The 115,343-nt window shown below is 60.0% G+C and carries 84 protein-coding genes, 1 tRNA gene and 13 pseudogenes; 48 read left to right on the top strand and 50 right to left on the bottom strand.

Going from position 1 to position 115,343, the window contains the following annotated elements; genetic code table 11:
- The first annotated feature begins 117 nt into the window (after positions 1-117).
- Together JTY93_RS15090 and JTY93_RS15085 are read left to right on the top strand one after the other, a co-directional pair.
- Positions 118-2,265: a TonB-dependent receptor family protein gene (locus tag JTY93_RS15090; RefSeq protein ID WP_205475955.1), complete on the top strand. Its 2,148-nt coding sequence runs from the start codon at positions 118-120 to the stop codon at positions 2,263-2,265.
- Between the two features lie 173 nt (positions 2,266-2,438).
- Complete coding sequence (locus JTY93_RS15085) at positions 2,439-3,077, top strand: hypothetical protein (RefSeq protein ID WP_029293673.1); 639 nt, start codon at positions 2,439-2,441, stop codon at positions 3,075-3,077.
- Between the two features lie 54 nt (positions 3,078-3,131).
- Here the strand turns inward: JTY93_RS15085 and JTY93_RS15080 are convergent, their stop codons facing one another.
- Positions 3,132-4,337, bottom strand: a complete 1,206-nt coding sequence (locus JTY93_RS15080) for an ISL3 family transposase (protein ID WP_205518875.1) — start codon at positions 4,335-4,337, stop codon at positions 3,132-3,134.
- 114 nt (positions 4,338-4,451) lie between these two features.
- A complete protein-coding gene (locus tag JTY93_RS15075) occupies positions 4,452-4,997 on the bottom strand; it encodes a hypothetical protein (protein WP_205480231.1) in 546 nt (181 codons plus the stop codon).
- Positions 4,998-5,166: 169 nt separating this feature from the next.
- Between JTY93_RS15075 and JTY93_RS15070 the strand changes: the two genes are divergently transcribed.
- Positions 5,167-5,496 carry a hypothetical protein gene (locus tag JTY93_RS15070; RefSeq protein ID WP_205480233.1) on the top strand — a complete coding sequence of 110 codons (330 nt, stop codon included), beginning with the start codon at positions 5,167-5,169 and terminating at the stop codon, positions 5,494-5,496.
- Positions 5,497-6,086: 590 nt separating this feature from the next.
- On the top strand, positions 6,087-6,335 hold the full coding sequence (locus JTY93_RS15065; protein ID WP_205480235.1) for a DUF1652 domain-containing protein: 249 nt from the start codon (positions 6,087-6,089) through the stop codon (positions 6,333-6,335).
- A gap of 3 nt (positions 6,336-6,338) precedes the next feature.
- On the opposite strand, the gene JTY93_RS15060 is transcribed toward JTY93_RS15065, so the two are convergent.
- Entirely contained in the window at positions 6,339-6,701 is a 363-nt protein-coding gene (locus JTY93_RS15060) for an NUDIX hydrolase (RefSeq protein WP_205480252.1), read from the bottom strand.
- Positions 6,702-6,842: 141 nt separating this feature from the next.
- Between JTY93_RS15060 and JTY93_RS15055 the strand changes: the two genes are divergently transcribed.
- The 9 genes and pseudogenes from JTY93_RS15055 to JTY93_RS15015 all read left to right on the top strand — a co-directional run bounded on the left by JTY93_RS15055 (position 6,843) and on the right by JTY93_RS15015 (position 21,123).
- Entirely contained in the window at positions 6,843-7,811 is a 969-nt protein-coding gene (locus JTY93_RS15055) for a Gfo/Idh/MocA family protein (protein ID WP_205480237.1), read from the top strand.
- A gap of 107 nt (positions 7,812-7,918) precedes the next feature.
- Entirely contained in the window at positions 7,919-8,557 is a 639-nt protein-coding gene (locus JTY93_RS15050) for a ribonuclease T2 family protein (protein WP_205480245.1), read from the top strand.
- 54 nt (positions 8,558-8,611) lie between these two features.
- Positions 8,612-9,231, top strand: a pseudogene (gene lexA / locus JTY93_RS15045) (transcriptional repressor LexA).
- The gene (imuA, locus tag JTY93_RS15040) at positions 9,231-9,842 is read left to right on the top strand and encodes a translesion DNA synthesis-associated protein ImuA (protein WP_169993078.1); all 612 of its coding nucleotides are present in this window, start codon (positions 9,231-9,233) and stop codon (positions 9,840-9,842) included. Before lexA ends, imuA begins: the two are co-directional and overlap by 1 nt.
- Before the next feature lie 7 nt (positions 9,843-9,849).
- The gene (locus JTY93_RS15035) at positions 9,850-11,265 is read left to right on the top strand and encodes a Y-family DNA polymerase (RefSeq protein ID WP_205480248.1); all 1,416 of its coding nucleotides are present in this window, start codon (positions 9,850-9,852) and stop codon (positions 11,263-11,265) included.
- A complete protein-coding gene (locus tag JTY93_RS15030; protein WP_205480250.1) occupies positions 11,241-14,339 on the top strand; it encodes an error-prone DNA polymerase in 3,099 nt (1,032 codons plus the stop codon). Before JTY93_RS15035 ends, JTY93_RS15030 begins: the two co-directional genes overlap by 25 nt.
- 1,752 nt (positions 14,340-16,091) lie before the next feature.
- Entirely contained in the window at positions 16,092-18,209 is a 2,118-nt protein-coding gene (locus JTY93_RS15025) for a hybrid sensor histidine kinase/response regulator (RefSeq protein ID WP_205477810.1), read from the top strand.
- A 58-nt stretch (positions 18,210-18,267) separates the two neighbouring features.
- Positions 18,268-20,805, top strand: a complete 2,538-nt coding sequence (locus JTY93_RS15020; protein WP_205477809.1) for an excinuclease ABC subunit UvrA — start codon at positions 18,268-18,270, stop codon at positions 20,803-20,805.
- A gap of 78 nt (positions 20,806-20,883) precedes the next feature.
- The gene (locus tag JTY93_RS15015; protein ID WP_032857259.1) at positions 20,884-21,123 is read left to right on the top strand and encodes a DUF465 domain-containing protein; all 240 of its coding nucleotides are present in this window, start codon (positions 20,884-20,886) and stop codon (positions 21,121-21,123) included.
- 146 nt (positions 21,124-21,269) lie between these two features.
- On the opposite strand, the gene hglS is transcribed toward JTY93_RS15015, so the two are convergent.
- The 3 genes from hglS to JTY93_RS15000 all read right to left on the bottom strand — a co-directional run bounded on the left by hglS (position 21,270) and on the right by JTY93_RS15000 (position 23,901).
- Positions 21,270-22,640, bottom strand: coding sequence for a 2-oxoadipate dioxygenase/decarboxylase HglS (gene hglS, locus JTY93_RS15010; RefSeq protein WP_205477808.1), 1,371 nt, complete (start codon positions 22,638-22,640; stop codon positions 21,270-21,272).
- A 179-nt stretch (positions 22,641-22,819) separates the two neighbouring features.
- Positions 22,820-23,134: an SCP2 sterol-binding domain-containing protein gene (locus JTY93_RS15005; RefSeq protein WP_029293699.1), complete on the bottom strand. Its 315-nt coding sequence runs from the start codon at positions 23,132-23,134 to the stop codon at positions 22,820-22,822.
- Between the two features lie 56 nt (positions 23,135-23,190).
- Complete coding sequence (locus JTY93_RS15000; protein ID WP_169993055.1) at positions 23,191-23,901, bottom strand: histidine phosphatase family protein; 711 nt, start codon at positions 23,899-23,901, stop codon at positions 23,191-23,193.
- A gap of 193 nt (positions 23,902-24,094) precedes the next feature.
- Between JTY93_RS15000 and sohB the strand changes: the two genes are divergently transcribed.
- Positions 24,095-25,117 (top strand): protease SohB, encoded by a 1,023-nt coding sequence (gene sohB / locus JTY93_RS14995; protein ID WP_205477807.1) that lies wholly within the window; start codon positions 24,095-24,097, stop codon positions 25,115-25,117.
- A gap of 90 nt (positions 25,118-25,207) precedes the next feature.
- Here sohB and JTY93_RS14990 read toward each other — a convergent pair.
- Positions 25,208-26,750: pseudogene (locus JTY93_RS14990) on the bottom strand (MFS transporter).
- Positions 26,751-26,900: 150 nt separating this feature from the next.
- Between JTY93_RS14990 and JTY93_RS14985 the strand changes: the two are divergent.
- Positions 26,901-27,780, top strand: a pseudogene (locus tag JTY93_RS14985) (LysR family transcriptional regulator).
- A 116-nt stretch (positions 27,781-27,896) separates the two neighbouring features.
- On the opposite strand, the gene dhaL reads toward JTY93_RS14985, so the two are convergent.
- From dhaL to JTY93_RS14950, 7 genes are all read right to left on the bottom strand, one after another.
- Positions 27,897-28,544, bottom strand: coding sequence for a dihydroxyacetone kinase subunit DhaL (dhaL, locus tag JTY93_RS14980; RefSeq protein ID WP_205477805.1), 648 nt, complete (start codon positions 28,542-28,544; stop codon positions 27,897-27,899).
- Between the two features lie 3 nt (positions 28,545-28,547).
- Positions 28,548-29,549, bottom strand: a complete 1,002-nt coding sequence (locus tag JTY93_RS14975) for a dihydroxyacetone kinase subunit DhaK (protein WP_205477804.1) — start codon at positions 29,547-29,549, stop codon at positions 28,548-28,550.
- 153 nt (positions 29,550-29,702) lie between these two features.
- Positions 29,703-30,818, bottom strand: coding sequence for an MDR/zinc-dependent alcohol dehydrogenase-like family protein (locus JTY93_RS14970; RefSeq protein WP_029293713.1), 1,116 nt, complete (start codon positions 30,816-30,818; stop codon positions 29,703-29,705).
- Positions 30,819-30,844: 26 nt separating this feature from the next.
- Entirely contained in the window at positions 30,845-31,600 is a 756-nt protein-coding gene (locus tag JTY93_RS14965) for an SDR family oxidoreductase (protein WP_205477803.1), read from the bottom strand.
- A 157-nt stretch (positions 31,601-31,757) separates the two neighbouring features.
- A complete protein-coding gene (locus JTY93_RS14960; RefSeq protein WP_205477802.1) occupies positions 31,758-32,765 on the bottom strand; it encodes a substrate-binding domain-containing protein in 1,008 nt (335 codons plus the stop codon).
- Between the two features lie 54 nt (positions 32,766-32,819).
- The gene (locus JTY93_RS14955; RefSeq protein ID WP_029293719.1) at positions 32,820-33,797 is read right to left on the bottom strand and encodes an ABC transporter permease; all 978 of its coding nucleotides are present in this window, start codon (positions 33,795-33,797) and stop codon (positions 32,820-32,822) included.
- The gene (locus JTY93_RS14950) at positions 33,794-35,281 is read right to left on the bottom strand and encodes a sugar ABC transporter ATP-binding protein (RefSeq protein WP_205477801.1); all 1,488 of its coding nucleotides are present in this window, start codon (positions 35,279-35,281) and stop codon (positions 33,794-33,796) included. The genes JTY93_RS14955 and JTY93_RS14950 overlap by 4 nt, the downstream gene beginning before the upstream one ends.
- A gap of 282 nt (positions 35,282-35,563) precedes the next feature.
- Between JTY93_RS14950 and rpiB the strand changes: the two genes are divergently transcribed.
- From rpiB to JTY93_RS14935, 3 genes are all read left to right on the top strand, one after another.
- On the top strand, positions 35,564-36,025 hold the full coding sequence (gene rpiB / locus JTY93_RS14945; RefSeq protein ID WP_029293723.1) for a ribose 5-phosphate isomerase B: 462 nt from the start codon (positions 35,564-35,566) through the stop codon (positions 36,023-36,025).
- Between the two features lie 63 nt (positions 36,026-36,088).
- Positions 36,089-37,069, top strand: a complete 981-nt coding sequence (locus tag JTY93_RS14940) for a sugar-binding transcriptional regulator (protein WP_029293725.1) — start codon at positions 36,089-36,091, stop codon at positions 37,067-37,069.
- A 331-nt stretch (positions 37,070-37,400) separates the two neighbouring features.
- The gene (locus tag JTY93_RS14935; protein WP_205477800.1) at positions 37,401-38,963 is read left to right on the top strand and encodes a TerC family protein; all 1,563 of its coding nucleotides are present in this window, start codon (positions 37,401-37,403) and stop codon (positions 38,961-38,963) included.
- Here the strand turns inward: JTY93_RS14935 and JTY93_RS14930 are convergent.
- Complete coding sequence (locus tag JTY93_RS14930; protein ID WP_205477799.1) at positions 38,960-39,322, bottom strand: thioredoxin family protein; 363 nt, start codon at positions 39,320-39,322, stop codon at positions 38,960-38,962. The two genes, JTY93_RS14935 and JTY93_RS14930, sit on opposite strands and share 4 nt — an antisense overlap.
- A gap of 348 nt (positions 39,323-39,670) precedes the next feature.
- Here JTY93_RS14930 and JTY93_RS14925 point away from each other — a divergent pair.
- The 4 genes and pseudogenes from JTY93_RS14925 to JTY93_RS14910 all read left to right on the top strand — a co-directional run bounded on the left by JTY93_RS14925 (position 39,671) and on the right by JTY93_RS14910 (position 43,276).
- Positions 39,671-40,061 (top strand): annotated as a pseudogene (locus JTY93_RS14925) (RidA family protein).
- A 167-nt stretch (positions 40,062-40,228) separates the two neighbouring features.
- Complete coding sequence (locus JTY93_RS14920; protein WP_205477797.1) at positions 40,229-40,993, top strand: IclR family transcriptional regulator; 765 nt, start codon at positions 40,229-40,231, stop codon at positions 40,991-40,993.
- 17 nt (positions 40,994-41,010) lie between these two features.
- Complete coding sequence (locus JTY93_RS14915) at positions 41,011-42,219, top strand: amino acid deaminase (RefSeq protein ID WP_205477796.1); 1,209 nt, start codon at positions 41,011-41,013, stop codon at positions 42,217-42,219.
- A gap of 138 nt (positions 42,220-42,357) precedes the next feature.
- Positions 42,358-43,276 (top strand): annotated as a pseudogene (locus JTY93_RS14910) (sugar kinase).
- Positions 43,277-43,444: 168 nt separating this feature from the next.
- On the opposite strand, the gene JTY93_RS14905 reads toward JTY93_RS14910, so the two are convergent.
- The 13 genes and pseudogenes from JTY93_RS14905 to JTY93_RS29595 form a co-directional block, all read right to left on the bottom strand.
- On the bottom strand, positions 43,445-43,720 hold the full coding sequence (locus JTY93_RS14905; protein ID WP_029293742.1) for a peptidylprolyl isomerase: 276 nt from the start codon (positions 43,718-43,720) through the stop codon (positions 43,445-43,447).
- Between the two features lie 41 nt (positions 43,721-43,761).
- Positions 43,762-46,311, bottom strand: a complete 2,550-nt coding sequence (locus JTY93_RS14900; protein ID WP_205477794.1) for a PAS domain-containing hybrid sensor histidine kinase/response regulator — start codon at positions 46,309-46,311, stop codon at positions 43,762-43,764.
- A 143-nt stretch (positions 46,312-46,454) separates the two neighbouring features.
- On the bottom strand, positions 46,455-48,407 hold the full coding sequence (locus JTY93_RS14895; protein WP_205477793.1) for an acetoacetate--CoA ligase: 1,953 nt from the start codon (positions 48,405-48,407) through the stop codon (positions 46,455-46,457).
- Between the two features lie 169 nt (positions 48,408-48,576).
- Entirely contained in the window at positions 48,577-49,350 is a 774-nt protein-coding gene (locus tag JTY93_RS14890) for a 3-hydroxybutyrate dehydrogenase (RefSeq protein ID WP_057959252.1), read from the bottom strand.
- A gap of 7 nt (positions 49,351-49,357) precedes the next feature.
- Entirely contained in the window at positions 49,358-50,749 is a 1,392-nt protein-coding gene (locus JTY93_RS14885; protein ID WP_205477792.1) for a GntP family permease, read from the bottom strand.
- 287 nt (positions 50,750-51,036) lie between these two features.
- Positions 51,037-52,443 (bottom strand): sigma-54 interaction domain-containing protein, encoded by a 1,407-nt coding sequence (locus tag JTY93_RS14880; protein ID WP_205477791.1) that lies wholly within the window; start codon positions 52,441-52,443, stop codon positions 51,037-51,039.
- A 139-nt stretch (positions 52,444-52,582) separates the two neighbouring features.
- Positions 52,583-54,161: pseudogene (locus tag JTY93_RS14875) on the bottom strand (ABC transporter ATP-binding protein).
- 10 nt (positions 54,162-54,171) lie between these two features.
- Positions 54,172-55,196: pseudogene (locus tag JTY93_RS14870) on the bottom strand (ABC transporter permease).
- Positions 55,196-56,257, bottom strand: coding sequence for a microcin C ABC transporter permease YejB (locus JTY93_RS14865; RefSeq protein WP_205477788.1), 1,062 nt, complete (start codon positions 56,255-56,257; stop codon positions 55,196-55,198). Before JTY93_RS14865 ends, JTY93_RS14870 begins: the two are co-directional and overlap by 1 nt.
- Complete coding sequence (locus JTY93_RS14860; protein WP_205477787.1) at positions 56,257-58,116, bottom strand: extracellular solute-binding protein; 1,860 nt, start codon at positions 58,114-58,116, stop codon at positions 56,257-56,259. Before JTY93_RS14860 ends, JTY93_RS14865 begins: the two co-directional genes overlap by 1 nt.
- Before the next feature lie 135 nt (positions 58,117-58,251).
- Positions 58,252-58,533, bottom strand: coding sequence for a peptidylprolyl isomerase (locus tag JTY93_RS14855; RefSeq protein WP_032861429.1), 282 nt, complete (start codon positions 58,531-58,533; stop codon positions 58,252-58,254).
- Positions 58,534-58,816: 283 nt separating this feature from the next.
- The gene (locus JTY93_RS14850; RefSeq protein ID WP_205478290.1) at positions 58,817-59,902 is read right to left on the bottom strand and encodes a 3-deoxy-7-phosphoheptulonate synthase; all 1,086 of its coding nucleotides are present in this window, start codon (positions 59,900-59,902) and stop codon (positions 58,817-58,819) included.
- Between the two features lie 339 nt (positions 59,903-60,241).
- A complete protein-coding gene (locus JTY93_RS29595) occupies positions 60,242-60,376 on the bottom strand; it encodes a hypothetical protein (RefSeq protein WP_262381201.1) in 135 nt (44 codons plus the stop codon).
- Positions 60,377-60,523: 147 nt separating this feature from the next.
- Between JTY93_RS29595 and JTY93_RS14845 the strand changes: the two genes are divergently transcribed.
- Together JTY93_RS14845 and JTY93_RS14840 are read left to right on the top strand one after the other, a co-directional pair.
- On the top strand, positions 60,524-61,273 hold the full coding sequence (locus JTY93_RS14845) for a carbon-nitrogen hydrolase family protein (RefSeq protein ID WP_205478291.1): 750 nt from the start codon (positions 60,524-60,526) through the stop codon (positions 61,271-61,273).
- 19 nt (positions 61,274-61,292) lie between these two features.
- Positions 61,293-61,742: a GNAT family N-acetyltransferase gene (locus JTY93_RS14840; protein ID WP_205478292.1), complete on the top strand. Its 450-nt coding sequence runs from the start codon at positions 61,293-61,295 to the stop codon at positions 61,740-61,742.
- Positions 61,743-61,778: 36 nt separating this feature from the next.
- Here the strand turns inward: JTY93_RS14840 and JTY93_RS14835 are convergent, their stop codons facing one another.
- Positions 61,779-62,018 (bottom strand): BcepMu_gp16 family phage-derived protein, encoded by a 240-nt coding sequence (locus JTY93_RS14835; protein WP_205478293.1) that lies wholly within the window; start codon positions 62,016-62,018, stop codon positions 61,779-61,781.
- An 81-nt stretch (positions 62,019-62,099) separates the two neighbouring features.
- Here JTY93_RS14835 and JTY93_RS14830 point away from each other — a divergent pair, with 81 nt between their 5' ends.
- From JTY93_RS14830 to JTY93_RS14795, 8 genes and pseudogenes are all read left to right on the top strand, one after another.
- Entirely contained in the window at positions 62,100-62,465 is a 366-nt protein-coding gene (locus tag JTY93_RS14830) for a helix-turn-helix domain-containing protein (protein WP_205478294.1), read from the top strand.
- Between the two features lie 151 nt (positions 62,466-62,616).
- Positions 62,617-63,258 carry a response regulator transcription factor GacA gene (gene gacA / locus JTY93_RS14825; protein ID WP_029293774.1) on the top strand — a complete coding sequence of 214 codons (642 nt, stop codon included), beginning with the start codon at positions 62,617-62,619 and terminating at the stop codon, positions 63,256-63,258.
- Positions 63,259-63,274: 16 nt separating this feature from the next.
- Positions 63,275-65,098 (top strand): excinuclease ABC subunit UvrC, encoded by a 1,824-nt coding sequence (gene uvrC / locus JTY93_RS14820; RefSeq protein WP_205478304.1) that lies wholly within the window; start codon positions 63,275-63,277, stop codon positions 65,096-65,098.
- A 32-nt stretch (positions 65,099-65,130) separates the two neighbouring features.
- Positions 65,131-65,691: a CDP-diacylglycerol--glycerol-3-phosphate 3-phosphatidyltransferase gene (gene pgsA, locus JTY93_RS14815; RefSeq protein WP_029293776.1), complete on the top strand. Its 561-nt coding sequence runs from the start codon at positions 65,131-65,133 to the stop codon at positions 65,689-65,691.
- A gap of 63 nt (positions 65,692-65,754) precedes the next feature.
- Positions 65,755-65,830, top strand: a tRNA-Gly gene (locus tag JTY93_RS14810).
- 282 nt (positions 65,831-66,112) lie between these two features.
- Positions 66,113-66,424: pseudogene (locus JTY93_RS14805) on the top strand (Arm DNA-binding domain-containing protein); the annotation flags it as partial.
- Positions 66,425-66,720: 296 nt separating this feature from the next.
- Positions 66,721-67,725, top strand: coding sequence for a hypothetical protein (locus JTY93_RS14800; protein ID WP_094952065.1), 1,005 nt, complete (start codon positions 66,721-66,723; stop codon positions 67,723-67,725).
- A gap of 444 nt (positions 67,726-68,169) precedes the next feature.
- The gene (locus JTY93_RS14795) at positions 68,170-69,336 is read left to right on the top strand and encodes a restriction endonuclease (protein ID WP_205478296.1); all 1,167 of its coding nucleotides are present in this window, start codon (positions 68,170-68,172) and stop codon (positions 69,334-69,336) included.
- Positions 69,337-69,378: 42 nt separating this feature from the next.
- Here the strand turns inward: JTY93_RS14795 and JTY93_RS14790 are convergent.
- Positions 69,379-69,620 (bottom strand): annotated as a pseudogene (locus JTY93_RS14790) (transposase); the annotation flags it as partial.
- Between the two features lie 192 nt (positions 69,621-69,812).
- Between JTY93_RS14790 and JTY93_RS14785 the strand changes: the two are divergent.
- Positions 69,813-71,267: a TrkH family potassium uptake protein gene (locus JTY93_RS14785; protein WP_205478297.1), complete on the top strand. Its 1,455-nt coding sequence runs from the start codon at positions 69,813-69,815 to the stop codon at positions 71,265-71,267.
- Between the two features lie 44 nt (positions 71,268-71,311).
- Here JTY93_RS14785 and JTY93_RS14780 read toward each other — a convergent pair whose 3' ends face one another.
- The 4 genes from JTY93_RS14780 to JTY93_RS14765 form a co-directional block, all read right to left on the bottom strand.
- Positions 71,312-71,656: a DUF6388 family protein gene (locus tag JTY93_RS14780; protein ID WP_240344496.1), complete on the bottom strand. Its 345-nt coding sequence runs from the start codon at positions 71,654-71,656 to the stop codon at positions 71,312-71,314.
- 17 nt (positions 71,657-71,673) lie between these two features.
- Positions 71,674-72,873 carry a D-alanyl-D-alanine carboxypeptidase family protein gene (locus JTY93_RS14775; RefSeq protein ID WP_240344497.1) on the bottom strand — a complete coding sequence of 400 codons (1,200 nt, stop codon included), beginning with the start codon at positions 72,871-72,873 and terminating at the stop codon, positions 71,674-71,676.
- Positions 72,874-72,968: 95 nt separating this feature from the next.
- The gene (locus JTY93_RS14770) at positions 72,969-74,384 is read right to left on the bottom strand and encodes a sensor histidine kinase (RefSeq protein ID WP_205518874.1); all 1,416 of its coding nucleotides are present in this window, start codon (positions 74,382-74,384) and stop codon (positions 72,969-72,971) included.
- Positions 74,362-75,042, bottom strand: a complete 681-nt coding sequence (locus JTY93_RS14765) for a response regulator transcription factor (protein WP_094952071.1) — start codon at positions 75,040-75,042, stop codon at positions 74,362-74,364. The genes JTY93_RS14770 and JTY93_RS14765 overlap by 23 nt, the downstream gene beginning before the upstream one ends.
- A 404-nt stretch (positions 75,043-75,446) precedes the next feature.
- On the opposite strand from JTY93_RS14765, the gene JTY93_RS14760 reads away from it, so the two are divergent.
- Positions 75,447-76,769 carry a chloride channel protein gene (locus JTY93_RS14760; protein WP_205478299.1) on the top strand — a complete coding sequence of 441 codons (1,323 nt, stop codon included), beginning with the start codon at positions 75,447-75,449 and terminating at the stop codon, positions 76,767-76,769.
- Between the two features lie 6 nt (positions 76,770-76,775).
- Here the strand turns inward: JTY93_RS14760 and JTY93_RS14755 are convergent, their stop codons facing one another.
- Together JTY93_RS14755 and JTY93_RS14750 are read right to left on the bottom strand one after the other, a co-directional pair.
- Complete coding sequence (locus tag JTY93_RS14755) at positions 76,776-78,053, bottom strand: DUF2254 domain-containing protein (protein WP_205478300.1); 1,278 nt, start codon at positions 78,051-78,053, stop codon at positions 76,776-76,778.
- Positions 78,054-78,160: 107 nt separating this feature from the next.
- Positions 78,161-79,414 carry a cation:proton antiporter gene (locus JTY93_RS14750; RefSeq protein ID WP_094952074.1) on the bottom strand — a complete coding sequence of 418 codons (1,254 nt, stop codon included), beginning with the start codon at positions 79,412-79,414 and terminating at the stop codon, positions 78,161-78,163.
- A gap of 300 nt (positions 79,415-79,714) precedes the next feature.
- Between JTY93_RS14750 and JTY93_RS14745 the strand changes: the two genes are divergently transcribed.
- A complete protein-coding gene (locus JTY93_RS14745) occupies positions 79,715-81,595 on the top strand; it encodes a DUF294 nucleotidyltransferase-like domain-containing protein (RefSeq protein ID WP_205478301.1) in 1,881 nt (626 codons plus the stop codon).
- Positions 81,592-82,314, top strand: coding sequence for a 3'-5' exonuclease (locus JTY93_RS14740; protein WP_205478302.1), 723 nt, complete (start codon positions 81,592-81,594; stop codon positions 82,312-82,314). The genes JTY93_RS14745 and JTY93_RS14740 overlap by 4 nt, the downstream gene beginning before the upstream one ends.
- Positions 82,315-82,545: 231 nt before the next feature.
- Here JTY93_RS14740 and JTY93_RS14735 read toward each other — a convergent pair whose 3' ends face one another.
- Positions 82,546-84,213, bottom strand: a complete 1,668-nt coding sequence (locus tag JTY93_RS14735; RefSeq protein WP_094952077.1) for a BCCT family transporter — start codon at positions 84,211-84,213, stop codon at positions 82,546-82,548.
- Positions 84,214-84,555: 342 nt separating this feature from the next.
- On the opposite strand from JTY93_RS14735, the gene nhaA reads away from it, so the two are divergent.
- A complete protein-coding gene (gene nhaA / locus JTY93_RS14730) occupies positions 84,556-85,749 on the top strand; it encodes a Na+/H+ antiporter NhaA (protein ID WP_205478303.1) in 1,194 nt (397 codons plus the stop codon).
- A 320-nt stretch (positions 85,750-86,069) separates the two neighbouring features.
- Positions 86,070-87,495, top strand: a pseudogene (locus tag JTY93_RS14725) (IS1182 family transposase).
- 258 nt (positions 87,496-87,753) lie between these two features.
- Here the strand turns inward: JTY93_RS14725 and JTY93_RS14720 are convergent.
- Positions 87,754-89,064 carry an MFS transporter gene (locus JTY93_RS14720; protein ID WP_205475702.1) on the bottom strand — a complete coding sequence of 437 codons (1,311 nt, stop codon included), beginning with the start codon at positions 89,062-89,064 and terminating at the stop codon, positions 87,754-87,756.
- Positions 89,065-89,160: 96 nt separating this feature from the next.
- The gene (locus JTY93_RS14715; protein ID WP_205475701.1) at positions 89,161-90,477 is read right to left on the bottom strand and encodes an L-fuconate dehydratase; all 1,317 of its coding nucleotides are present in this window, start codon (positions 90,475-90,477) and stop codon (positions 89,161-89,163) included.
- A gap of 101 nt (positions 90,478-90,578) precedes the next feature.
- Here JTY93_RS14715 and JTY93_RS14710 point away from each other — a divergent pair, with 101 nt between their 5' ends.
- Entirely contained in the window at positions 90,579-91,547 is a 969-nt protein-coding gene (locus tag JTY93_RS14710; RefSeq protein ID WP_205475699.1) for a LysR family transcriptional regulator, read from the top strand.
- Between the two features lie 4 nt (positions 91,548-91,551).
- On the opposite strand, the pseudogene JTY93_RS14705 reads toward JTY93_RS14710, so the two are convergent.
- The 3 genes and pseudogenes from JTY93_RS14705 to JTY93_RS14695 all read right to left on the bottom strand — a co-directional run bounded on the left by JTY93_RS14705 (position 91,552) and on the right by JTY93_RS14695 (position 95,878).
- Positions 91,552-93,133 (bottom strand): annotated as a pseudogene (locus JTY93_RS14705) (aldehyde dehydrogenase (NADP(+))).
- Positions 93,134-93,204: 71 nt separating this feature from the next.
- Positions 93,205-94,752 carry a D-arabinonate dehydratase gene (locus JTY93_RS14700; RefSeq protein WP_205475695.1) on the bottom strand — a complete coding sequence of 516 codons (1,548 nt, stop codon included), beginning with the start codon at positions 94,750-94,752 and terminating at the stop codon, positions 93,205-93,207.
- Between the two features lie 166 nt (positions 94,753-94,918).
- A complete protein-coding gene (locus tag JTY93_RS14695; RefSeq protein WP_169992976.1) occupies positions 94,919-95,878 on the bottom strand; it encodes a LysR family transcriptional regulator in 960 nt (319 codons plus the stop codon).
- 120 nt (positions 95,879-95,998) lie between these two features.
- On the opposite strand from JTY93_RS14695, the gene JTY93_RS14690 reads away from it, so the two are divergent.
- Positions 95,999-97,195 (top strand): fumarylacetoacetate hydrolase family protein, encoded by a 1,197-nt coding sequence (locus JTY93_RS14690; RefSeq protein ID WP_205475692.1) that lies wholly within the window; start codon positions 95,999-96,001, stop codon positions 97,193-97,195.
- An 87-nt stretch (positions 97,196-97,282) separates the two neighbouring features.
- On the opposite strand, the gene uraH is transcribed toward JTY93_RS14690, so the two are convergent.
- Together uraH and JTY93_RS14680 are read right to left on the bottom strand one after the other, a co-directional pair.
- Entirely contained in the window at positions 97,283-97,693 is a 411-nt protein-coding gene (gene uraH, locus JTY93_RS14685; protein WP_205475690.1) for a hydroxyisourate hydrolase, read from the bottom strand.
- Positions 97,694-97,703: 10 nt separating this feature from the next.
- Positions 97,704-98,207 carry a GlcG/HbpS family heme-binding protein gene (locus tag JTY93_RS14680; protein ID WP_205475687.1) on the bottom strand — a complete coding sequence of 168 codons (504 nt, stop codon included), beginning with the start codon at positions 98,205-98,207 and terminating at the stop codon, positions 97,704-97,706.
- 148 nt (positions 98,208-98,355) lie between these two features.
- Between JTY93_RS14680 and JTY93_RS14675 the strand changes: the two genes are divergently transcribed.
- The 5 genes and pseudogenes from JTY93_RS14675 to JTY93_RS14655 all read left to right on the top strand — a co-directional run bounded on the left by JTY93_RS14675 (position 98,356) and on the right by JTY93_RS14655 (position 105,878).
- The gene (locus JTY93_RS14675) at positions 98,356-99,027 is read left to right on the top strand and encodes a heavy metal response regulator transcription factor (protein WP_205475686.1); all 672 of its coding nucleotides are present in this window, start codon (positions 98,356-98,358) and stop codon (positions 99,025-99,027) included.
- Entirely contained in the window at positions 99,024-100,394 is a 1,371-nt protein-coding gene (locus JTY93_RS14670; RefSeq protein ID WP_205475749.1) for a heavy metal sensor histidine kinase, read from the top strand. The genes JTY93_RS14675 and JTY93_RS14670 overlap by 4 nt, the downstream gene beginning before the upstream one ends.
- Before the next feature lie 187 nt (positions 100,395-100,581).
- Positions 100,582-102,301 (top strand): annotated as a pseudogene (locus JTY93_RS14665) (hydrogenase maturation protein).
- Between the two features lie 101 nt (positions 102,302-102,402).
- Positions 102,403-104,817 (top strand): DUF3772 domain-containing protein, encoded by a 2,415-nt coding sequence (locus JTY93_RS14660; protein ID WP_205475684.1) that lies wholly within the window; start codon positions 102,403-102,405, stop codon positions 104,815-104,817.
- 14 nt (positions 104,818-104,831) lie between these two features.
- Entirely contained in the window at positions 104,832-105,878 is a 1,047-nt protein-coding gene (locus tag JTY93_RS14655) for a DUF2931 family protein (protein WP_205475683.1), read from the top strand.
- A gap of 42 nt (positions 105,879-105,920) precedes the next feature.
- On the opposite strand, the gene JTY93_RS14650 is transcribed toward JTY93_RS14655, so the two are convergent.
- The 4 genes from JTY93_RS14650 to JTY93_RS14635 all read right to left on the bottom strand — a co-directional run bounded on the left by JTY93_RS14650 (position 105,921) and on the right by JTY93_RS14635 (position 110,626).
- The gene (locus JTY93_RS14650; protein ID WP_169992965.1) at positions 105,921-107,147 is read right to left on the bottom strand and encodes an MFS transporter; all 1,227 of its coding nucleotides are present in this window, start codon (positions 107,145-107,147) and stop codon (positions 105,921-105,923) included.
- 232 nt (positions 107,148-107,379) lie between these two features.
- Positions 107,380-108,570 carry an MFS transporter gene (locus tag JTY93_RS14645; protein WP_205475682.1) on the bottom strand — a complete coding sequence of 397 codons (1,191 nt, stop codon included), beginning with the start codon at positions 108,568-108,570 and terminating at the stop codon, positions 107,380-107,382.
- 109 nt (positions 108,571-108,679) lie between these two features.
- Positions 108,680-109,603 carry a LysR family transcriptional regulator gene (locus tag JTY93_RS14640; protein ID WP_205475681.1) on the bottom strand — a complete coding sequence of 308 codons (924 nt, stop codon included), beginning with the start codon at positions 109,601-109,603 and terminating at the stop codon, positions 108,680-108,682.
- Positions 109,604-109,690: 87 nt separating this feature from the next.
- Complete coding sequence (locus tag JTY93_RS14635) at positions 109,691-110,626, bottom strand: LysR substrate-binding domain-containing protein (protein WP_240344144.1); 936 nt, start codon at positions 110,624-110,626, stop codon at positions 109,691-109,693.
- 104 nt (positions 110,627-110,730) lie between these two features.
- Here JTY93_RS14635 and JTY93_RS14630 point away from each other — a divergent pair, with 104 nt between their 5' ends.
- The 3 genes from JTY93_RS14630 to JTY93_RS14620 all read left to right on the top strand — a co-directional run bounded on the left by JTY93_RS14630 (position 110,731) and on the right by JTY93_RS14620 (position 114,293).
- The gene (locus JTY93_RS14630) at positions 110,731-111,945 is read left to right on the top strand and encodes a CaiB/BaiF CoA transferase family protein (protein WP_205475680.1); all 1,215 of its coding nucleotides are present in this window, start codon (positions 110,731-110,733) and stop codon (positions 111,943-111,945) included.
- The gene (scpB, locus tag JTY93_RS14625) at positions 111,942-112,736 is read left to right on the top strand and encodes a methylmalonyl-CoA decarboxylase (RefSeq protein WP_205475679.1); all 795 of its coding nucleotides are present in this window, start codon (positions 111,942-111,944) and stop codon (positions 112,734-112,736) included. Before JTY93_RS14630 ends, scpB begins: the two co-directional genes overlap by 4 nt.
- A 204-nt stretch (positions 112,737-112,940) precedes the next feature.
- Positions 112,941-114,293 (top strand): SLC13 family permease, encoded by a 1,353-nt coding sequence (locus JTY93_RS14620; RefSeq protein WP_205475678.1) that lies wholly within the window; start codon positions 112,941-112,943, stop codon positions 114,291-114,293.
- On the opposite strand, the gene JTY93_RS14615 is transcribed toward JTY93_RS14620, so the two are convergent.
- Positions 114,232-114,615 (bottom strand): hypothetical protein, encoded by a 384-nt coding sequence (locus JTY93_RS14615; protein ID WP_205475677.1) that lies wholly within the window; start codon positions 114,613-114,615, stop codon positions 114,232-114,234. The two genes, JTY93_RS14620 and JTY93_RS14615, sit on opposite strands and share 62 nt — an antisense overlap.
- Positions 114,612-115,039: pseudogene (locus JTY93_RS14610) on the bottom strand (GNAT family N-acetyltransferase). Before JTY93_RS14610 ends, JTY93_RS14615 begins: the two are co-directional and overlap by 4 nt.
- Between the last annotated feature and the right edge of the window lie 304 nt (positions 115,040-115,343).

Raw genomic sequence — 115,343 nt, 5'->3', positions numbered from 1 at the left:
GGCCTCAAGGGTTAAGGGGCGCTCAGGGCCAGCACATTAGCCTAATCGACGAGGTTTGTGCGTGACCTGCGTATGATCCGCGGCTTCCAACCGCAGACCTCTTCAAGGATTCGGCCCATGCGCCTGCGACAACCTTTGCTTGTTCTTTCCCCGCGCTCGCTCGGCTTGGCGGTTGCCCTGACATTTAGCCACCTGGCACAGGCCCAGGAGGCGCTGCAGTTGGCGCCGCTGCAAGTCACCAGCACAGAACTGAGCGAAGGCGAAGCGGCCCAGGCGCAACTCAAGCAGGTGCCCGGTGGGACCAACTACGTTGATATGGCGAGCGTCGGGCAGGGCCGGGTCAGCAGCAATGAAGATGTGCTCAAGTACCAGGCCGGCATCTACGCTAAGGCTGCGAACAACGAAGGGGTGAAAATCTCCATTCGCGGCTCGGGCATCAACCGGGGTCCCGGCAGTCATGCGTCCGGCCTGTATGAAACCATCGACGGCCTGCCACTTACCGGCCCCGGCGGTACGCCTTACGAACTCAAGGATCCGTTGTGGCTTAGCCGGGTTGAAGTGCTGCGCGGCGCCAACGGGTTTGATCGGGGCGCCTTGGCCCTGGGCGGGGCGGTCAACTATGTGACCCGCACGGGCTACGATGCCCCCAAGTTGCGCGTGCGCTATGAGGCCGGCAGCCATGGTTATGCCCAGCGGGAAATCAGTTCGGGGCAAGTGCTGGGCGATGCCGACTATTACATCAGCCTGACCGATGTCGAGTACGACGGCTTCCAGCAACAGAGCGCCGGCAGTGGCAAGGGTGTGGCGGCCAACTTCGGTTACCGGTTCAACCCGGACCTGGAAACGCGCTTCTATTTCCGCTACCGCGAAACTGCCAACGACAGCCCCGGCAAACTCACGCGCCAGCAGATCGAACACGGCCCGCGCGCGGCCAACGCCGTCAACCTGGCGCGCGACTCCAAGCGCTTGCAGCCGGGCTCGACGTGGATCGCCAACAAGACCACCCTGCAGTTGGACGATAACGCGCGCATCGAAGCGGGCCTGGTGTATCACGATTACCCGATGGACCTGCGCGAGGGCACCAACCGGTTGAAAGTGGCGTACACCGACATCAGCGGCACCTTGAACTACATCCGCCAGGACACGCTGCTGGGGCGCGACAGCAAGACCACGGTCGGCCTGCGCACTACCCAGGGGATGCCCAATAACGGCGTGTCGGAATACGTGCGCGTGCCCGCCGGCACCACGGCCACATTCGCTCCGGGTACCAAGACCCGTGACTACAGCTACCTGGGGTCGGATACGGTGTTGCATGTGAGCAACGACCTGGAACTGCTGCCCGACCTGTGGCTGACCACCGGGCTGGCAGCGATCTACACCCGCCGCGAAACCGAAGTCACTTACCCCGAGACCCATGCCCCCTTGAGCACCCACGACTGGGACTATGCGCCGCGCGTGGGGCTGCGCTATGACTTCAATCCGCAGTTGCAGGTGTATGGCAACCTGAGCCGCTCGGTGGAGCCGCCGCATGCCTGGTCGATGATCTGGGGTTCCAACAAGTTCTTCGCGAAAGACTCGGGCAGGCCGGAGGCGGGCTTGACCCGCGAAGGCGTGGAGCTGCAAAACCAGACCGCCACCACCCTGGAAGTGGGCGGGCGCGGCGAAGCCTGGTTTGGCCAGTGGGACCTGGCGTTGTACCACTCGCTGGTGCGCCATGAACTGCTCAGTGTCGAGACCCAGGCAGCTACGCCCAACACCTCGCAGGTGGTCGCTGAATCCAACGCCAGCCCGACCATCCACCAAGGCCTGGAACTGAGCCTCACCAGCCCGCTGTGGGACGGTGGCAATGCAGGCCGCCTGGCCCTGCGCCAGGCCTACACCTACAGCAACTTCCACTACCGCGACGACCCGCGTTTTGGTGACAACACGCTGCCCGGCATCCCCAAGCACTATTACCAGGCGCAGGTGCGCTACAGCCATCCCAGCGGCTTTTTCAGCAGCCTCAATGGCGAGTACTCCTCGCGGGTGGCGGTGGACTATGCCAACTCCTACTACGCATCAGCCTATGGCTTGTTGGGCGCCACCGTCGGCTATGACGCGCCGAAACAGGACTGGCAAGCCTGGATCGACCTGCGCAACCTGACCAACCAGCGCTACGCCAATACCGTGACACCGGGTTATGACGACCATGGCAACGATATGGCGCGCTCGACACCGGGCGACGGCATGGGTGTATATGCCGGGGTTTCCTGGAGCTTGCGTTAAGGCCCCTGTAGGAGCCGGCTTGCCAGCGATGAGCCCCCCAGGGATCAGTGGTAAACGCCGGCAGTTGATGAGGGTTTTTCCTACAACGGCCTTTTACCAGGGCCGTTGACTCTTTATCATCCGCCCCCAGCACCTCCGGCCATGGAGACGCTCCATCAACTAAGGAAGTCGTAATGCACATTGGAAAAATGCTGGGGTTGGCCCTGATGATGTTGGCAGTGAGTGGCTGCGCCAGCTTCACCAAGGACGAAGTCGCGCCAGTCACCCTGCCATCGAAGGCGAGTTTCGCCAACAAGCCGAACGTCTATGTCGACTTTGATTTTTATCAAGGCGAACCGACCAACGCTGCCGCTGCCGAAGTACCCCAGGCGCGGGATATGCTGCGTCCGCAACTGCAAAAAATCCTCACCGATTCCGGTCTGTTCGGCCGCGTGACCCTCGATGAGTTCCAGAAGCAGCCAGGCGACTACAGCCTGCGCCTGAAGGTCTACAACCATCCGCCAGGTGGTGGTCAGATGGTATTGGCCTTTATCAGCGGCTTCACCTTCACCATTATTCCGGCGCTGGGTACCGACCAGTACACCATGAGCCTGGAAGCCCTGGACCCACAGGGCCAGGCGCTGAGCAAAGGCAGCAATCATGATGCGATCAACACCTGGTTGGGTATCTGGTTTATCCCGATGATGGCCTACACGCCAAAAGAAGCGGTGACCGATACCTTCACGCGCCAAGTCAATGCGTTGCTCAAGCAGATGGTCGAGAGCAATAACCTCAAGTACTCGGCACTGGATGCCGGTGTGCCGCGGGCCTGATTCAGGCTGCAAAAAAAAGGGAGCCGGCTGACCGGCTCCCTTTTTTTTGGTTCTTCACGGATTACCGGGAAAGACGCTCTTGATCTTCATGAAAAAGAATTCGCTGTCCCGGTAGCCGTACGCCATGCGCTTGATGACCTTTATTCGGTTGTTTATTCCTTCCAACTGCCCCGTGTGCATCGGCCAGCGAACTCGGCTTATGACGCCTCTCCAGTAGTTTTTCAGCCTTTTGGCGAACTGGATCAGAGCAGGTATCTCGCTTTCATGGGCGTGACGCAACCATTGCTTCCAGGCCGATCTCCAGTCCCAGGCAGTACTCGGCGACCACAGCGTTTTGAGTTCAGCCTTCATCAAGTAGACCGTCATCAACGATTGATTGGCCGCCAGCAAATCATGCAAGTGAACCTGCTGCTCCGGCTTTTTCAGGTTCTCCGGGTTGCGTAGCAACAGCCATCGCGCTTGTTTGATGACCTTTCGAGCGGGCTTGTCATGACGTAGCCGGTTAGCTTCATCGACACGGACTCGATCAATCACCTCTCGGCCATATTTGGCCACCACGTGGAACAGGTCATAGATCACTCGCGCTTTTGGACAATGTTGGCGAACTTCCAGATCAAAGGCCGTGTTCATGTCCATCGCCACCGCTTCGATTCGAACACAACCCTCTGGCCCCAGTTCTTCGAAAAAGGGTCTGACCGCCGCCCGGCTGCGGCCTTCGCCGATCCACAGCACCCGCCGCGTATCCGCATCCAGCACCACACTCGCGTAACGATGACCTTTGAACAGCGCGAACTCATCCATCACCAGACGTCGCGGTTGCGCCTTCGGCAGGGCACTTAATGCCGCTTGCAAGGCTCGACGCTCTAGCAACCGAACGGTGTCCCAATGCAGTCCGAACATCTGCGCCACGTGTAGCGTGGGAAGACGCTCACAGGCTTGAATGACCGCCTCTGCCAGACGCCGCGTCATGCGGGCATAGCGATCCAACCAACTGACAGCTTCCATGCGTTTGCCACAGTCGCGACAACCAACGCGCCGGAGCAAAACGTTCAGGCGAACTGCGTGACCGAGAATGGGCAAATCGCGAATGACTCGCTTGCAATACTCATGCGTGGCTGAACAGGGTTTCTGGCACACGCCACAGGACGGGAATCGGTTGGCGTTGGGTGTCAGATCGATCTGGAGGTCGTCACCATCAGGCTTGATCGTGACGATAGAAAAGCCCTCCCAAAAGGGAAGGAAAGTATTAATATCGCGCATAAGAACGCCGGTTTGTTAGATGTGTTTGCTCGCACGAACATCATCAATCAAATCGGCGTTCTTGTTTCTGTGTTTCCCGGGATTCCGTGAAGAACCTTTTTTTTGCCTGGGTTTTTACTTGAGTGCCTGAATGAACAGCGGGTCGCTGTACAAGGCCTTGAGCAAGTCACGCACCAGCGGGTTATAGGCGTTCGCCGCATTCGGAATCGCAATCGGGCCGAAGAATGAACTGGACCACACGCTAGTCACTTCCTTGGTGGCGTCGTACACCGCTGCGTCGTCCTTGAACACGGTAAAGCGCGCGGCCAGTATGCCGTGGCCGGAGCCCACGCCAGCGGTCAGCTCGTTCTTCACCAGCAGTACGTCAAGGCGCTGAGGCGCGCTTTGATTCAGCAGGCCGGCCAGGGACAGTTCCTGAGTGAGTGCCGCCTGCACGTGGGCCGGGATACTGCCGGTGGGCGAGCTGATCGGATTGGCCCGGACCATCAACGAACCCTGGCCCGAGGCGGCAGTGACCTTGGCCTGGCTGATGGGTTGCAACGGCGGCGTCTGCTTGAGGCGCTGGACGTTGTCGAAATTGGGTTCGTATTGCGTCATGGTCACGCCGCAACCTTGCAGCAGCAGTAATACCAACGGGGCCAACATAAGAAACTTCTTCACGGCATTTCCTTGCGTGAGGGGGATAGGGGCGCGCGATTATGGTCAGGCGCGGGTAGGGCGGCAACCGTGGCGGTGAGGGAAGAACGTCAGGAAGGCATTTTGCTGGCCCCCATCTGTCGGAAGTTTCGCCAAAATCACTTTTATTTTCAGGTGGTTAGGTGGGATGCCAATGCGCAATGTAAAAATCACGCTGCTAGCCTTGGCCCTGGCCAGCGGGGCGGCCGCGGCCCAGGGCAAGGCGCTGCGTGAAGGGGATCGATACATGTGCAGTTGGGGTGCGGGCACGGCGGCCAGGGCCCAGGAGCTGAAGTTGGCTGGCGTTTCATTGTATGCGGCGAGGCAGAAGATCCAGCGCTACAAGTTCGACAAGTCCTGGATGCGCATGATGGCCATGGGCATCACCGAGCAGACCTATGACAGCCCGTCGCGTCTCAAACCGGCGGCAGTCCGTTCGAGCTTTTATGAAGAGTGCATGCGCTACAAGTTGGCGCGCAAATAGAAGGTCGCAAGACCTACCGCAGGAGCGGGCTTGCCAGCGAAAAGCGTCAACGATGACGCGGGGTGTCTGGCCCCCCGCGGTGCTCTCAGGTGCTTGGCCGGCAAGCCGGTTCCTACAAAAAACATCAGCTATGTTCAGCGATGTTTATTAACCTGATAGTTATTAAGGTTTTATTCCCGCAAGTTTTGAAGTTGCACCAAAAAGTGGCACTGAAAGTGTCGTGCTCCATAAAAAAATGTGTGGTTATTGAATGACTTAGCGCTGTTTCAATCCGACGAAAGGCTATTAATCAACTTGTTACAAGTTGTCTCAGTGGTTATTATTGCCGGGCGTTCACCTCCCACGGTTTATGCATTTTTAAATCCCAAGTTTCCATCAGCTACTTGGGATTTTTTTTGCCCGCGATTTGGCCTTCATACCGTGAACCCGGATGAACGTGCGTGGTTTTTCTGACGTCATTGCACCAGCGCTGTCGCGCAAAAATGTGGGGTAGCTAACACTTTCGTAGGATTGGCCACACGGGTTGCACAACCTGATCTACCCTGCATGAATCACGTCCATCGCGTCATGTGCGAGCAAGGGTGCCCAGGATGATTTCCATCGTTGATTTGAGCCGCATCATGGCGTCCGGTTTCGCCCCGCTGTCGTGTGACTGTCGCGTCAACTCCGAGGGTTTATTGACCATCCGCGTCTTCGAGCCCGAGTCCGGTCGCGTGGACCTGCTATTGACCGGCGTATCGCCCCAGGGCCTGAATAGTATCCGTGCCATCTCCAACCTGATCGGCGAGCTGCGCACCGAACTCAAAGCCGGGCGCCGTGGGTTTGCGGCATTCGGCTAGGTATCAGAGTCTGCGCAGAAACGAACGGACAATGCGCTTGGTAGCGTCGGTAGCGTCCAACTGCTCCAGTGCGCTGTAGGCATGCCATTGGCAATCGATGATTTCATTGCAGGGCCGGGCCTGGTCGATGTTCACCACCGAGGCTTCAAACACGTGATGCAGCGTGTCACTGGCCTTTAACTCCTGCAGATACAACAAACCATCTACGTTCAGCCCGGTTTCCTCTTGCAGCTCACGCTCGGCCGCGCCGACCGGGCGCTCATCGCGCTCGACCTTGCCGCCGGGCAACGCCCATTTCGACCTGGCCTTGCGCACGAACAGAATGTGCCCTTTGTGTTCGCAAATCACCGTTGCGCGTATTTTCATGGTCTGTGCCCCCGCAGCCAGATGATCGTCATAAAAGTGTAATGCAATTGTCATGCTTGGTCTTTATGGGGGGAGGCTGGAGACCGTGCAGGAAAACGCCGATACTGCCCAACTGAAAAAATACCGGTGAAGGAAAGTCAGATGAGCACCATCCGCTGGGGCATGATCGGTTGTGGCAGTGTTACTGAAGTAAAGAGTGGACCCGCTTTCTACAAAGCGCCAGGTTCGGCCCTGGTGGCTGTGATGGGGCGTCGTGAGGAAGCGGTGCGCGATTATGCGGCACGCCACGGGATTGCCCGGTTTTACACCGATGCCCAGGCGCTGATCGATGATCCCGAAGTGGATGCGGTGTACATCGCCACGCCACCGGCCAGCCACCTGGAATACAGCCTGCTGGTGGCGGCGGCGGGCAAGCATTGCTGCGTCGAGAAGCCGATGTCGCTGAATGCCGAGCAGAGCGCATTGATGCAGCGCACTTTCGAGCGGGCCGGGCTGCATCTGTTTGTCTCCTATTACCGGCGCTCTCTGCCGCGCTTCCAGCAGGTGCGTGCCTGGCTGCAAGAAGGGCGCATCGGCGAGTTGCGCCACCTGACCTGGACGTTGTGCAAGCCGCCAGCGCCGACGGATACCCATGCCAGCAACTGGCGCACGGATCCGGCGATTGCCGGGGGTGGTTATTTTGCCGACCTGGCCAGCCATGGTTTCGACCTGTTCCAGTACCTGGCGGGGGATATCGTCGAGGTCACGGGTTACACCGCGCGCCAGGCTGGGCGCTATGCGGCGGAAGACGCGGTCACCGCCTGCTGGAGCTTCAGCTCGGGCGCGCTGGGCATGGGCTGCTGGAACTTTGTGGCTGACCGGCGCGAGGATCGGGTCGAGTTGATCGGCAGCACAGGGCGTATCACGTTTTCAGTATTCGACGAGCAGCCGTTGCAGCTGCAAGCCGAAGTCAGCGAGACCCTGCATATTGCCCATCACCCCCATATCCAGTGGCACCACGTGCTGGGCATGAACGCCCATATTCGCGGCGAGAGTGTGCACCCGGCACTGGCGATCGAGGCCTTGAAGACCGACCGGATCATGGATCGGGTGTTGCAGCGCAAGCCCTGACTCTCACAGCTGTTGAGCTTTCGGCGGTGCGGCGGTGCGTTACCTGACTGCGTGACGGGGCGGTCGTTCATAACAATGGCCGCTCACTTTAATGAAGGATTGACTCGATGAAATGGAGAACCTCCTGGATCGCCCTGTGCCTGGTATTGACCGCCCTGGCTGATGCTGCCCCCCGCAATCAGGGACAGGCCGGCGACTTTGATTTTTATGTGTTGTCACTGTCCTGGTCGCCGACTTTTTGCCTGACCCACCCGCAGGACCAACAATGCACGGGCAAGGGCTACGGCTTTGTGCTGCACGGCCTGTGGCCACAATATGCGCGAGGCGGTTGGCCGGCATCTTGCCTGCCGCAGTCGCAGTTGTCGGCCGAGGAACTGACCAAGGGCATGTCACTGTTCGTCACCGAAAAACTGCTCAAGCATGAGTGGGCCAAGCACGGCACATGCAGCGGCGTGGAAGCATCCGAGTATCTGGACAAGACTGATACAGCATTGGGCGTGGTGCAGATTCCGCAGGCGTTCGAGCCCTTCAATGTGCCGGGCCCACTCGCAGCCAGGGACATTGAAGCTTTGTTTCGCGAGAGCAACCCCGGCATGGGGCGCCACGGCATGGCCGTGATCTGCAAGGGCAAGGTGTTGTCGGAGGTGCGGGTCTGCTTGAACAAGGAACTGCGCTTTGCCGGCTGCCCGAAGAGCATCAAGACGCAATGCCGGGGTGGCGAGATCCGCATTCCAGCCCAGCGATAGGTGGGCCGGCTTCTGACTAGCGGCTATTGTCAGAAATTTCCCACAGGAGTACAAATGTACTCCATGACGACTCTTACTCCCCCGCCGTTCCGCCATCCTGAACTTCATCCGCGAGCGTATCGCGCAGCAAGGTCAGCCGCCCAGCCTCGCCGAGATCGCCGAGGCCTTTGGGTTTGCCTCACGCAGTGTGGCGCGCAAACACGTGTTGGCGCTGACCGAGGCCGGTTTTATCGAGGTCAACCCGAACCAGGCCCGGGGCATTCGCCTGCTCAATCAACCAGTACGCCCCCGAATGGCTGGATGTCCCGGTGCTGGGCCGCGTCGCCGCCGGCCTGCCCATCGGCGCCGATGCCGAAGTGCACGCACGGCTGATGCTCGACCCTGCGACCTTTGCCCGGGTCCCGGATTACCTGCTGCGGGTCCAAGGTGACTCGATGATCGAAGACGGCATTCTCGATGGCGATCTGGTGGGCGTGCGACGCAGTGCCGAGGCGTTGAACGGGCAGATTGTGGTGGCGCGCCTGGATGGCGAAGTCACCATCAAGCGTTTTGAGCGAGTGGGCCACAGCGTCCGTCTGTTGCCGCGCAACCCCGCCTATCAACCGATCGTGGTCCGTCCCGACCAGGACCTGGCCATCGAAGGTGTGTTCTGTGGCCTGGTGAGGCCAGGCTGATGGGCGCCGTGGTTGCACTGGACTCGCTGTTCAATGGCGGGCGGGTCTGGAAGGGGCGGCCGGCCGCACCGCCGGCCAGTGTGCATCCCACCGGGCTTGCGGCCCTGGATGCGGTGTTGCCCAGCGGTGGCTGGCCGGAGGCGGCCTTGAGTGAAATCCTCGTGGCCCAGCAGGGCGTGGGCGAATTGCAACTGGTCTGGCCGACCCTGGCGCGGCTGTCGGCGGCCGGCGAGCGCATTGTGCTGGTGGCGCCGCCGTATACCCCATACCCCCACGCCTGGCAGAACGCCGGCGTAGACCTGCGCCAGCTCTCGGTGATCCAGGCCGATGAGCGCGATGCCTTGTGGGCGGCGGAGCAATGCCTGCGTTCCGGTAGTTGCGGCGCTGTGCTGTGCTGGCCGCGCAAGGCGGATGATCGGGCCTTGCGCCGCTTGCAGGTGGCCGCCGAGACCGGCCAGACCCTGGCGTTTGCCTGGCGGGCCCTGGGCGAGGCGATCAACCCGTCACCGGCCGCCCTGCGCCTGGCCGTCGAGCCGAGCCAGGTGCGGGTGCTCAAGTGCCGGGGCGGCCTGGCCCATCCCGCGCCGATTGCCCTGGCCCGCGGGCACTGAGGTTGATATGCGCTGGGTGTGTATTGTCTTCCCGCAATTGGCGTTGGACGGGGTCTTGCGTCAGCGCCCCGAGCCCGAGCAACCCCTGGCGTTGTTGGCCGGCCCGCCACAGCGCCGGGTGCTGCAAACCGTCAATGCCGCCGCCCGAGCCTTGGGCCTGCGCCCCGGCCAATCCCTGACGGCGGCCCATGCCCTGACCAAGGCCTTTGCCTGCGTCGAATACGATCCGGTGGATATCGACCGTTGCCAACAACTGCTCGCTGCCTGGGCCTATGGTTTCAGCTCCCAGGTCAGCGTGTTCTATCCGCGGGCCTTGCTGTTTGAAATTGAATCGAGCCTGGGCCTGTTCGGGCCGTGGCCGCTGCTGGAAGCACGCTTGCGCGAGGAACTGACCGACCTGGGCTTTCGCCACCGTATCGTCGCCGCCCCCAACCCGGCCGCCGCGCGCGTATTGGCCAATGCCTACGATGGCCTGGCCGTGGCCGATGCCGAGGGCCTCCAGCAAGCCCTTGGGCCGATGCCCATCGATCGCGTCGGCATCGACCCGCAAGCCGCCACGGCCTTGTCGCGCATGGGCCTGCGGACCCTGGCCCAGGTGCAGGCGTTGCCCCGGCATACCTTGGCCCGGCGGTTTGACGCAGGGTTGCTCAAGCACCTGGATGCCTTGATCGGGCAACGGGCGCTGGCCCTGGATTTCTATCAGCCTCCGGATCGTTTCGACCTGCGCATCGAATTGAATTTCGATGTGCAGTCTCACCAGGCCCTGCTGTTTCCCTTGCGGCGTCTGACCGGCGACCTGGCGGCGTTCCTCTGTGGCCGCGACAGTGGCGTGCAGCGTTTTGCCCTGCACCTGGAGCATGCCGAGGCGCCGGACAGCGTAATCACGGTTGGCCTGTTGAGTGCCGAGCGCGAACCGTCGATGCTGTTTGAACTGGCCCGTGGTCGCCTGGAACAGGTGCTAGTAGCCGCGCCAGTGCGTGGCCTGCGCCTGCTGGCCGAGGACCTGCCGGTGTTTGTGCCCCAGCGCCAGGACCTGTTCGACGAGCGCCCGCAGCAAACCCTGCCCTGGGCACAATTGCGCGAGCGTCTGCGGGCGCGTCTGGGGGATGAGGCGGTGCAGGGCTTGCGCTTTCATGCTGACCATCGCCCCGAGTGTGCCTGGCTGCCGGGCAGCGACAGCCGCGTCTGCCCGCCCTTGAACCCGGTGCAACGCCCTGGCTGGTTGCTCAAGGAGCCGACCTTGTTGGCCGAGCAGGGCATCCAGATCCTGCTGGGCCCGGAGCGCATCGAGTCCGGTTGGTGGGATGGCGCGGATATCCGCCGCGACTACTACCTGGTGCGCACCCGTGCCGGGCAGCAAGGCTGGGCTTATCGCACCGTGGGTGACAGCGCCGGGTTGTGGCTGCAGGGTTGGTTTGCATGATGCAGGGCTACGCCGAGTTGCATTGCCTGTCCAACTTCAGCTTCCAGCGCGGCGCGTCCAGTGCCCGCGAGTTGTGCGAACGCGCCAAACAGCAGGGTTATCACGCCCTGGCAATCACCGACGAATGCACCCTGGCCGGCATCGTGCGTGCCTGGCAGGCGGCCAAGGAGGTCGGGCTGGCGTTGATCGTCGGCAGTGAGGTGCGCCTGGAGAACGGCCCGAAACTGGTGTTGCTGGTGGAGAACCTACAGGGCTACCAGCACCTGTGCCGGCTGATCACCCAGGCCCGGCGTCGTGCCGAAAAAGGCCAGTACCGCCTGTTGCGCGAAGACTTCGCCGACCCGGTGCCGGGGTTGCTGGTGCTGTGGCTGGCCGAGGAGGGCGATACGCCTGCCGAGGGCCAATGGCTGTGCGAAACCTTCAATCAGCAGCTATGGCTGGCGGTAGAGCTGCATTGCGCCCAGGACGATGCCCATCGTCTGGCGCAGCGCCTGCAACTGGCCGCCAGCCTGGGGCTGCCGGCTGTGGCCTGTGGTGATGTGCATATGCATGTGCGCAGCCGGCGCGCCTTGCAGGACACCATGACCGCCATCCGTCACCATCTGCCGGTGGCACAAACCGGCCACCGCCTGCACCCCAATGGCGAGCGGCACTTGCGTAGCCTGGAGGCGATCGGTGCGCTGTATCCGGCGCACTTGCTCGAGGCGTCACTGCAGATCGCCCGCCGTTGCACCTTCGACCTGGGGCAGTTGCGCTATCAATACCCCAGGGAGTTGGTGCCGCAAGGGCACAGCGCAAAATCCTGGCTGCGCGCCTTGACCGAAGAGGGCATTGCCCGGCGCTGGCCCGAGGGGGTGTCAGCCAAGACCCTGGAGCAGATCGGTAATGAACTGGAGTTGATCAGCGACCTGGGCTACGAAAGCTATTTCCTTACCGTGCACGACATCGTGCGCTTCGCCCGCAGCCGTTCGATCCTCTGTCAGGGCCGTGGCTCGGCGGCCAACTCGGCGGTGTGCTTTGCCCTGGGCATCACTGAAATCGATCCCAGCCGGATGAACATGTTGTTCGAGCGCTTCCTGTCCCGGGAACGCAACGAGCCGCCGGATATCGATGTGGACTTCGAGCACGAACGCCGCGAAGAGGTATTGCAATACGTGTTCCAGCGCTATGGCCGGCGCCGCGCAGCCTTGACCGCAGTGGTCAGCAGCTACCACGGTGCCGGCGCGGTGCGTGATGTGGCCAAGGCCCTGGGCCTGCCACCGGATCAGGTCAACGCCCTGGCCGATTGTTGCGGGCGCTGGAGCGATGAAGCGCCGCCCCTGGAGCGCTTGCGCGAGGGTGGTTTTGACCCCGAGAGCCCGGTCTTGCGACGGGTCCTGGGCTTGACCCAGCAACTGATCGGCTTCCCGCGCCACCTGTCCCAGCACCCCGGTGGCTTCGTGATTTCCGAGCAACCGCTGGACACCTTGGTGCCGGTGGAAAACGCCGCCATGGCCGAACGTACCATCATCCAGTGGGACAAGGATGACCTGGACGCCGTGGGCCTGCTCAAGGTCGATATCCTCGCCCTCGGCATGCTCAGCGCGATCCGCCGCTGCTTCGACCTGCTGCGCCGCCATCGTCACCGCGACCTGACACTGGCGACGGTGCCCTCGGAAGATCCGGCAACCTACGCGATGATCAGCCGCGCCGACACCATCGGCGTATTCCAGATCGAGTCACGGGCGCAGATGTCCATGCTGCCCCGGCTCAAGCCCAAGACGTTCTATGACCTGGTGATCGAGGTGGCCATCGTGCGCCCCGGGCCGATCCAGGGCGGCATGGTGCATCCGTATCTGCGCAGGCGGAACCAGGAAGAGCCCGAGACCTATCCGTCGCCCAAGCTGGAAGCGGTACTCAAGCGCACGTTGGGTATTCCGCTGTTCCAGGAGCAAGTGATGCAGATCGCCATTGTCGCGGCGGACTATACCCCTGGCGAAGCTGACCAGTTGCGCCGTTCGATGGCGGCCTGGAAGCGCCATGGTGGCCTGGAGCCCCATCGCCAGCGGCTGCGCGCCGGTATGCTCAACAACGGCTACAGCGAGGCCTTCGCCGCCCAGGTGTTCGAGCAGATCAAGGGCTTTGGCAGCTACGGTTTTCCTGAGTCCCATGCGGCCAGTTTTGCCTTGCTGACCTATGCCAGTTGCTGGCTCAAATGCCATGAGCCGGCGGCGTTCGCCTGTGCTCTGATCAACAGCTGGCCCATGGGCTTCTACAGCCCGGACCAGATCCTGCAGGATGCGCGCCGCCATCACTTGCAGGTTCGCCCGGTGGACGTGACCGCCAGTGACTGGGATTGCAGCCTGGAACCCATCGACGGCGAGCAACCGGCGATTCGCATGGGTTTGCGCATGATCAGCGGCTTTCGCGAAGACGAGGGCCGGCGTATCGAAAAAGTCCGCCAGGCCGCTGGGTTTTGCGATATCGCCGACCTGGGCGAGCGCGCCCGACTGGACAGCCGGGCCCAGGAACTGCTGGCGGATGCCGGGGCCTTGCGTCAGTTGACCGGGCACCGGCATCAAGCGCGCTGGGACGTGGCCGGGGTGGAGACGCAACTGGGATTATTTGCCGGGGCGTCGAGCCCCCAGGAAGAGGCGGTGCAACTGCCGGCCCCCAGCGTCGGCGAAGACCTGTACGCCGACTATGCCAGCGTGGGCACGACCCTGGGGCCCCATCCCTTGGTGCTGTTGCGTGATCAATTGCGCGCGCGGCGCTGCCGCAGTTCACAGGAACTGCAGGCGGTGGAGCATGGGCGCAATGTCAGCGTTGCCGGCCTAGTCACCGGGCGCCAGCGCCCGGGCACCGCCAGCGGCGTGACCTTCGTGACCCTGGAAGACGAGTTTGGCAACATCAACGTGGTGGTCTGGCGCGACCTGGCCGAGCGTCAGCGCCAGGTGCTGGTGAACTCACGGCTGCTCAAGGTGGAGGGGCGCTGGGAAGCGGTGGGCGAAGTCCGCCATTTGATCGCGGGCCGCTTGAGCGACCTGACGCCACTGTTGGCGGGGATCAGCGTGCGTAGCCGGGATTTTCGCTGACGGGTACAACGCTCTTTTTTCAAAAAACACCCCTGTGGCGAAGGAGGCCTTGTTGTGGCGAGCTCGCCCCGCGCTACCACCAGACACACCGAGGTGGTAGGTTTTGGGGCTGCTGCGCAACCCAACGGGGGCGATACGGCGTTCCGGCAAGCCCCCTAGCCACAGGGAACTTGCAGCATCCTCGAACCTACTATGGACCACTAGCTTTATGTGGCGAGCGGGCTTGCCCCGCGCTGGGTGGCAAAGCCACCCCAATCGCCTCACCATGCTCCACCAGACACACCGAGGTGGCAGGTTTTGGGGCTGCTGCGCAGCCCACCGGGGGACAAGCCCCCTCGCCACAGGGAACTTGCAGCACCCTCGAACCTACTGTGGACCACTGGCTTTATGTGGCGAGCGGGCTTGCCCCGCGCTGGGTGGCAAAGCCACCCCAATCGCCTCACCATGCTCCACCAGACACACCGAGGTGGTAGGTTTTGGGGCTGCTGCGCAGCCCACCGGGGGACAAGCCCCCTAGCCACAGGGAACTTGCAGCACCCTCGAACCTACTATGGACCACTGGCTTTATGTGGCGAGCGGGCTTGCCCCGCGCTGGGTGGCGAAGCCACCCCAACCGCCTCACCATGCTCCACCAGACACACCGAGGTGGTAGGTTTTGGGGCTGCTGCGCAACCCAACGGGGGCGATACGGCGTTCCGGCAAGCCCCCTAGCCACAGGGAACTTGCAGCACCCTCGAACCTACTATGAACTACTGGCTTTATGTGGCGAGCGGGCTTGCCCCGCGCTGGGTGGCAAAGCCACCCCAACCGCCTCACCATGCTCCGCCAGATACACCGAGGTGGCAGGTTTTGGGGCTGCTGCGCAACCCAACGGGGGCGATACGGCGTTCCGGCAAGCCCCCTAGCCACAGGGAACTTGCAGCACCCTCGAACTTACTGTGGACCACTGGCTTTATGTGGCGAGCGGGCTTGCCCCGCGCTGGGCGGCGAAGCCACCCCAGCCGCCTCACCATGCTCCGCCAGACACACCGAGGTGGCAGGTTTTGGGGCTGCTGCGCAACCCAACGGGGGCGATACGGCGTTCCGGCAAGCCCCCTAGCCACAGGGAACTTGTAGCCCCCTCGAACCTACTATGGACCACTAGCTTTATGTGGCGAGCGGGCTTGCCCCGCGCTGGGTGGCGAAGCCACCCCAACCGCCTCACCATGCTCCACCAGACACACCGAGGTGGTAGGTTTTGGGGCTGCTGCGCAACCCAACGGGGGCGATACGGCGTTCCGGCAAGCCCCCTAGCCACAGGGAACTTGTAGCACCCTCGAACCTACTATGGACCACTAGCTTTATGTGGCGAGCGGGCTTGCCCCGCGCTGGGTGGCGAAGCCACCCCAACCGCCTCACCATGCTCCACCAGACACACCGAGGTGGTAGGTTTTGGGGCTGCTGCGCAACCCAACGGGGGGCGATACGGCGTTCCGGCAAGCCCCCCTAGCCACAGGGGAACTTGCAGCACCCTCGAACCTACTATGGACCACTGGCTTTATGTGGCGAGCGGGCTTGCCCTCGCGCTGGGTGGCAAAGCCACCCCAATCGCCTCACCATGCTCCACCAGACACACCGAGGTGGTAGGTTTTGGGGCTGCTGCGCAGCCCAGCGGGGGACAAGCCTCCTAGCCACAGTGATACAGAGTGAAACCATCTAGCACCGCTATGCTCCAACCTTGGCGAATGTCTTCTCTTTGTATGAGCAGGGTCCATGCAATTCTTATCCAATACCCATGGTTGTGACGGCTGGGGCGGTGAAATGGCCCAAAGGATTCGTGCCTTTGACTGGTCGACCACGGACCTGGGCTCGATTGACAGTTGGTCCACCAGCCTGGCCTGTGCCGTGCAGATGCTCCTTGCCTCGCCGGTGCCGATGGTGATGCTCTGGGGGCGCGCCGGGTACATGATCTACAACGACAGTTACTCGGTGTTTGCCGGCGGCCGGCATCCGTTCCTGTTGGGCGTGCCGGTGGAGCAGGGCTGGCCGGAAGTGGCCGACTTCAACCGTCATGTCATGAACACCTGCCTGGCCGGTGGCACCTTGTCCTATCGCAACAAGGCCTTGACGCTGCTGCGCAATGGTCAGCCCGAAGACTTGTGGCTGGACCTCTATTACAGCCCGGTGGCCGGTGACGACCAGCAGCCGGCCGGGGTGCTGGCGATTGTCGTGGAAACCACCGCGCATGTGCTGTCCGAGCGCTTGCGCCAGGAAGCCGAGGGGGCCTACCGCGTGGCGGACGAGCGCTTGCAGCTGGCGCTCAATGCCGGGGCGTTGATGGGCTCGTTTGTCTGGGATGTGCTGCCGGATCGCCTATCGGGTGACGCGCGTTTCGCCCGCACCCTGGGCCTGTCCATGGAAGATGTCGAGCAGGGCCTGCCCATCGCCGCCGCCACCGAGGTCATCCATCCCGACGATCTGGCGCGGGTCAATCGCCAGATTGCCCGTACCGTGGAAGCCGGCGGGCCGTTTAACGCCGAGTTTCGCGTGCGGCGCCCTGACGCCAGCTATCTGTGGGTACTGGCCAGCGGGCGTTGCGAGTTGGACGCGGACGGTCAGCCGCTGCGCTTTCCCGGGGTGATCATAGATATCCATGTGCGCAAGATCGCGGAAGAGTCCCTGCTCAAGCTCACCCACACCCTGGAACAACGCGTCGCCGCCGAAGTCCAGGCGCGCTCGGCCGCCGAGGACCAGTTGCGCCAGTCGCAAAAGCTCGAGGCCATTGGCGGGCTGACGGGGGGCGTGGCCCATGACTTCAATAATCTGCTGCAGGTGATTGCCGGCAACCTGCACTTGCTGGCCCGCCATGAACGGGACAACCCCCAGGTACAACGGCGCGTCGGTGCTGCCTTGGCTGCGGTCGAGCGTGGCGCCAAGCTGTCTTCGCAACTGCTGGCGTTTGCCCGGCGCCAGCCCCTTTCACCGGCGGTGTTCAACCCCCGGCGCATTTATGAAGGCCTGGGTGAGTTACTGCAGCGGGCCCTAGGGGAAACCATCCAGATCGATGTGCAATTGCCGCAAGACCCGTGGTGTATTCATGTCGATCGCAATCAGTTGGAAAACGCCGTGCTCAACCTGGCGATCAATGCCCGGGATGCCATGAAGGGCGAGGGGGTGATCTGTATCACCGGTGAAAACATCACGCTGTCGCCCGAGGATGGCAGCCGCAACGGGATTGCCCCCGGTGAATATGTGCGCCTGTCGGTCAGCGACACCGGGGCCGGCATGCCGCCGGCGGTGCTGCGGCGGGTCTTCGAGCCGTTCTTTACCACCAAGCCGGACGGTCACGGCACCGGCCTTGGCTTGAGTATGGTGTTTGGTTTCGTCAAGCAAAGTGGCGGGCATGTGCAGGTCAGCAGCGAGCCAGGCCAGGGCACCGTAGTGCAGATGTACTTCCCCCACAGCCTTGAGCCGGAAAGCGAGGAAGCGCCTGCCCAGGTGGTGTTGCAGGAAGGCGGCCGCGAAACCATCCTGGTCGTGGAGGACAACCAAGGTGTACGTGCCGCGGCGGTGGAGCTGCTGCAACAGGCCGGCTACACGGTAATCACTGCCGAGGACGGCGATGACGCCATGTTGATGCTACGCACCGGTTTGCGGCCGGATCTGATCTTTACCGATGTGGTCATGCCCGGGCGGATGAAAAGCACGGACCTGGCCGAATGGGCCAAGGTACAACAGCCGCCCGTTGCTGTGTTGTTTACCTCCGGGCATACCCGCGACGTGCTTTCCAGCAATCACCAGTTGGGAGCCGATATTCACCTGCTGGGTAAACCCTACAGCCCTGATGCCCTCGCGCAGCGGGTACGCTCAGTACTCAATGCACGTAATTGAACGTTTGCCCCGGTTCCTGGCTCCACCGCAGGACCTGCCACCCTCAACAAGGTTGACCATGACTTCAGCGCGCCACTTGCCGCCAGGCACCAATCTTCTTGCCGCGCGCCCCGGTTTTGTCCGGGTGCGGGGCGCCCGTGAACATAACCTGCGCAATGTCGATGTGGACATCCCACGGGATGCCCTGGTGGTGTTCACCGGGGTGTCGGGGTCGGGCAAGTCGTCCCTGGCGTTTTCCACCCTGTATGCCGAGGCGCAACGGCGCTACTTCGAGTCGGTGGCACCCTATGCCCGGCGCCTGATCGACCAGGTGGGCGTGCCGGATGTGGACTCCATCGAAGGCCTGCCGCCCGCCGTGGCGTTGCAACAGCAGCGGGGTGCGCCGAGCACGCGCTCATCGGTGGGCAGCGTGACCACCCTGTCCAGCCTGATCCGCATGCTCTATTCCCGTGCCGGCAGCTATCCGCCGGGGCAGCCGATGCTGTACGCCGAGGACTTCTCGCCCAACCTGCCCCAGGGCGCCTGCCCGCAGTGCCACGGCCTGGGCCGCGTGTATGAAGTGACCGAGGCGCTGATGGTGCCCGATCCCTCCCTGACCATTCGCCAGCGTGCAGTCGCCTCCTGGCCACTGGCCTGGCAGGGGCAAAACCTGCGGGATATTCTCGTGACGCTGGGTTACGACGTCGATATCCCTTGGCGCGAGCTGCCGAAAAAACAGCGCGACTGGATCCTCTTCACCGAGGAAACACCCACGGTGCCGGTGTACGCCGGCTTGACCCCGGCGCAAACCCGCGACGCCCTCAAGCGCAAGCTCGAACCCAGTTACCAGGGCACCTTCAGCGGCGCCCGGCGTTACATCCTGCATACCTTCACCCACACCCAGAGCGCGCTGATGAAAAAGCGTGTCGCGCAATTCATGCAAGGCAGCCCTTGCCCCCTGTGCGAGGGCAAGCGCTTGAACAAGGCGGCGCTGTCGGTGAAGTTTGCCGGGGTGGATATTGGCGAGTTGTCACAGCTGTCGCTGTTGCAACTGGCGCAGCTCCTGCGCCCGGTGGCCGAGGGTAAGGGGCGGGTAACACTGTCGGTGGAAAAACGCCTGGCCGCCCAACGCATCGCCCAGGATTTGCTGGAGCGGGTCAGCACTCTGACCGACCTTGGCCTGGGCTACCTGTCCCTGGAGCGCAGTACGCCGACCCTGTCCTCCGGGGAGTTGCAGCGCCTGCGCCTGGCGACACAATTGGGCTCGCAGTTGTTCGGGGTGATCTACGTGCTGGATGAACCGTCGGCCGGCTTGCATCCGGCGGATGGCGAAGCCTTGTTCACCGCCCTTGAGCGCCTGAAAGCCGCCGGCAACTCGCTGTTTGTGGTGGAACATGATCTGGAAACCATGCGCCGCGCCGACTGGCTGATCGACGTCGGCCCGGCAGCCGGCGAGCAGGGCGGCCAGGTACTGTACAGCGGCCCACCGGCAGGCCTGGCACAGGTTGAAGCGTCACAGACCCGCGAATACCTGTTTGCCGAGCCGCGTGCGCTGAACTCTTCGCGTCGTGCGCCGAACGGCTGGCTCAGTCTGGAAGGGGTCAGCCGCAATAATCTTGACGCGGTGAGCGTGGACTTCCCCCTGGGCTGTTTTACGGCGGTGACGGGGATTTCCGGCTCGGGTAAATCCAGCCTGGTCAGCCAGGCCCTGCTGGACCTGGTCGGTGAGGGGCTGGGGCGGGTGGTGGTCAGCGAAGATGAGCCCGACCTCCAAGACCCGACACCGCAAACCAGTGGCGGGCGCATCCGTGCGGGCCTGGAGCAGATCCGCCGCCTGGTACAGGTGGACCAGAAGCCCATCGGCCGCACCCCGCGCTCCAACCTCGCGACCTATACCGGCTTGTTCGATAACGTGCGCAAGCTGTTCGCCGCCACCCCAGCGGCGAAAAAACACCACTACGATGCCGGGCAGTTCTCCTTCAACGTGGCCAAGGGCCGCTGCCCGAACTGCGAGGGCGAAGGTTTTGTCAGCGTCGAATTGCTGTTTATGCCCAGCGTTTACGCTCCATGCCCGACCTGCCACGGGGCGCGCTACAACCCCCAGACCCTGGCGATTACCTGGCAGGGCCTGAACATTGCCCAGGTGCTGGCTTTGACGGTCGAACAGGCGGTGGACGTGTTCGCCGAACAGCCGGGCGTAGTGCGCGCGTTGCAGGTCCTGCGCGACATTGGCCTGGGCTACCTGCGCCTGGGCCAGCCGGCCACCGAATTGTCCGGCGGTGAGGCCCAGCGCATCAAACTGGCCACCGAACTGCAACGCACCGCTCGGGGCGCGACCCTGTACGTCCTCGACGAGCCCACCACCGGCCTGCACCCCCGTGACGTCGACCGCCTGCTGCTGCAACTCAACCATCTGGTGGACGCCGGTCACACAGTGATTGTGGTCGAACACGAAATGCGCGTGGTGGCCCAGAGCGACTGGGTCATCGACATCGGCCCAGGCGCCGGCGACCAGGGCGGCCAAGTCGTCGCCAGCGGCACGCCCCAACACGTCGCCCAAAGCAAAACCAGCCGCACCGCACCGTTCCTCGCACGCGAGCTGGGCCCGGGGAATTGACCTTGGGCATGACAAGAGGCCCATGGATGGGCTAGCTTCAAGGTGTACCAGTCATTGATTAACTTGCGGAGGTACTTCATGCCAGTGAAACATGATCTTTATCAGGATTTGGGGTTGAGCAAGGAAGATGTTCAGCAGCGTCGGGCAAGCCACCATCGGTTGGATGTATTGCTCACTCAGTATGACGTCGCCGACAAGGAGGTACTGGAAGCTGAATCCGCAAGTGCCAATGACGATGATGTGGAGAACCTGAAGAAGAAACGCCTGTTGATCAAAGATAAAATCGTCGAACAACTGGAGCAGACCAAAGGGCATTAGCCAACGCTTGGGGAGGCGCCATATTTGTTCAGAATTGACCAAAAGACAGCCACCCCGGCACTGCCTATTATCCCAACCGTTCGCCCGACCCTGGGGCACGTTGACTGCGCATGGATTGCGTTGTGGTGTCGGGCGAACTCTATTTTCTAGGTGCGCAGCGCCTGCAGGCAGGCGTCGATCGAGCGCTGCTGGGTGTCGGCATACAGCTGCAACTCATCAATGGTCTGGCGGCCCAGGGCCTGTTCAAATTCGGCCTGGTTGGCGTTGGCCGCGTAGTGACTCTGCGCCGCATCGCCCAGGTTCGACTGGAAAATCCCCGCCGCGCTGACCGGCAGAAAATCCTCATACACCAACGGTTCGATTGCCACGTGACCTGCCTCAAGCAGTGCGTCCAGATTGGGTAGCCGGCTCTTGTCGGCTGCGCGGCCCTTGTCGGTCAGGAAGTAGCGAAAGAACGCCAACCCCTGCTCGCGCATCGCCCGGTGATTATCCGGGAAGGCCTGGAAGTGCTGCTCCATCAGTTCGGTGTAGCGCTGGGCGTTGGCCTCGTTGGGGAAGGCGCCCAGTTCATCCCGGGCGGCATTGAGCAGCTGGTCGTAGAGTGCCCGGCCTTTGGGCGTCAGGGCCACGCCACGTTGTTCGATTTCACCAAACCTTGCGCTGTGGCTGCCCTTGGCATCGCTAAAAGCGATGGCTTCGTCGAGGGCCTTGAAGCTGGTTTGGCGTAGCAGGATTGGGCATTGGCGCCGGGGTGGGCCTTCGATCACGGCTTTGGGGGTGATGCCCTTGCCGGGCATGTCCGCTTGTACGCGGTCGATGTCCAGGGTGCGTGGGGTCAGGTGATTGATGTGCGGGCCCTTGAAGGCCACCACGTCGGCAATCAGCCGGTGCTGGTCGCTGAGTTGCTGGTACTGGGCTGCGCTGACCGTCGCGGTGTGGTGCCAGCGAAAGGTTTCCAGGGCTTGTTGGATAAATACCTGGGCATCGCTGGCATTCAGGCCACCGTCGGCTTCGGCTTGTTCGATCAGGGCCAGCGCCTGTGGGGTGAAGATCGAGCGCTTGCCCAGGGCGGCTTCGGCAAAGGCTCGTAGTTCAAGGTTTTCGATCAGTTCCAGGCGCAGCAGCGAGGTAAAGACCCGGAACGGACTGGTCTGCAAGGCGTTTTCATGCACTGCGCGAAAGGCCGTGGAATGCACCGGTACGCCGGCCGGGGTGAGGTCGTAGTAACCCACCGGCTGCATGCCCATCACCGCAAACAGGCGGCTAATGGTTGCCAGTTCAAGGGCGGTGCCCAGGCGGATGGCGCCGTGGCGTTCCATGTCCAGGCGTTGGATTTCACCGGTGCGCTGCAGTTGCCGCGCCAGGTCTGGATCGCTCGCCAGCACCCGTGCATTGGTCTCGGCCACCAACTCCAGCAACGCGCCATACAGCGGCACTTCCTCGCGGTACATGTCGGACATGGCCTTGGAGAAGTCTTTGCGGATGTCGTCGGGGCTGATATGGCGCGGGGTAGGCATAGAAAAAATCCTGGCTGCGATAACGGTGGTAGGGGCCGTGAGCCAGATTTTGTTGGGCGTTGCCCGTGGGCGCAAATGAAGATTCCTCTGGACTTCATTCTGCAAATGAATGAGCGCCAGAGGCACAAACAAAAATCCCGCCTGGGTAGGCGGGATTGGTCAACCCAGGTTGCCCTGGATCAGGCCGGGAACAGTTCGCTCAGCTTCATCGCCAGCATCATGTCGCCTTCGGTGCGCAGCTTGCCGCCCATGAAGGCCTGCATGCCGTCGGTGGAACCGTCGACGATACCTTTCATGGTGTCGCCGTCCATGACCAGGGTCACTTGGGCGTCAGGGTTTTCGCCTTCCAGCAGTTCGCAGGTGTTGTTCTTAACCACCAGCGAGAAGTTCTGGGTGTCGTCGATACGGAAACCGAACACCAGGTCCAGGCCGTCGGCGGCGCCTGGGTTGAATTTGGCTTTCATTGCTTCTACGGCTTTAGCTACGTCAGTCATGGTTCGATCCTTTTATGGGTGGTGCCAGTGACCTTGGGGTCACGGTTGGCCGCAATTCATCGGAAAGTGATGAGCTGCGGCGCCTTCAACAGCTGCAAGTGGGTATGGCTGTTGAAGGAAGCCAGTGCCACTTCGCGACCACGGAACTTCAAGTGGTTGAGCGAAGTGTTGACAATCTGCCAGTTCAGCTCGAAAGCCTGGGCGGCAGGTATGCGGGTAATCAGGTGGAGCAGGGCGGTGATGGTGCCGCCAGAGGTAAATACCGCGATCTTGTGGGAGTTGTCGGCTGCCTCAAGCAGGCGCTGCAAGCCACCCCGCACCCGCTCGACAAACCCCAGCCAGCTTTCCAGGCCGGGCGTGTCATAGGTCCCGCTCAGCCAGCGCTCGATGATCAGGGCGAAGATACGTTGGAACTCGCTACGGTTGTGCGGGGCGTTGCGCAGGATCTCCAGGGCTTCGGGCTCGCTGTCGAGCAGGTCTGGAAGCAGGGCGCGGATGATTGCGTCGGCATCGAATTCGTTGAAGGCGCTGTCGATTTCCAGGGGCGGCACCGGCAAGCCTTGGGCGCCGATGGACTCGAAGGCGGCGTTGGCGGTGTGCTGCTGGCGCCGCAGGTCGCCCGACACGCAGCGGTCGAACGTCAGGCCCAGATCCGCCAGGTGGCTGCCCAGGACCTGTGCCTGCTGCACACCGACGGGCGACAGGACGTCATAGTCGTCTGCACCGAAGGAGGCTTGGCCATGTCGAATCAAATAGATGCTGCCCACGTCCGTTCACCCGGTACGTTGAAAGTCTGGCGAGGTTATGAGGATGCCGGGAAGCTGTCAATGAAAAAACATACGCTTGTTTTAAAAGCTCGTTAGAGGCCCGTTTCAAGGGGTTTCAGCTCTGGCTCAGCGGCAGTCCCATCGGTATGCTGGGGCAATCCGCGCCTGGCGCACCGTTTCTGTAAGGAGTCCCATGGAGTTTTTGGCTGAGTATGCAAGTTTTCTGGCTAAAACCGTCACGTTGGTCGTCGCCATTCTGGTGGTGCTGATCAGTTTTGCGGCGTTGCGCAGCAAGGGTCGGCGCAAGAATGCCGGGCAGTTGCAGGTCAGCAAGCTCAATGACTTCTACAAAGGCCTGCGCGAGCGCCTGGAGCAGACCCTGCTCGACAAGGATCAGCTCAAGGCCCTGCGCAAGTCCCAGGGCAAGGCCGAGAAAAAACACAAGAAAAGCCCCGAGGCCAAGCCACGGGTGTTTGTCCTGGATTTTGATGGCGACATCAAGGCTTCGGCCACCGAGAGCCTGCGTCATGAAATCACCGCACTGCTGAGCCTGGCGACGCCCAAGGACGAAGTGGTCCTGCGCCTGGAAAGTGGCGGTGGCATGGTCCATAGCTATGGCCTGGCCTCGTCGCAATTGGCGCGGATCCGCGAGGCGGGCGTGCCGTTGACGGTGTGCATCGATAAAGTCGCGGCCAGCGGCGGCTACATGATGGCGTGCATCGGCGAGAAGATCATCAGCGCGCCGTTTGCCATCCTCGGCTCGATTGGCGTGGTAGCCCAGTTGCCCAACGTCAACCGCCTGCTGAAGAAGCACGATATCGACTTCGAAGTGCTCACCGCTGGCGAGTACAAGCGCACCCTGACGGTGTTCGGCGAGAACACCGAGAAGGGCCGGGAGAAGTTCCAGGAAGACCTGGATATCACCCATCAACTGTTCAAGAACTTCGTGTCGCGCTATCGCCCTCAGTTGGCGATTGATGAAGTGGCTACCGGCGAAGTCTGGCTGGGCGTCGCGGCGCTGGACAAGCAACTGGTGGACGCGCTGCAGACCAGCGACGAATACCTGGCGACCAAGGCCAAGACCGCCGAACTGTTCCACCTGCACTATGCCGAGCGCAAAAGCCTGCAGGAGCGGGTGGGCCTGGCGGCCAGCGGCTCGGTGGACCGGGTACTGCTGACCTGGTGGAGCCGCCTGACCCAACAGCGCTTCTGGTAACACGGCCCGCTTGGAGCCGGGCCCGCCTCTGTAGGAGCGAGCTTGCTCGCGAAAAACTCAAGACCAGCGCGGTCATCCAACAGACCCGCGTTATCGTTGACGACCTTCGCGAGCAAGCTCGCTCCTACCAGGTGTTGGAATCGGATGCCTCATCAGCAGGCCCACCACCAGCGCCCCCCAGCAGGCTCAACAGCCCCGCCACCCACAATACCCGGCCAAACCCACCGACAAACGCCTGCCATGCCAACGGTAGCACCAGGCCCTGCGCCGATTGCGGCAGCAGCGCCATGGCCGCTGGCATGTCGCCGGCCACTACCCGCGAGGCAATCCCTGGTACCTCGGCCTGCCATTGTGTGCCCAGGCTGGCGTGCAGCAGATGCTCGCTATGGCTGGCCAGCAGCGCCCCGTATACCCCGATGGCCAACATGATTGCGCTAAAGCGCATGGTGGTACTCATGCCCGAGGCCATGCCCGCACGGTCCCTCGGTACGCAGGCCATGATGTTTTTCTGGGTATCGCCATTAAGCAGGCCGGCACCGGCGCCGGTCACTGCAATGGCCAAGGCAAACGGTAGATAACCGCCGACACTCACGGCCCAGGCGCTGAGCAGGTTGCCGCTGCCCACCAGGGCCAGCCCGGTGGCCATCAGGGTCGCGGGGGCGAAGCGGCTGGCCAGGCGTGCGCCGATACGCGGGCAAATCAGCATGGTCAGGGCAAACGGCAGCATGCCCAAACCTGAAGCAATCGCAGAAAATCCCAGGCCGTTTTGCAGGTAGAACGGCAGCAGCGTCATCATCACCTGGGCACACCCGGCATAGGCAAACATCCCCAGCAAAGCGCCGATAAACCGTGGGTACTGGAACAGTTGCAGGTCCACCATCGGTCGGTGTTGCAAGCGCTCCACCCACACAAACAGGCCCAACAGGAACGCGCCGCCGAGCAATCGCGCATAGGTCAACGGGTTGTCCCAGCCGATCCGGTTGGCTTCGATCAGGCCCCAGATCAGGCACAGCAGGCTGGCGCTGAAGGTCAGGCTGCCCCAAGGGTCGAGACGGGCCGATTGGCTGTCGCGTGATTCCGGGATGGCGTGCAGGACCAGCGCCAGCAATGCCAGGCCCACCGGCAGGTTGAGGTAGAAAATCCAGCGCCAACCCATGTAGTGGGTGATCAGGCCGCCAAGGGTCGGGGCGGCGGTCATCGCCACGCCCATGCAAGCGCCCCAGAACGCCCAGGCCTTGGCCCGTTCCAGTTCATCGTGAAAGGCATGGCCGATGGACGCCAGGGCCGAGGTCAGCAGCAACGCTGCACCGACCCCCTTCACGGCGCGGGCGATATCCAGCAGCAGCACGCTGGGCGCGGCGCCACAGCCCAGGGAGGCGAGGATAAAAATACCCAGGCCCCACACCAGGGTCTTCTTGCGGCCGAAGCGATCGGCGATGCTCCCGGCCGGCAATAGCAGGGCGGCGAACGCCAGCATATAGGCGCTGACCACCCATTCGATATCGACGAAATTGGCCCCCAGGTCGCGGGCGATAGTCGGCAGGGTCACGGCGACGATATTGGTATCGAGGACAATCAGCGAGCAGACCCCAGAAGCGGTCAACAGCGTAAGGCGTGGGCTGACCGGGTTCATGGGGTGATTACCTTGAAGGCAATAGGCAATGTGGGTTTGACGGGCATCGCAAGGACTCTCTACTGTGGGCGTCCTGTCAGCTTATCGCCGGCGCGCAGTGGTTCTGTTAGCCGAAGACAAGCACATCATTACCTTTGAGCTAATCCTGCAATGGAAATACGTCATTTCCGCTACTTCCTGGCCGTTGCCCGGCACCGCAACTTCACGCGTGCCGCCGAACAGCTGGACATTGCCCCGCCCACCTTGAGTCGGCAGATCCAGGATATGGAACGCACCCCTGGGCACCCGCCTGTTTATCCGGCGCCAGCGTGACGTCAGCCTGACAGAGGCGGGCAGCGCGCTGCAGGCCGAAGCCGAGGCCACCGTGCGCCAGTTCGAGTTTGCCCAGCGCAATGCCCAGCGTGCCGGGCGTGGCGAAATCGGCCATATCGAATTGGGCTACGTCGCGTCGGCGGTGTATTCGGGCGTGTTGCAACGCCAGGTGCAGGCATTTTGCGCGGAGTTTGCCGATGTCAGCCTCAGCGTGCGGGAAAGCCCCATGGCCCTGTTGCCGGGGCTGGTGGCCGAGGGGCGCTACGACATTGGCTATATTCGCTCACCGATGACCTTGCCCGACGGTGTGGAGGCGCTACGCCTGGGCAGCGAAGGTTTTGTCCTGGCGTTGCCCCAGGGTTCGTGGCTGTTGGGCTTGAAGGCAATCACCTGTGAGCATTTACAGAACGAGACCTTCATCCTGCCCGAGCAAATCAGCGGCACCTTGCAGGTGGCCGCGCAAGGTGGTTATGCCCCGCGCCTGGGGGCCCCAGCCGGGAGGCCTGGTGGCGGTGATCGCCCTAGTGTCGCTGGGGCAGGGGGGTGGCGGTGGTACCGGAATCGGTGGTGGGGCATGTCAGCCTGCCGGGTGTGCAATATCGCCACATCCAGGGCAACGACGCGTCGTCGTGGCTGTCGCTGATTTACCGGCGCTTTGAAAAAAGCCCCGGCGGTGGCGCGGTATATCCAGCACATCAAACACAACCCCACCCGGTAAGGGTTCCCCCTTGGTTGAGCGTTATTAGCTAAAAGCTATGTTTTCAAGAACTTTGAAAGGGCAGGGTCTTGAAGTGGACTTGGCTTTCAAGGGCCTCATCGCCGGCAAGCCCACTCCTACAGGGTCAGACGGGGTTGGATCGAGTCCGCCAGTTGCGTGAGGATCAGGCAGCAGGACACCGCCCCGGCGTCCAGCACCCCCAGCGACCGTTCGCCCAGGCGGCTGGCCCGGCCGATCTTGGCCACTAGGTCCTTGGTCGAGTCGCGCCCTTGTGAGGCTGCACTTTTCATCGCGTCCAGGGCATCAGCGAAGGATGCGCCGCCTGCCTGCGCCCGTTCAAACGCCTCAACCGCCGGAATCAAGGTATCCATCAAACACTTGTCGCCCACGCCGGCTTCGGTGATGTCCTGCAACGAGGTCAGGCCGCCGCGCAGTAAATGGGCGAAGGTGGCGGCATCAATGTTTTCGCTGCTGCGCACTTCGTCGGCCATGCCGATAAACAGGCTGCCATACAGCGGGCCCATGGAGCCGCCGATGCCTTCCATCAGGCTCAAGGTCAGTTCATCCAGGGCTTCGGCCAGGGTCAGCTGTCGGCCCTCAAGGGTGCGGCCGCAATGGGCGAAGCCCTTGGCCATGTTGACGCCGTGGTCGCCATCGCCAATCGCGCCGTCGACTTCGCTGAGGTATTCACGGTTGGCGACGATCACGCTCACCAGGTCAGTGACAATCGCGCTGCCGTCGTGGGTAGAGAAATGCTGGCTCATGGTTTATTCCGCCTGGGTCATGCCGATGGAGCGGCAAGGTTGGTCGATCAGGGTTTTCAGCTCGGCATCCAGGCCCAGCAGGGTCAGGGTCACGCCCATCATTTCCAGGGAGGTGAAGTAGTTGCCGACGTAGCAGCGATGGATCTTCAGGCCCTTGGCCTTGAGCTGGCTTTCGACTTCGGCGTAGAAAATGTACAGCTCCATCACCGGCGTCGCGCCCAGCCCCGAGACCAGCACCACCACGCTGTCATCCTGGCTGAAATCCCGGTCGGCGAGGATCGGTGCCAGCATGCGCGCGGCCATGGCGGCGGCGGACTCGATCGGAATCACTTCGATGCCGGGTTCGCCGTGGTGGCCGATACCCAGCTCCATCTGGCCGTCCGGGATCTGGAAGTTCGGCTTGCCCACCGCCGCGATGGTGCAGGGCGTCAGGCCGATACCGATGGAGCGACAGTGATCGACGGCCTTCTGCGCGACGCGAATCACCCCATCCAGGTCATAGTGTTGGGCGGCGGCGGCACCGCCGATTTTCCACATGAAGATTTCCCCGGCCACCCCGCGCCGCTTGGCGATATCGGCCTTGGGCGCCGACGCCACGTCATCGTTGGCCACCACGGTGCGTATCTGCATATCCTTGCTGGCGGCCATTTTCATCGCCAGCTTCACGTTCATGTTGTCGCCGGCATAGTTGCCGTACAGGCAGGCCACGCCCGCGCCGTGATCGGCGGCGCGGAAGGCATCGAAAAAGCTTTTGGCGGTGGGCGAAGAGAAGATTTCGCCGACGGCCACGGCGTCCACCAGGCCGGGGCCCACATAACCCAGAAACGCCGGCTCATGGCCGGAGCCACCGCCGGTGACGATGCCCACGCGGCCTGGGCCCGAGGGCTTGGCCTTGCTGATCACGCGGGGGTTGGTGTCGCTTTGGCGCAGTTCGGGATGGGCGACCAGAATGCCGCGCAGCATGTCCTCGACCACTTGGTCCGGATCGTTGATGACTCGATTCATAACGCGGGTTCCTGTTCTTGTTGTCTTGGGCGCAGTCGGTTAAATGTGGGAGCGGGCTTGCTCGCGAAAGCGGTGGGTCAGCCAACTGATGTGTCTTCTGACACACCGCCTTCGCGAGCAAGCCCGCTCCCACATTTGGGATGTGTGTTGGGGTCAGGGTTCGAGTACAACCTTCAAGGACTTGTCCCCGCGCTCCATCACCGCAAACGCTTCCTTGAAATCCGCCAACGCAAACTTGTGGGTCACTACGTCGCGCATGTCGATCTTGCGCTTGCCGATAAAGTCGATGGCCCGTGGGTACATGTAGGGCCCCAGGTGTGAACCGAGCACGTCCAGTTCCTTGCGGTCGCCAATGATCGACCAATCTACCGTGGCCTCGTCGTTGAATACGCTGAATTCGACAAAGCGCCCCAGCTTGCGCAGCATCGCCAGGCCCTGGTTCACCGCCTTGTGGTGCCCGGTGGCTTCGATGTAAATGTCGCAGCCATAACCGTCGGTGATTTCGCGGATTTTCGCCAGTACATCGACCTCGGCCGGGTTCCAGACCTCATCGGCGCCCATGCGCAGGGCCAGTTCGGCGCGTTCGGGTTTCATGTCGAGCACGATCAGGCGTTTGGGGTTGCGCATGCGCACCGCGCCGATGATCCCCAGGCCCAGGGTGCCGGCGCCGGCCACGACCACCACATCGTCGAAATCCACATTGGCCCGTTCCGCCGCGTGCAGCGAGCAGGCGAGGGGTTCGATCAGGATCGCCTCGTCCGGTGCGATGGAGTCCGGCACCTGGTGGATGATGCCTTCCTTGGTGAAAATCATGTACTGGGCCATGGCGCCCTGGACGTTGTTCTGGAACCCGTAGAGGTCGTGTTTCTGGCACATCCAGTACTGGCCGTGGTTGCAGAAGCGGCAGCCCCAGCACGGCACGATCTGCTCGGAAATCACCCGGTCGCCGACTTTCACTCCACGCTTTTCGGCACCCGGGCCCAGGGCGACTACGCGACAGACAAACTCATGCCCGGGAATCATCGGCGGCTTGACGTAGCGCGGCTGCTCGGCGTCGCCCCAGAACGATGGTGCGCCGCGATAGGTCTTGATATCGCCCATGCAGATGCCACACAGCTCGACCTTGGTCAGAATCTCGTCGGGGCCGGGTGTGGGCACGTCGACGGTTTCCAGGCGATAGTCTTCCGGACCATGGCAGACCACGGCCTGCATGGTCTTGGGGATCACCGGGTGGAGTTGTTCGGCGGTACGTTCGGTAGCGGTGGACATGACAAACCTCACGACGAATAGATGGGTTACTGAATGCTGTAGCCGCCGTCGATCACCATATTGGCGCCGGTGATCATCTGGGCGGCATCGCTGAGCAGGTACAACGCCAGCCCGGCGATTTCATCGGGCTGGGCAAAACGGCCTGCCGGGATCTGCAATTTGGCCCGTTCGCCCACTTCGCCCGCCCAGGCTTTCTTGCCCAGGGCGGTCTCGACGATGGTGGGGGAGATGGCATTTACAGTGATGTGCGGTGCCCATTCCATGGCCAGGACCTTGGTCATGCCGACAATCGCAGCCTTGCTCGCGCAATACGCCACGTGTCGGTCCAGGCCGATCACCGCGGCCTGGGACGCCAGGTTGACTATGCGCCCGCTGCCCTGGGCGAGCATGTGTCGGGCGCAGGCCTGGGCCACGAAGAAGCTGGCCTTGAGGTTGATATCCAGGGTGGTGTCCCAGGCGTTTTCGCTGACGTCGATGGCCTTGTCCAGCATCACCACGCCGGCGCTGTTGACCAGATAGTCCAGGCGTTTGAAGTGCGCGAACACGTAGTCGATGCTGCTCTGCACCTGGTCGAGTTGGCGCAGGTCGACGGCAAGGCCGATATGCCCGTTGCCCAGGCTGGCGGCCACTTCAACCACGGCCGGATCGCGGTCAAGCAAGGCCACGCGGGCACCACGCTCCACCAGCAGGCTGGCGCACGCCAGACCAATCCCCGCGGCCCCGCCGGTGATCACGGCGCAACGGCCGCTGAGGTCGAAGGCTTGGTTCCAGAATCCAGACATTGGTTTAACTCCATTTTCTCAGTCGCTGGAGATTCAAATGTGGGAGCAGGGCTTGCTCGCGAAGGCGGTGGGTCAGCCAACTGATGTGTCTTCTGACACACCGCCTTCGCGAGCAAGCCCGCTCCCACATTTGGATAGTATTTACGGGTCGGAACCGCTATTTAGTACCGCTCACCTGCTGGTACAGCGCATCCGCATTCGCATTGGTCACCGGCACCCACGGCAGGATGTAGTTCTTCGCGGTGCCGTCGGCCCATTTCACGTCCTTGGCATAGCGCTCCCAAATCACTGACTTGGGTTTGTAGTCTTCGCCCGCCAGTTGCCGCAGGGCCACATCCAGTGCGCCCTGGGATTGAGCCTGGGCGTCTTGCAGGAAGGTGGTGACTTCATCTCTTTTGGCTGCCTGGATCGCATCGGGCATGCCGTCGATGGAGGTGACGGGCACGTCCTTGGACGTCAGTCCATGGGACTTGAGGGCTTGCACGGCGCCGAGGGCCATGTCGTCGTTTTGCGCGATCACCCCGTTGATGCCTTTGGGGTGGGCGTTCAGCCAATCTTCAGTCAGGGTCAGGGCCTGGGCGCGGTCCCAGTTGGCGGTCTTTTTCTCGATGATCTTGATCCCGGGGTGTTTGCCCAGCACTTCCAGCTCGCCTTTTTCCCGGTCGATCTGCGCCGACTGGCCAATCGGGCCCTGGATGATCACCACATTGCCCTTGCCCTGGAGTTTGTCGACCATGGCCTGGGCCTGCAGGCGCCCGCCCTCGACATCATCGTTGCCCACGTACGGCACGCTGGCATCGGCGACCTTGGTGTTGGAGGCAATCACCACCACATCATTGGACATCGCCTGCTTCACGGTGCCAACGCCGGCCTTGGTGTCGATGGGCACGAAGAGGATCGCGTCGTAGCGCTGGGTCACCATGTTTTCGATCTGGTTGTTCTGGGTCAGCGCGTCATAGTTGCCGTCGAAGACGGTCAACTGCACGGTGCCGTCCTTGACCGCCGGGTGTTCTTTGAGCTCGCGTACCCAGTTCTGCATGAACTGGCCCTTGAGGCCGTACACGGCAGCGCCGACTTTGTAGGTCTTGCCATCGGCGGCCAGGGTGATGCTGCTGGCGAGCAGGCTGAGGGCCGCAACGGCGGCAAATGATGTAGCGACTTTCATGATGAGAACTCCGTTTATTGTTGTGGTCGTTCAGTTCGTTCAGAGGAAAAGCGACTAGCGTTTTTTCTTGCGCCACACGTCAATCAACACCGCGAGCACGATGATCAGGCCCTTGGCGACCTGCTGGTAATAGGAGGACACGCCGAGCAGGTTCAGGCCGTTGTTGATCACCCCGATCAGCAGGGCGCCGAACAGCGTGCCGACGATGGTGCCGACGCCGCCCGACAGGCTGGTGCCGCCGATCACCACCGCGGCAATCGCATCCAGCTCATAAGACATGCCGGCCTGGGGCAGGGCGGAGGTGGTGCGCGCAGACAGCACCACGCCTGCCAGGCCGGCGAGCAGCCCTGAGACGACGTACACCGAGAACGTCACCTTGCGCACGCCGATCCCTGAGGTGCGCGCGCTTTTTTCATTGCCGCCCACCGCGTACACGTAGCGCCCGTAAGTGGTGTAGCGCAGCACCATCCAGAAAATCAGCGCGACCACCGCAAAGATGATGATCGGCACGCCAATCGGCCCCAGCTTGCCGATGCCCAGGGCCAGGTAGGCGTCCGGCAGGTCGGTGACCGGGCTGCCGTCGTTGAGGATGAAGGTCATGCCTCGGGCAATGCTGAGCATGCCCAGGGTGGCGACAAAGGGCGGGATCGACAGGTTGGCCACCATAAAGCCGTTGACCACCCCCAGCATCGCCCCGGCGAACATCCCGGCGCTGACGGCGGCGAGCAGGCCGTAGCCCTGGGTCGCGACCAGTGCGCTGCACAGGCCGGCGAAGGCGAGGATCGAGCCCACCGAGAGGTCGATGCCCTTGGTCAGGATCACATAGGTCATGCCCACCGCAAGGATGCCGTTGATCGAGGTCTGGCGCAGGATGTCCATCCAGTTGCGCCAGGTCATGAAGTATTCGCTGGAGAACGCCATGACCACGCACAGCAGGATAAACACCAGCGGCAGGCCAAAGCGGTCGAGGGAAAGCCGCAGGCGGCTGCGCGCGGGGGTGGTGAGCGGGGCGGTAATGGTTTTGGCATTCATGAGGCAAGACTCAACAAGGCTTCCTGGGAAAGGGCGGTGTCGCTGCTGATCGTCACCAGCCGGCCACCCTTGAAGACGGCGATACGGTCACTCAGGTGCAGCAGCTCCGGGGCCTCCGACGACACCACGATGGCCGCGCCACCGGCGCGCACGAACTGGTCCAGCAAGTGATAGATCTCCTGCTTGGCGCCTTCATCGATGCCCCGGGTCGGCTCATCGCACAGTAGGCACACCGGTTGGGTCGACAGGCATTTGGCAAGCACCACCTTCTGTTGATTGCCGCCGCTCATGGACGCCACTGGCAGGTCCAGGGAGGTGGTCTTGATCTGCAGGCGCTTGACCATGTCCTCGGCCAATTGGTGTTCCTTGCGCGCATTGATCAGCGACCAGCTCGACAGCTGCTTGTATGCCGATAACGCGATGTTCGAGAGGATGCTGGAACTGAGCACCAGACCGCTTTCCTTGCGGTCTTCGGTGACCAGGGACATGCCGGCGCGGATGGTCGCCTTGGGCAGGCCGATGGGCATGGGTTTGCCTTGCAGGGTTACGCTGCCGGCATCCGGGGTGGTCAGGCCGTAAATGCAATTGAGGAACTCGCTGCGCCCCGAGCCCATCAGGCCATAGATGCCGAGGATTTCGCCCTGGCGCAATTGCAGGCTGATGTCCTGGAACTCGCCGCTGCGGCTCAGGCCCTGGACGTCCAGGCAGCACTCGGCGGCGCTTTCGCGGCCGACCTTGTGGTCGATGCGCGTCAATTCCTGGCCGACAATGCCGCGCACCAGATGGGCGCGGTCGATATCGGCCATGCGCCCGCTTTCGACGAAGGCGCCATCGCGGAAGATGCTGTAGTCGTCGGCAATCTGCGCCAGTTCGCTGAGGCGATGGGACACATACACGATCCCCGCGCCCCGCGCGGTGAGGCGGCGTATGGCCTTGAACAGGGTTTCGGCTTCGCGCTCGCCAATGGCGGAGGTGGGCTCGTCCATGATCATCACCTGGCAGTCATGGCTGAACGCCTTGGCGATCTCTACCAACTGGATCTGCGCCACGCTCAAGCGATGCATGGGCGCGGTAGCCTCGACGTCGAACTCCAGGCTTTCCAGCAGTTCGCGGGTGCGTCGGTTCAGGGCCTTGCTGTCGACAATGCAGCCGGCGCGCCGTGGTTCGCGGCCCAGCCAGATGTTTTCGGCGACGGTCATGTAGGGGATCGGTTCCAGCTCCTGGGTGATCATCGCGACACCCGCCGCCAGCGCTTCACTGGGGCGATGGAAATGCACAGGGGCGCCATTGAGCAGGATGCTGCCGGCGTCACGCTGGGTGATGCCCATCAAAATACTGAGGAACGTGGATTTGCCGGCGCCGTTGCCGCCGCACAGGGCATGCACACTGCCGGCCCGCAGCGAGAGACGGCCGTCACGCAGGGCAGGGATGCCGGCGTAAGCCTTGGCGACGTGTTCAGCCTGGAGCAGTAATGGCGTAGCCATCGGCGTGTCCTCGTGCTGTGAATTCTTATTAGGTACACAGTCGTGTTGCTGCGTGAGCATATGTGTATCAAATGAAATTCTGATCAGTCAATCTCTTTCATTGAAAACTTGTAATTGCCTGCTCTTTCTTAATTATTGGCGTTTTAGAGGGGTTTGACTGGGAGGTCAGTTAAATCGTGCTTGACAGTTGCCAGTGAATATCCGAGAAATGACTGATCTAAATTTCACTGAGTGATCATATGATCAGTCTTAAATTTCACCACGGCAGCGGAGCCTAATGCCATGAACACACCTTTCCCGGTGGCTATCGGATGTGACGAAGCGGGTTTTGAGCTCAAGGAGCTGTTGAAGCGCCATATCGAGGCGCTGGGGTATCCGGTGACCGACTTTGGCACCCACTCCACGGCGCCGGTGCTCTACCCGGATATTGCGCTAGCGGTGGCCACGGCCATCAACGCCGGGCAGCAGCGCCTGGGTGTGCTGGTGTGTGGCACGGGCATCGGCATGGCCATCTCGGCCAATAAGGTGTTGGGGATTCGCGCAGCCCAGGCCCATGACACCTATTCGGCAGAACGGGCGCGCAAGAGCAACGATGCGCAGATCCTGTCCATCGGTGCGCGGGTGGTGGGAGCGGAGCTGGCCAAGAGCATCGTCACCGCGTTTCTGGCCTCGGAGTTCGAGGCGGCGCGGTCCGGGGCCAAGGTCGAGCGCATCAATGCCATTGAGCGTGATGGGCATCAGTAGTGGACGTAGCGGGGCAAGAGTCGGGAGAATGCGCCTTTGACGCCGAAACGGAAGCCCGTCCCCATGAGTGACAGCACCCTGCGCACCGCCAGCGATATCGATCTGATGACCGAAGTGGCGATGCTCTATTACCTTGAGAACGTCACTCAGGAAGCCATCGCCAAGCGGTTTGACCTGTCCCGGGCCAAAGTCAGCCGGCTGCTCAAGCGTGCGCGTGATGAAGGGATTGTCGAAGTGCGGGTGTTGCAGCATCCGGCAATGAACAATGAACTGGAGCAGGCGCTGGTGGAGCGCTTCCAGTTGGACCGCGCGTTGATCGCGGTCGATCACAGCGACGCCGACACCCAGCGCTCCGCCGTGGCCAGCCTGGTGGCCAACTACCTGAACAAGACCCTGGGCGACGGCATGATTGTCGCCGTGGGCATGGGTCGCAATGTGGGGGCGGTAGCCGATAACGTGTTTTTGCCGGTGACGCGCAACTGCACGTTTGTCTGCGCCATCGGCGGTTCGCTCAAGGCCGGCGAATACATGAACCCTGACCATATCTGCCGACGCCTGGCCCTGCGCTTTGGTGGTGAGAGCGAAAGCCTGTACGCCCCAGCGCTGGTGGCCAACCCGGAACTGCGCAGCGTGCTGATCAGCAACGACACCGTACGCTCCACCCTCGACCGCGCACGGCGGGCCGACATGGCGCTGATCGGCATTGGTGACATGAGCGAGAACAGCAACATGGTGCGCATGGGCTGGTTCTCGCCCCAGGAAATCGCCCAGGCGCGCTTGTCCGGCACCGTGGGCGACATGATGGGCTACGACTTTATCGACATCCATGGCCAGCCGGCGGTCAACGCCATTCAAGGGCGAGTGATCGGCTTGACGGTACAGGAGTTGTTCCGCATTCCCGATGTGGTGGCAATCGCCAGTGAAAATACCAAGGCGGCGGCGACGCTGGGGGCGTTGCGCTCGGGGGTGATCAATACCCTGGCGACCACGGTGACCAATGCCCACACCATCCTGGCGCTGGACGACGCAACCCGCAAAACCTGACACACCATGGGGCAAAATGTGGGAGCGGCGGTGCGACGATTCGACTTGCTCGCTCCCACATGGGAATGTGTGTCGCTGGGTTACAGATCTTGTAATAGTTTTAAATTGTGGGAAATTTGTATTTCGACTGTAGGATTAAAGTCCTTTTCTCACAGCAGGACTTGCATGAACACCCTCTCGGAGCCCCCCAGTCGTCTTTCCCCAAGACCGCAACTGTCGCTGTTCCCGCTGAAACATCCCGAATTTAGACTGCTAACCTACTCCCGGTCATCTGACCGCACTTTGCTGTGCCCGGCATTCTGAACATCAATAAAGAGACAGAGACTTCTATATGGAATGGTTAGCGGATCCAACGGCCTGGCTCGGCCTGTTGACCTTGATTGTGCTGGAACTGGTATTGGGCATCGACAACCTGGTGTTTATCGCGATCCTGGCGGACAAGCTGCCACCGGAGCAGCGTGACCGTGCGCGGTTGATTGGTCTGTCCCTGGCGCTGATCATGCGCCTGGGCTTGTTGGCGAGTATTTCCTGGTTGGTCACCTTGACCCAGCCGTTGTTCGAGGTGTTCGACAAGAGCTTCTCCGGACGTGACCTGATCATGTTGTTTGGTGGTGTGTTCCTGTTGTTCAAGGCCACCATGGAATTGCATGAGCGGCTCGAAGGGCATGTCACCGAACGCACCGGCAATGCGGCCTACGCGATGTTCTGGCCGATCGTGGCGCAGATCGTGGTGCTGGACGCGGTGTTCTCCCTCGACGCGGTGATTACTGCGGTCGGCATGGTGGATGAACTGGCGGTGATGATGATCGCGGTGATCGTGTCCATCGGCGTAATGATCGTGGCCAGCAAGCCGCTGACCCGCTTCGTCAACGCGCACCCGACGGTGATCATGCTGTGCCTGGGCTTCTTGATGATGATCGGTTTTGCCCTGACTGCCGAAGGCCTGGGCTTCCATATCCCCAAAGGCTACCTGTACGCGGCCATCGGTTTCTCGATCCTGATCGAGGTGTTTAACCAGATCGCCCGGGCGCGCCGCAAGAAGTCGGCGCAAGGCCTGCGGCCGATCCGTGAGCGTACGGCCCATGCGGTCATGCGCCTGCTGGGTGGTCGCAGCCTGGCGGTGGAAGAAGTGGGTGAAGACGTTACCGACCTGCTCGATGGCGGCGATAACCCTCAAGGCCCGCTGTTCGACCGTCGCGAACGGATCATGATCAGCGGCGTGTTGCAGTTGGCCGAACGGCCGATCCGCACCTTGATGACCCCGCGGGCGAATGTCGACTACATCGACTTGGCCGACGACGCGGAGACGATTCGCCTGAAGCTGATGCACTCGTCCTACTCGCGCTTACCGCTGATTCGCAACGGTGCGGTGGATGAGCCTTTGGGCTTCGTGCATAAGAAGGAGCTGCTCAAGGAGTACCTGGCCGGCAATGAGCCGAACCTGGAACACCTGGCGCGACGAGCGATCAACCTGCTCGACAGCTTCTCGATCCTCAACGCTCTGGAACAGATGCGCCAGGAGTCGACGCACATTGCCTTCGTGATCAACGAGTTCGGCGACTTCATGGGGGTGTTGAGCATGACCGACATTCTTGAGTCCATCGCCGGTGAGTTGCCGGATGCCAGTGAAGTGGAAGGTCCGGATATCGTCGAAGAGCAGGGCGGTTACCGCGCCAATGGCGCGTTGAACCTGAACCTGATCCGCCAGCGCACCGGTTTCCAGGCGATGGCCACCGAGGATTACCAGACCCTCGCCGGCCTGGTCATGAGCCTGTTGGATCGCCTGCCGGTGGTGGGCGACAGCCTGGAGTACGCAGGCTGGCGCCTGACCGTGGCAGCGGTGGAGGAGCGGCGGGTGACGCAGGTGTTGCTGACTCCTGTCGCCGTGGGTTAACGGGGCCTGGCCCTTTTGGTCGGCACACCACGGGTGTGCCGCTCGAAGGTTTTCTTCAGGGTCTGCTCCTGGGTTTCCCAGGGGCCGAACCCTTTGAGTGTTTCGACCAGCCTGCCGTTTTTCAGTATCAGCAGCGTCGGTGTGCCGGTGACGTCGGGATGCCGAGGCGTCTGGGTGGTATCGAGCACATAAAGGGCTGCCTGGCGGCGATAGCGGCTGGCCACTTTACTGAACAGTGGCTTGGCCGCACCGCATGCCGGGCACTGGGGCGATACAAAGAGCATGAACACCGTGCGCTGTGTCTGCAGCGCTCGTCTATACGCATCCGCGTCATCGATCACTGTGTTGATCAGTCCCATGACAATCTCCTTCAGGTCCGTGGCCAAACCCTAAGCCGGGTGGGGCGGGCGGTCTACTGTCAGAATTCACAGGTAGCGCACCCCAATGTGTCGGATCGCAACGGATTGGGGCTCACGGTAGCAGTGCGCGAGTCGTCGTGGGCGGGGTGTCGGTGGCTTGGCGATTTCTTATGTGCATGATTTAAAACGACTTTAACGCTTGAATATTTTTCTGGAGCTGGCTGTGGCACACTTTCTGCTGCTTATTCCGTTGTTACATACCGCATTCCGTTATAGCGGAATAATCGGCTTCCGCGACGCCTGGCGCAATTCCTGAAAAATATCCGTTTTAAATCAAGGAGCAATTTTATGAGCATTACTCGTTACGGCGCCGGCAGCACCGCCGGCGGTGGCCAGCCCCGCCCATTCGCCCGTGCAGTGGAGGCGGATGGCTGGCTGTACGTGTCGGGGGCAGGTGCCGGCGGTGGACGGTGAGATCATCAATGGCGGGATTGTCGAGCAGACCCACCAGACCATGAAGAACGTGGTGGCAATCCTTGAAGAGGCCGGTTACGAGCTTAAAGACGTGGTCCGGGTGGGCGTATGGCTGGAAGACCCACGGGATTTCTGGAGTTTCAACAAAGTCTTCGGTGAATACTTCACTCCTGAACACGCCCCGGCACGGGCCTGTGTGCAGGCGAATATGATGGTTGATTGCAAGGTCGAGATCGATTGCGTGGCCTACAAAAAAAAAGGCTGAATGCCTGATCTCCCGACCGCATGCAATTCAAAATGTGGGAGCGGGCTTGCTCGCGAAAACGGTGGGTCAGTCAATTATTTAGCGACTGATACTGCGCTTTCGCGAGCAAGCCCGCTCCCACAGGGGATTGTGCGCAAGTCCTATGATTTCCCGGACCGAAGACCACCATGACCGAAGACACCATCAAGCGCCGTGCAAAAGGCCTGGACCGGGCGTTCGATATCCTCGATTTTCTCAAGGAAGTCGGCCAGCCCCTGCGCCCCAACGATATTGCCAGTGGCATCGGCAGCCCCAAATCCACAGTCTACGAACTGGTTGCCTCCCTGCTGGAGCGGCGGATTCTCGAAACTGTGGGCCAGGACGGCCACGTCTACCTGGGGCGCCAGCTGTACTTCCTCGGCCAGGCGCACTTGCGCCATTTTGACCTGACTCGCGAGGCCGATCACGCGTTGCAGGCGATCGTCAGCCAAACCCGCGAGACCGCGCAGATGTGCCTGCTCAACGGGCGCAAGTACACGGTGGCGCTGATGCGCGAGGGCGAGCGGCATTTCCGGATTTCTTCGGATATCGGTGAAAACGCACCGATCCCCTGGACCGCCTCCGGGCGCTTGCTGCTGGGGCATTTGAGCGACCAGCAGATCATCGACCTGATCGACCACGATGACTTCATCCTGCCGGATGGCCAGCGCCTGCCCCTGGACACCTTCCTCGGGCAGATCCGCCAGGCCAGCCTCGATGGTTTCTTTTCCTTCGACAGTGTTGCCGACACCTTTACCCACTGCTTTGCCGCCCCGGTGCGCGATGCCCAGGGCATCGCCATTGCGACCCTGTGCATCGTCGCCCCACGGGCCGACGCCCAGAACCATTACAACGACTACCGCCGGGTGCTGATCGACAGCGCCAACCACCTGGCCCGTCGTATCAATGAATAGCCAAACGGAGTAATCCCATGCCGGTCTTCAATGCCGTTGAAAAGGGTGCTGCCACCAGCGGTGCCCACCTGGTACGCGACGTCAGCCTGCCCGCCCTGGTGCTGCATCGCGCTGCACTGGAACACAATATTCAGTGGATGCAGGACTTCGTCAGCAAAAGCGGCGCGCAACTGGCGCCCCATGGCAAGACCAGCATGATGCCGGCGCTGTTCCAGCGTCAGTTGGCGCAAGGCGCCTGGGGCATCACCCTGGCCACCGCCGTGCAGACCCGCGCAGCCTATGCCGGTGGCGTGCGCCGGGTGTTGATGGCCAACCAGTTGGTGGGCGCGCCGAACATGGCGTTGATTGCCGAGCTGTTGGCCGATCCTGATTTTGATTTCCATTGCATGGTCGACCACCCGGACAACGTGGCTGACCTGGGCGCGTTCTTCGCCGCCCGTGGCCTGCGCCTGAACGTGATGATCGAATACGGCGTGCTCGGCGGCCGTTGCGGTTGCCGCAGCGAGCAGGAGGTGTTGGACCTGGCGCGGGCGATCAAGGCCCAGCCGGCCCTGGCGCTCACCGGTATCGAAGGCTACGAAGGGGTGATCCACGGCGAGCATGCCATCAGCGGCATCCGCGCATTTGCCGCGTCCCTGGTGCGCCTGGCGGTGGATATGCAGAACAGCGGTGCTTTCGACCTTGGCCAGCCGATCATCACCGCCTCGGGTTCGGCGTGGTATGACCTGATCGCCGAATCCTTTGCCGCGCAAAATGCCGAGGGGCGCTTCCTCAGCGTACTGCGGCCCGGCAGCTATGTGGCCCACGACCACGGCATCTACAAGGACGCGCAATGCTGCGTGCTGGAGCGGCGCAGCGACCTCAGCGAAGGCCTGCGTCCGGCCCTGGAAGTATGGGCCCATGTGCAGTCATTGCCGGAGCCTGGGTTTGCGGTCATCGCCCTGGGCAAGCGTGACGTGGCCTACGACGCCGGCTTGCCGGTGCCGCTCAAGCGCTACAAGGCCGGCGTGCTGCCGGCGGTGGGCGATGACGTGAGGGGTTGCAAGGTCACGGCGGTGATGGACCAGCATGCGTTCATGAGCGTGCCGGCGGGGGTTGAGTTGCGCATTGGCGACATCATCTCGTTTGGCACCTCGCACCCGTGCCTGACCTTTGATAAGTGGCAGGTGGGGTGCCTGGTGGATGAGCAGTTGCAGGTGATCGAGTCGCTGCGTACCTGCTTCTAGGCTGCGGCCACGGTAGGAGCGAGCTTGCTCGCGAAAATCGTCAACGATAACGCTGGTCGTCTGACACCCCGTGGCGATCTTGCGTTTTTCGCGAGCAAGCTCGCTCCTACAGTGGAGGTGTATTTGGAGAACTGTGAAATGAAGCCAATCCCGCGCATCGCCCTGATCGGCGAATGCATGATCGAACTGCAACACCGCGCCGACGGCAGCCTGCATCAGAGCTTCGGTGGCGATACCCTGAACACCGCCGTCTACTTGCGCCGTGAACTTGGCGCGAACAGCACGGTGGACTACGTTACCGCCCTGGGCGATGACAGCTTCAGCGATGCCATGTGCGCGCAATGGGCCGAGGAAGGCCTTGGCCTGGAACGGGTCCAGCGCTTGCCGGGCCGCCTGCCGGGGTTGTACTGCATCCAGACCGACGCCAATGGCGAGCGCAAATTCCTCTACTGGCGCAACGAAGCAGCGGTGCGCGATTGCTTTACCACGCCAGGGGCTGAGCCGGTCCTGGCCGCCTTGCCGACCTACGATGTGCTGTATTTCAGCGGGATCACCCTGGCTGTATTGGGCGCGGTGGGGCGTGCACGTCTGCTGGACGTGTTGACGCAAGCCCGCCAGCGTGGCGCCCGGGTGGTGTTCGACAACAACTACCGCCCGCGTCTGTGGGCCAGTGTCGAAGCCGCCCGCGAGGCCTATCAGCAGGTGCTGGAACAGGTGGATATGGCCTTGCTCACCGAGGATGACGAGCGCGCCTTGTTTGGCTATGCCGACAGCGAGCAGGTATTCGCGGCCTATCCGCAGATCGGCGAAGTGGTGCTCAAGCGCGGGGCGCACGACTGTCTGATTCGCCAGGGCGGCGAGCGTTTTGCAGTGCCGGCGGTAGTGGTCGAAAAGGTGGTGGACACCACGGCGGCGGGGGGATTCGTTTAGTGCGGCGTATCTGGCCAGCAGGCTCAGGGGTGGTTCGCCGCAAGAGGCGGCCTTGGCTGCGCATTGGCTGGCGAGCCGGGTTATTCAGGTGGCGGGCGCGCTGATTCCCCTGAACGTGTCGTGCTGATGGGGCTTGCTGTGGCGAGGGGGCTTGTCCCCCGGTGGGCTGCGAAGCAGCCCTAAAACCGGTCACCTCGGTGTGTCTGAAAGGCCGAGGTGAGGCTGACTGGGGCTGCTGCGCAGCCCAACGGGGGACGAGCCCCCTCGCCACAATGGTTGCTTGCCACTGAGTTCGTCAATCGCGGTAGAACACCTGCACCAGGTGATAACCAAACTTGCTCTTGATCGGCCCGTGCACCACCCGCAGGGGTTTCTTGAAAATCACCGCATCGATCACTCCAACCATTTGCCCCGGGCGCACTTCCCCGAGGTCGCCGCCGCGCTTGCCGGACGGGCAGGTGGAGAATTTCTTGGCCAGCACATCAAAGGCTTCGCCCTTGGCAATACGCTGCTTGAGCTGTTCGGCTTCCTCGCTGGTCTTGACCAGGATATGGCGGGCTTGGGCTTTCATCGGGCAGTTACCTTGCAACGGTCGGGCTTGAAGGCGCGGGATTATGCATCAACTTGGCCTTTGACGCCGATCATGCTGCGGATTTTTGTGGCCAGTAGATCGATGGAAAAAGGCTTGGCCACCATGTCCATACCGTCCTCCAGAAAGCCTTGGCGTTCGGTGGCCGTTTCCGCATAACCGGTCATGAACAGCACTTTGAGCTCGGGGCGATGCTGGCGGGCGATTTCCGCCAGTTGCCGACCGTTCATGCCCGGCAGGCCGACATCGGTGATCAGCAAGTCCACCCGCAGGTCAGATTCGAGTAACGGCAGCGCCGTGCGTGCGTCAGCAGCCTGGTGCGCGGTGTAGCCCAATTCATCGAGCAGATTGACCACCAGCATGCGCACCGCCGCATCGTCCTCGACCACCACCACGGCTTCGCCATCGCGCGCCACCGGAGCTTCCATCGGGCTCTGGGGCTGGGGTTTTTCCAGTGCGGTGCCGTGCAGGCGCGGCAGGTACAGGCGCACGCAGGTGCCTCGGCCCGGCTCGCTGTGGATGGTGACGTGGCCGCCGGATTGCTGGGCAAAACCATAAATCATCGACAACCCAAGGCCGGTGCCCTGGCCGATGGGTTTGGTGGTGAAGAACGGATCGAAGGCCTTGGCCAGGATCTTCGGGGTCATGCCGGCGCCGTTGTCGCATACGCCGAGCATCACGTAGTCGCCGGCCTTGACCGGTTCCAGGGTGGTGATGTCGGTGCCGTCGAGGTAGCTGTTGGCCGTCTCGATGCTCAGTTGCCCGCCATCGGGCATGGCGTCGCGGGCGTTGATCACCAGGTTGAGCAGGGCGTTTTCCAGTTGGCTGGCGTCGGTGTTCACCGGCCAGATATCGTTGCCCAACTGCACCTTGAGCTCGATATGGGCACCTTTGGTACGCCGGAACAGCTCTTCCAGGGACGTGACCAACTGGTTCGGGTCCAGGGGCCGGCGGTCCAGGGACTGGCGGCGGGAGAAGGCCAGCAGGCGATGGGTCAGGGCGGCCGCACGATGGGCCGAGGACACGGCGGCATCGGTGAAGCGCCCGATCTCATCGCTGCGCCCGGCCGCGATGTAGCGTTGCATCAGGTCCAGGCTGCCGATGATGCCGGTGAGCATATTGTTGAAGTCATGGGCGATACCGCCGGTAAGCTGGCCGACCGCTTCCATTTTTTGTGCATGACGCAGCGCATCTTCGGCGCGCTCGCGCTCGAACATCTCGTTTTGCAGGCGCTGGTTGGCCTCGGCCAGGGCCTGGGTGCGTTGGGCCACACGCTCTTCGAGGTTATCGTTGAGGTGGCGCAGGGCTTCTTCAGTGAGTTTGCGTTCGGTTTCATCGATCACAAAAATGTAGAAGCCATTGACCGAGCCATCGGCACTGAAGCGCGGCAGGTACTTCATCAGCGCATGCCGGGGCCGGCCATCGTGATGGGGAGAGATGGTGACGAAGCTGCAGGCCTTGCCCTTGAGCGCGGCGGCGATTTTATCGGCGCGCCCGGCATACACCTCGTTGCCGATCACTTCGCGGATGGTCTTGCCATACAGCTCTTGCGGGGTCAGGCCATACCAGTCGAGGTAGGCGCTGTTGTTCAGGCGAAAGCGCTCTTCGTGGTCGACATAGCCGATCAGCACCGGCATGGCGTTGATGATCAGTTGCAGCTCGGTCTGGCTCTGGCGCAGGGCTTGCTCGGTGTGCTTGCGCTCGGTCAGGTCCAGGGCCGCGCCGAGGAATCGCGTCGGTCGGCCATGGTGATCCTTGTAGCAGCGGCCACGGGCAAACACCCAGCGCAGCTGGCCGTCGGCCTGGAGCAGGCGATATTCCTCGGCGTATTCGCTGCCATGGGTAATGCAATGCTTGATGCTGCGGGCCACCATGCCACGGTCTTCCGGGTGCACGCCTTGCAGGTAATCGCTGATGGGCAGTTGGTGGGCGTGAACCGGATCGACCCCGTGCAACAGGGCAAAATGGCTGTCGGCGATAAAGCGGTCTTCGCTGATATCCCAGTCCCAGGTGCCCACCGCGTCGGTAGCGGCCAAGGCCAGTTGCAAGCGTTGCTCGGTGTTGTGCTGGGCCTTGAGGCTGGCTTCGGAACGTTGCTGCAGCTCCTGGGCCAGTTGCCGGCGTTCGTTGGTTTCAATGGCGGTCACCAGGATTCCGGCAACTCGGCCACGCTCGTCGCGGATCGGGCTGTAGGTCAGGTCCAGCCAGATTTCCGTATCGCGGTGGTTGCGCTGCAGGACAAAACGCTGCTCGCTGAAGGTGCGCACCTGGCCGGTCAATACGGCGCTGTAGATCGGCGCGGTGAAGTGTTGCAGCTCCGGCCAGACCGCGTGTGTCGGCTGGCCGAAGGCCTGGGGATGCTTGTTGCCAGTCAGCAGGGCGAAGCCATCGTTATAGATTTGCGTGAGTTCGTCACCCCACAGCAACAGCATCGGCATCGGTGAGTGGATGACGATATCGATTGCCGTGCGCAGGCTTTGCGGCCAGTGGCTGGCATCACCGAGGGGGCTTGTGGCCCAGTCCAGCCGCGCGATGAGCGCCGCGGCCTCGCTGCCGGTGGATGATCCGTTCATGTAAGTGTCCTGCGTGTAACGCTTGAAGAATGCCTTGAACCGAATATTCCGTGGTGCGGAAACGGCTGACTACCCCTCGAAAAATAGCATGCTTGAGGGGTTTATCTTCAAATGAGTGCAATGACGCTGAAACCTTTCATCTTTTACGCCAGCTCCGGGCGGTTGCGAAACTGCTCCAGGGCTTCGGGGTTGGCCAGGGCATCGGTGTTTTTCACTGGTTCCCCGTGCACGACGTTTCTTACCGCAAGCTCGACGATCTTGCCGCTGATGGTGCGCGGAATATCACTGACACTGAGGATTTTTGCCGGCACGTGGCGTGGCGTGGTGTTGGCACGGATCACTTCGCGGATCTGCTGTTCAAGGGCGGCGTCCAGCTGTTCGCCGTCATTGAGGCGCACAAACAGCACCACGCGCACATCGTCCTGCCAGCGTTGGCCGATGGCCAGGCTTTCCAGGACCTGCGGGACCTTTTCCACCTGGCGGTAGATCTCCGCCGTGCCGATGCGTACGCCACCCGGGTTGAGCACCGCGTCCGAACGCCCATGGATCAGCAGGCTGCCATTGGGCCGTTGTTCGGCATAGTCACCCTGGGCCCAGACGCCGGGGAACTGGCTGAAATACGAGGCGCGCAGCTTGTCCCCTTGTGGGTCATTCCATAGGCCGATGGGCATGGCCGGAAAGTGCCGGGTGCACACCAGTTCGCCTTTGTCGCCAATCAGCGGCCGGCCCTGGTCGTCCCATACTTCGATCGCCATCGCCAGGCTCTTGCATTGCATTTCGCCGCGCCGTACCGGCAACACCGGGTTGCCGATCACGAAGCAGGAGACGATATCGGTACCCCCCGACATCGACGACAGGCACAGCTCCTGCTTGATCTGGCGGTACACGTAGTCGTAGCTCTGGGGCGAGAGCGGCGAGCCGGTGGAGATCAGGCCCTTGAGGCTGCCCAGGTCATGGCTGAGGCGTGGTTGCAGGCCGGCCTTTTCCAGGGTGGCGAGGAATTTCGGGCTGGTGCCGAACACGCTGATGCGCTCCTGATCGATCAGGTCAATCAGCCGCTCTGGCCCGGGATGAAACGGCGAGCCGTCATACAGCACCGCCGTGGCGCCGATGGCCAATACCGAGACCAGCCAGTTCCACATCATCCAGCCGCAGGTGGTGTAGTAGAACAGGCAGTCGTCGCGCGACAGGTCGGCGTGCAGGCCATGTTCCTTGAGGTGAGTCAGCAGCACGCCGCCGGTACCGTGGATGATGCATTTGGGCACGCCGGTGGTGCCGCTGGAGTAGAGGATGTACAGCGGATGGTCGAAGGGCACCGCGACAAACTGCGGTTCGCCGCCTGGGCGGTAGAAGTCATCCCATAGGGTTACTTCGGCTTGGGTCTGGTAGTCGTCGACACGCGCTTCGGGCCGCGCGTAGGGCACGATGATCAACTGTTGCAGGGACGGCAGGCGGTCGAGGATTTCATTGAGCTTGGTGCTCTGGTCGCTCAGCTTGCCAGCGTAGCGATAACCGGCGCAGGTGATCAGCACCTTGGGTTCGATCTGGCCGAAGCGGTCGATCACCCCTTGGGTGCCGAAATCCGGCGAGGAGCAAGACCAGATCGCCCCCAGGCTGGTGGTGGCGAGCATGCCCACCAGGGTTTGCCAGGTATTGGGCATGCACGCCGCCACCCGATCGCCCAGGCCCACGCCGGCCGCTTGCAGGCTGCGCTGCAGGCCGGCGACGTGGCGGGCCAGCTCAGCATAGGTCAATTGTTCGCGCTGGCCGTCTTCGCCGATGGCGACTACGGCAGGATGGTCGTCGCGGCGTCGCAGCAGGTGCTCGGCAAAGTTCAGGGTAGCGCCGGGGAACCACTGGGCACTGGGCATCTGCGCGCCTTCCACCAGCACGGTGCTGGGTGGCGTACGGAACTGCACCTCGAAGAACTCGACAATCGCCGCCCAGAAGGCCGGGCGCTGGTCGATGCTCCATTGGTGCAGGGTGGGGTAGTCGTTGATCTGCAAGGCGTGGCGATCATTGATAAAACGCCGGAACTGGTCCATTCGGGTGCTGTGGATGCGTTCCGGGCTGGGTTGCCAGAGGATGTCGGACATAGGCTCGTCTCTTGTTCTTGTCGCAGATGTTTGACACTGCAAAGATCCCAAGGTGGGAGCGGGCTTGCTCGCGAAAGCGCTGGTTCAGCAATGAATAGGTTGACTGACACCCTGCTTTCGCGAGCAAGCCCGCTCCCACATTTGGTTCTGCGTTGTTCGCAGGGTGGAGTTATTGGGCCAGCCAACCTCCATCGATATTCCACGCCGCGCCACGCACCTGGCTGCCGGCTTCGCTGCAGAGGAACAGGACCAGCTCGCCCAGTTGGGGTGGGGTCACGAACTCCAGGGACGGCTGCTTTTCAGCCAGCAGATCATGCTGGGCCTGTTGCGGGTCAACGCCTGCGGCGATGCGATCATCGATTTGCTTTTGCACCAGCGGCGTCAGCACCCAACCGGGGCAAATGGCGTTGCAGGTCACGTTGCTGGTGGCGGTTTCCAGGCCGACCACTTTGGTCAGGCCGATCACCCCATGCTTGGCCGCCACATAGGCCGCCTTGCCCACCGAGCCGACCTGGCCGTGCACCGAGGCGATATTGACGATCCGCCCCCAGCCCTTGGCCTTCATGCCCGGCAGGCTCAGGCGCGTGCTGTGGAACACCGATGAAAGGTTGATCGCGATGATCGAGTCCCAGCGCTCCACCGGGAAGTCCTCCACCGCCGCCACATGTTGGATGCCCGCGTTGTTCACCAGGATGTCGATGCCGCCGAACTCGCGCTCGGCGTAGGCGACCATCTCGGCGATCTGCGCCGGGTCGCTGACATCGGCCGGGTGATGGCCGACCTTGCCGCCAAACGCCTGCACTTGGGCGATCACCGCGCTGGCATCGCCGAAACCGTTGAGGATCAGATTGGCGCCGGCCTTGGCTAGGCTCAGGGCGATGCCCAGGCCGATGCCGCTGGTGGAGCCGGTGACCAGGGCGGTCTTGCCATTCAATGTCGTCATGAAAACCTCACACAATGCCGGTGGCGTAGAAAGTACCGATCACCACGAACACCGCGAGGGTCTTGATGATCGTGATGCCGAAAATATCTTTGTAGGCTTCGCGGTGGGTCAGTCCGGTGACCGCCAGCAGCGTGATGACCGCGCCGTTGTGCGGCAGGGTATCCATGCCGCCGCTGGCCATGGCTGCGACTCGGTGCAGCACTTCCAGGGGGATATTGGCTGCATGGGCTGCCGAAAGAAAGCTCTCGGACATGGCCGCCAGGGCGATGCTCATGCCGCCGGAAGCAGAGCCGGTGATACCGGCCAGCAGGGTTACGGTAATCGCTTCGTTGACCAGCGGGTTGGGGATGCCCTTGAGCCAGTCGGCCAATACCAGGAACCCCGGCAGCGAGGCGATGACCGCACCGAAGCCGTATTCCGACGCGGTGTTCATCGCCGCCAGCAGGGCGCCGCTGACCGCGCTCTTACTGCCTTCGGCCAGCTTGCTCTTGATCGCCGAAAAGCCGAACACCAGGACCATGATGATCCCCACCAGCAACGCGGCCTGCACCGCCCAGATGGCGGTGAGCTTGGCGATTTCTGTGGTGACCGGCGCGCTCATGCCCGGCAGCGCGAGGCTGTGGGTCTTGCCGTACCACTGTGGGATCCAGTGGGTGAACAGCAGGTTCATCACCCCCACCAGAATCAGCGGCGACAGGGCGATCCACGGGTTGGGCAGGCTCAGGTTTTCGGCGGTTTCCGGTTCGTTGCGCAAGTCGGTGCCGTAGCCTTCACCGGCACGCTGGGCCTTGTTGCGCTGGCGTGCCAGGTACAGCATGCCGGCGCAGAACACAAAGATCGTGCCGATCAAGCCCAGCCAGGGCGCGGCCCAGGCGGTGGTGTTGAAGAACGTGCTGGGGATGATGTTCTGGATCTGCGGCGTGCCGGGCAGGGCGTCCATGGTGAACGAGAACGCACCCAGGGCGATGGTCGCCGGGATCAAGCGCTTGGGGATATTGCTCTGGCGGAACATCTCGGCAGCGAACGGGTACACCGCAAACACCACCACAAACAACGACACGCCGCCGTAGGTCAACAGGGCGCAGACCAGCACGATCACCAGCATCGCCTGGCGGGTGCCGAGCAAGCGGATGGCTGCCGCGACGATGGAGCGCGAAAAGCCCGACAGCTCGATCAGCTTGCCGAACACCGCGCCGAGCAGGAACACCGGGAAATACAGTTTGATAAAGCCGACCATTTTTTCCATGAACACCCCGGTAAAGGCAGGGGCGACCGCGGAAGGGTCGGTGAGCAGCACGGCGCCAAGGGCGGCGATGGGGGCAAACAGGATGACGCTGTAGCCACGGTAGGCAGCTAGCATCAGCAGCGCGAGCGCCGCCAGGGCAATGATCACACTCATGGTGTGTCTCCATCGGATTGTTATTGTTGTGGGGGTAGAGCTGTAGGAAGGGGCTATAGCGGGAATTGTGCCAAGTTTGTAAGTTGTTGATATGTATAGATATTTAAAGATTCTAGTGATTGGTTTTCGAGTCTTGTCTCTATATCAAGACAAACGAAGTTCCAATGTGGGAGCGGGCTTGCTCGCGAAAGCGGTGTGTCAGCCAATGATTTTGTTGCTGATAGGCCGTTTCGCGAGCAAGCCCGCTCCCACAAGGGGGTTGTCTTTTGTTTGAGATATTTGTCTCTTTATTGAGATTGTTCGATGCCCAGCGCCACCATCTTCTTGTACAGCGTCGAGCGTCCGAGCCCCAGCCGCTTGGCCGCCTCGATCACGTTGCCCTCACACTGGCGCAACGCTGCAGCAATCAACTGCCGATCAAACCGCTCCCGTGCCGCGCTGAAGGTTTCGACCTCAATGGGCGCCACGGCGCTGCACTGCACCGGGCTGAACGTACCAATCGCCGCGCGAATCTCTTGCGCATCCAGCACCAGGTCATCACTGAGCAAGGCGGCCCGCTCCAGCACGTTGCGCAATTCGCGGATGTTCCCCGGCCAGGCATGCCGGGCCAGCAACGCCAGGGCTTCGCGGTCCAGTTCATGCTGGCTGCGCAGTTCTTCAAGGATCGCTTCACTCAACGCCGGAATATCATCCAGGCGTTCGCGCAGGGGCGGGACCTGGATCGGCAACACGTTGAGGCGGTAGTACAAGTCGGCGCGAAATTCGCCGCGCTTGATCGCGGCTTCCAGGTCGGTGGAGGTCGCGGCGATCACGCGCACGTCGCTGGTGATCATCTCGTTGGAGCCCACCGGCTCAAACTCTTTTTCCTGCAACACCCGCAGCAGTTTGCTTTGCAGGGGCAGGGGCATGTCGCCGATTTCATCGAGAAACAACGTCCCGCCCTGGGCGATTTGCAGTTTGCCGGGGCGGCCCTTGCGGTCGGCGCCGGTGAATGCGCCGGGTGCGGTGCCGAAGAACTCGGCTTCCAAAAGGTCGTGGGGGATGGCGGCGCTGTTGATGCTGACAAAGGCTTTATTGGCACGCGGCGAGGCACCATGGATAGCCTGGGCCAGCAGCTCCTTGCCGGTGCCGGTCTCGCCCAGCAGCAACACCGGTGAATCGGCGCTCGCACTGCGCCTAGCGCGGCGCTTGACCTCCAGGCTGGCGGCGCTGGTGCCGATAAAGTGCGCAAAGTTGTATTTGCTCTGGCGTGAGCGCAGCAGCGAACGGGTCGAGGCCAGTTCCTGTTGCATGCTCAGGTAGCGCTCGATCATCGGCGAGAGGTTGCGTAACTCATCGAACAGGGCAAAGCCGATGGCGCCGATCACCTTGCCGGCATCGTCGTGGATCGGCAGGCGCATCACCACCAGCGGGCCTTTGGGCGTGTCCTGGATATCCAGGAGGATCGGTTGGTCACTGCGTACCACTTGGCGCAGCAGGCTGTTGGAGATGACCTGTTCGCATGGTTGGCCGATGGCCTGATCGGCGCTTTTCAGGCCAAAGCGCTTGGCGTAGCGCTCGTTCATCCACACGATATTGGCGTCGCGGTCGACAATCACAGTGCCTTCGCTGGACTGCTCGATGATTTCGAACAGGGACTGGATCGCCAGGCCGCGAACGTGCTGGTAGTCCTTGAGGCTTTCGCTGGTGTTCATGCTGGCGCCGCCACTAAAAAGGTGAATAGGATCACGCCGCCCCTTGTAGGAGCGAGCTTGCTCGCGAAAAACCTGAGGACGCCTCGGGGTGGCAGGCTTTTCGCGTTATCGTTAACGATCTTCGCGAGCAAGCTCGCTCCTACAAGGGCAGTTGTGTGGCTGCGAGCAGTTCTTGGGTGTAGGGATGTTGCGGTGAGTCGAACAGCGCCTGGCTCGGGCCGCGTTCGACCACCTTGCCGTCCTTGATCACGATCATGTCGTGGGCCATGGCCCGCACCACGGCCAGGTCATGGCTGATAAACAGGTAGGTCAGGCCGTACTTTTCCTGCAGTTCACGCAGCAGCGCCACCACTTGTTTTTGCACGGTGCGGTCCAGGGCCGAGGTGGGCTCGTCCAGCAGTATCAATGCCGGGCGCAGCACCAGCGCGCGGGCAATGGCGATGCGTTGGCGCTGGCCGCCGGAGAATTCGTGGGGGTAGCGATGGCGGCTGGCCGGGTCGAGTCCCACATCCTGCAGCACCTTGATCACCTGCGCGTCACGCTCCTGCAGGCTGCAGGGCGCGTGCACTTCCAACCCTTCGCTGATGATCTGTTGTACAGACATGCGCGGGCTGAGGCTGCCGTAGGGGTCCTGGAACACCACCTGCATCTGCTTGCGCCAGGGCTGCATCTGCTTCTGGCTCAGGCCATCAAGGGCCTCGCCCTGGAAGCGGATGCTGCCGCTGGAGTCCAGCAGGCGCAGGATCGCCTGGCCCAGTGTGGACTTGCCGGAGCCGGACTCGCCGACGATACCCAAGGTCTTGCCCCGTTGCAGGTCCAGGCTGATGCCGTCCACCGCCTGCAGGTACTGCTTGCGCCGGAACAGCCCGCCCCCGATGGGGAAGCGCACACTCAAACCGTCGACTTGTAATACGTTATCGCGTTGATCCTGGCACAGCGCCGTGCCGACCGGTTCGGCATCCAGCAGCAGGCGGCTGTAGGGATGTTGCGGGGCATTGAACAGGGTTTGGCAGTCGACCTGCTCGACAATTTCCCCGGCCTGCATCACGCACACGCGCTGGGCAATGCTGCGCACCAGGTTGAGGTCATGGCTGATCAGCAGCAACGACATGCCCAAGCGTTGCTGCAAGGATTTGAGCAGTTGCAGGATCTTGCGCTGCACCGTCACATCCAGCGCGGTGGTTGGTTCGTCGGCGATCAGCAACTCCGGTTCGCAGGCCAGGGCCATGGCAATCATCACCCGCTGGCGCTGCCCGCCCGACAACTGATGGGGGGTAGGACTTGAGGCGCTCTTGCGGGTTACGGATGCCCACCAAATCCAGCAGTTCGAGGATGCGTGCCTGGGCCGCCTTGCCGCCGAGGCCCTTGTGCAGCAGCAGGGTTTCGCCGATCTGCTTTTCGATGCTGTGCAAGGGGTTGAGGGAGGTCATCGGCTCCTGGAAGATCATCGCGATGCGGTTGCCGCGCAGTTTTTGCAGGGCGCTGGGTCCGGCGCCGATCAGCTCCTGACCCCGATAACGCACCGAGCCGCTGCTCGCGGTGCCGGCCTGGGGTAGCAATTGCAGGATCGAATGGGCGGTTACCGACTTGCCCGAACCGGATTCACCCACCAGCGCCAGGCACTCGCCGGGGCGGATATCCAGGCACAGGTTGCGCACCACGGTCTGGCCGCTGAAGGCCACGCACAGGTTGCGGATCTCGATCAGGTTGTCGCTCATACGGATTCACTCATGAACGTGGGTCGAAGGCATCGCGCAACGCCTCGCCGATAAATACCAGCAGCGACAGAATCAGTGCCAGGGTGAAAAACGCCGTCAATCCGAGCCACGGCGCCTGCAGGTTCTGCTTGCCCTGGGCGATCAATTCACCGAGGGACGCGCTGCCTGCCGGCATGCCGAAACCGAGGAAGTCCAGGGCGCTGAGGGTGGAAATCGCCCCGGTCAGGATAAAGGGCAGGTAGCTCAAGGTGGCCGTCATTGCGTTCGGCAGGATATGCCGGCGAATGATCTTGCCGTCACCCAGGCCCAGGGCTCGCGCGGCTTTGACGTATTCCAGGTTGCGCCCGCGCAGGAACTCGGCGCGCACCACGTCCACCAGGGCCAGCCAGGAAAACAACGCCATGATCCCCAGCAGCCACCAGAAGTTGGGCTCGACAAACCCCGAGAGAATGATCAGCAGGTACAAGACCGGCAGCCCTGACCACACTTCGAGGATACGTTGGCCGAGCAGGTCGACCCAACCGCCGTAATAGCCCTGCAAGGCGCCGGCGGCAATGCCGATGGTGGCGCTGATCGCAGTCAGCGCCAGGGCGAACAGGATCGACACCCGCGCACCGAAGATCACCCGTGCCAGCACGTCCCGGGACTGGTCATCGGTGCCCAGCCAGTTCACCGTGGACGGCGGACTGGGGGGCAGGGCGGGTCAGCTCGTAGTTGGGCGTGTCATCGCTGAAGGGGGATTGGCGGGAACAGCATCCAGCCGCCATCCTTCTTGATCAGGTGCTGCACGTAGTCACTGCGGTAGTCGGCCTGGAACGGCAGTTGCCCGCCGAACTGCTGCTCGGTGTAGCGCTTGAACACGGGGAAGTACAGTTCGTCCTGGTAGCTGAGCACCAGTGGTTTGTCGTTGGCGATCAGCTCGCCACCCAGGGTCAGGATAAACAGGCCGATAAACAGCCACAGCGACCACCAGCCCCGGCGGTTTTGCTTGAAGCGTTCAAAGCGTCGTCGAGCGACGGGAGACAGATTGAGCATCAGGCGTTCCTCGCGGCGAAGTCGATACGCGGGTCCACCAGGGTGTAGCAGAGGTCGCCGATCAGTTTTATCAAGAGGCCGAACAGAGTGAAGATAAACAGCGAGCCGAAGACCACTGGATAGTCCCGCGACACGGCGGCCTCGTAGCTCATGCGGCCCAGGCCGTCGAGGGAGAAGATCACCTCGATCAGCAGGGAGCCGGCGAAGAACACACTGATGAATGCCTGGGGGATCCCGGAGATCACCAGCAGCATGGCGTTGCGAAACACATGGCCGTAGAGCACGCGCCGTTCGCTCAGGCCCTTGGCCCGTGCCGTGACCACGTACTGGCGCGTGATTTCATTGAGGAACGAGTTTTTGGTGAGGATGGTCAAGGTGGCGAACCCGCCGATCACCAGGGCGCTGACCGGCAGCACCAAGTGCCAGAAATAATCGGCGATCTTGCCGATGGTACTCAATTGCTCGAAGTTCTCCGACACCAGGCCGCGCACCGGGAACCAGTTCAAGGTAGTGCCGCCGGCAAAGACCACGATCAAAAACATCGCAAACAGGAAGGCCGGCATCGCGTAGCCAATGACGATGGCGGTGCTGCTCCACACATCGAAACTGCTGCCGTGGCGCACGGCCTTGCGGATCCCCAGGGGGATCGATACCAGGTAGGTAATCAGGGTTGCCCAGAGGCCGAGGGATATGGTCACCGGCATCTTTTCCAGGATCAGGTCGGTCACCGTGGCGCCGCGAAAAAAGCTGTTGCCGAAATCCAGTTGGGCATAGCTCTTGAGCATCAGCCACAAGCGTTCGTGGGCTGGCTTGTCGAAGCCGTATTGCTTTTCGATGTCCTTGATCAGCTTGGGGTCCAGGCCTCGACTGGCGCGTGATCCACTGCTGACGCCGTCGCCGGAGGCCCCGCCGACACTGGCACCGCCAATGCCCTGCAAGTGGGCGATGGCTTGCTCCACCGGCCCGCCGGGTGCGGCCTGGACGATCACAAAGTTCACCAGCAGGATGATCACCAGGGTCGGGATGATCAGCAGCAGGCGCCGCACGATATAGGCAAACATCAGTGGGCACCTCGCGACTTGCTCAGTTGGGCTTTCATCTGCTCATTGGTCAGGGGGGTCGGACTGACTTCCCACCACGACTCCAGCGCCTCGTCGTTGCTGGCTTCGATGGCCGGGCGGCCGAAGCGGTTCCACCAGGCGGCCGAGGTGCCGGGCGGGTAGTAATTGGGGATCCAGTAGTAATTCCATTGCAGCACCCGGTCCAAGGCATGGGCGTAGCTGAGCATTTGCGTCTGGGTGGTGGCGCGCACCAGGCCGGTGATCAGGGTATCGACCGCCGGGTTCTGCAGGACGAAATAGTTGTTGGCGCCTCGGTCGAACGCGGCGGCTGAGCCGAAGTAGTTGTACAACTCAAGGCCCGGCGAGGTGGTGACGGGGAAGCCGGTGACGATCATGTCGTAGTCGCGGCTCATCAGCCGGTTGACGTACTGTGAGGAGTCGATGCGCCGGATGTTGAGGGTGATGCCGATCTGCGCCAGGTTGCGTTTATAGGGCAGCAGCAGGCGTTCGAGGCCGTTTTGCACATTGAGGAAAGTGAACTCCAGGGGCTCGCCGGCGGCATTCACCAGTTTGTCGCCCTTGGGCGTCCAGCCGGCTTCTTCGAGTAGGGCCAGGGCTTGCAACTGCTTGTCGCGGATCATGCCGCTGCCGTCGGTGGTGGGCGCCTTGAACACTTGGGTGAAGACTTCGTCGGGGATTTGCCCGCGCAAGGGTTCGAGAATCGCCAGCTCCTCGGCGTCTGGCAGTTGGGTTGCGGCCAGCGGGCTGTTGGAAAAGTAGCTTTGCTGGCGGATGTACAGGTTGCGCATCATCTGCCGGTTGGCCCACTCGAAATCCCAGAGCATGGCCAGGGCCTGGCGCACGCGGCGGTCCTGGAACATCGGTTTTTGCAGATTGAACACGTAGCCCTGGGAGTTTTGCGGCGCATCCTTGGCCAAGTGCGCCCGTTGCAGGCGGCCATCATCCAGGGCCGGGCCGTTGTAGCCGATGGAATAGCCGGTGGCGGAAAATTCACGGTTGAAATCGTAGGCGCCGCCACGCAGGACCTGGCGAGCGACTTCGGTATCGCCGAAGTATTCCAGGCTCAGGCGATCGAAGTTGTACAGGCCGCGGCTGACGGGCAGGTCCTTGCCCCACCAATCAGGATCACGTTGGAAGGTGATGGTGCTGCCGGAATTGATCTTGCTGACCTTGTACGGGCCGCTGCCCAACGGTGCTTCATAACCGCCGCCATTGGCGAAGTCGCGGCTCTTCCACCAATGTTCGGGGAACACCGGCAGGGTCGCGACATCCAGGGGCAGGGTGCGGTTTTGATTGCTGGAGAAGTCAAAGCGCACTTGCAAGGGGCCTTCGACCTCGACGTGCTTGACGTCGGCAAACAGCGTGCGAAAGCGCAGGCTGCCCTGGGTCATCAGCAGGTTGAAGCTGTAGCGTACGTCTTCGGCGGTGATCGGCTTGCCGTCGGCAAACCGTGCCTTGGGGTTGAGGAAAAACCGCAGGTACAGGCCGTCCTCGGCGCGTTCCATCTTTTCCGCCACCAGGCCGTAGACGGTATAGGGCTCATCTAGCGAGCGGTAGGCCAGGGGCGAATACACCCAGCCGTCCAGTTGGCTGACGCCGATGCCTTTGTCGATATACGGCAGGACATGGTCGAAGCGGCCGACTTCCAGGGCCGAGCGTTTGAGGCTGCCGCCCTTGGGCGCATCGGGGTTTACGTAGTCAAAGTGACTGAACCCGGCAGGGTACTTGGCGGGCTCGCCGTAGACGGTCAGTGCATGTTGAGGGGCTGCGAACGAGACAGTACTCGCCAGCAGCAAGGCCAGGGTGGAGCTAACCAACGTGAGGAAGTCCAGTCGCATTATCAGCCTTGAACGCCGGGTGAAGAAGGAAGGGGACTTGTACCCTAACCGCGTGCGGGTCGCCAGTCACCCTGCTGCCACACAAACGCAACGGCCCACCAAAAGGCGGGCCGTTGTGTTTTGCAAAGACGTGGATCAGTCCTGGCGGCTGGTCACTTCCAGCAGGTGATAACCGAACTGGGTTTTCACTGGGCCTTGCACGGTGTTGACCGGGGCGCTGAATACGACAGTGTCGAATTCCTTGACCATTTGGCCTGGGCCGAACGAACCCAGGTTGCCACCGTCACGGCTCGATGGGCAGCTTGAGTTGGCTTTGGCGATTTCTGCGAAATCAGCGCCGCCTTCGATCTGGGCTTTGAGTTCGTTGCACTTGTCTTCGGTGGCAACCAGGATGTGACGGGCGGTAGCTTTAGCCATGGTGGGTAACTCCTTGAATAAAAAAGGTGAGCGTACCGGATTCAGGCGGTTATTTCCTGGCAAAGTTCCACTGAATTATCGGGCCGGGTTCATTGTGGCGAGCGGGCTTGCCCCGCGCTGAGCTGCGCAGCGGACCCAGTAAGTCCGCTGCGTTTTTTTCAGATAAACCTGGGCAGTATGTTTTAGGGCTGCTGCGCAGCCCAGCGCGGGGCAAGCCCGCTCGCCACAACAAGCCTGCTTGTCAGAATAAGGCAGTTACCGTTCAACGGGATGGCCAGTTCGCTTACGCATGCCCCAGCGTTTTCTGAGCGCGCAGGCGTGCGGCCGCTTCACGTAGCAATTGCTCGGTGCCGTCCCAGCCCAGGCAGCCGTCGGTCACCGAAACGCCGTAGCGCATTGACGGGCTGAGTGGTTGGCAGCCGTCGAACAGATGACTTTCCAGCATCATCCCGATCAATGAAGTGTCGCCTTGCAGGCGTTGCTCCAGCACATCATTGAACACTGCCGGTTGGCGCATCGGGTCCTTGCCGCTGTTGGCGTGGCTGCAATCGATCATGATCCGCGTGGTCACCTTGCTTTTGGCCAGGTCGGTCTTGACCTGGGCCACGCTCTGGCGGTCGTAGTTCGGGCCACGGTGCCCGCCACGCAACACCAGGTGGGTATCGGCGTTGCCTGGGGTCTGGATGATCGCCGGGTGCCCCTGGCTGTCGACGCCGAAGTGGCGGTGCGGGTGAGCCGCAGAACGCATGGCGTCACAGGCGATGGCCACGCCGCCGTCGGTGCCGTTCTTGAAGCCCACGGGCATGCCCAGACCGCTGGCCATTTCCCGGTGGATCTGCGATTCGGTGGTACGGGCGCCGATGGCGACCCAACTCAGCACGTCATCGAAGTAGCCAGCGGCCATCGGTTGCAGCAGCTCGGTGGCAACCGGCAAGCCAAGGCGCAGCATTTCGCGCATCAACTCCCGCGACAGCGTGAGGCCGGCGGCCATGTCATCGCTGCCATCGAGGTGCGGGTCGTAGGCCAGGCCTTTCCAGCCGATGGTGGTGCGCGGTTTTTCGACGTAGGCGCGGATCACCAGGAGCATCTGGTCGCTGACGTCATTGGCCAATTTCTTCAGATTGCGCGCGTATTCCATGGCGGATTCGGGATCATGGATCGAGCAGGGGCCGACGATGATCAGCAGACGGGAGTCTTCGCCATTGAGAATCGCGCGGATAGCCTGGCGATGCGCGTTGACTTGCTCGGTCAGGAACGGGCTCAGGGGCAACTGATGCTTGAGCTCAAGGGCGCTGGGCAAACGCTGGGTCAGCGCTTCATTGGCGCTGGCAAGGGTGGTGACGGGCAGGGCGGCGATGGATGAGTTCATATTTTCTGCTTCCTGGGCAAGCGGCGGGCCATTCCCGCACGCTCTGCCCTACTGGGGTGTTCGACAATTGGCCGTATTGGCTACGTGTGTTGGCTTGCCACCAATAGGTGACCGATCGGAGGCGGCAGGCTGTCCCGAACGGAGCTTGCTAAATCGCCAGGCGGTGCAGGTGTCGTAACGGTAATAAGTGGAGTAGTTCATGGTGTGATTTCCTTTAAGTTCGGTGTGTAGCAAAAATTGTTCAGGGCTGAAAAAACAAAACCCCCGGTCGGGGAGCCGACCGGGGGTTAGATTTCTCTGGCAGGCGACCCCTTGAGTAGTGGGCGCCGATTTCAGGTATCAGGCGCGCCAGTGGCTAAACCAATACCCAAAATAAAAGCTGACCAGTGCGCTCAAACCGTTCACGCGGGTAGCCACGACCGAACGCGGTGCGTTGGCAGTAGGGCAAGCCTGGGTGAGGGTGAGTTGCAACATGGTGTTTCTCCAAATGATGGGGTGGAGCTTAACTGAGGCATGGCGGTGGATTCAATCAGTAATTTCTATTGCGATGAGGGGCTTACCACTATGGCGGATGTCCCGATATGCTGAATGGATACTCACAATGATAGCCAGGACGCGACCATGACCACCTTGACCCTTGCCAGTGCCCAAACCTGTTCCATTGCTGGCGACCTGGCGGCCAATATCCAGCGTCACATGGCATTTATGGTCGCGGCCGCCGAGCAGGGTGTGCAACTGCTGGTATTTGCGGAGTTGTCCCTGACCGGCTACGAGCCTGCGCTGGCGGCGGGGTTGGCGATTGCGCCGGACAATGCAGTGCTGGCGCCCCTGCGGGACCTGGCGCGTGAGCTGCACATGACGGTGGTGGTCGGCATGCCGATTCGCTTGCCGTCGAGCAGCGGGGTGTTGATTGGTGCCCTGGTGTTGGCGGCGGATGGTTCAATGGCGGTCTATAGCAAACAGCATCTACATCCTGGCGAAGAGGCGGCATTTGCGCCAGGTTCGGGTGGCGAGGCGTTGGTGTGGGGTGAGGACCGGATCGCGCTGGCGGTATGCGCCGACTTTTCCCACGCCAGCCATCCACAGGATGCGGCGACGCTCGGGGCTACGGTCTATGCGGCGGGTGTATTGATCAGCGAGGGTGGTTACGCCGCAGACAGTGCGTTGCTTCAGGGATACGCCGCCGAACACTCGATGGTGGTGTTGATGGCCAATCATGGCGGGCCATCCGGTGGTTGGGCGTGTGCCGGGCGCAGTGCTATCTGGGGGCCGGATGGCGAGTTGATTGCGGCTACGCCAGGTGTGGGCGATGCCCTGGTAATGGCACGCAGGGAGGCTGGCAGTTGGACCGGCTGGCAGGTCATGCTGTGACGTAATGGAGGCCACCGCGATGGCATTCACGCTCAAGGCTGCATCGGACCACCACCTGGCCTTTGCGCGCAGCCTGACCCATCAGGCTATGGACCATTACTATGGGCACTACGGTCTGACGTGGTCCGACAAAGGCTTTGATACCGCCTGGGCGGGACGGGAAAACTGGTTGATTTGCCAGGACGACAGGCAGATAGGCTTCGTCAGTCTGAGTCGGGATGACAACGCGCTGTATATTCGTGAGCTGCACATTCTCGACACTTTTCGCCGCCAGGGCGCAGGCAGTTGGGTGCTGGACCAGATGATTGCCAAGGCGTGTGCCGAAAACCGGGGGTATTTGCGATTGACGGTATTCAAGACCAATCCGGCAAAAAGGCTGTATCAGCGCCAGGGCCTGAGTATTGTTGGTGAAGAAGGTTGTTTCTGGCGCATGGAGTCCGTGTGTCTGTCGGCGCACTCGTCCCGGTAAACCTCGCGCTCGACTTGAATCGGTGCATACTGCCCTTTAGGAGTCGATCTCCTGATCATTGCCCAGGCTTTTTGCTTCGTTAACGATGATCCCGTCTTTCATGCCCAAAAGGACCGCGACCTTATGGGCTTCCCCACGCCGCCCCTTTTTGCGCCCAGCGAGCACTTGATAGGTGGTCGCCGGGTCCACGCCATGTTCCCTGGCGAATGCCTGGACCGATTTTCCTTGATGTTCCAGCCAGGCTTTGGCTTGTGCAGCGGTACGGATTCCGGGCATAGTTCAAAACCGTTCAAGTTTGTGCAAAACGAGATGACATCGTCACCTCTTGGGGTGTGCCATAAAGGATATTACATCCAAATGAGTGGAATAGGTTCGCGCTTAAGGCAAGAAAGAGAGCGGCTGGGTTTGTCGCAAAAGGTTTTTGGTGAAATAGGAGGCGTGGAGGCTAACGCCCAAGGTCGATACGAAAGTGGCGGTCGCGCGCCAAAGGCTGATTATTTATCCCGCGTTGCAGAGAAAGGTGTTGATATCCTATTTGTTTTGACAGGTAGCCCCACGCCTATCCAACTGGAAAACCTGAGCCAGGTCGAAGAAAAGGTTTTGGGTAACTATCGCGCGATGTTTAAAGAGGATCAGGATGCAATCCGCCGGCTGACCAGCACCTTGGCAGAGCATTCCTCGGTGGTGAATGGAAAATCCCCGCCGATCCCCAAGGAATCCTGACCTTTTACCCAGGAAACACCCCCGCCTGCCGCTCGGCAGGCGTTCGTAGTGTATTGAAACTCTATATATATGACGCGTTCAGCTAGGTCTGTGCCGTGGTTTTTTGCTAAGGTGTCCGGCAACCTATAAGACCATTTCGCGAGGTGTCTGCTTGATTAGGGTGCTAGTAGTCGATGACCATGATCTCGTTCGTACAGGCATTACACGAATGCTGGCTGACATCGATGGCCTGCAAGTAGTCGGTCAGGCCGAGTCGGGGGAGGAATCCCTGATCAAAGCGCGTGAATTGAAGCCCGATGTAGTCTTGATGGACGTCAAGATGCCGGGGATTGGTGGTCTTGGCGCTACCTGCAAGTTGTTGCGCAGCCATCCGGATATCAAAGTCGTCGTGGTGACGGTCTGTGAAGAAGATCCTTTTCCTACAAGGCTTCTTCAGGCGGGCGCAGCGGGCTACCTGACAAAAGGCGCAGGGCTCGCGGAAATGGTCCAGGCCATCCGCCTGGTATTCGCCGGCCAGCGTTACATCAGCCCGCAGATTGCCCAACAGCTGGCAATCAAGTCGTTTCAGCCGGTCAGTGACTCGCCTTTTGATGCCTTGTCCGAGCGCGAGATTCAGATCGCCTTGATGATTGTGGGTTGCCAGAAGGTCCAGTCGATTTCCGACAAGCTCTGCCTGTCGCCGAAAACCGTGAACACCTACCGTTATCGAATTTTCGAGAAGCTATCCATCAGCAGTGATGTGGAACTGACCTTGCTCGCGGTTCGCCACGGCATGGTGGACGCCAGCGCCTGAAATGCTAGCCACTGAAATAACCGCCGCGTTTGATCCGAGTGCATTTCTTGCGACCTGCAGTGGCCGGCCTGGCGTGTATCGCATGTTCGACGGCGAGGCGCGCCTGCTGTACGTCGGCAAGGCCAAGAACCTCAAGAAACGCCTGGCCAGCTACTTTCGCAAGACCGGCCTGGCGCCGAAGACGGCTGCGCTGGTAGGGCGTATCGCCCAGGTCGAAACCACCATCACCGCCAATGAAACCGAGGCGCTGCTGCTAGAGCAGACGCTGATCAAGGAATGGCGGCCGCCCTACAATATTCTGCTGCGTGACGATAAGTCCTACCCGTACGTGTTTCTGTCGGACGGTGACTTCCCACGCCTGAGCATCCATCGCGGGGCAAAGAAGCACAAGGGCAAGTATTTCGGTCCTTACCCTAGCGCCGGGGCGATCCGCGAGAGCCTGAGCCTGCTGCAAAAGACCTTTTTCGTGCGCCAGTGCGAAGACAGCTTTTACAAGAACCGTACCCGCCCGTGCCTGCAATACCAGATCAAGCGCTGCAAGGCGCCGTGTGTCGGGCTGGTCGAGCCCCAGGAATATGCCGAAGACGTGCGGCACTCGGTGATGTTCCTTGAAGGGCGCAGCAATGCCCTGGCGGACGAACTGTCCGGCGCCATGGAACAGGCGGCCAGTGTCCTGGACTTCGAGCGGGCTGCCGAACTGCGCGACCAGGTGTCATTGCTGCGGCGGGTGCAGGATCAGCAAAGCATGGAAGGCGGTACCGGTGACGTTGACGTGATTGCAGCCTTCGTCAATCCAGGTGGCGCCTGCGTACACCTGATCAGCGTGCGTGGCGGCCGTGTACTGGGCAGCAAGAACTTCTTTCCCCAGACGGGAATCGAGGAGGAGGTGGCCGAAGTCATGGCTGCGTTCCTCGGCCAGTACTACGTCAGCAGCCCCGAGCGCGACCTGCCGGGCGAACTGATCGTCAACGTGGTGCATGAGGATTTCCCCGCACTGATCGACGCGATCCATGCATTGCGTGGCCGCGAGCTGGACATCAGCCACCGGGTGCGCGGCACCCGGGCGCGCTGGCAGCAACTGGCGGTGACCAACGCCGAGCAGGCCCTGAGTGCTCGCCTGGCGAACCGCCAGCATGTGGCCGCGCGTTTTGAGGCACTGGCTGACGTGCTTAAGCTCGACGAGCCACCGCAACGCCTGGAGTGCTACGACATCAGCCACTCCAGCGGCGAGGCGACGGTGGCGTCCTGCGTGGTCTTTGGTCCGGAAGGGCCAATCAAGTCCGATTATCGCCGCTATAACATCGAAGGCGTCACCCCGGGCGACGACTATGCCGCCATGCACCAGGCCTTGACCCGACGCTTCAGTAAACTCAAGGACGGCGAGGGCAAGCTGCCGGATATCCTGCTGGTGGACGGTGGCAAGGGCCAGTTGTCCATGGCCCGTGACGTGCTTAACGAACTGGCGGTGCCTGACCTGATCCTGCTCGGCGTGGCCAAGGGCACGACGCGCAAGGCCGGTTTCGAAACGTTGTACTTGAATGATGCGGCCCATGAGTTCACCTTGAAGGGCGATTCACCGGCACTGCACCTGATTCAGCAGATCCGCGACGAAGCCCACCGCTTTGCCATTACCGGCCACCGCGCCCGACGTGGCAAGACTCGGCGTACTTCAACTCTTGAAGGGGTTGCAGGGGTAGGGCCAAAGCGGCGGCGTGAACTGTTGAAACATTTTGGTGGATTGCAGGAATTGTCCCGTGCCAGCATTGAAGAAATAGCCAAAGCCCCCGGTATCAGTAAAAAGCTCGCTGAGTTGATTTATGCAAACCTACACAGCGAGTAGAATGCCTTCTCACCTCGTAGCCAGTTGTGCCGATGAATATCCCTAATCTGATCACCGTTCTACGCGTCCTGCTCATTCCGATTTTCATTTTGCTGTTTTACCTGCCTTATGAATGGAGCTACATGGCCTCCAGTTCCGTCTTTGCCTTCGCGGCCGCGACCGACTGGCTGGACGGCTACCTGGCACGACGCCTGGAGCAGAGCACGCCGTTTGGCGCGTTCCTCGACCCTGTGGCTGACAAGCTGATGGTCGCCGTGGCATTGGTGCTGCTCGTCCAAGAGCACGGCAATCTGTGGCTGACCCTGCCTGCCGCCGTGATCATCGGTCGCGAGATCGTCGTCTCGGCCTTGCGCGAATGGATGGCCGAAATTGGTGCCCGCGCCCACGTAGCCGTGTCCAATATGGGCAAATGGAAAACTGCCGCACAAATGCTGGCGCTGGTGATCCTGCTGGCCAACCCGTCGAACTTCACCTTCTGGGTGCTGTTGGGCTACGCCTTGCTGCTGATCGCCGCCGGCCTGACCCTGTGGTCCATGCTGCAATACCTGCGCGCCGCGTGGCCGCATCTGCGCACGACCGTGGAAAAGAAATAAAACTTTTTTGAATCAAGGGGTTGACGGGTGGTGAGGATTCTATAGAATGCGCATCACCAAGACGCGGGAATAGCTCAGTTGGTAGAGCACGACCTTGCCAAGGTCGGGGTCGCGAGTTCGAGTCTCGTTTCCCGCTCCAAAATTTGATCCACAGATGTACACTGTCCACTGTACGCTGGGATCCACGAAATAGACGCTTAGGCGTCTTTTTTCGTTTCTGCGGGAAACTACTGGGATCCAGGGTGATCCGGTATATTTAAGTAGTCTGGTAAGTAGTTTTTACGGAACGACTAGAAAATGTATTTGGGCTGGGTCACTTCAGGGTACCGGACGAGCATCGGGTGCTGACTCTTTAACAGGAGCTCACCATGCACTCTCGGAATTCACTATTCGGCACGCCCAGCCTACGGGTAAACGATACATGCTCGGCGGCTTTGACGGCTTGTCACTCTGGGTGACTGCAGCTGGCAGCAAATGCTGGTTGTTCCGCTACTATTGGGCCGGCCGACAAGTATGCATGTCCTTTGGCATGTATCCCGCCGTCAGCTTGAAAGAAGCGCTTACCCGCCACGATCTGCTGGCCATCCTCAGCACCATCGAACAACGCAAAGCCTTCACCATGGCTGAAAATTGCCGAACCTGGTTCAACCAGCTGTTTCGCTATGTCCTGTTAAAAGTCGAAGGTATGGAACTCAATCCTGCTTCAGACCTGGACGTTGTCGCGCTGCCCAAGGGAGGAAGGTGGTGCCCGCCATCGCTGAGGCGATGACTGTTCGCGCTAGGGGCACGGGGCGAACGAGGGGGTAACGCAGCAGGGCTGCGCAGCGGCCTTGAAATCTCCGACCGCCTGGCATGATTTACAGGCCTATAGTCATTTGCGCGGACTATTCGATGTGGGCTTAATCCGGCACTCGCCATCTCCGCGTTGTTTGTCTTAGGTTCAAAGGCAAGGCCTGAACCTATCTTGGGTAGAGCGGTGCTTATGCTAATGTGCCACTACGGATTGTATGGCGAATATGGAGATTAGGTATGGGATGGAAAGGGACTGTTCGTTCGTTGAAGGCATCAGCCAGAAGATCGGAGCGTAATGCCCATCGCCGCCAACGTGACCTTGAGCGTCAAAGTAAAGAGTACGCTCGGATGGAGGCGCTTGAACAAGCAGCCTATGAGGTTGATGTCTACGAAAATCACCTTGAAGTCCTTCTGTCCATGCATAAAGAGTGTGGCGAGACCATCAACTGGGGCCGTTTGCTTTCGAAGCTCGAACCCAAATCTCCACAGAAAAATGATCGCTTTGAGCAAGAGGCCGTACAGGATGTCAGGGATTACCGACCTGGTTTCTGGAGCCGATTGTTCAAGCTGGATGCTCGCCAACGAGCGGTCCTGCAACTAAAGGTTGAGGCTGGCCAGGCAGAGGACCGCAATCGTTACCAAGCAGCGCTGACTGAGTGGGAAAACACTCATTCGGAATGGATGCAAGAGCGCGACTTGGCCAAGCGCATTCTCGATGGCGATCGTCAGGCAAAGCTCGATGCCATCGAGGTGTTTGAGCCTTTTACGGAGATATCGCTGCTCGGTTCAGCCATTCAGATGACGGTGCATGAACACGCTATCCTCGAGTCCCGGCTCTCGATTCATGGTTCTGATGTCATCCCGACAGAGATCAAGTCACTTCTGAAAAGCGGTAAGTTGTCGGCCAAGGCCATGCCGATCGGACGCTTCAATGACCTTCATCAGGACTACGTTTGCAGCTGCGCCTTGCGAGTAGGGCGGGAGCTGCTGGCGGTCCTGCCGGATGATCTTGTGATCGTCACGGCAATGGATAATGTACTCAATGGCGCAACGGGCCATATGCAAGAGCTGCCGATCCTCAGCGTCGCGTTTTCCCGATCGACCATGGACGCGCTCAACCTCGATGCAATTGATCCATCTGACGCCATGAAGAATTTTGTTCACAACATGAGCTTCAAGAAGACCCTCGGTTTCGCGCCGGTGGCGGTACTTGACGCAGCACGGTTCTCTGTCGGTGCTTGACTGACTTGAAGAGGGGGGCGTTATGAGATGCATCGGAATGGTTTTAATCGTATGTCTTGGCGTTTCGCTGTCCTCAACAGTCAATGCTGAGTGCTTCGGCGAGGACGAATACATGGTCTGCTCGGACGTTTAACCGGACGCAGATGGCGATATCCACGCCCAGTCCTGGGATACCGAAGGGAATACCTATCACCTGGATACCGAGACGCGGCCCTATGCAAATGGTCACGTGGTCGAGTCGAGCGACAGCGAAGGGAATAGCTATTCAATCAAGTCTTGGAGTGATAGCAGCGGCGCTCACACCGAAGACAGCGAGGGGAACGTCTGTACGATCACCCCTACTGGCCAGATGATTGGTTGCGGGCAGTAAAAAGGTCCCTATGCCGCTCGATTCATCGCTCAACATGCCATGCAGCTCACCACCAAAAAACGGGATGAACTTCGATGATTTATCAGTGCAACGGATGCAACAGGACCACCTTCGAAACGGCATGCCCGTGGTGTACGAACTCTGAGTTGTCGCCCTCGTCTGAATTGAGTACTCGACATCTCACTCCTTTAGATCCTTCGTTTTACCCAGACTTCCAATACCGGTCGAAAGGTTTGATCAAAGACTTTCTGGGCAAAAAGAAGGAACAGGCCCAACTCAACGATTTACTGAATAACGTGTTGAGAAAATACGCAGAGCTGAAGCAGCCGTATTTCACCAATTTTATTCACACCACGCGTGAGGGCACGAGCGGTCGTGATGACGCCGAAGCGCTTGGGCCGAGGATGGATGGTGTTTATACGGAGAGGGAACTGTTCCGGGAGGTCTTGATTCGCAAAGGCTTTGATGAGCTGGAACAGCTTCCTTCGCTCTTGGATAAGCTGCTTCTGACAACATCGTTCAACTCGGTTTATTTGGGCTTTTCCAGAGAGCTTAGCCGGCATATCAAAGCCAACCTCTCTGACACTTTGAGGTCATGGATCGAGGAAGCAGGCACCACATTTCGAGCGGATCTGGCGCTGTTTTACTACTACCTGTGGGAGAACCAGGTCGATTATTCCGGTATTCAATTCAATCCGCTGGCGACTTCCGCGGCCGGTACGCCGTTGCTACCGATGCAGGCGTTCCGACAAGGTCTTAGCCTGTGCGAGACGATTTACTTCGATATCTTGGTGGAGCGACTGGCAAGTCAGCTCGAGCACTTCAACCCCAATCGCTTCATTACGATGTATCTCGTCGACGGAATGGATGGTTTCCAGTTTGAAGCGTTTTTGGTTGAGATCTTTCAAACCATTGGCTACGACGTCAAGGAAACCAAAAAAACAGCGGATCAAGGTGCTGACCTATTTGTGAGTCGCTTCGGCAAGAACATGGTTATTCAAGCGAAAAACTACACCGGTTCTGTGGGCAACTCCGCCGTTCAGCAGGCGATTTCCGCCAAGGCGTTCTATGGCTGTGATGAGGCGATGGTGGTTACAAATTCCTATTTCACCCGATCTGCCAAGGAGTTAGCCAGCACGGCGGCCGTGCGGCTGGTTGATCGCGAGGGTCTTCAACATTATTTGGATGACTATAACCAGAAGCTGATTGAGATGTTTCAGGCTGAAGAAGCTGGATATTGAAGGGGCTTAGGCATGGGGGGCTGGGCTGTTCGCAGGACGCATCTGGATGATTTCCGCTTTGAGGCGCTCCTCCGCGTACATCTTCTTAAAGCGCCGGTTTTCCTCCTCAAACTCGCGCAATCGAGCCACCAGTGACGCATCCATGCCGCCGAACTTGGTTCGCCACTTGTAAAAGGTGGCAGAGCTGATGCCGTGTTCGCGACACAGCTAGGGGCCGGACTACCAGCTTCGGCTTGCTTGAGGATGGCGATGATTTGGCTGTCTGAAAAACGTGATGTTTTCACGCAAAATTTTCTTGATCCGGTTAGGAAAAAATTCTACTTCTGGTGAGTGCTTTTTTCAGGGGGGATTACCTTTGGAATAGGCTAAGGTTGACGAAGCGACTAAGCGCCCATAGAAATTTTACGAAAAAATTACGGGTGGAGACGTTTTGGCGCCGCGATACTGCGCGGCGCTAACTTGCCAGGTTATTGTTTATGTCCCACGCGGCAATACGACTCATCGGCTTTGTCTTAGGTCTGTTTCTGATTACGTTGGCCATCAGCATGGTTATCCCCATGATCACCTTGGTGGTCTATGAGCGCAGCGACGATTTGTCCGCCTTTCTTTGGTCCAGTTTGATTACACTCATCTGCGGCCTCTCGCTGGTCATGCGAGGGCGCCCAGAGACCGCTCAACTTCGCCCAAGGGACATGTACCTGCTGACGACCGCCAGTTGGCTGGTGGTGTGTATCTTCGCGGCGTTGCCAATGGAGTTTATCAGTCACATCAGTTACACCGACGCCTTTTTTGAAACGATGTCTGGCATCACAACCACCGGCTCAACGGTGTTGAGTGGTTTGGACACAGCCTCGCCGGGGCTTTTGATCTGGCGATCGATGCTTCACTGGTTGGGAGGGATCGGTTTTATCGGCATGGCCGTGGCGATTCTTCCGCTGCTGCGAGTAGGGGGCATGCGGCTGTTCCAGACAGAGTCTTCAGACTGGTCTGAAAAAGTGACGCCGCGCTCGCATGTGGCAGCCAAATACATTCTTTTTCTCTATTTGGGGCTCACGGGCGTCGGCACGCTCGCGCTCTGGGTTGCCGGGATGACGCCATTTGATGCCGTCAATCACGCCATGTCGTTGATTTCTACCGGTGGTTTCTCGACGTCGGACGCCTCGCTTGGGCATTGGACACAGCCTGCTATTCACTGGGTGGCAGTTGCCATCATGATTCTGGGTAGCCTGCCTTTTACGTTATACGTCGCGACATTACGCGGCCATCGGCGCGCGCTGCTGAAGGATCACCAGGTTCGTGGATTTATTGGGTTCTTGGTCTTCGCGTGGCTGGCGGTAGGTACTTGGCTTTGTCTTCACAGCGATTACGGATGGTGGGATGCATTTCGTATCGTGGCGGTGAATGTGACATCGGTTGTCACCACCACCGGCGTCGCCGTCGGCGATTACACCGTATGGGGCAGTTTCTCCGTGTTGCTTTTTTTCTATTTGACCTTTGTAGGGGGCTGCTCAGGTTCCACGGCGGGGGGTCTTAAAATCTTCCGTTTTCAAGTAGCGGCAACTTTACTGGTGAGCAGTTTGAAGCAACTGATCCACCCACGCGCCGTGATTCAGAAAAAGTACAATGGCCACCCCATCGACGAAGAGATCTTACGTTCGCTTTTGACGTTCTCATTCTTTTTCACCATCACGATTGCTGTGATTGCCTTGGGCTTGAGTCTGATTGGGCTGGATTGGACAACGGCGTTGAGCGGTGCCGCTACGGCGGTGTGTAACGTCGGGCCTGGGCTTGGCACAATCATTGGGCCGGCCGGTAACTTTTCATCACTGCCGGATGCCGCCAAATGGCTATTGACCATAGGCATGCTACTTGGACGGCTGGAAATCCTGACAGTGTTAGTGCTCATAACGCCGGTATTCTGGAGATATTGAGTGTTCACTGTTGATAGGCTGGAGCCAAGATAGAGGGTCAGCACTCAGGGCCGTCGCGATGCTAAGCGCCGATGCATGTGCGACCCAAAGGCTACTCGGTGATCCCATTTTAGCGTGCAGTAATCCTTCCATGCCATCTCAACCATCTCTGAAATTTCCCGATGGAACGCCAGGGTCACGCGTTTCAGCTCTTGGGGAGACTGCGAAATCATTGTCAGCGTCAGCTCCCACACTTCTACCCCAAGCCTTGCGGCCTCTTGTTCAAAGGCCGATTCGATACACATTTTCTTTTCAGCCTGACTCAGTCCCTGTACAGCGTCATTGAGGGATGAATCGCCTTCGAAGAATTTTGAAAGCGCGAGTTCTTTGCGTAGATCATCGGAGTTCATGACCTTCTCCTCACTACTCACGTTACCTGGACCTCATCGAACCAACTGCGGACCGTCCGGGTAAAAAACAAATGCACGGTATCCCACCAGCGTCGCCACCAATGACCTTGCTCTGCGTCCACCAGGACCACCAATGGGCGACTCCCCAGTTTATGCTCGGCATCGAACAGATCGAGCCTTCCGATGACCGTGCCTGCCGTGATAGGGGCCTCGATGGGACCATCAAACGCCAGGCGCATCTCGACGTCCCGATTTTTATTCTTGGGCAGCGTGAGGGTCATGTCTTCAAGCAAGCCCACATTCACGTAGGGTTGTATGCCTTTCCAGAGCGCGACCTGCGAGAGTACTTCGCCACCTCTCTTATAGGTTTGGGTGTCGTAGAAGCGAAAGCCGTACCCCATCAGCTTTTCTGTTTCTGTCGTACGCTTGTGGGCGCTACTGGCGCCCAGAACTGCGCTGATTAAACGTTGCCCATCTCGCTGTGCGGAGGCTACCAAGCAGTAGCCCGCGGCCTTTGTGTGCCCGGTCTTCAAGCCGTCGTACGTGGTATTACGCCACAAAAGCGTATTGCGGTTGGATTGCTGAATGCCGTTCCAGGTGAAGGTTTTCTTGGCGTAAAGAGGGTAGTAGGTGGTCCCTTCGTTGATGACTTTTCGAGCCAGGGTCGCCATGTCACGCGCGGAGGAATAGTGCTCCGGGTCCGGTAGGCCGGTGGAGTTCATAAAGTGGGTGTTGAGCATTCCCAGTGTTGAAGCGGTTGAGTTCATCATCCCGACAAACCCGGCTTCGCTTCCAGCGATATGTTCGGCCAGCGCCACGCTCGCGTCATTGCCGGAGTCGATGATCACGCCGCTTAGCAAATCGTGAACCGAAGCAGAGCTGCCGGGCTTGAGAAACATCCGTGAGCCAACTGTACGCCAGGCATTTTCGCTCACGACGACCTCATCATTTGCGCTTATCAGGCCAGACTCAAGCTCATGCGTCGTGATGTACGCAGTCATTAACTTGGTCAGGCTGGCCGGTGGTAGGCGTGCATCACTGTTGTGGCTGGTAATGACCCTGTTCGTTTCCGCGTCTATGAGTATCCAGGCTTCGGCGCCCAGCTTCGGCGCAGCGGGGATCATTGTCCCCAGGGTTGCGTTGGCAGCCAGAGCTGCATTCGCCCAAAGAAGCGGTGGTGTTACACAGAGCACGGTTAACACACGCAGGAACAACAGATATTTCACAAGCAAAAGGCCTTGGGTCAGCAATATGTGCTGCCAAGCTAGGCCTGGGTGCCGAGGCGCTCAAATTAACCAGTATTAAGTTAAATTTAATGTTCAGGTACAGATCGATCCGTGGCTTGACCGCTGAACATCGGGCATTGAACCAATACGCGCGTTCCCCTGCCCGAGGCACCGGGGTGGATATCCAGTGTGTATCCGTGCAATTTCACGATGGCGGCGACTAACGACAGGCCTAAGCCATGGCCTGGGTTTATCTGGCTTCCCTCGCCGCGATAGAGCCGGCGAATGACATGCGTACGGTCCGCTTCAGGGATGCCGGTACCATCGTCGACGACTTCAATAATGACGGCTGAGTCCTTGATGCTCCCCCGTAATTCGATATGGCCGCCCTCCGGGGTAAATTTAATGGCGTTATCGAGCAGATTGACCAGCGCTTCGAACAGTAACGATGAGTCGCCATACACTTGGGGACAATCGCTGGGAATGTCCAGCGAAAGCGTTTGGGCGCGGTCCAGTGCCATCGGCTCGTAAAACTCATGCGCCTGTTTCAACAACGTCATGATCGGGAAGGGTGCAAAGGCAGAGCGGCGACGAATATCCTCAAGCTCAGCGACCCGCAGCAGTCCCTGAAAGCGCACCATGATCGACTCGCTCTCCTCAAACGCCTGATTCAAGGTCTGCTTATGTTCTAGGGCCAGCGGCAACTGCTGGAGCTGATAGAGCCGTGCGCGTAAGCGTGTCAAGGGTGTGCGCAAATCATGGGCAATACCGTCGCAGACGCTTTTCACCTCATGCATCAACTGCTCTATGTGATCAAGCATCGTATTGACGGCGTTGGCCAGCATATCCAGTTCATCGCGGCGTGCTGACAACGGCAAACGCTCAGCCAAGTTGCCCGAAACGATACTTTCGGTACACAGCTGCAGGCGTTTGACACGGCGCAATGGGCGACGTCGCAGCAAGCGCCAGCCAATCAAACCGGGGATAAGGGTTAATGACAACCCCCACATCAGGGCCTGCTCAATAATGCCACCCACGGCGGAAATCGACCCGCCGTCACGTGCCAGAATCAGGATATGTCCGTCAGGGCGCCGTGCCAGCAAGGCATAGCTGCTTCGGGTTTCGGTGCTGGGTAACGCAATGCTCAGGCCGCGCTCAAGGTAGTGAACCTGGCCGTCGTCGGGTAGGTTGGAGCGCAGTTTCAGCAGGTCGCCGGCGACATGGGTGCCATCGGGTGCAAATAAACCGTAGGCGTCGATCCCGGGGGTCGAGTAAGCCTCACTCGCCGCCAGCTCGTCGAGCAGTTTCGAGTCGTCGATCTTTTGATAATAGTGGGCGCGTTGCAGCAACGTACGCTCGGCAACTGTGCCCAGATAGTGGGAGATTTCCCAGTAAAGCACGCCGGTAAAGAGCGCTCCCCAGGCCACGAAAAACACCGCGTAAAACCCGATCAACCGACTACCGGACGAGCGCCATTCCTCATTTTTTGGTTGCGAGGACATAACCAGCACCGCGTATTGTATGGATCACAGGTGAGTTTTCGTCGCTTTCCAGCTTCTTGCGCAGCCGACCGATGTGCACATCAATGATGTTTGTTCCGGGGTCAAAGTGATAGCCCCAGACGCCTTCAAACAGCATGGTGCGAGTGACCAGTTGGCCGGCACTGCGCATCAGGTAGTTGAGCAGTTTGAACTCGGTGGGCAGCAACTGGATGTCCTCATCATTGCGCGTCAGCTTGTGCTCCACTAAGTCCAGTCGCAGGTTGCCACAACTGAGGTGCGGGTTACTCAGATCTGCGGCAGTGCGTCTTAGCAATGCGTCAAGGCGTGCGACCATCTCGACCGCCGAAAAGGGCTTGGTCAGGTAGTCATCGCCGCCCGCACGAAGTCCCAGGACGCGCTCATCCACGTCCGAAAGAGCGCTGATCATCAGGACCGGCGTCTGAATCCCAAGACTGCGCAAGGTGCTGACAATCGTCAGCCCGTCAAAGTCCGGCAGCATGCGATCCAGCGTAATGGCGTCGTAGCCGCCTGCAATCGCCAAGGCCAATCCCTCGCGTCCAGTGGCGGCCCACTTTGAGCTGAAACCGTGGCGTTGGAGTTCAGCGACGATGATTTCGGCCGTCACCTGATCGTCTTCAATGACCAACGCATTACTCATGACTTCCTCCATTTGTACTTATTTTTCGGCGCTCCCGACTCAATGCCGACACCCAGTGCAAGCGAACCTTATTGTTCCAAGTTGCGCGCGAATACTAACTATTTCTTAACCCACCTTAACCCGGTCATTTCGCCTGCACGGATATATTCGCAATAACAGCCGAACGCGTTGACAGACATGAGGGTAAATAATGACAACCTATCTGGCTTTCTTCTTGCTGACATTCGCTTTGGTAGGCGCTCACACAAATTGGCTTACCCACAAAATAAAGTCGACGTGATGGGGCCACTGAGCCGGGAGTGAATAGCTATAGTTATCTGGTCACTGCCGGTTGGACGTGACCGTTTAACCCGTTAATCTTGTTTTTGCATGTTATTGAACCTCAACAACGGGAATCCGCTCGGGTGATCAAACCGATATTGCTGATACGTCGTCGCTTTGCCTCGATCCGATGGCGTACTCGGGTGACACTCTGGGTCGCTGCTACCCTCGCAGGATTGCTGGTAGTGATGTTCGCCCGGTTGGCTGACCTGGCGCTGATGCAGTTCGCCCAACAGGCCGCCGCCCGGCCATGGCTGCCGTTTATCTACACGCCGCTGATCGGCATGTTTGTGGTGTGGATGACCTCGCGTTTTTTTACAGGGGCTCAAGGTAGCGGTATTCCCCAGGTGATCGCGGCTACGCGGTTGGCCCACCAAGGCAAGTCCGTGAATAAGTTGGTGTCGTTGCGTCTGGCCTTCGCCAAGATAGGCCTCGGTACCCTGGCCCTGACCGGAGGTTTTTCAGCGGGGCGAGAAGGGCCTTCGGTGCAAGTCGCCGCCTCGATCATGCATTTCTTTCATCGTTACCTGCCCAACGCACGCATCATTCGCCCTGAAGACCTTATCCTGGCCGGTGGCGCGGCGGGTATTGCCGCCGCCTTCAACACGCCCTTGGCCGGTGTGGCCTTTGCGGTAGAGGAGCTGGGGCGCAAGTTGGAAACCCGCACCAGCGGGGTGTTGCTCAGCACGATCATTTTGTCGGGGATGGTCGCAATTGCCTTGCAGGGCAACTACAACTATTTCGGGCACTTCGACGTACAAGAGGCCAATCTCGATATCGTTGTTCCGGTACTGGCGATTGGTATTGGCTGTGGCGTTATGGGGGGGTTGTTCAGTCGGATGCTCCTGTGGCCACAGCGGTATCGCAGTTTTGTCGTCTGGGAATGGCGCCGCCTGCATCCAGTCTGGTTCGCAGGTGGCTGCGGCATGATCGTGGCGATTCTCGGTTGGCTCAGCGGTGGGATGTCCTTTGGCAGCGGTTACGGGATCACCTCCCAGATCATCGTGTCCGATGTTGGTTTGCCGTGGCACGCTCCGATTACGCGTTTTCTTGCGACCGTCGTGACTTATTTTTCCGGCATACCGGGCGGTATTTTTGCCCCCTCTTTGGCGGTAGGCGCCGCTGTCGGTGCCAATGTCGCTGAATACTTCGCCTTGGCGGCACAGCCCATCATTGCACTGTGCATGGTGGGGTTTCTGGCAGCAGTCACGCAATCGCCGATCACCTCTGCAATCATCGTGATGGAGATGATCGACAGCCATGGCATGGTCATCAGTCTGATGGCTGTTGCACTGATTGCCAAAGCAGTCAGTGCCAGGATGGGCCCCGAGCTCTATCAGCAGTTGGCGCGTGGCTTTCTGCAATCGGACGGCAGTGGCGCCGCCGCGCAAAAAGTCAACACGTAGATTGGGTCAGTGCAGCAGCGGTCGCGCGGCTGCTCTGAGCTTGTGCCGGTCCTCTTCGAGTACAAGCGCAGTGTTCGCGTGCTTGAGCAGCAGTTCTGCGTGCTGGGTACATGCCCCCCTGAACATCGCCGGGTTTATCTGTGCCAGGCTTACAAGGGCCTTCATCATGCGCAGGTCGACTTCCACTAGACCCGCGCCATCTCTGGCAATCGGTGCGAAGAAGTCATCGAACAGGTCATCCACGGTCAAACCGCGCAGGTAAACGTGCTGGCAGTCAGCGTCGATTTTCGCGGCGGGTTCTTTAGGTGTACCCCAACATGTCAGGCTTCTGACGCCGCGCCCAATGACGTCAATGGCGGTGCCGGGGTCATTGACGGCCGGCGACAAGGCGCGGGAGGCGATCTCCGACAATACTGACAAGCCGAACCGGGGGTCGTGTTCGAACGTTCGACGCACGCCGATAGCCAGGGTAGCGATGATTTTTTCGTTGCTCGACGCCAGTTCCTCCCCGCGTGCCTTGCTCAAGCTAACGGTTCTTGCGAGCGGCATGCCGACATGCACAAAGCTTCCCGGCAGGACGTCCATGAATATCTGTATCTCGTCTGCTTTGGCTATCGCGCCTAACGCCTGAACGTCAATGTGCTGGACGTACCCCGTGTGGAGGCTTGTGATGATCAGCGCAGAACTGGGGATCACTGACTCGTTAGGGTAGGCGGCTGCCCCCAAATGCGGCCATTGGACCCGATGGTTAATGGCATCAATGGCTGCTTGCTCGACACGGTCAATAGTTTCTCCCACCCGCCCAAGCTTGGACAAATGATCGATCCAGCGCAGCAGCGTGTAGACAATCAGAATGACCACGGCGATGGTTACCGCGAATAGCAAAACCCTCCCTTGTGTACCGTAGGCGCCGGTACTCAGCGCAATGATCCCCACCAGGCTGAACAGGAATGAGCCGATAAAGGTGGCCAGGGCATTTTGTGTCGTGGTGTCTTCCATCACCAGGGTGGTTGCACGGGGCGTCACGCCGCTGCTCGCTGCACTGTAAGCGCTGACCATGGTACTTAACGAAAAGGTCGTCACCGCGAGCATGCTTGAGGCAATGATGCCCAATATCTTATCGACGGCGTCGGCACCGATGCGGGCGGGCAACGACTCGGGAATGTAGTCCTTGAAGACAACGGCGAGTAACGCGGTCGCAATACCCAGCAAGGAAAACAGACTCGCCCTGAACCACAGCCGTTTGGTCAATTGGTGTAGCACCCAGCGCCAGCGTGCGAGCATTTTTTATACCTTTTGCAAATAACACGATGGGACCCACCGCACGGATTCAGGGAAACGAAGGCGGTGAGTTAATTATCCTTAATGGAGTCTGTCGTCTGGCCAAGGGTTCATCCAGCGTCTTTGTTTGCAGCACACGGAATGACTCTCTTGACCAATTTACCGATAGACATGCCTTGGATCAGGATAGAAAAAACGACCACTAGATACGTCAGGGAAACCACGATATCGCGAGCCGCGCCTGGGGGCAGCGACAACGCCAATGCCACCGATATCCCGCCCCGCAGGCCGCCCCAGGTCATCACACTCCAGGCACCTTCCGGTAGGCGGAAGCGTTTGCCCAATACCGCAATGGGAACCCCTACAGTCAACAATCGTGATAACAACGTCAGCAATATGACCAGCAGGCCAGTGGTGAGCAATGGGTTGGAGAACTGGATCAAAACGACTTCCAACCCGATCAATACAAATAGCACTGCGTTGAGTATTTCATCGATCAGTTCCCAGAACATGTCCAGGTTTTTTTCAGTCTGCTCGGACATGGCATGGGAGCGCCCTTGGTTACCCACAATCAGTCCCATCACCACCATCGCCAATGGGCCGGAAACATGGAACTGAGTGGCGAGTGCATAGGCGCCGAGAACAGCGGCCAGGGTGATGAGCACTTCCTCCTGATAGCTGTCGATACTTTTGAGCATTCTGTAAGTGATATAGCCCACGCAGGCGCCTAACAGAGCACCGCCTCCGGCTTCCGTCAGCAACAGCTGCGATGCGCCGATAACCGAGGGTGTCTCCCCGCTGGCAATCATTGCGACGATCAGCGAAAACAGCACGACACTCACACCGTCGTTGAACAGTGACTCACCGGAAATGACCAGTTCCACGCTATGGGGCGCGCCGGCGGATTTCAGAATGCCCATCACTGCGATGGGGTCGGTGGGGGAGATCAGCGCGCCAAACACCAGGCAATAAGAGAGCGGTAGCTGCATTTCTGTAAGAGACAACAGCGCCCAGAGCCCAAAGCCGATGATCAATGTTGAGAGCGTTGTCCCTACCACTGCCAAGGATGCAACCTGCCATTTGTAGGCCCGCAGTTCCGACAGATCCACATGCAGCGCGCCAGCAAAGAGCAGCAGTGACAGCATGCCTTGCATCAGCAGTTCGGAAAAGTCGATGGACTCCACCAGCGATTGCTCAAGGGTATGCAAGGCGTGAAAACCCAGCGCATCGGATGCCATATTCAACAGTGACAGGCCCAAGGCAATGCCCATCACACCGATGGCGGATGGCAGGCCTACGTAACGCCGATTGAGATAGGCGAGTACTGCTGTGATGCAAAGGAAGATCGCAATAATGTCCAGCATTGACCGGCTCCAAAAGCGCAGGATGAGGAAAGAACCCTCGGCAATGCTGATCGCAAATACCTTTGAGCGTTCAGAAATAACCGCCGCCTGTGCTGTGCATTCAGTGAATGCCGCGCCTGCCGGTATTGCAAATATGACGGCCAGCCGTTGCGCAGCAGTTGTTGCCACTCATAGCGTAGATCAGACGTGGCGCTTGATCCTCGTATCGGGATGTGATGTGGTGGGCCACACAGAAAGACGACTGCCCTTTGCCATGCGGGGCGCTCGCAACTTTAATTCTTTTCAGCATTTCGAGGTTTCATGCAAATCGAGTTACAGGAGATTAGCGACCACCTCTATCGTTTCGCTCCATTTGATACGCTGCCAAAGGAATCGGTAGACGCCATCGCTCGGCGGGTAGAAGTGAGTTATTTCAAGGCCGGCAGTGACATCCTTGAAGCGGGTGCGATCATTCATGACTTGCACTATGTACGTAGCGGTGCGGTGGAGATTTACCGGCGCAATGGCGAACTCTACAACCGACTTGTCGAAGGCGACCTCTTCGGTCAGGCCGGTTTGTTGCGCAGTAACAAGGTGCGCTTTCCCGCCAGAGCCTTAGAAGATAGCCTGATTTATTACATACCCGCCGACGTCTTCGCCGACCTGTGCGCGCAGCATGATGCGTTCGCCGACTTCGTTGAAGCGGAGGGGCACTCCAGGCTCAAGACCGCCGTTGAGGCGCAGGGGCGTGCCAGTGAGCTTATTCAGCTCAAATGCCGAGGCCTTATCTCTCGGCCCTTGGTATGGGTCACGTCGGATACCTGCGTCGGCGACGCGGCAAAAATCATGACAGAACAAAGCGTTTCTTGCGTTCTAGTGATGTCATCAGCGGGCTTGCAGGCGGCTGAAATCCAAGGGATCGTGACGGATCGGGACCTTCGCACACGCGTTGTCGCGGTCGGCCGAAACGCTGACGAAACGGCTGCCCGAGACATCATGACGGCCGAGCCGGTAACGATAGGCGCAGACGACTCAGTGTTTGAAGCGATGCTGGTGATGTTACGCCGTAATATTCACCATCTGCCGGTGGTCCATCATGGCCATCCGATTGGGCTGATCAACCTGTCGGATATCATCCGCTACGAGTCACACAGCAGTTTGTACCTGGTAAACAGAATTTCTAACCAGACTTCGGTCGACGGCCTTAAATCGCTTTTGCGTGACCTGCGCGGAACCTACATCCGCATGGTGCGTGACGGCGCGACGGCGCACATGATTGGTAGCGCGATTTCCGGTATTGGCCGGGCCTTTACCCAACGTTTGCTGGAGCTCGCAGAGAAAAAACTGGGGCCGCCTCCGGTGCCTTACTGCTTTATGGTGTTGGGTTCCATGGCGCGTGATGAGCAGTTATTGGTGACTGATCAGGATAATGCCCTGGTGCTCGACGACCGCTTCGATCCGATCCAGCACGATGCTTACTTCCGAGCGTTGGCGACGTTCGTGAGTGATGGCCTGGCCGCGTGCGGTTACAGCTATTGCAAGGGCGGGATCATGGCGACGAACGACCAGTGGCGTCAGCCGTTGAAGGTATGGCGAAGTTATTTTGATCAGTGGATCGAAAAGCCTAACCCGACGACGTTGCTCAATAGTTGTATTTTTTTCGATCTGGATGGTGTGTTTGGCGAGCTCGAGCTTGTTCAGGAACTGAAGGTGCTGTGTGCTCGAAAATCCAGCGCACATCCTGTTTTTCTAAGTGCCATGGCTCGAATTGCCCTTAACCGGACACCACCATTGGGCTTTTTCCGGACCTTTGTGGTGGAGACAGACGGGCAGCACAAACGGATCATCAACCTGAAGGGGCGAGGTACCGCACCGCTGACAGACCTGATCCGCATCCATGCGCTCGCGTGTGGCAGCACCGCGCAGAATTCATTTGATCGTATGGACGCCATCGCAAACAGCAACGTCATTCCGCCTGAAGCATTAAAGCAACTGCGATACGCGCTGGAGTTCCTGTCGATGGTGCGAATTCGACATCAGGTTGACGCACTGGAGCAGGGAGCGGCGCTCAATAATTACGTCGAGCCGGAACGCTTTTCCAACAGTGAACGACATAATCTCAAAGAGGCGTTTCAGGTCTTGAGTAATGGCCAGAATTTCTTGCGCTTCCGTTATCCGTCAAAGGGTCGCCTGTCGTCATGAAACACGTGAAAGCGCAGCCCAATCATAAAGTGCTGGAGTGGTCTTCCAGGTTCGAGACCCTGGCAGACAATGCCGTTAACAGCCGCCTGCGACAGTTCTATCAAGCCGGTGCGGTCTCGGCACAGGCATCCATTGACAGCGTGCAACTGCTGGCCATGGACGTGGAAACCACCGGCCTTGATGCACAGGCTGACAGCATTGTGAGCATCGGGCTAATGCCGTTCACGCTGCAGCGCATTTATTGTGGGAGCTCGCTTTACTGGGTAATAAAACCAGCGTCCGAGCTGAATGAAAAGTCAGTGACGTTTCATCACATAACCCATGCTGAAATTTCAGATGCGCCCACCTTTGAGCAGGTGCTGGCCCCGTTGCTGGAGGCCATGGCAGGCAAGGTGATGGTCGTCCATTATCGGAATATTGAGCGGGCCTTTTTGGATCAGGCAGTGCGTAGGCATTTAGGGGAGGGGTTTGAGTTCCCGGTCATCGATACGATGCAGTTAGAAGCCCGACTACACCGGCAAAAGCGCGGGTGGTTCGCCCGACTGATGGGGCGCTCACAACAGTCCATAAGGCTGGCGGATAGCCGAGCGCGCCTTGGCCTTCCGGCTTATCACGCGCACCATGCGTTAACCGATGCCCTGGCAACCGCAGAACTGTTGCAGGCGCAGGTAGCGACTCATTACTCGACGTCCACGCCTGTTGGTGAGTTATGGAACTGAGTCACCGCTAGATAGTGAAACGCTTGCGGCTGTCTGACGGACATGCCTGAGGCCTACGCTTAGCCCGATGGATCTCGCTCTTGAGATGCATTCGGGGGTTGGGTCTGCCGTCACCCTGCGCCTTGAGCAAATGGGCATTGACTCGCTAGCGGTACTCAGGCTGACGCCATCTGCGCAGGCGATGGCGTCACGGGTGTGTTTGCTGTGCGCCGACAGCGCCAGCCCTATTTGCTAACGAGGCTCAGACATCAGTCCTTTCACGAGGGATATGCATCCGAGCATTAGAACGATTGCGAAAGGCAACCCTGTGGACACTGCCATTGCCTGCAGTGCTACAAGACCGCCGCCCAACAGGAGAGCAATAGCAATCACCCCCTCGATCACCGCCCAGAACACACGTTGAGGCACCGGCGCATCCACCTTGCCACCGGCGGTGATCGTGTCGATTACCAAAGAGCCTGAGTCCGAGGAGGTAATAAAAAACACAATGACCAGAACGATGCCCAGGAATGAGGTGATCTCTTTAAGCGGCAACTCCCCCAGCATGGCGAACAACTTCAGTTCCAGCACAGCATCCTTGACGCCCGTCAGGCCCTGTAAGGTCGCTTGGTCAATGGCCGTTCCGCCGAACGTTGTCATCCACAGCACAGACACCACTGAGGGGACGAGCAAGACCGAGATCAGAAACTCTCTGACCGTTCGACCACGACTGACGCGCGCGATAAACATCCCTACAAACGGCGACCAACTGATCCACCACGCCCAGTAGAAGGCCGTCCAGCCTTGGGTGAATTGGGTGTCAGTGCGGCCGAATGGATTTGACAGCGCCGGCAGGTATTCAACATACGTCACCAGGTTCTTGAAGAACCCTGTGAAGATGGCCAGGGTCGGCCCCACTACGATGATAAACACCAATAAGAGCAATGCGAGTCCCATATTGATCTGGGAAAGCATTTTGACGCCCTTGTCCAAACCGGAAAGGACGGACCACAGCGCGATCAAGGTAATGCCAACGATCAGCACGACTTTACTGAGATTCGTCGATTGTATCCCGAAGAGATATTCAATCCCCGCGGCAGCCTGTTCTGCACCAATGCCCAGAGAGGTTGCCAACCCGAATAGCGTGGCGAATACCGCGAGGATATCGATGATATGCCCCGGCCAGCCCCAAACGCGTTCACCCAAGAGTGGATAGAAAATTGAGCGTATCGAAAGCGGTAAGCCCTTGTTATAAGAAAATAATGCCAGGGACAACGCCACAATCGCATAGATCGCCCAGGGATGAAGTCCCCAGTGAAAGATCGTAGCGGCCATTGCCAAGTCGGCGGATGCTTTCATATCGCCTGCTGCACCGCCCAACGGCGCCCAGTCCGTACGCACTCCGCTCGCATCGACGGTCACGCCTCCCATGGACGCCGCGTAATGCGACATGGGTTCGGCTACGCCATAAAACATCAACCCAATGCCCATGCCCGCGGCAAACAGCATTGAAAACCATCCGACGTAGGAGTGGTCTGGTTTGGCATCTCTGCCGCCCAAACGCACCTTTCCCAGCGGGGAGAAAATCAGCGCAATGCACAGCACCACAAAAACATTCGCAATGCTCATGAAGAGCCAGGCGAGGTGGCTGGTTAACCAGTTCCGGATAGCGCTGAAGAGGGGTTCTACTTCATTCTGCAGTGCCAATGTCAAAATCACGAACAGTAAAATTGTGGCGGCTGAAATGATGAATACTTTGCCGTGGATATCGAGCGAGAACGAAAACTCTCCCTTGATATTGTCTTGACCGATGACATAGTCAGTGTCGATCAGATTGGCAGCCCCACTAGGAGCAGGAATACCGTCCTCACTGGGGACGTGAGGGGTGTTAGGCCGATCATCCGTAGGCTTTTCAACCATGAGAATCTCCTTGTTGTTGGCACGTCTTAACGTGCGGTTGTCATTTTCCCCGCTGTTCCTATGGTAAAACGAGATGTAAGCGCCTTTATCCTAACAAGCTTTGAGGGCAAAACCGGCAAAACCTGCTTATTGCAACGCCGCGCGGTCGAAAATGTCACCGCTATATGCTTGTTGAGGTCATCCGCTCGGCTGTTCGATAGCTAAAAGGCGTTGATCGTTCCAAGCATTTATTCAACCATGGCGGGCATCATGTAGAATGTGACAAGGGGGTGTCACCGCAAAACGCGGGAGGGCAGGTTTAATTCAGCGCAGGTCGGGCCGCCGCGCGGAGTGACTGTGCCTATGAGCTTGAAATCTTCACGTCCGGATAAACCCCACGGCCATCGGGAATCACCCGCCACGCGTGCTTTTTTCTCCCGATTCCTGGCCGCGGAATCAGCGGGTGGCCTGATACTCATGGCCGTTGCTTTGATAGCACTCCTCGTCGCCAACTCCCCGTTGGCAGGCATTTACTTCTCGTCACTGCACGTAAAAGTCGTTGGCCTCTCGATTGAGCACTGGATCAATGATGGTCTGATGGCGGTGTTTTTCATGCTGGTGGGGTTGGAGATCAAGCGTGAAATGTTGGTCGGCCAGTTATCGAACTGGAGCCAGCGCGCTCTTCCAGGGTTCGCCGCGCTAGGCGGTATGCTGGTACCTGCTTTGATCTATATTGCGGTCAACTGGGGTAATGGCGAAACCTTGGGGGGATGGGCTATTCCGGCTGCGACCGATATTGCGTTTGCCTTGGGCGTACTGTCGCTGCTCGGTAAACGTGTGCCCATCTCGTTGAAAATCTTTCTGTCTGCGCTGGCGATTCTTGATGACCTGGGTGCCGTGCTCATCATCGCGCTGTTTTACACCAGCGGCTTGTCCGTCAGCATGCTACTGGCCTCACTGGCCGTTATTGTGTTCCTGGTCATGCTTAACCGATGCGGTGTGACCAGGCTTTCGCCTTACCTGATAGCGGGCGGTCTGCTGTGGTTCTTTATGCTTCAGTCGGGTATCCACGCGACCTTGGCCGGTGTCATTCTCGCACTGTGCATTCCGATGCGGGCGGCGAGCAGCGAGCGCAAATCGCCGCTCATCTACCTGGAAGGAAAGCTGCACCCGTGGGTCGCTTTCGCCGTTGTGCCCATCTTCGGTTTTGCCAATGCGGGTGTGTCTCTTGCTGGTATCTCGCCCAATAACCTGATCGACCCGGTACCTCTGGGGGTAACGCTTGGGCTATTGCTAGGCAAGCAAATTGGTGTGTTTGGTTTGGCTGCGCTGGCGATTCGCGCAGGGCTGGCCAAGCTGCCTGAGCAATGTAATTGGTCTCAGCTGTACGGTGTAGCGCTGCTGTGCGGCATTGGTTTCACTATGAGTCTGTTCATCGGGGCGCTCGCCTTCCCGGATAACCCGCATTTGGTCGATGAGGTGAAAGTTGGAGTGCTTATGGGTTCTATTCTTTCCGCTGTCCTCGGTGTTGCTGTTCTTTTGAAGGTTAAACATTAATCCTGAGCTCATCTGTCCGTTGATAGCTGCATGGGGGGATGAGCATCCAGTAGCGCCTACGGCTTCAGGCATCATGAATGCCGCTGTTCGATCAATTTTTTGGCCTTGAGATGCTACGAAAAAAGTCCAGAATTAAGTACTTTCCTGCTTGGGAAAGAAATGAAACCCCTTAGATTTCAATGGGTCGGACGCCAGATACGAGTCTCGTTTCCCGCTCCAAACATTAAAAAAGCCACTCAATCGCAGACTGTGTGAAAACCTAGCAATCTGCTGGCAGGTTAAAGAAAATGCCCGTATCGCAAGATACGGGCATTTTGCTTATGCGCTATATCCAAGGTGAAGACCGCTCCCAGAGCGCGCTGTTTCCACTTTCGCTGGACGAACTTATCCCCCGATGACCATCTGGTTCGGGTGATCGAGGCCTACATTTCCCTGCTGGACCTTGAGCAGTTGGGTTTCGACAAAGCCAGACCCAAGGCCACGGGACGCCCTTCATACGATCCTGCCGATCTGCTCAAACTCTACTTGTACGGCTATTTCCAGCGTATTCGCTCGTCGCGACGACTCGAGGCCGAGTGTCAGCGCAACGTTGAAGTCATGTGGCTGCTGGGCCGACTGGCCCCTGACTTCAAAACCATCGCTGATTTTCGCCGCGACAACAGTGCGGCGTTCAGCGCCACCTGCCGCGCCTTTGTTCAGTTTTGCCGACACGCGGGCCTGATTGCTGGCGAGCTGGTGGCCATCGATGGCAGCAAGTTTCAGGCAGTGGCTTCGAATCGAAAGCACATGACGCCGAAAAAGCTCAAACACCAGGAAGCGGCGCTCGAGAAGCGCATTGCACGCTATTTGGCGCAGCTCGATGAGGCGGATCATGGCGAGGAAGGGGAGTCCATTGACCGCTCAGCGGTGCAGGCGGCGCTTCGGGAGTTGCAGGTAAAAAAGGCCAATAACCAGACCTGCCAGGTGCTAATGGAAGCTCAAGGTCTGGTTCAACACATTGTGGGCGAGTCCGATGCGCAAAAAATGCGTACGCCTTCTGGCAAGTTCGTGGCGTACAACATCCAAAGCGCCGTGGACGCTGAACACTGTCTGATTCTGCACTATGAGGTGACTCAAGATGGCGCAGATCGGCAGCAGCTTGAGCCGATGGCAAAAGCCGCTAAAGCCCAATTACAGCAATCGCAATTAAGCGTCACTGCCGACGCCGGCTACTCCAATGGCGAACAGTTTCAGGCCTGTGAAGACGCCAGTATCACGCCGTTCGTGCCCCCTAATCGGTCAGTCAACAATCAAGGTGGCGGTACTGAGTTTTTCGATCGCACGGACTTCAAATACGAAGAGCAAAGCGACGCTTATCAATGCCCTACCGGCAAGATGCTAACGCTCAAGCAGATGAGCAAGGGCGACCGGATTTATCAGGCGACTATCGCCGATTGCAGCGTTTGCCCGTTAAAAAGCCGCTGCACCAAAGCGAGCCGCCGTTATCTCACACGCCATGCTCATGAAGCCGCTTTTGAACGGATGAAGCTGCGAATGCAGGCCCACCCCGAGATGATGGTCAGCCGACGATCCATCGTCGAACACCCCTTCGGCAATCTCAAGCAATGGCTATTTGGCAATGGCCGGTTCTTGCTGCGACAACTGAAAGGCGCCAGAGCCGAAATGGCACTGGCAGTGCAGGCCTATAACCTGAAAAGAGCGATCAAGGTGATGGGCGCCCATCAGTTGATGGCATTGATGGGCTGAAAGGCCCTTTTTTCGTTCCGCCTGTTAGAAAAACAAATGCCCCGACAAGTCGGGGCATTTGTTTTTGACATTGGCAGGTTGTGTTTTCACACAGTCTGCAATCGAGTGGCTTTTTTTTTTTGCATTTATAGGCGGTGGAGTTTGTGAGTGTGGCGCCGCTCATGAACAGACGGCGACTCCTGCAGTAAATGTTCATTTCCATCTTCACGGCGGGGTTGGCCGCATGTGACCAACCCCTAAGCTTCCTGCCTTGACCTCTCAAGTAGCGGTTTGCTCTTGGCCCTGTCGCAAGCGCGTGCTGACCAGCGCCGCAACGACCAGTAAGCCAGCAATTACCCACAACCCATTGCGCGTGGTACCTGTCGTCTGTTCGATCAGCCCCATCACTGATGGGCCGACAAAGCCACCCAACAAACCGCACGTTGTGACGAACGCCAGGCCACCCGCCAGGGCGGTTCCACTCAAGCGACTGGAGGGGAAAACAAAGATGATCGACTGCACGACGAACAGCATCAGTGCCGTCAGTGAAAAACCGATCAGGCCAATATAGGAATTGGAAAACGAAGCCACCAGCAGTCCGGCCGACATGGTTAGCAGGCCAAAGAATAGAATGCGTCGGCACCGCTGCGGTGAGGTGGCCAGACGTGGAAAAGTGGCGGCACCCAGGGCGGCGGCGATCCACGGTACGGAGGTCAGCAGGCCGATTTGCAGCGGTGTCAATGAACCGTAATTGCCGATAATGCCGGGCAAGAAGAAGATCACGGTGTAGATGGTGATCTGGTGCACGAAGTAGACGGCGATCGCTAGCCAGATTTGCTTATCGCGCAACATCTGACTGAGGCGGGTTTGTTGTGGGGCGTCGTCGCTCTCGGCATCCAAGCGCGCTTGGATTTCCCGAGCGTCAGCCGCCGACAACCAGGACGCGGAGGCGGGGCCGTCGGGCAGTTTCTTCCATACTACATAGGCCAGCGCCACGGCTGGCAAACCTTCCAGTACGAACAACCACTGCCAGCCATGCCAGCCGAGCCAACCGTCGAGCTGCAACAGGGCGCCGCCCAGCGGGCCACTGAGAATATTGGCGATGCAAACACCGAGCAGAAAATACCCCGTGGCGCGGGCGCGTTGTTCGCGGTTGAACCAGTAGGTCAGGTAAAGCATGACACCTGGAAACAGGCCCGCTTCAGCGACGCCCAGCAGCAGGCGCATGACATAGAACGAGGTTTCACCCTGGACGAATGCCATGCCCGTCGAGAGCAGGCCCCAGGTGATCATGATGCGAGTAATCCAGAATCGCGCGCCGACCTTTTGCATGATCAGATTGCTGGGCACTTCGAACAGCGCGTAGGTCAGGAAGAACAACCCTGCGCCCAAGCCATACGCCGCGGCGGAAAGCCCAAGGTCGATGCCCATGCTGGCTTTGGCCAGGGCAATGTTGGTACGGTCCAGAAAGCTCATGACATAGACCACGACCAGCAGCGGCATCAGTCTGCGCAACAGCAGGTTGGTCAAGCGCTGCTCGTTACAGGCAGCAGGGGCCTGGGTCACGGCGATGGGGCTTAGGATTGTCATTTTTATAGTCCTAATAGAGTTGGGTGCACGTGTCATGGCGCCCAGTGTAAGGGGCGCCACTGTGCCGTTGTAAGAACGGATGCTGCTGCTTAGCGGTCAGGATTGGGCAAGATCAATCCAAACCGGGCCATTGGGATACTGGTAGCGTTCCAGCGTTTCGGCAGTCATTTCGATGCTGTAGCCGGGCCGTTGCGGGGGCATGTAGCGGCCGTTGCGAATCACCACGGGTTCCAGGAAGTGCTCGTGCAAGTGATCGACGTATTCCAGAACACGATTTTGCAGCGAGCCGGATACCGCGATGTAATCGAACAGCGAGATGTTCTGCACGTATTCGCACAAACCGACGCCGCCGCCATGGGGGCATACCGGCACGTCAAACTTGGCGGCCATCAGCAACACGATCAACACTTCATTGAGACCGCCCAGGCGCGCGGCGTCCAACTGGCAGAAATCCAGGGCCTGGGCCTGGAACATCTGTTTGAACATTACCCGGTTATGGCAGTGTTCACCGGTAGCGACGCCAATCGGTGCAATGCGCTGGCGGATGGTTGCGTGTCCGAGGATATCGTCCGGGCTGGTCGGTTCTTCGATCCACCACGGATCGAAAGCGGCCAGGCGACGCATGTTTGCCACCGACTCATCAACGCTCCAGACTTGGTTGGCGTCCATCATCAAGGTGCGTTCCCAGCCAATTTCTTCGCGCAGGATCGCGGCGCGGCGCATGTCGTCTTCCAGGTTGGCGCCGATTTTCTGTTTGAAGTGAGTCCAGCCATCGGCTACGGCTTCTCGGGCCAGCCGGCGCATTTTCTCTTCAGAGTATCCCAGCCAGCCCGGGGCGGTGGTGTAGCCGGGATAGCCTTCGCGCAGCATCTGAGCTTCACGCGTGGCTTTGCCGGGCGCCTGACGACGAAGCAGGGCGATGGCTTCTTCAGGCGTGATTGCGTCAGTCACATAGCTGAAGTCCAGACAGGCGACGAGTTGCTCGGGTGTCATGTCTGCCAGCAGTTTCCACACCGGCTTTGCTTCGGTCTTGGCCCACAGGTCCCACACTGCGTTGACGATGGCGGCAGTGGCAAGGTGTATCACGCCCTTTTCCGGCCCCAGCCAGCGCAACTGACTGTCACCTACGGTGATGTTGTGCCAGAAGCGGCCCATGTCGGCGGTGATCTCTTCCAGTGTCAAGCCGACGATCAGTGGCGCCAGCGATTGCACGGCGGCCACACAGATTTCATTGCCGCGGCCGATGGTGAAGGTCAGGCCATGGCCTTCCATGCCTTCTGGGGAATCGGTGTGTAATACCACGTAGGACGCCGAATAGTCTGGCGCGCTGTTCATGGCGTCAGAGCCATCGAGTGACCGGGAAGTGGGGAAACGAATGTCGCGAACGCTCAGGTGGGTGATTCGAATGCTCATGGAGAACTCTTTTTATAGGTGACCACTTGGAAGTTCGACTGTAGGTTGGTCGGCGATATAGGCATAATCGTCTATTCGTATAGATGGATATTAAAATTGATATGTCAGAGCCGTCGAAAGTCCCAACGCTCGCCAGCCTGGCGCCAGCGAAAACCTTCAGCCCGCTGAAAATTTCCAGTCGCCAGATTGCACTGCTCAATGCCCTGGGCGAGTTCAGGAACCTGCGTCGCGCGGCGGCTGCGATGCACACTACGCAGCCGGCCGCGAGCCTGTTATTGCAGCAGTTGGAAGAACGCCTCGGCGCCAAGTTGTTCGAGCGCCTGCCACGGGGCATGGAGCCGACGCTCTATGGCGAAGTGATGATTCATTACGCCCACGGGGCCATTCATGAGTTCGAACATGCCGAAGCGCAGTTGGCGGAGCTGGCACGCGGTGCTTCGGGGCTGGTGCGCATCGGCACAGTGATGGGCCCGGTGCCGACCTTGTTGACCCGGGGCGTATTGGCATTCAAGGCGGATAACCCGAAGGTGCGTATCTGTATTGAAGTCGGGACCAGCGACACGCTGCTGCCGGCGCTGATTCGCGGCGATTTTGATGTGGTGCTGGGGCGGCTCCCGGACCAGATCGACAGCCAGGGCCTGGATATTCAACTGTTCGAAAAGGGCGAGCAGATGCGCGTCATTGCACGTCCCGGGCACGCACTGGCCACGGCGGCAAAACTGAGCCTGGCTGACTTGGTGACGCAGACCTGGATTCTGCATCCGATCGGCAGCCCGATGCGTCGTCATGTGGAAAGCGCGCTGAAGGCAGGGGGTATGGTGCAGACGCTGGACATCGTTGAAACCGCGTCGATCTTGGCCACCACCTCAATGATCGAGGCGTCGGACATGATCGCCGTGGTGCCCAACGACGTCGCGGAGCACTACCTGCGCTATGGCATGGTAGCGATCCTCCCGGTGGAGTTGCCCATCACCATGGTCAACATCGGCCTGCTGACGCGCGAATCTCGGCCATTGTCCGCCGCCGTCAGCAAGCTGTTGGGTTACCTCAAGGAGCATGGGAAGGGGTAGAGGTTTACTGGCTGTCGCGGCTGCTCACCCCATTTACCAAGCGCGTGATACCCAGAGGGTTGGCATCTTTCAAGGCATCGGGCAGCAAGGTGTCCGGGAAGTTCTGGAAGCATACCGGGCGCAGGAAGCGGTCAATAGCCAGCGTGCCCACTGACGTGCCGCGGGCATCCGATGTCGCCGGATACGGGCCGCCATGGACCATCGAATCGCAGACTTCCACACCCGTCGGATAGCCGTTGAGCAGAATTCGCCCGACTTTCTGCTCCAGTAGCGCGGTCAGTTCGCCGAACTGTTCGAAGTCCGCCGGTTCGCCAATGATGGTCGCCGTCAGTTGCCCGTGCAGGCCACGCAACGCGGCACTGAGCTGCGCCTGATCCGCCACTTCGACGAACACCGTGGTCGGGCCGAACACTTCCTCCTGCAAGACTTCATCGCCATCGATCAAAAGGCTGACATCAGCTTTGAACAGTTGCGGCTGGGCCTGATTACCCTGTTGCGCGTTGCCGGCCAAGTGCTCTATGCCAGGGTGCGCGAGGAGTTTTTGCAAGCCTTGGCCATAGCTGCGTAACGTACCGGCGTTGAGCATGGTTTGCGCCGGTTGATCACCGATCAAGCGCGCCACTTGCTGCACGAACGCGCTGAACTGCGGCGAACGAATACCGATCACCAGACCCGGATTGGTGCAGAACTGACCACAGCCCTGAACCACCGAAGCGGTCAGGTCGCGGGCGACGCTTTCGGCCCGCGCTTGCAGCGCCTGGGGCAAGACGATCACCGGATTGATGCTCGACATCTCGGCGAACACCGGAATCGGCTGTGGACGTGCTGCCGCCATGTCGCACAGCGCGCGGCCACCCTTGAGTGATCCGGTGAAGCCCACTGCCTGAATCGACGGATGCGTGACCAGCGCTTCACCAACCCCGGCGCCGTAGATCATGTTGAACACACCGGTCGGCATGCCGGTTTTTTCGGCGGCGCGAATCAACGCACCCGCGACGAGCTCGGCGGTGGCCATGTGGCCGCTGTGCGCCTTGAACACCACCGGGCAACCGGCGGCCAACGCCGAAGCTGTGTCGCCGCCGGCAGTCGAGAACGCCAGGGGAAAGTTACTCGCACCAAACACCGCCACCGGTCCGAGGCCAATGCGGTACTGACGCAGATCCGGGCGCGGTAGCGGTTTACGTTCCGGCAGTGCGTGATCAATCCGCGCCCCCATAGAAATCCCCACGACGCAGTACCTTGGCGAACAGGCGCATCTGGCCGCTGGTGCGGCCGCGCTCGCCTTGAATGCGGGCAGCAGGCAATGCGGTTTCGCGGCAGACCAGCGCCACAAAATCATCATCGAGGCTGTCCAGTTCATCGGCGATCGCGTCGAGGAATTCGGCACGTTTGGCGGCGCTCAGGCTGCGGTAGGCGGGATACGCGATGGCCGCAGCGTTGGCGGCACGGTCAACTTCTTCAACGGTGGCCTGGTGGAAACTGTAAGGCAACTGCTCGCCTGTGCTGGCATCAATGCTTTTGACGATGACAGTGCCGGCAGCGCTGCGCTGGCCGCCGATGTAGTTGTGGCCGGTGATCGTAGACATTTCTGGCTCCAGAAGGGTGGGGTCGCATCCCCTTTAGGGGATGCCGGGGGAGGTGAGCAGGGACCGTCGATTCAGGTGACGGCGCCGATCTGCCAGGGCACGAATTCGTTCTGGCCATAACCGTGCTGTTCGCTCATGCTGCGTTCGCCCGAAGCGATGCGCAGCATGAGATTGAAGATGGCTTCACCGCAGGCTTCGATGGTCATGGTGTCTTCGGCGATTTCTCCGCAGTTGATGTCCATGTCCTCGCGTTGGCGATTCCACAAGGCGGTATTGGTCGCCAATTTGATCGAGGGGGAAGGGGCACAACCGTAAGCAGAGCCACGTCCCGTGGTGAAGGCAATCAGGTTGGCGCCACCGGCCACTTGGCCTGTTGCCGACACCGGGTCGTAGCCTGGGGTGTCCATGAACACCAGACCCTTCGCGCCGACCTGCTGGGCATACTCATACACATCGACCAGGTTGCTGGAGCCTGCCTTGGCGACCGCCCCCAGCGACTTTTCCAGGATCGTGGTCAAGCCACCAACCTTGTTGCCGGCGGACGGGTTGTTGTTCAGTTCGGCGCCATTGCGTTCGCAATACGCCTCCCACCAGTGAATCCGTGCGACAAGTTTTTCGCCGACGGCGCGGTTGACGGCACGGCGAGTCAACAGGTGCTCGGCGCCATAGATTTCTGGGGTTTCGGAAAGGATCGCCGTACCGCCGCAAGCGACCAGGCGGTCCACGGCATTACCCAGCGCAGGGTTGGCGGTGATCCCGGAATAGCCATCCGAACCGCCGCACTGCAGGCCAACGACCAGATGCTTGGCACTCACCGGTTCGCGCTTGACCTGGTTTGCCTCCTCCAGCAACGACTTGACCTGGGCGATGCCGCTGGCGATCGCCTTGGAGGTGCCGCCGCTGTCCTGAATACTGAACGTGCGCAGGGTATTGCTGCGGCTCAGTCCTTGGCTGCTGAGCAGCCCTTCGATCTGGTTGGTTTCGCAGCCCAGGCCGATCACCAGCACCGCGGCAAAGTTGGCGTGGGTGGCGTAGCCGGCCAATGTCCGGCGCAGCAGGGCCAGGCCTTCTCCGGCGGGGTCCACGGCGCAACCAGCGGAATGGGTCAGGGCGACGACGCCATCGACTTGAGGGTACGCCAACAGCGCAGCCGGATTAATGTCGCGGCGAAAATGGTCGGCGATGGCGCGGGCCACGGTGGCCGAGCAATTCACCGACGTCAGGATGCCGATGTAATTACGTGTCGCCACACGGCCATCCGGGCGCACGATTCCCATGAATACAGGCGCATCGTTCAGCGTCTGCTCGGGTTTCACATCGTGGCTGAAAGCGTAGTCGCGGGCGAAGTCGCCCATGGCCAGGTTGTGCACATGCACATGGTCACCGGCCTGGATTACTTCGGTGGCAAACCCGATGATCTGCCCGTAACGACGCAGCGGTTGGCCTGCCTCGACTCGGTGCGAGGCGATCTTATGGCCGGCGGGGACGGGCTGGCGAACCACCACACCTTGCGGTTCGAGGACTTCACCCGACAATAAGGGCCGGCGGGCGATCAGCACATCGTCCAGAGGATTGAGGCGCAGCACGGCGGCTGCACCGGTTTTCATAATCAATTCCATCGCAGACTCTCTGGCTATCAAGCGTGGGAGGTCGCTGGCACATGGGCCGCGCCATACCTTTGTCGCCCCACTATAAGAGCCCCCGGACACCGCTGCCTAATGAGACCTTTGGATTGATTGATAACTTTCTCTCATCGGTTGGGCGTTCTGGCCATGCAATGGAGATTCAATGTTTGGTGGCTTCGCGGCGCAACCTGGCGAGCTCCAGCAAGGTATCGGCAAACTCACGGGCCGCTTCGCTCAGCGGTTCGTTCTTGCGTGTGATGATGCCGTAGTCCTGCGGCTCGACCTTGAACGATGTGTTGAGCACTTTGAGCAAGCCAATCTGAATCTGCGACTGGACCATGGACTCGGGCAGAAACGCGAGCATCGGTCCCGACTGTAGGAGCTGCAGGAAAGTGGGCATCGAGATGGTTTCAACGGTGTTGGTCGGCGTGCGCATGTTGAATTCGATGAAGGCGCTTTCCATCTGGCGACGTATGGGCGCATTGAAGGGGTACATGACCCACGGCCAGTCACTCAGTTGTTCGGTCGCCACCTCGTCGAGCTGCGCGAGGGGGTGACGGCTATTGACCACCAGGCAAAAAGGCTCGGGCCCTAGCGTCCGAAATTCGAACGGTTGCTGATAACGCTCATCGGTGAAGCGGGCAATGATCAAATCCAGCTTCTTATGCTCGAGCATTTCCAGAAGTTGATTGCTGGTTTGCTCGATCACTTCGATGGACAGCATAGGGCGGTCTAGTTTGATTCGGGTAATGGCTTCGGGCAGCACCACCGACGTCGCGGCGAAGATCGCGCCGACTCTCAAGTGACCATGGCCACCTTTGCGCACTTTATTGAGCTGATCGACGAAGGACTGTGTGTCGTCCAGCGTCATCCGCGCATACCGGACGACAAACTCACCCAGTTCAGTGAGCGCCATGCTGCGCGTCTGCCGTTCGAACAAGGCGAATCCAAATAACAGTTCGATGTCGCGCAGCATCTTGCTGATGGCGGGCTGGGTCAGATTCATCAGCTCGGCGGTGGTGTGCATGTTGCGGGTCCGGGCCAGCGTATCGAGCAGCATCAGATGCTTGATCTTCAGCCACTTGCTGACACTGGCGAATGAAATCTCGTCGTTTTCCATAGGGTACTCAACCTGATTGATAACAAAACGATATCAAATGCTGAAAATATGTCATTGGGATTTATCAATCAAGTCCACTAGTTTTTGCCCGGACGACATCCAATTGATAGGGATTGCCTTATGCCCACTGCGAAATTGACCTGTGAAAACACCCTCCCGATTGATGGCTTGCACGGGACACTTATCGGGCGAGCCTGGGTGCCGGGGAAGACAGCAGGCCCATCGCCAGTCGTACTGCGCGCCGATGGCGTATTTGATTTGTCCGAAGCGTTCGCAACGTTGAGTGATCTACTGGAAAGTGCATCGCCGCTTGAGGCGGTTCGCAACACTCGCGGTCGATACATCTGCACCACAGCAGCACTGTTGGCCAACACCGGATCGGGCTCAGACCCTGCCCAGGCGTACCTGCTGCCACCGGTTGACCTGCAAGTGATCAAGGCCGCTGGCGTGACTTTCGCTTCGAGCATGATCGAGCGGGTGATTGAAGAGCAGGCCGGGGGCGATGCGGTCAAGGCCGAAACCGTACGTAGCCTAGTCAAGTCAGCCATCGGCGATAACCTGAGCTCGATCAAACCCGGTTCGGCCCAAGCGGCGCGCCTCAAGGATATGTTGATCGAGCAGGGGTTGTGGTCGCAGTATCTGGAGGTGGGCATCGGCCCTGATGCCGAGATATTTACCAAGGCCCCGGTTCTTGCGTCCGTCGGCAGCGGCAACGACGTCGGTATTCATCCCAAGTCGAAATGGAACAACCCTGAGCCGGAAATCGTTCTGGCGGTGAGCAGCCGTGGGCAAATTCACGGCGCAACCTTGGGCAATGACGTTAATCTACGCGACTTCGAAGGCCGTAGCGCCTTGCTGCTGAGCAAGGCCAAGGACAACAACGCATCGTGTTCGATCGGCCCGTTTATTCGCCTGTTCGATGAAAGCTTTTCCCTGGATGATGTGCGCTGCTGCGTGGTCGAGCTGGACGTCGAAGGCGATGACGGTTTCATCCTGCGCGGCAGCAGCTCGATGGAGAAGATCAGCCGCGATCCGTTGGAATTGGTGGCCCAGACCGTGGGTAGCGATCACCAGTATCCAGACGGTTTCATGCTATTTCTCGGCACCCTGTTCGCCCCGACGCAAGATCGTGAAGAGCCGGGCAGTGGCTTCACCCACAAACAGGGCGATAGCGTGCGCATCGCCAGTCCCCTGCTGGGCGCTCTGCACAACCGCGTCACCTACAGCAATGAGGCGACACCCTGGACGTTTGGCCTGCGTGCATTGATGGGCAACCTGGCCGCTCGCGGTCTGGTGGCAGGTAAATCGCTGTACTGAAAACACAGTGGTGGTGATGCCAAACAACCAAGCACAAATGCCGCCCCTGAGATTAGGGGCGGTCTTGTCTCTCTGCTCGGTAGAAGCTCAATTCCCTCTGTAGGTCGAGAAACCGTAGGGGCTGAGCAGCAATGGGATGTGGTAGTGCGCAACGGTCCCGTCTACCTCGAAAATAACCGGCACCTCTGGAAAGAAACTCGAGATTTTGTGAGCCTTGAACCACTCACCGGTTTTGAAGGTGACACGGTAGGTGCCTTTCTCCAGGGCCTGGCCATCGGGATACAGCCCGGGAATACGACCTTGCTCGTTTGTCGTTGCGCTGTTGAGCATGTTCCAGCTCTTGCCGTCCTGTTTTTCCAGCGTGACATTGACGCCAGGGGACGGCAAACCATCTTGTAAGTTGAGTACATGCACGCTGAGCGGGTTTCCTGCCGCTAATGCCCATGACGATACGACGCTCAATACAACGCCCGCGAAAAAAGTTTTTATTACATTCATGGTGACGTCCTTAGTTTTTAACGGCAGGTAAAATTTTGTTGATAGCGACTAATGCGCAACCTTCATCGAATGTTGCCCCACCGGCACCGGCCACTCCGATAGCGCCAATGACTTGCCCTTCAAATAACAGTGGCACTCCACCGCCCAGTAGCAATAGCTCATTCAGGGTGTTGAGGTTTTCAGCATCGGGTGTACTGCGAGCACGCTCTGCCAATAGTCGTGTTGGCGTCTTGGTCGATAGGGCGGTATAGGCCTTACGTTGGGCTGCTAATGTGTTGTGTGGGCCAACGTTATCGTCGCGCTGCAGGGCGACTAAATTGCCTCCACGGTCGACAATTGCAGCAACACTTGTACGGCCATCGGCATGACACGCTGCCAGCGCGGCATTTAGCAAATCATTGGCCATTGCCAGTGATACATCGTTACGCGGCACAACTTGATCCGGGGCGGCGACGGCGAGCGCAGAGCTCATTGCGAGTGACGTCAGCAATGAAGTCCATAGGCTTATACGCATGCTTTTTCCTTTTGTTTTGTCTGGGTGAGTCATAGCCAGACATGATGAGCAGTGCATGGCGTCAGAATGATTGCCCGATGATTACCAAGATGTAATGTGCCAAAAACGGTGAGGCGCGCTAGCCTATGCTCCAGCTTTGGAGGAAGAGATGCGTATCCTGGTCGTTGAAGATGAAGCGAAAACAGCGGACTACCTCCACAAAGCCCTGACTGAATCGGGCTACGTGGTTGAGGTCGCCTTGGATGGCCTGGAGGGCCAGTATCTGGCGCAGGAAAGTGAGTTCGACCTGATCATTCTGGATGTCATGCTACCGGGCCTGGACGGATGGCAATTGCTTCAGATTATTCGGCGCAAGTGGCAAACCCCGGTGCTTTTTCTTACCGCCAGGGACTCTGTGGAGGATCGGGTCAAGGGGCTTGAATCAGGGGCAGATGATTACCTGGTCAAACCTTTTTCCTATGCCGAGTTGTTGGCACGCGTACGTACTCTGCTACGCAGGGGACCGCCCCGTGAGGTCGAGCAGTTCTTGGTTGCCGACCTGAGCCTGGATCTGTTGCGACGTAAGGTTACGCGCGGGGGGCGGCGCCTGACCTTAACCAACAAGGAGTTTGCTCTATTGCACCTGCTGGTCAGTCGTGAAGGGGAGGTGCTGTCGCGCTCGTTGATCGCCTCACAGGTCTGGCAGATGAACTTTGACAGTGATACCAATGTGGTCGATGTCGCCATCCGGCGACTGCGCGCCAAGGTTGATGATCCTTACCCACTAAAGTTGATACACACAGTGCGTGGCATCGGCTACATGCTTGAGGTGCAATCCTGAACCTGTTTGCGCGTGCCCTGAGCTTGCGCCTGGCGGTCATGTTCGCGTTAGTCAGTGCGCTGCTGCTGGGCTCCATTGGTTTTTATCTTTATCAGTCGTTACAGCGAGAAATCGCGTGGCGCGATGACCAGGCCCTGCTTGGGCGCCTGGAGCGCATGCAGGCGCTGATCAATGACAGTGACAGCATCGAGCAACTACGAAACCGGCCCAAACTTTACGAAAACATGCTGGGCAATCGCGACAACTTGCTTTGGATTGTCGATGACACTGGCCAGGTGCTGATCGAAATCAACCCCGTAAGCATGAGCTTGCCCAAGTTACCTGCTGCAGCCCAGGCTCAGCTCGGTGATGACCACTCTTCAGTATCAGTGCGGCTTGCCTGGCAGCATGTCATGCAGGGTGATCGCGGGCTGACCCTGATTGCTGGCAAGTTGTTAAGTGAGCGCGAGCAGATGCTGGGGATTTACCGACTCAAGCTCTGGCTCGCGATGTCAGTTGGTTCGCTGTTGGCTTTTGTGCTCGGCGGGTGGGTCAGTCAGCGAGGCTTAAGACCTGTGCGTTTGCTGGCTAAGCGCGCTGCCGCAATCGATGTACACCATCTGTATCTGCGCCTGGATGAGTTCAACGAACTGAGTGAACTACAAGCGCTCAGCCAGGCGCTTAATAAAATGCTTGCACGCCTCGAAGAGGGGTTCGCCCAGCTATCACGATTCTCAGAGGATCTCGCCCATGAAATGCGGACCCCGCTCACCAACCTGATGGGGCATACCCAACAAGCCCTGAGGCATGGTCGTTCAATCGAGGACTATCAGAACCTGCTGGTTTCCAATCAGGAAGAGTATGAGCGTCTGGCGCGAATGATCGAAAGCATGCTGTTTCTCGCGCGTACCGAGCAGTCGCATGCATCTGTAAGTGATGAGCTCATCAACCTGCACGATCTTGTAGAGCAACTGTGTGAGTATTTTGAAGGTGTGGCACAAGAGCGTGATGTCACGCTGATCAATCAAGCCCATGATCAGTTGCGTGGTGATCCTGCCTTGATCCGCAGAGCATTGGCTAACTTGCTGGCCAACGCGCTGCGTTATGGCTCTCCTGCTACAGCAGTGACTATTAGTAGTGTGGTGTGGGAGGACAGGATTGAAGTCACGGTGCACAACCAAGGCCAGCCGATTTCAGCGCAACATCTACCTCGACTGTTTGATCGGTTCTACCGTTGCGACCCCTCACGCAATCAGCCAGACGATTCCGGTGGCCTGGGGCTAGCAATCGTTCGCTCAATTATGCAACTGCATGGTGGTCGTGTGGCCGTAGATAGCAGTCAACTAGGAACTAGCTTTCGATTGGAGTTTCCTGTTCGAGACGCCTGAATTGTTTTCCTTAAATGATAGCGTCCGCTGACCAAATTTAATCCGCACACACGAGCCACACTGGCTGGCACAAGATTGATCTCGATCATCTACCCCCTCTGATACACCCTCTACTCTTGCGTTTCCATAAAAGGCCAAGGATGGCTCAAGGAGCCTGCGGCCATGCATTCTCAAGGAAGAGTCAGTCATGCAGTCATTGAAGATCATTTTGTTGTCGTCGGCGTTCAACGGGTTGACCCAACGGGCCTGGCTGGATTTGCGCCAGTCGGGGCACGAGCCCAGCGTGGTGCTGTTCACCGATGAAGCCACGGTATGCCGACAGATCGAGGAATCGGCGGCGGATCTGGTGATCTGCCCGTTTCTCAAGGACCGCGTACCGCAGCAACTCTGGAGCAATGCGGATCGTCCGGTGGTGATCATCCACCCGGGGATTGTCGGCGACCGCGGCGCCAGCGCATTGGACTGGGCCATTACCCAGCAGGTCCGGCGCTGGGGCGTTACGGCCCTGCAGGCGGTGGAGGAAATGGACGCTGGTCCGATCTGGTCGACCTGCGAATTCGACATGCCTGCCGATGTACGTAAATCCGAGCTGTACAACGGCCTGGTGAGTGACGCTGCGCTCTATTGCATCCGTGATGTGGTGGGGAAATTCGCCAGCGGTTTCGTGCCGACACCCCTCGACTACACGCAACCCGACGTCATTGGGCGTTTGCAGCCGAACATGAAGCAGGCCGATCGCACCTTCAGTTGGCACGATTGCGCCCGATTCATCAAACGCACTATCGACGCCGCCGACGGCCAGCCCGGTGTGTTGGCGAGCCTCGCCGGCGGCCAGTATTACCTGTATGACGCGCACCTGGATTCGCGCCGCGGTACGCCAGGGGAAATCCTCGCGGTGCAGGATGACGCGGTATTGGTCGCGACCGGCGATCACAGCCTGTGGATCGGCTCACTCAAGCGCAAGGCCCAGCCCGGCGAGGAAACCTTCAAGTTGCCGGCCCGTCACGTACTTGCTGGGCAGTTGGCGGGTGTACCGGTGCTGGACGGTTCGATTGCCAGCCAAGGGTTCGACGAGATGGCGTATCAACCGATTCGTTATCAAGAGTCCGGTCACGTTGGCGAACTGACCTTCGAGTTCTACAACGGTGCCATGAGCACCGAGCAGTGTCAGCGGCTGGTCGCAGCGCTGCGTTGGGCCAAGGCCCGGGACACCCAGGTGCTGCTGATCAGGGGCGGGCGCGGGAGTTTTTCCAATGGTGTGCACCTCAACGTGATTCAGGCGGCCCAGGTGCCGGGGCTGGAGGCCTGGGCCAATATCCAGGCTATCGACGATGTCTGCCAGGAGCTGCTGACGGCCCGGCAACTGGTGGTCAGTGGACTGACGGGCAGTGCCGGAGCCGGCGGGGTGATGCTGGCGCTGGCGGCCGACATCGTGTTCGCCCGGGCGGGCGTGGTACTCAATCCGCATTACAAAACCATGGGCTTGTATGGCTCTGAATACTGGACCTATAGCCTGCCGCGTGCAGTCGGCAGTGAAGTGGCGCATAAACTTGTCGAAGAGTGCCTGCCGATCAGCACCTTCCAGGCCCGACAGTGGGGGATGGTCCAGGACATCGGTCCACGCTGCCCGCGGGCATTTGGCCTATGGTTGCTGGAGCAGGCCAGCGCTGCGTTGACCGATGAAAAGTACGCCCTGCATCGCGCGCGTAAAGCTCAGATGGACCTTGAGCAGATTGAACGTTGTCGCGAAAACGAACTGGCGCAGATGCGCTTGGACATGGTGGAAAACCGCCAACAGTTCGCCGAGAAGTGCCGCAACTTCGTGTTCAAGCGCAAGACCTGCCAGACCCCCGCAGCGCTTGATGGCGCCGTGGGCATTGGCGCCCAAGGCCACGCTGGTTGACTGAGAGGAAAACGCCGCCTCTACTCTTTTGCCGCCAGGGCGGAATTTCCGTTCTACCCTGGCGGTCCATAATGCCAATGGAAAAAGACACAAAAGGGTGAATTGATGCGGCGAATGTATAGGGGCGTCATCTGCCAGGCCTTGCTGGCCATGGTTTTGGCTATCAGCCTGCCGGGATGGGTAAATGCTGCCACAACCCCGGCGCCAGTCGAAGTCGTCGACAGTTTGCCGCTGTTGCCCGAACACGCCGACCTCAAGCAGCTCAGCCAGCAGCTTGAGCTGATTCGCCAGAGCGTGCCTATCAGTACCAGTGACGAAAAGCTGGCGGAGTTTCGACAGGGCGCATTGCAGGTCCAGCAACGCGCCGCCATGTTGCTCACTGAGCGCGCCACCGAGATGGAGCGCCTTGACGATCAACTCAAGGTATTGGGCGCGGCCCAGCCTGGGGAGGCGCAGAGCCTCACCGACCAGCGCAATGCCCTGACGCGCCAAAAGAACCGCCTGCTTGATGATGAGCAGCAGGCCAAACAACTGAGCCAGACGAGCCGCGAGCTCGCTGCGCAGATCGTCAACCTGCGGCGCAACCTGTTCAATTCCCAGGTCACTTCACGTACCGATACTCCCTTTAGCCCGACGTTCTGGTCGACCTTGATCCGCCCGACCCCGGAAGACCTGCAACGCCTGGACAATCTCAAGGCCGAAGGCATTGTCGCCCTCAAGAGTGCGATCAGCCCCGAGCGCCGCTGGGCGTTCTTCAGCACGCTGTTGGCGGCGGTGCTGATCTGGAGCTTCGGCAGGCGACTGCTTGAGCATCTGCTGACCTGGGCGATGATCCGCTGGCTGCCTGAGGGGCGTTTGCGGCGCAGCACATTGGCGGTGGCGGTGGGGCTATCGTCGATCCTGACGATCATGGGCGCCGTCTCGCTGATGCGCTGGGGGTTGGAAAGCAATGCCGTCTTGAGCGAGAACCTGGCCCGGCTTTCCGATCATCTGGTCACCCTGGCCACGTTCTGTGCATTCATTGCAGGCCTTGGACGCGCCTTGCTGATGCTGCCGCGACCGTCCTGGCGGTTGCCGGCCATTGCCGATGAGATTGCCAGTGCCCTTGGGCCTTTCCCGGCGATTCTGGCGGTGGCGTTGATGCTGGTGGCTACCGAGGAGCGGATCAACAATGTCACGGGCGCGAGCCTGGCGTTGACCGTGGCGCTCAATGGCCTGACGGCGCTGACCACGTCGCTGATCTTTATCGCCGCGTTGCTGCGCGTGCGCCACGTGCGCAAAAAACTTGCGCTGGAGCGCCCTGGCGGGCTCGCCGGTATGCTGCCTTTTGTCGCGTCGATCTGGGTGGCGGTGATTGTCCTGGCGTTGTTCACGGGCTATCTGTCCCTGGCTTACTTCCTGACCGTCAAGCTGCTGTGGGTCAGCGTCGTGGCGGCGACGGCCTACTTGCTGATCGCCTTTTACGGCGACGTTTGTGAAACCCTGCTGTCGCCCAAGCAACCCAGCGGCCTGGCACTGGCCAACGCATTGGGGCTGTCGCCACGGCACCAGGCCCAGGCTTGTACGGTGCTGGCCGGGGTTGGCCGCACGTTGCTGCTGCTTACCGCAGTGATGGCGGCCTTCCTGCCGGCGGGCTCCAGCCCCAGCGAGTTGCTCCAGGGCTTCAGCCAGTTGGGAGAGTCCAGCAAGACCCTGGGCAACCTGCATATTGTTCCCCAGGACATCCTCGTTGCGCTGCTGATGTTTGTCATTGGCTTGTTCGCCGTGCGTACCTTGAAGCGCTGGCTCAGCGAGCGACTGCTGCCGGAAACCAACATGGACGCCGGCATGCGCGCGTCCCTGGTCACCCTGGTGGGCTACCTGGGCTTTGTGCTGTTGAGTCTGTTGGTGATGTCGACCCTGCGGATCAACCTGACCAGCCTGACCTGGGTCGTCAGTGCCTTGTCGGTGGGCATCGGCTTCGGCCTGCAGGCCATTGTGCAGAACTTCATCTCCGGGCTGATCCTGCTGACCGAACGGCCGGTGAAAGTCGGCGATTGGGTCAGCCTGGGCGGGGTCGAGGGCGATATTCGGCGAATCAACGTCAGGGCGACCGAGATCCAGATGTCCGACCGCTCGACGGTGATCGTGCCCAACTCACAGTTCATCTCGCAGAACGTGCGCAACGTCACCATGGGCAACGCGCTCGGCGTGGTGAGTATCACCCTCACATTGCCCCTGGACACCGATGTGTTGAAAGTTCGCGAACTGCTCATGCAGTCGTTTACCGAGCATGAGGCGATTCTGGCTACCCCCGCACCTTCGGTTACCTTCAAGGACCTGACCAGGGACGGCCTGGTCATTGGTGTCAGCGGCTACGTCAACAGCCCGCGCTCGGTATCCGGTACCCGCAGTGATTTGCTGTTTATCCTGCTTGCCCGCCTTCAGGAAATGGGTATTACATTGTCTTCGCCCCAGAGCATGGTATTGATTCCGGGAGAGGGAAGTGCAGCAAGTGGCGAAGTTCCTGTAGGGCAATGACGAGGTGGCGGTGCGTGAAAATAAAAAGCCTGATGACAGTGATTGTTGCTGTCTTGTCCTGTTTTTCCTTAACGGCTTGCCAGAGTAAAGACGTGGCTGAAACTTACAGCTGGTCGGGAACGGTATCTGCACCACAGGAATACCCTATGGAGGTTTACCTGGGCGCCATCATCGCTGAGGATTTTACCTACGGTTTTGATGCGATCTGGGGCACGCAAAATACCGGGTGGGGGGCTCAGGGTGGAACGATGACCACCGGGATCGAAAAAAAGCGCGTGCCCTATCAACTGGAGTTCACCTGGTACTCACTGGTGGAGAGAAAGTTCTACAGCGGTAAATGGGCTTTGGACAAAGAGAAGATAAAGCGCCTCTTGGATGAAGGCTTTATCGACCAGGACACCCATAAAAAAGACACCTACAGCACCTTTATCATCGGGTTGGCACCGCAGGGCCGGGTGGTCCTTTGGCTGAGCGGGGCGGGAAACCAGAAGGAAGTCGGAGTCTTTCAGGCGCAGGCCACAACCATTACCAAGGAAAGCGCCTACAGCAACGCCCAATACATGTTCAAAGACGGCTATGCAGATCGGATGTTGAATGATCCATCCTATAAAACGTTCAGTGCGCAAGTCCGGCAAAAAATACAAACGCAAGGTTATCCTTCGCCGCAAACCTATAGCGTCTACCGGGAAAAATATAGCTGGAGACCTGTGGTTGTCCTGCAGGAGGGCGAGTGGCTGGATTTTGGATTCAGCGCCTACAACGGTGAGCAGGAAAATATATTCGCCAAGGCTCTATTGGATAATCGTTATGAAAAAAGGGCCATTCCTAAGTTTTGCGGCTTCTATTGGCGCAATGGAAACAGTCGGTACGGCGTCTGGATTGACTCTTTCGATGAAAAAGAAATCTTTGATGTTTTCCAGAAGCTGGGCCAACAAAAAGACATAGACCTGCTGGTGAAGGTTGACGCGCAAAACACCCGGGTTTCCCTGGCATTGAGGTCGGGAGCGCAAGAGTTTCCCATCGGCAAAGCAAAAGTCAGGCTGTCTCGTAAAATCGAATAGGCTCCCCCTGCCGATGGGGGGAGCCACACGTGAGGGCTCAAACTAGCAGGGCTGGGCCGCGAGGCTGTTGCTGACATTGCGTCCCAGCACCAACACCGTCACAAAACCAAAGCCCACCAGCACCGTGGCGAGGCTCAGGAGCACCGAGCTGCCCAACTGGTCGACGATCCGTCCACCGAAGAATGAGCCCAGGGCAATAATCACCTGGAACAGCGCGACGAAGAGCGGCATGCCGCGTTCGACATCCTTGGGCGCCACGACAAACATCCAGATACTGGCGCAGGCCGGGAAGGCGCCGAAGGCAAAACCCCAGAGCCCAATCAGCATGGCTGCGCCGGTCATGCCGGTGGCGAAGTGGGGGAACAGGGCGGTGCTGGTGCCGATCATCAGCGCCACCAGCAACAGGGTCAGACGTACGCTGCGGTTGGCGGCAAAGCCGGCAAAAATATTCCCCGCCACCCCAGCCACGCCGAACAGCAGGAGCAACGAGCCGATTGTCGGCCCGTCGAAGCCGGCACTGTGTTTGAAGAACGGCGCGACATAGGTGTACGCGGCAAAGTGCGCCAGGCCGATCAGCAACACCGCGATCAACCCGACCCGCGCTTGGGGGTTGATAAACAAGGCGGGCAGGTCGCTGATGCGGATGGCTTTCTCCGGGTTGAGTCGCGGCAGCAGGAAGATCTGCGCCAGGAGTACCGGGATGCCCATCAGTGCGGTGATCAGGAAGGTCATGCGCCAGCCCATCAGACCGCTAAGCCAGGTGCCTACCGGCACGCCCAGGACGGTGGCGAGGGTCACGCCGACCATGATGATCGAGGTGGCCTGGGCGACGCCCACGCCCTTGGGCGCCAGCCGGCCGCTGAGAGCGATGGCCGTGGCCCAGAAACCGCCAATGCTGATGCCCAGTAGCACGCGGCCCAACAGCAGCAGGCCAAAGTCGCTGGCAAAAGCCACCACCGAGTTGGCGATGATCATGATCAGCGTCAGGCCGATCAACAGATAGCGACGGTCCATGGTGCCAATGCACACCGACAGCAAGGGCGCGGCGAGGGCGGCCATGATGCCGGGCAGGGTCACCATCAACCCGGCGTGACCGGCACTGATGCCCAGGTCACTGGCGACATCATTGAGCACACCTACCGGCAGAAACTCACTGGTCACCAGGGCGAAGGCGCCCACGGCCACCGAGAGAATCGCCAGCCACTGCTGTTTGACACTCTGTTGATTATGTTCGGGAAGACTGCGAGGGGCCGGGCTGGCGCTTGGCATGGTGTTGAGATCCGGGGGGGAATGCAGCCTGAAGCCAGGCCGGGGGAGAATGTGGAGGCGATTATAGGAAGCAGCGTTGGCAATTAAACAGGCCGGTCGGTTTGATAGTCATCATCAATGCAATCAATGCAGCGTCTTGTAGGAGCCGGCTTGCCAGCGAAAATCGTCAATGATAACGCGGGCAACCGGACGAAACGTGGCGTGTTTGAGTTTTTCGCTGGCAAGCCAGCTCCTACAAAACCGTTGGGCGGCAGGGGTTGCTCAATCGTCCATGCTTCATCTGCAGCCCAAGCACGCCCATGGCTACTAACGCCGCACCGGCCCCCGCAATGGGTATATAGGCCAGCCCGAACTGGCTGATCACCCAGCCTGCCCCGATGCCACCCAGCGCAGTGCCGAGGTTGAACGCGGCAATATTGAGCCCCGAAGCCACTGCACTGGATTGGGGGATATGCTGGTGTGCCAGGCGCAGCAAGCGCAGGGTCGACAGGGTCACAATGGCAAAGAACACCACCCCCAACAGCCCCACCAGCATCAAGGTGGCGATGATCGAGTCGCCCCACACATACAAACCCAAGAGGTTGAGCATCAATGCGCTCAACCCGCCGAGCAGGCATCGGTCGGCGTCGAATGCATCCGCGAGGTAACCGCCCAGCACGTTGCCAAGGATGGAGCAGACACCGAACACCAGCATCGCAAAACTCAGCATCTGTGGTTGGACGCGGGTGATATCCAGCAGGAACGGCGACACAAAGGTAAAAAATGAGAACGTCGCCACGCTCACCAGCATTGCGATGCTGGCAGCCATCAACAGTTCGCGTTGCAGCAGGGCGGCGAGGCTTTGTTTCAGGCCGTGCTCTTTGTGCAGTGCGCCGGCGAGTGGCTGGCGCATCAGCAGTATCAGGCCCAAGGCGCTGATCAAGCCCAGGCCGCCAATTGCCAGGAATACCATGCGCCATGACCAGTAGCTGCCGAAGAAGGTACCGATCGGCACGCCAAAGGCGATCGACAGGGTCAGGCCAATCCACACCAGCGATAGCGCCCGCCCGGCCCGTAGCGGGTCAACCAGCTTGACCGCGGCGTTGGAGGCCACGGCCATGAATACACCGTGCGCCAGGCCGATAACGAAGCGCACGCCATGCAGGGTCACGATATCTGCTGCCAGGCTGATGACTACGCTGCCGGTGGCCAGCACGGCCACGGTCAGGAGCAATACGGTTTTGTCGCGCCAAGTGGCCAGCATGGCGGTGATGACCGGGGCACCGATGGCCGCACCCAGGGCGTAGGCCGCGATGGCCGAGCCCACTTGCGAGATGGACTCGTGCAGGTCGATGGCGATTGCCGAAACCAGGCCGGCGACGACGAATTCGGACAAGCCGAATGTGAAGGTACACAGTGAAAAAATGTAGATGACGGCAGGCATAAGAACTCAGTGACGGGAGGAGGGCGAGCGAGGCTTTAGGGGATGATGGGGCGCCGCTCGCCCGCTGGGAAATACTATAAAAGTCTCTGCCTGATACCTTTGACGACGACTAACCCCAGGTCGATGCCACCGAGGCAGGATTGAAATCGAGCATGGCGATAAAACTGTCCAGCAACGGTGATGGGTTGTCGGTGTTCCAGCTCATATACAGGCCGATTGCCGGGTTGGGGGTTGCGCTTACGGGGCCGATCCGCCGAAACACCACCTTGTCGCGCATGATTGACTGGGCAATCGACTCCGGTACCAACGCGACCCCGAAGCCACAGGCCACGAGGCCGATCAAGGTGTGGATCTGCGCGGCCTCCTGCACCACCCTGGGGTAAAACCCGGCGGTTTCACACAGGGCGATAAGCTGGCTGTGATAGCCGGTGCCCAGGGCTTGGGGGGTGAACACGAAGTCTTCGCCAGCGAAGTGCCGCAAATCGATCTGACCAGCAACCGCCTTAGGGTGATCGGCGGGCAGCGCCATCACGATCTCTTCATCCAGCAATAGGCGCGACTCGACGTTTTGCGCCGAAATCGGCAACTTGCGCATGAAGGCAATGTCCGCTTCTCCCGCCACAATCGCCTTGGCCTGACTGGAGGAGGGCATCTCCTTGATGATCAATTGCACCTTGGGGAAGTGTTCACGAAATCGGCGCAGGCTACTGAGCAGCGACTCGTAGTAGCTGATCGACACGGCAGTCACGGTCAACGTGCCCGCGATCCCTTCGGACACCTGGCGAGCGTGTTCGATGCCCAGCTCCAGTTCCTTGAGGGTGCTATAGGCGGCGTGCAGGAACGCGTCACCGGCCGGGGTCAGTTTTACCCCGCGTTTGCTGCGGTTGAACAGGCTGAACCCCAGCTTGCCCTCCAGGCGGTTGATGGCCTGGCTCAGCGGCGGTTGAGCCATGTGCAGGCGGATCGCCGCCTTATGAAAGTGCAGCTCTTCAGCCACGGCAATGAACTGGCGCAGCAGGCGGGTTTCGATCATGTCTTCTGTTCCTTCATTTGAACCGATCAGTGGGCCAGGCGCGGCAATGGTAGCGCTTATTCGCCCGCGTCGAGCCCCGACCTCTTGTCACTGCCCGTCCGCCCACCCCGGCTGGCGCCCGAACTCCTCGAACAGCTCAAGAATGGTGGCCTTGACCTTCTGTACCGCGTTGCTCTCGACCACCGTGTCATGCCAGCACAGTGAAAGGTCGCGCTTGAACAGCCGATGATCGATCCTGGCCAGCTTGAGCCGGTGCTGAGGCAACTCGGCATGGGCCGCAGCCCACGGCAGGATCGTGACACCCAACTGCGCCTTGACGGCTGAGAACAACAGGTCGGTGGAGTTGGCTTCAAACTCAACCTCGCATTTGAGGCCGGCCTCCTGCAGGGCAAACTCGACCCGATTGCGAATGGTATTGGGCGCACAGGGCAGCACCAGCGGCATCTTTGCCAAGGCCTCGATGGATACCGGTTCATCGGGCAATTCAAATGCCGGCCACGCCACCAGGTACAGGGTTTCGGTCAACAGGCGCTGGAACGCCATGCCACGGGTTTCGACCACGTCTACGTTGACTGCCAGTGCCACCCGTCCCACGGTGATCAGGCGCCCGAGTTCGGCGCTGGGAGCATCGATCAACTCCAGCTTGATGCCGGGATAACGCCGGCCAATCGCGCGCGCCAGAGGAATGGCCAGCATGCGCGCGGTGCTCGATGGCATGCCGACCGAGACTTTACCTTGCGGGAAGTCGGCGTCCTGGCGCAGCAGTTCCTGGGTGCCATCAGCTTGGCGCAGCAGCTCGACGGCATGCCGGTAAAGGGTCTGCCCGGCCGCCGTGGCGACCACTCCGTGCACGCTGCGTTCAAGCAACGGCATGCCCATATCCAGTTCCAGATTGCGCATCTGCTGACTGATTGCGGGCTGTGCAATATGCAGCGCTTCACTGGCGCGGGTAATGTTGCCGCACTCAATGACCTTGATGAAGTAGCGCAGTTGGCGCAGGTCCATGGGTACCTCTTGAGCCATATGATTTTCCGATGAGATCAGAGGAATATCATATTTTTAGTTTATGAGATACGGCGCCTAGACTCGGACCACAACCCACCAAGCGTTCTTCACTGGAGAACCCTATGCAAGCTTTGCAAGGCGTGAAAATCGTCGACCTGAGTCGCGCGCTGTCGGGGCCGTTCTGCACCATGGTCCTGGCAGACCTGGGCGCCGATGTGATCAAGATCGAGCCCGGCCCGACGGGCGACATGAGCCGTACCTGGGGCCCCTTCGACCGAGGGGTGAGCACCTACTACCTATCCTGCAACCGCAACAAGCGCGGCATGTGCATTGACCTGCGCAACCCCAAGGGGCTGGCCACCGTCCAGCGCTTGATCGATGACGCCGACGTTGTCATCGAGAACTTCAAACCCGGCACCCTGCACAGCATGGGCCTGGGCTATGACGTGCTCAGCGCCCGCAATCCACGGCTGGTGATGGGCAGCATCAATGCCTTTGGCAGCGACGGGCCGATGAGCAGTTGGCCGGGCTTCGACCAAATCGCCCAGGGCTACTCGGGCCTGATGAGCCTGACCGGTTTCGGCGATGGCGACCCGACGCGCACGGGCACCGCCATCGGCGACCTGACCTCGGGCATGTGGCTGGTGACCGCGGTGTTGGCCGCGCTGCTGGAGCGTGAACGCACCGGCTGCGGCCAACATGTCAGCACCTCGCTGCTGGCCAGCCTGGTGGGGTTGTTGAGTGTGCACGGCCAGCGTTATCTCAGCCTGGGGGATGTGCCGCGTCGCACCGGCAACGCCCATTCGGTGATTGCGCCTTACGGCGTATTCCAGACCCAGGATGGCCCGCTTAATCTGGCGCCGATTACCTCCGCCATGTGGGTGCGCCTGTGTGTACTGCTGGATTTGCCCGGGCTGCCGGACGATCCACGCTTCGCCACCAATGAGGCGCGGGTCGAACGGCGTGACGAATTGCGTGGCATTCTGGAGAGCCGCTTGAAAACCCGCAGCAAGCGCGAATGGACGGCCATGTTCGTCGACGCCGGCTTACCCGCTGGCCCCATCAATACCCTCGATGAGGTTTTCGCCGACCCCCAGGTATTGCACAGCCAACTGACCGAGACCCTCACGCACCCCACACTCGGCGCACTGCGCCAGGTCGTGACCCCGGTGTTTGGCGCCAATGCCGGCGCTGCCAGTCGCCCGCCGCCACTGCTGGGCGAGCACACCGTCGAAGTGCTGCGTGAAGCCGGTTTCGACACTGCATCGATCAACGCACTGCTCGCCGCGCAAGTAGTGTTCCAAGACTGTGCCCCATCAACAGGAACCGCACCATGAATCCAACGTCTTGCGCAACCGTGACCGTCAACCAGCTCGACCCGCGCATCGCGCGGCTGGTCTTCAGCAATCCCACCCACCGCAATGCGCTCAGCGCACAATTGCTGCAGTCACTCGACGAGAGCCTCACGGCCCTAGCGGCACAACGCATTCCGGTAGTGATCCTGGGCAGCGAAGTCGGCCAGTCGGTGTGGAGCGCCGGCCATGACATTCGTGAACTGCAACACGACCGCGACCCGATTGCCTACGGCAAACCGCTCGAGCGCGTATTGCGCAGCATCCGCGCCTATCCCGGGGTGGTGATTGCCCTGGTGTCCGGCTCGGTATGGGGCGGTGCAGTGGACCTGGTGATGAGCTGCGACATGGTCGTGGCAGATCACAGCGCGAGCTTCGCCATGACCCCCGTGAACATTGGCTTGCCGTACACCACCAGCGGTCTGCTGCGCTTTTTCCACAACTTGCCGATTCATGTGCTCAAGGAACTGTTCTTCACGGCAAACAAGCTTGATGTGCAACGTGCCGAACGCTATGGCCTGGTCAACCGCCTGGTCGACAGCGATGTGCTGGAAGCCACCGCTCTGGAACTGGCCCAAGGCATCGCCAGCAAAGCGCCGCTGGCCGTCGCGGCGGTCAAGGAGCAACTGCGCATCCTCGAAGACCTGCAGCCGATGCCGGTGCAGGCCATGGAACAGATCGCCGAATTGCGCCGCCAGGCCTGCGCAAGCGCCGATTTTGGCGAAGGCCTGGCAGCCTTTGCCGAGCGCCGGCCGGCGGTGTTCAGCGGCAACTAATTGAACACCGCCCTTGTGGCGAGGGGGCTCGTCCCCCGCTGGGCTGCGCAGCAGCCCCAATAAGGGCTACCGAGTAGGCCGAGGCGCAAGGTTTTGGGGCTGCTATGCAGCCCAGCGGGGGACAAGCCCCCGCGCCACATCCCGAAAAAACAATAACAAGGGCGGTACCTGCGGGACCGTCCGACTGCGGGGAGTCAGATTGCAATGAACAATGAAATTCTGTCGATTGTGGTGCTGGTGGTCATCTTCGGCATCGCCAGCGTGTTGCCCATCAATATGGGCGCGCTGGCCTTTGCGGCGGCCTTTGTGGTCGGCTCGGTGATCCTGGAAATGACCCCGGCGACGATCTTTGCCGGCTTTCCCAGTGACCTGTTCCTGACACTGGTCGGGGTCACATACCTGTTCGGCATCGCGCAGAACAATGGCACCATCGACTGGCTGATCGAGCGCGCCGTGTTGATGGTGCGTGGACACGTTGCCTGGATCCCCTGGGTGATGTTCGTGGTGGCGGCATTGCTCACCGGATTCGGCGCGCTGAGCCCGGCAGTGGCGGCGATTCTTGCGCCGATTGCACTGAACTTCGCGGTGCAGTACCGCATTAATCCGGTGCTGATGGGGCTCATGGTGATCCACGGTGCCCAGGGCGGCAGCTTCTCGCCGGTGAGTATTTTCGGCGGTATCACCAATCAGATCGTGGCCTCCTCTGGACTGCCTTATGCGCCGTTCACGCTGTTTATCACCAGCCTGCTGTTCAACCTGGGGATTGCCATGGTGGTCTTCGTCGTCTTCGGTGGTTTGCGCAGCGCGCGCCTGTCGTTGGCACCGGTCGCGTTCGGCCCCACCTTGCATACGGCGGGCGCCTCCCTGGCGATTCTCGGGCATGGCGGCACGCCGGCGTCCCCGGCCTATCACCGCACCGACCTGACGGGCGCCGGCGCACCGCTGCAGGCCGTCAGTGGCCTGGACGGGGCCAAGCTGTCGACACTGATCGGGCTGTTGGCCCTGGCGATTTCGGCCCTGGTGTTCAAGTTCAATATCGGCCTGGTGGCGATGACGGTCGCGGTGGTGCTGGCCATGTTCGCGCCCACGGCGCAGAAGGCGGCCATCGATAAGGTCAGTTGGTCGACGGTGTTGCTGATCACCGGGATCATCACCTACATCGGCGTGATGCAGACCATCGGCACCATCGACTATGTCGCCCATGGCATCTCCGGCCTGGGAGAACCGTTGCTAGTGGCGCTGCTGCTGTGCTTCACCGCCGCGATCATCTCATCCTTCGCCTCGTCCACTGCATTGCTGGGGGTGATTATTCCCCTGGCCGTGCCATTCTTGAGCCAGGGCCATATCAGTGCAGTCGGCGTGGTCGCGGCCATCGCCATTTCCACCACCATCGTCGACACCAGCCCGTTCTCCACCAATGGCGCACTGGTGGTTGCCAATACACCGGCGCCGGAGCGCGAAAAGGTGTTACGCAGCCTGTTGATCTACAGCGCGGTCATTGCCCTTGTGGGGCCGTGTGTTGCGTGGTTGACCCTGGTGGTGCCCGGAGTGCTTTGACGAGCGGGTTGAACAGTGGCTCCAGGGCCAGTCGCGCACGACTCTCCTGGAGCGCCGCCTCGACTGCCTCTGCACCGAATACCAACCCCTGGAGGTAGGTGAAGTGCGGGTCGAGCAACCCGAGCGTGCCCAGGACCTGACGTAGGTAGGGCGTCAGAAAGTCCGGTTGCCGTGCCTTCTCGCCCTGATGAAAACCGCCGGAGCCGACCAGTTCGAGCCTTGGGTGGTGCTGGCGCAGGGTTTTCACTAACTCCAATGCCAATTGGTTCGCATGGGAAACCTGGCCATTGGGGCTGGCGTTGATCAATAGAACACTATTCATGCGTGATTCTCTGTCTGAAGGCTCTGGGTGAAGTGCATGCCGTGGGCCAGCAGCCCTTGGCGAAAGTAGAAACGTTGGGCCAGCGGCGTATGCAGCCCGGTGTCCAGTACGAAATGGGTGCTACCGCGCTGCACGGCTTCAACGCGAACAGCGCCCAGGCCGCTGCGCTGCAGGTCTGGGTGCACCACCAGATCATCGACGTAGATAAAGCGCCCGTAGAGAGGTTTTCCAACTCGCGATAACCGGCCAGGCCGACCATTTGCCCAGCGTCCCACGCGGCCAGTAAACGGTAGCCTCGCGCGGTTTGGCGCAGCAGTTGCGCCACATAGTTGGCCGGGGCGGCGACATGGGGACGCAGTACGCGCACAAGGTTGAAACTGGCCTCGAAGGCCTGCGCGACGGCAATGATGTTGAACTGGCCCAAAGCCCCTTGTAGGAGCGAGCTTGCTCGCGAAGGTCGTCAACGATAACGCGGGGAACCTGACCCCCCGCGTTGCTCTCAGGTTTTTTCGCGAGCAAGCTCGCTCCTACAGTGGGCGGGGTTGGAACGTCTGTCGGTATTCACCTAGTGTCGCCCAGGCCCAAAGCCCCTTGTAGGAGCGAGCTTGCTCGCGAAGGTCGTTAACGATAACGCGGGGAACCTGACCCCCCCCCCGCGTTGCTCTCAGGTTTTTCGCGAGCAAGCTCGCTCCTACAGTGGGCGGGGTTGGAACGTCTGTCGGTATTCA

The sequence above is a fragment of the Pseudomonas hygromyciniae genome, assembly GCF_016925675.1.
Classification (GTDB): Bacteria; Pseudomonadota; Gammaproteobacteria; order Pseudomonadales; family Pseudomonadaceae; genus Aquipseudomonas; species Aquipseudomonas hygromyciniae.
This window is presented reverse-complemented; position numbering and strand designations above follow the sequence as displayed.

Coding starts and splice junctions, on each gene's coding strand:
- JTY93_RS15090 (WP_205475955.1), top strand. CDS start 118: ATGCGCCTGCGACAACCTTTGCTTGTTCTTTCCCCGCGCTCGCTCGGC.
- JTY93_RS15085 (WP_029293673.1), top strand. CDS start 2,439: ATGCACATTGGAAAAATGCTGGGGTTGGCCCTGATGATGTTGGCAGTG.
- JTY93_RS15080 (WP_205518875.1), bottom strand. CDS start 4,337: ATGCGCGATATTAATACTTTCCTTCCCTTTTGGGAGGGCTTTTCTATC.
- JTY93_RS15070 (WP_205480233.1), top strand. CDS start 5,167: ATGCGCAATGTAAAAATCACGCTGCTAGCCTTGGCCCTGGCCAGCGGG.
- JTY93_RS15065 (WP_205480235.1), top strand. CDS start 6,087: ATGATTTCCATCGTTGATTTGAGCCGCATCATGGCGTCCGGTTTCGCC.
- JTY93_RS15060 (WP_205480252.1), bottom strand. CDS start 6,701: ATGAAAATACGCGCAACGGTGATTTGCGAACACAAAGGGCACATTCTG.
- JTY93_RS15055 (WP_205480237.1), top strand. CDS start 6,843: ATGAGCACCATCCGCTGGGGCATGATCGGTTGTGGCAGTGTTACTGAA.
- JTY93_RS15050 (WP_205480245.1), top strand. CDS start 7,919: ATGAAATGGAGAACCTCCTGGATCGCCCTGTGCCTGGTATTGACCGCC.
- imuA (WP_169993078.1), top strand. CDS start 9,231: ATGGGCGCCGTGGTTGCACTGGACTCGCTGTTCAATGGCGGGCGGGTC.
- JTY93_RS15035 (WP_205480248.1), top strand. CDS start 9,850: ATGCGCTGGGTGTGTATTGTCTTCCCGCAATTGGCGTTGGACGGGGTC.
- JTY93_RS15025 (WP_205477810.1), top strand. CDS start 16,092: ATGCAATTCTTATCCAATACCCATGGTTGTGACGGCTGGGGCGGTGAA.
- JTY93_RS15020 (WP_205477809.1), top strand. CDS start 18,268: ATGACTTCAGCGCGCCACTTGCCGCCAGGCACCAATCTTCTTGCCGCG.
- JTY93_RS15015 (WP_032857259.1), top strand. CDS start 20,884: ATGCCAGTGAAACATGATCTTTATCAGGATTTGGGGTTGAGCAAGGAA.
- hglS (WP_205477808.1), bottom strand. CDS start 22,640: ATGCCTACCCCGCGCCATATCAGCCCCGACGACATCCGCAAAGACTTC.
- JTY93_RS15005 (WP_029293699.1), bottom strand. CDS start 23,134: ATGACTGACGTAGCTAAAGCCGTAGAAGCAATGAAAGCCAAATTCAAC.
- sohB (WP_205477807.1), top strand. CDS start 24,095: ATGGAGTTTTTGGCTGAGTATGCAAGTTTTCTGGCTAAAACCGTCACG.
- dhaL (WP_205477805.1), bottom strand. CDS start 28,544: ATGAGCCAGCATTTCTCTACCCACGACGGCAGCGCGATTGTCACTGAC.
- JTY93_RS14975 (WP_205477804.1), bottom strand. CDS start 29,549: ATGAATCGAGTCATCAACGATCCGGACCAAGTGGTCGAGGACATGCTG.
- JTY93_RS14970 (WP_029293713.1), bottom strand. CDS start 30,818: ATGTCCACCGCTACCGAACGTACCGCCGAACAACTCCACCCGGTGATC.
- JTY93_RS14965 (WP_205477803.1), bottom strand. CDS start 31,600: ATGTCTGGATTCTGGAACCAAGCCTTCGACCTCAGCGGCCGTTGCGCC.
- JTY93_RS14960 (WP_205477802.1), bottom strand. CDS start 32,765: ATGAAAGTCGCTACATCATTTGCCGCCGTTGCGGCCCTCAGCCTGCTC.
- JTY93_RS14955 (WP_029293719.1), bottom strand. CDS start 33,797: ATGAATGCCAAAACCATTACCGCCCCGCTCACCACCCCCGCGCGCAGC.
- JTY93_RS14950 (WP_205477801.1), bottom strand. CDS start 35,281: ATGGCTACGCCATTACTGCTCCAGGCTGAACACGTCGCCAAGGCTTAC.
- rpiB (WP_029293723.1), top strand. CDS start 35,564: ATGAACACACCTTTCCCGGTGGCTATCGGATGTGACGAAGCGGGTTTT.
- JTY93_RS14940 (WP_029293725.1), top strand. CDS start 36,089: ATGAGTGACAGCACCCTGCGCACCGCCAGCGATATCGATCTGATGACC.
- JTY93_RS14935 (WP_205477800.1), top strand. CDS start 37,401: ATGGAATGGTTAGCGGATCCAACGGCCTGGCTCGGCCTGTTGACCTTG.
- JTY93_RS14930 (WP_205477799.1), bottom strand. CDS start 39,322: ATGGGACTGATCAACACAGTGATCGATGACGCGGATGCGTATAGACGA.
- JTY93_RS14920 (WP_205477797.1), top strand. CDS start 40,229: ATGACCGAAGACACCATCAAGCGCCGTGCAAAAGGCCTGGACCGGGCG.
- JTY93_RS14915 (WP_205477796.1), top strand. CDS start 41,011: ATGCCGGTCTTCAATGCCGTTGAAAAGGGTGCTGCCACCAGCGGTGCC.
- JTY93_RS14905 (WP_029293742.1), bottom strand. CDS start 43,720: ATGAAAGCCCAAGCCCGCCATATCCTGGTCAAGACCAGCGAGGAAGCC.
- JTY93_RS14900 (WP_205477794.1), bottom strand. CDS start 46,311: ATGAACGGATCATCCACCGGCAGCGAGGCCGCGGCGCTCATCGCGCGG.
- JTY93_RS14895 (WP_205477793.1), bottom strand. CDS start 48,407: ATGTCCGACATCCTCTGGCAACCCAGCCCGGAACGCATCCACAGCACC.
- JTY93_RS14890 (WP_057959252.1), bottom strand. CDS start 49,350: ATGACGACATTGAATGGCAAGACCGCCCTGGTCACCGGCTCCACCAGC.
- JTY93_RS14885 (WP_205477792.1), bottom strand. CDS start 50,749: ATGAGTGTGATCATTGCCCTGGCGGCGCTCGCGCTGCTGATGCTAGCT.
- JTY93_RS14880 (WP_205477791.1), bottom strand. CDS start 52,443: ATGAACACCAGCGAAAGCCTCAAGGACTACCAGCACGTTCGCGGCCTG.
- JTY93_RS14865 (WP_205477788.1), bottom strand. CDS start 56,257: ATGTTTGCCTATATCGTGCGGCGCCTGCTGCTGATCATCCCGACCCTG.
- JTY93_RS14860 (WP_205477787.1), bottom strand. CDS start 58,116: ATGCGACTGGACTTCCTCACGTTGGTTAGCTCCACCCTGGCCTTGCTG.
- JTY93_RS14855 (WP_032861429.1), bottom strand. CDS start 58,533: ATGGCTAAAGCTACCGCCCGTCACATCCTGGTTGCCACCGAAGACAAG.
- JTY93_RS14850 (WP_205478290.1), bottom strand. CDS start 59,902: ATGAACTCATCCATCGCCGCCCTGCCCGTCACCACCCTTGCCAGCGCC.
- JTY93_RS29595 (WP_262381201.1), bottom strand. CDS start 60,376: ATGTTGCAACTCACCCTCACCCAGGCTTGCCCTACTGCCAACGCACCG.
- JTY93_RS14845 (WP_205478291.1), top strand. CDS start 60,524: ATGACCACCTTGACCCTTGCCAGTGCCCAAACCTGTTCCATTGCTGGC.
- JTY93_RS14840 (WP_205478292.1), top strand. CDS start 61,293: ATGGCATTCACGCTCAAGGCTGCATCGGACCACCACCTGGCCTTTGCG.
- JTY93_RS14835 (WP_205478293.1), bottom strand. CDS start 62,018: ATGCCCGGAATCCGTACCGCTGCACAAGCCAAAGCCTGGCTGGAACAT.
- JTY93_RS14830 (WP_205478294.1), top strand. CDS start 62,100: ATGAGTGGAATAGGTTCGCGCTTAAGGCAAGAAAGAGAGCGGCTGGGT.
- pgsA (WP_029293776.1), top strand. CDS start 65,131: ATGAATATCCCTAATCTGATCACCGTTCTACGCGTCCTGCTCATTCCG.
- JTY93_RS14800 (WP_094952065.1), top strand. CDS start 66,721: ATGGGATGGAAAGGGACTGTTCGTTCGTTGAAGGCATCAGCCAGAAGA.
- JTY93_RS14795 (WP_205478296.1), top strand. CDS start 68,170: ATGATTTATCAGTGCAACGGATGCAACAGGACCACCTTCGAAACGGCA.
- JTY93_RS14785 (WP_205478297.1), top strand. CDS start 69,813: ATGTCCCACGCGGCAATACGACTCATCGGCTTTGTCTTAGGTCTGTTT.
- JTY93_RS14780 (WP_240344496.1), bottom strand. CDS start 71,656: ATGAACTCCGATGATCTACGCAAAGAACTCGCGCTTTCAAAATTCTTC.
- JTY93_RS14770 (WP_205518874.1), bottom strand. CDS start 74,384: ATGTCCTCGCAACCAAAAAATGAGGAATGGCGCTCGTCCGGTAGTCGG.
- JTY93_RS14765 (WP_094952071.1), bottom strand. CDS start 75,042: ATGAGTAATGCGTTGGTCATTGAAGACGATCAGGTGACGGCCGAAATC.
- JTY93_RS14755 (WP_205478300.1), bottom strand. CDS start 78,053: ATGCTCGCACGCTGGCGCTGGGTGCTACACCAATTGACCAAACGGCTG.
- JTY93_RS14750 (WP_094952074.1), bottom strand. CDS start 79,414: ATGCTGGACATTATTGCGATCTTCCTTTGCATCACAGCAGTACTCGCC.
- JTY93_RS14745 (WP_205478301.1), top strand. CDS start 79,715: ATGCAAATCGAGTTACAGGAGATTAGCGACCACCTCTATCGTTTCGCT.
- JTY93_RS14740 (WP_205478302.1), top strand. CDS start 81,592: ATGAAACACGTGAAAGCGCAGCCCAATCATAAAGTGCTGGAGTGGTCT.
- JTY93_RS14735 (WP_094952077.1), bottom strand. CDS start 84,213: ATGGTTGAAAAGCCTACGGATGATCGGCCTAACACCCCTCACGTCCCC.
- nhaA (WP_205478303.1), top strand. CDS start 84,556: ATGAGCTTGAAATCTTCACGTCCGGATAAACCCCACGGCCATCGGGAA.
- JTY93_RS14720 (WP_205475702.1), bottom strand. CDS start 89,064: ATGACAATCCTAAGCCCCATCGCCGTGACCCAGGCCCCTGCTGCCTGT.
- JTY93_RS14715 (WP_205475701.1), bottom strand. CDS start 90,477: ATGAGCATTCGAATCACCCACCTGAGCGTTCGCGACATTCGTTTCCCC.
- JTY93_RS14710 (WP_205475699.1), top strand. CDS start 90,579: ATGTCAGAGCCGTCGAAAGTCCCAACGCTCGCCAGCCTGGCGCCAGCG.
- JTY93_RS14700 (WP_205475695.1), bottom strand. CDS start 94,752: ATGGAATTGATTATGAAAACCGGTGCAGCCGCCGTGCTGCGCCTCAAT.
- JTY93_RS14695 (WP_169992976.1), bottom strand. CDS start 95,878: ATGGAAAACGACGAGATTTCATTCGCCAGTGTCAGCAAGTGGCTGAAG.
- JTY93_RS14690 (WP_205475692.1), top strand. CDS start 95,999: ATGCCCACTGCGAAATTGACCTGTGAAAACACCCTCCCGATTGATGGC.
- uraH (WP_205475690.1), bottom strand. CDS start 97,693: ATGAATGTAATAAAAACTTTTTTCGCGGGCGTTGTATTGAGCGTCGTA.
- JTY93_RS14680 (WP_205475687.1), bottom strand. CDS start 98,207: ATGCGTATAAGCCTATGGACTTCATTGCTGACGTCACTCGCAATGAGC.
- JTY93_RS14675 (WP_205475686.1), top strand. CDS start 98,356: ATGCGTATCCTGGTCGTTGAAGATGAAGCGAAAACAGCGGACTACCTC.
- JTY93_RS14660 (WP_205475684.1), top strand. CDS start 102,403: ATGCGGCGAATGTATAGGGGCGTCATCTGCCAGGCCTTGCTGGCCATG.
- JTY93_RS14650 (WP_169992965.1), bottom strand. CDS start 107,147: ATGCCAAGCGCCAGCCCGGCCCCTCGCAGTCTTCCCGAACATAATCAA.
- JTY93_RS14645 (WP_205475682.1), bottom strand. CDS start 108,570: ATGCCTGCCGTCATCTACATTTTTTCACTGTGTACCTTCACATTCGGC.
- JTY93_RS14640 (WP_205475681.1), bottom strand. CDS start 109,603: ATGATCGAAACCCGCCTGCTGCGCCAGTTCATTGCCGTGGCTGAAGAG.
- JTY93_RS14635 (WP_240344144.1), bottom strand. CDS start 110,626: ATGGCTCAAGAGGTACCCATGGACCTGCGCCAACTGCGCTACTTCATC.
- JTY93_RS14630 (WP_205475680.1), top strand. CDS start 110,731: ATGCAAGCTTTGCAAGGCGTGAAAATCGTCGACCTGAGTCGCGCGCTG.
- scpB (WP_205475679.1), top strand. CDS start 111,942: ATGAATCCAACGTCTTGCGCAACCGTGACCGTCAACCAGCTCGACCCG.
- JTY93_RS14620 (WP_205475678.1), top strand. CDS start 112,941: ATGAACAATGAAATTCTGTCGATTGTGGTGCTGGTGGTCATCTTCGGC.
- JTY93_RS14615 (WP_205475677.1), bottom strand. CDS start 114,615: ATGAATAGTGTTCTATTGATCAACGCCAGCCCCAATGGCCAGGTTTCC.